We start from the raw sequence: 85,282 nt of genomic DNA, 5'->3' as shown, positions 1-85,282 counted from the left end.
GCAGGTAATCGCCTTTCAGATGGCTCGCCATGTTGACCATCTGATACCTCACCAGGTTGTATGTCAGTAGGATCCCCCACAGTTCCTGTCTCACCAGGTCCGGCAACCGGCTTCTTAGCGTCCAACGACTGTCCAGCATCCCTTGTTTCACTTCCCGGTAACCCAGCTCTATTTCCCATCGGTTTCTATATAACTCACTGATATCATTACCAGGGTAACGGAAGGGATCCACCAGCGACGTCAACACCTGGCGCTCTTTCCCATCTACTCTCCGGGTCAGCAACCTTACCGTCAGCGTCGCAGGAAGTGCCGGCCACTGCTTTCGTGCCTGCGGACTGGTTTTCAGCGTCACCAACTCATCACCACGCCCCAGGCGATGGAGCACTTCATACTGGGTATTCTTTTTCAGCGGCAGCAACCAGTGCCGCTCCTTACCGGCCTGCTGCCAGTGGTGAAGCAACCCCAGAGAGTAGAACCCCTTGTCGAACAGCGTAATACTGTTATCCGGCGTTTTTTCTGCCAGTTGAGCTGCCAGTACCATTTCATTGACCTGTTCACTGTCAAAGGCGCCGGCATTGATAAGATGGCTGCTCAGCTCCATCAGACACACCATTCTCACCTGCGGATAGTTCGCCTCGCCGTTTTGATTACGGGTTCTGCTGAAAGCCGCATTGTTCTCCGGAGTATCTGCCGTACGCCAGACCACGCCATCCACCGCGAAGAGGTTCAGCCCATGCCAGCGTGGGTGTGCCGCCTGCTGATTCCAGTGCCGCTGAGTGATATCGAACAGTTCACGCACGGCGTCTTCACCCAACGTTTTACGGCGCTGGATAACCGAACTGCGGGCAGTGAACGGGCATCCGTTTCGGTCCACAATATCCATCAGGCCAACGATCTCAGTTATCGGACGGTTGCAGAAAACCGCCATGCCAACAACGAGCCAAATCATCGATTCAAGAGGGAGTTTTCGCTTGCGTAGGGTGACGGTATCGGTAAGCGTCAGGGCTTGCTGGATAAATTCAGCGGGGATAAGGTCGGAAAGAGAACGAGCACGCTCGGGTGTGGTGAAATTGATAATGCCAAGAGCCTGGGAAAGTTCCATTTTAAGGGTCCATGATGATGCCATGGACCCTTTTTACAGCAACTACCGGATCGGTCAATTGATCCTTAAACGATCGGCATTACTCGCTTGCGCGGGGCTTTTGGCTATTCATCCGACACGCGATTAACGGCCGGCGACGGTGACGAAGCGGGTTTCCAGGTAGGATTCGATCGCTTCGCTGCCGCCTTCGGTGCCGTGACCGGAGTCCTTCACGCCGCCAAACGGCGTTTCCGGCAGGCCGAAACCGATGTGGTTGATGCTCAGCATGCCGCTCTCCACGTCGCGCCCCAGCGCATTGACGGTGGCGATGTTGCGGCTGTAAGCGTAGGCGGCCAGGCCGTACGGCAGGCGGTTGGCTTCGGCGATCGCCTCGTCATAGGTGGCGAACGGGCGCAGCAGGGCAACCGGGCCAAACGGCTCTTCCGACATGGCGCGCGCGCTCAGCGGCACGTCGCGCAGTACCGTCGGCTCGAAGAAGTTGCCTTTGCCCGCCACGCGCTTGCCGCCGGTGCAGGCTTTTGCCCCGTGGGCGACGGCATCCTGCACCAGCGCCTCGATATTGTCGACGCTGCGGCCCAGCACCATCGGCCCCATGGTGATGCCGTCTTCCAGCCCGTTGCCGAGCTTGAGTTCACGCACGGCGGCGGTGAATTTCTCCACGAAGGCTTCATAAACGCCTTGCTGGATCAGGAAGCGGGTCGGGGCGATACAGACCTGGCCGGCGTTGCGGAACTTGGACTGCGCCAGCTCTTTGGCCGCCGCGTCGAGATCGGCGTCGTCGAAGATCAGCACCGGCGCATGGCCGCCCAACTCCATGGTGGCCTTTTTCATATGCTGGCCGGCCAGCGCCGCCAGATGCTTGCCCACGCGGGTGGAGCCGGTGAAGGAGATCTTGCGAATGGTCGGATGCGGGATCAGGTATTCCGAGATTTCCGCCGGGGTGCCGTACACCAGCGCGATCACCCCGGCCGGGATGCCGGCGTCGGCGAAGGCTTTGATCAGCTCAGCCGGCGAGGCCGGCGTTTCTTCCGGGCCTTTGACGATGATGGAACACCCCGCGGCCAGCGCGGCGGACAGCTTGCGCACGATCTGGTTGATCGGGAAGTTCCACGGCGTGAAGGCGGCCACCGGGCCGACCGGCAGCTTGAGGGTTTGCTGCTGCACGTCGCGGGCGCGGGACGGAATGATCTGCCCGTAGGTGCGGGTGGCTTCGCCGGCGAACCAGTCGATGACGTCGGCGGCGTTGAGAATTTCGACTTTGGCCTGCGCCACCGGTTTACCCTGTTCCTGCGTCATGACGGCGGCGATGGCGTTGGCGCGTTCGCGCAGCAGCGCCGCCGCTTTGCGCATCAGGTTGGCGCGCTGGTGCGCGGCGGTGTCGCGCCAGACGTTAAATCCGCGCTCGGTGGCGGCCAGCGCCAGATCGAGATCCTCTGTGGCGGCGTGCGCCACTTGACCGATTACCTCGTCGGTGGCGGGGTTGGTGACCGGCAGGGTTTTCCCGGCCAGTGCGTTGCGCCATTGTCCATCGATATACAGTTGAGTATCCGGATACATTGTTGCCTCTTGTTTGCGGAGTGTCAGGGGCCGATGAGCTTCGCGATGCGGCGCGCCTGAAAGGGACAGGGACCTTAACCCTACGCCGAATGGCGGCGATCGTCCAGGCGAGGGGCACGAAAGCGCCAGGGCGGCTACTCAACCGGCGATGTTTTGGCTATGCTGAGCAGATTGTCAGCACGGACGAGGAGGTCGAGTGCAAGGGGTACCGCAACAGTTTCCGTTCGAGAAGGATTGCGCGCAGTTCCGCCATTTGTCGCATCTGCCGGGCGTCGAACTCTATCAGGCGCACATTGAGCGCTATGCCTTCGAGCCGCATACCCACGACGCCTTCGCTATCGGCACCGTAGACACCGGGGCGGAGCGTTTCCGCTATCGCGGCGCGCAGCATCTGGCGGCGCCGGGCGCGCTGGTACTGATGAACCCCGACGAGCTGCATACCGGCGAAGCCGAAACGCCGGGCGGCTGGTGTTACCGCATGCTCTATCTGGCGCCCGAGGCGCTGGAGCAGCTGTCCGGCGATCGGAGCCAGTGGTTCACCGATGCGGTGCGCCACGATCCGCGGGCGGCGCAGCGCCTGTCCGCCATTCTCGCCACGCTGTGGCAAACCGACGATCCGCTTACGCTGGACGGCCTGCTGTTGGAGGCTGTCGAGCTGTTGCACCCGCATATCCGCACCGGGCAGCGGGAAAAAGCCGAGGCGGCGCACCGTTTCGAGGTGGTGAAAAGCTACCTGCACGATAACTTCGCCGAGGCGGTGACCCTCAATCAGCTGGCCGAGCTGGTGTCGCTCAGCCCGTACCATTTTCTGCGCAAGTTCAAGGGCGAATACCACGTTTCGCCGCAGCAAATGCTGATGGCGATCCGGCTGTCGCAGGCCAAACGCATGCTGGAGCGTGGCATGCCCGCCGCACAGGTGGCGGCGGCGGCGGGGCTGACCGATCAGGCGCACCTGACGCGCGCCTTCGCCAATCGTTACGGTGTCACGCCGGTGCGTTTCCAGAAACAGGTGAAATTGGGTTAAAACAGCAACCTGCTACAATAATTCCTCCCCGCGTTTTCGCTACTCTGCCGCTGTCTTGTCGGGCGGGTTGGCCGCGCCGGCCGTTTGTCGGAGTCGTTATGTTCATTGGCGTTGTGTTTGCCCTGGCCGCCGGGCTGATGTGGGGATTGATCTTCGTCGGCCCGCTGCTGGTGCCGGATTATCCCGCCGCGCTGCAGTCCACCGGGCGCTATCTGGCCTTCGGGCTGATCACCTTGCCGCTGGCCTGGCTCGATCGTCGCCGCCTGCGCAAGCTGCGGCGCCAGGATTGGCTGGAGGCGCTCAAGCTGACGGCCATCGGCAACCTGCTGTACTACCTGTGCCTGGCCAGCGCCATTCAGCGTACCGGCGCACCGGTGTCGACCATGATCATCGGCACCCTGCCGGTGGTGATCGCCCTCTGCGCCAATCTGTTTTACGGCCGGCACGACGGGCGACTGGCCTGGAGCAAGCTGGCGCCGGCGCTGCTGCTGATCGTCTGCGGGTTGGCGTGCGTGAACGTCGCCGAGCTGCGCGGCAATGCGCTGCCGGTCGACGGCTGGCGCTATCTCAGCGGCCTGGGGCTGGCCGTGTTGGCGGTGGCGTGCTGGACCTGGTTCCCGCTGCGCAACTCGCGCTGGCTGCGGGAAAACCCGACGCAGCGGCCGGCCACCTGGGCCACGGCGCAAGGGCTGGTGACGCTGCCGCTTGCGCTGCTGGGCTATCTGGCGGTCTGCGGCCAATTGGCGCTGAGCGAACCGGCGTTTGCCTTGCCGTTCGGCCCGCGCCCCGAGGTGTTTATCCCGCTGATGCTGGTCATCGGCGTGTTCTGCTCCTGGCTGGGGGCGCTGTGCTGGAACGAAGCCAGCCAGCGGCTGCCGACGGTGTTGGTGGGGCCGCTCATCGTGTTCGAAATTCTGGCGGGGTTGGCCTATACCTTTCTGCTGCGCCAGGCCTGGCCGCCGCTGCTGACGCTGGCCGGCATCGTCTGCCTGATCGCCGGCGTGGTGTACGCCATGCGCATCAAGCCGCAGCCGGTGGTGGTGGCGCTGGAGGACAAGCCGGGGTGACGCCCGCCGCGAAGGCGGGCGCGAGGGTTAACGCTTGCTGTGGTGAATGATCTCTTCGGCCACGTTGCGTGGCGCTTCGGCGTAGTGGCTGAATTCCATGGTATAGGTGGCGCGGCCCTGCGACATCGAGCGCAGGGTCGTCGAGTAGCCGAACATCTCGGACAGCGGCACCTTGGCGCGAATTTCCTTGCCGCCGCCCGGTATCTCTTCCATACCCTGCACCAGACCGCGGCGTGAGGAGAGGTCGCCCATCACGTTGCCGGCGTAATCCTCCGGCGTTTCCACCTCCACCGACATGATCGGCTCAAGGATCACCGGATCCGCCAGGCGACAGGCTTCCTTGAAACCGAAGATCGCCGCCATGCGGAACGCCTGTTCCGACGAGTCGACATCATGGTAAGAACCGAAGGTCAGGTGCACCTTGACGTCTACCACCTGATAACCGGCCAGTACGCCGTTGTTCAGCGCCTCGAGCACGCCTTTTTTCACCGCCGGGATAAACTCGCCCGGAATGACGCCGCCCTTGATCTCATCGAAGAACTCGAAGCCTTTACCGGGTTCGTTCGGTTCGACGGTCAGCACCACGTGGCCGTATTGCCCTTTACCGCCGGACTGGCGCACGAATTTGCCTTCCACGTCGGCCACCCGCTTGCGGATGGTTTCGCGGTACGACACCTGCGGCTTGCCGGTGGTGGTCTCCACACCGAACTCGCGGCGCATGCGATCGACGATGATCTCCAGGTGCAGCTCGCCCATGCCGTAGATGATGGTCTGGCCGGATTCTTCATCGGTGCGTACCCGGAACGACGGATCTTCCGAAGAGAGGCGCTGCAGCGCGATGCCCATTTTCTCCTGGTCGCCCTTGGTCTTCGGCTCGATCGCCTGGGCGATCACCGGCTCGGGGAAGGTCATGCGTTCCAGCGTGATGATGGCGCCGGGGTCGCACAGCGTATCGCCCGTGGTGACGTCCTTCAGGCCGACGCAGGCGGCGATGTCGCCGGCGTGCAGCTCGTCGATGTCCTTACGATCGTTGGCGTGCATCTGCACGATGCGGCCGATGCGCTCCTTTTTGCCCTTGATCGGGTTGTAAACGCTGCTGCCTTTGGCCAGCACCCCGGAGTAGACGCGCACGAAGGTCAGCTGGCCGACGAAGGGGTCGGTCATCAGCTTGAACGCCAGCGCCGAGAATTTTTCGTTGTCGTCGGCTTTGCGGGTGATGATTTCATCGTGTTCGCCGTGGCCCTCCATCGGCGGCACGTCGAGCGGCGAGGGCATCAGTTCGATCACCGCATCCAGCATGCGCTGCACCCCTTTGTTGCGGAACGCCGAGCCGCACAGCATCGGCTGGATTTCGCCGGCGACGGTGCGCACCCGCAGCCCGTGGACGATCTCCTCTTCGCTCAGTGGCACCTGGTTGAGGTATTTTTCCATCAGCTCTTCCGAGGCTTCGGCGGCGGCCTCAATCATGTTTTCGCGCCACTCCTGCGCCGAATCGCGCAGCTCGGCCGGGATCTCTTCGAAGCTGAAGTTCATGCCCTGCGAGGCTTCGTCCCACAGAATGGCCTTCATCCGCACCAGATCCACCACGCCGCTGAAGTGGTCTTCGGCGCCGATCGGAATAACGATCGGCACCGGGTTGGCCTTCAGGCGCTCGATCATCATTTTGCGCACGCGGAAAAAGTCCGCGCCGATGCGGTCCATCTTGTTGACGAACGCCAGCCGCGGCACCTTGTATTTATTGGCCTGGCGCCAGACGGTTTCCGACTGCGGCTGCACGCCGCCCACCGAGTCATAGACCATCACGGCGCCGTCCAGCACGCGCATCGAGCGCTCCACTTCAATGGTGAAATCGACGTGGCCGGGGGTGTCGATGATATTGATGCGGTGCTGCGGATAATTATGCTGCATGCCGTTCCAGAAGCAGGTGGTGGCCGCCGAAGTGATGGTGATGCCGCGTTCCTGTTCCTGCGCCATCCAGTCCATGGTCGCCGCGCCGTCATGCACTTCACCCAGCTTGTGGCTGACCCCGGTGTAAAACAGAATCCGCTCGGTGGTGGTGGTCTTGCCGGCATCGATATGCGCGGAGATGCCGATATTGCGGTAACGTTCGATAGGGGTGGTGCGAGCCATAATCAACCTTTCTTAGCCGCGTGAAGGAGAGCGGCTTAAACAGCATGGATAATGGTGATAATCCTCATAGGGTTATCTGCCGGATCGCAGAGCCTCGCTCTGGTCACAAACTAATCGTAGTTGAAGGCGTTGGTTTTTTTAAGCGATGGCTGTGATAGATGAAAGTTAGCAAGCAGGTGGAGGAAAGGGCGAAAAAAAAGGCCCGTAACGGGCCTGTTGTCGAGCGGCGAATTCGCCGTTATTTGCGTCCCAGCAAGAAGCCGAAAACGATGCCGACCGCCGCCGCAACGGCCACGCCGGCCAGCGGGTTGGCTTCCACCTGGGTTCTTACGCTGTCCGCTGCGTCTCGGGCGGCATAGCTGGCCTGGGAGGCGTATTTGCGCGCCGCGCCGCGCACCTGATGCTCCGGCGAATCGACGGCTTTGCCGAACGCTTCTTCTACCGCGCCTGCGGCTTCATTGGCTTTGTCTTCCGCTTTTCCAAACATGCTGCTCTCCTGTTCCTTGTGGGTTAACGAACCTTAAGCCTAGCAGGTGAACGGCACTTTTTGCAGCATTCTGTGCGTTATAAGAGCAATCTGAGCAAAGAAAAGTCTTGCCGGGCGCGCGGTGACGGCTTCACCCGCGCGGTTTTTTGTGTTCTATTGGCTAGCGGTTTAACCGAGTACCGTTAACCTTTGACCGATTCGTTGCGTTGAAAGGACTCCCCATGTCAGTACTGCGTATTCTGGCGCTGCTCGCCGCGACAGCCGCCGCATTGCCCGCCCAGGCCAGGCCTGCGGCTCACGGCGCGGTGGCCGAGAACGGCATTCGTTGGCAATCTTGTCTCAACAGCGGCTTTCAACGCTGGTTCGATGAGCCGCCGCCGCCGGGGCTGCGCTGCGGTTACCTTGAAGCGCCGCTGGCGTACGCTACGCCTCCTGCTCATGCGGCGCGGGCGGGCGAACAGACCGTGCGGCTGGCGCTGACCCTGCTGCCCGCTACCGGGCCGAAAAAGGGCAGCGTGGTGATGATCAGCGGCGGGCCGGGTCTGCCGGGCATTAACCCTTATTTGGGCAACGACGCCCACGTCGCCAGACTGCGAAAATCCTACGACATCATCGGTTACGATCCGCGCGGCGTCGGCCAATCGACGCCGAAAATCTCCTGCCAGCTGGCCGAAGGCGACGAAACCCCGTCACCGGACGACAACGACGTGGCCGGTGCGGAAAGCCAGACGCGCACCCTGATTGCCGCCTGTATCAAACAGACCGGCCCGGACGTGCTGCAACATATCGGCACCGACGAAGCGGTCAACGATCTGAACGCGATCCGCCACGCGCTGGGCGAACCGGGGCTGACGGCGGTGGCGTACTCTTACGGCACCAAGGTGGCGGCGCTGTATGCCGAGCGTTTTCCGAAGAAAACGCGCGCGCTGGTGCTCGACGGGGTGGTGGATCTGGCGGAGGACGATTTCACCCAGCGGCTGAACCAGGAGCGGGGTTTCCAGCAAAGCTTCCTGCGCTTCGCCGCCTACTGCGGCAAAACCGACAGCTGCCAGCTGGGCGGCGGCGCCAATCAGGCGCTGCAGCGCTATCACGCCTTGCTGCGCAAGCTGCATGAGCAGCCGTTCGTCACCGCGGCGGGGTATGAAATCTCCGCCGACGACGTGCTGACGGTCACGCGTTCGCTGCTGCTGTGGCCGGAGCGCTGGCACGAGCTGGCCACCGTGCTGCGCCAGCTCGATGCCGGCATCGCCGGGCAGCAGGTTTCCGATCTGATCGACGAAAGCTATTCGCCGGATGCCGATGACGCCCTGAACGTCATCACCTGCGCCGACGTCGCCAACCCGACGGCCGATCCGCAGCAGTTGCGCCGGCAGCGGCAGGAGATCAATACCGCCGCTTTGTATGCCCACTATCTGCCGCTGCACGAATACCCGCTGGAGATGTGCGATCTGTGGCCGTATCGCGGCAAAGATCGGCCGCACACGCCGGTGGCGTCCGCCGCGCTGCCGCCGCTGCTGTTCGTCGCCCAGCGCTACGATCCGACCACGCCGTACCGCAATGCGCAGGTGATGGCCGCCGCCTTTAAAAGCCCGCTGATCACCCGCGAACGCGACGGGCATACGCTGGCGCTGAACGGCATCGACAGCTGCGTTGACGAAAGCGTAGTGGATTATCTGCTGGCGCCGAAAAAGCCGCGTCGCGACAAAATTTGCCGTTGAGGAGACCGGGCGTTGGCCCGGTCTTAAGTGAGTCAACCGGCGAAAATATGCGCCTGGCCCATCACGTTGAGATTGACCTGAGAACCGGGCTGCAGGCCTTCGCGGCTGACGGTTTTGATCTCGATTTGCGCGCCGCCGGCGGCCATTTGCAGGTTGAGCGTAGAGACGAAACCGGCGAAATCGATGCCGGTGATCACCGCCTGGCCGCGCTGCGCCGGATCTGACAAACCGATTTGAATCTGCTCCGGGCGCAGCATGATGCGCGCCGGGCCGCTGCGTTGCCGATCGTCGACGGCGATGCGCCCCAATGCGCAGTCGGCCCAGCCGTGCGCCAGTTCGGCGGTCAACACCAGCGTTTCGCCAAGGAAGCTGGCGGTCGGCTCATCGACCGGCCGCAGATAGAGATCTTGCGGCGCGCCCACCTGCGCCAGCCGGCCGTTGCGCATTACCGCCACCTGATCGGCGAACGACAACGCTTCGCTCTGATCGTGGGTAACAAGAATCGACGCCACCTTGGCCTCCGTCAGCAGTTCGGCGACCGCTTTGCGGGTGGCGGCGCGCAGGCCGGTATCCAGCGCCGAGAACGGTTCGTCCAGCAGCATCAAACGGGGCTGCTGCGACAGGGCACGCGCCAGCGCGACCCGCTGTTGCTGCCCGCCGGACAGCTCGTGCGGCCACAGCGCGGCCAAACGGCGATCCAGCGCCACCATCTCCATCAGCGCCTCGATGCGCCGCTGTTTCTCACGCTTGCTGCCTGTAAGGCCAAAACCGATGTTGCCGGCGACGGTAAAGTGCGGGAACAGCGCGCCATCCTGCGGAACGAAGCCGATGCCGCGCAGATGCGCCGGCACCCAGCCGCCGCCTTTGCCCATGGCTTGCCCCTGCAGCAGGATCTGGCTGCCGTCGGGAATTTCAAAGCCGGCGATGATGCGCAGCAGGGTGGTTTTGCCGGAGCCGGAAGGGCCGACGATCGCCGTGCGGCTGCCGGCGGCAACCTGCAGGTCGATGCGTTCCAGCACCCTGATGGCGTTATAAGATTTTTCGATACCGTGCAGTTCGAGCGTGCTCATAGTCCCGCCGTGCGTTTAGATTGAGAATAAAGAAGCCAGGTGAGCGGCAATGACAGCGCCACCATAATCAGCGCATAAGGCGCGGCGGCGACGTAGTCTATCTCGCTGGTCAATGCCCAAAATCCGGTGGCCAGCGTGCGGGTGCCGTTCGGCGCCAGCAGCAGCGTGGCGGTCAACTCATTGGCGATCGCCAGGAACACCAGCGCCGCGCCCGCCGCGGCACCCGGCGCCGCCAACCGCAGCGTAGTGCTCCACAGCGCCTGCGCCGGCGATTTGCCGAGGCTGCGCGCCACGTTTTCCAATTCCACCGGCGCCTGTGCGATGCTGGCACGCAGATTGATCAGCGCCCGCGGCATAAACATCAGCAAATAGGCCAGCAGCAGGGTGATTTCGGTTTGGTAAATCGGCCGGAAGCTGTGAATGGTGATGGTCACCAGCGCCAACGCCACCACGATGCCGGGCAGCGAGCTGGTTACGTAGTTACAGCCTTCCAGCACGCGGTACAGCCGGGCTGGATAGCGCACCGACAGCCAGGCCATCGGAATGGCACACAGCGTGATCAGCAACGCGCCGACGGCGGACAGCGACAGCGTTTGCCACAGCGCAGGCCACAGGTCGGCGTTGCGCCACGCCTCCCATCCGCCCAGCCACAGCCAGCGGGCCAGGGTGATGAAAGGCACGCCCAGCGCCAGCGCGGTCAGCGAAATCGGCAGCAGCAGCGCCAGCGCGGCGAGCGGTAGCGAAAGGCGACGCGGCGTTTGGCTGCGTGCGCTGCCGGAACCAACGCGGGCATAGCGCGCGCGGCCGCGGCTGAGAGCCTCAAGCAACAGCAGCCCGAGGCAGCACAGCACCAATACGCCGGCCAGCATGTTGGCCGCCGGGCCGTTGAAGGTCGACTGGAACTGATCGAAAATTGCGGTGGTGAAGGTATCGAAGCGGATCATGGCATACAGGCCATACTCCGCCAGCAGGTGCAATGCGATCAGCAACGAACCCCCCCAGACCGCCAGCTTCAGCTGCGGCAGCACCACGCGAAAAAACACCGCCGGCGGCCGGGAACCGAGCGAGGTGGCGACGTCTTCGATACCGGGATCCAGACGGCGCAGCACGGCGGCGGCCGGCAGGTAAATGAACGGGAAATAGGCGAGCACCGAGATGAAGACCCCGGCGCTCAGGCCGTGCATCGACGGCACCAGGCTGATCCAGGCATAGCTTTGCACAAAGGCCGGCACCGCCAGCGGCGCGGTGGCCAGTACCGCCCAAAGACGGCGGCCCGGCAGCGTAGTGCGCTCGGTCAACCAGGCCAGGGCCACGCCCAGCACGGCGCAGATCGGCAGCGTCAGCACCACCAACAGCAGGGTGTTCAACAACAGTTCCGCCACGCGCGGGCGGAAAACCAGAGCTTTGACCGTTTGCCAGCCGGTTTCAAACGCCACGCCGATAACGAATCCCAGCGGCAGCAGCGCCAGCAACGACAGCAACACGGCGCTGGCCACCACGATCGCCCCCGGCCGCGGGTGACGGGGGGCAATAGAATAACGCCGCGCGGTCTGCGCGGCGTGGGCACTCAGGTTTGACATAACGATCAAAAACTCTCGGTTTGCCGGCCTGCCTTACAGCAGGCCCGCCTCGGTCATCAGTTCGACCACTTTTTTACCGTTCAGCTGCGCGGCGTCTACTTTCGGCGCGTCCAGATCTTTCAGCGGCACCAGTTTCGGGTTGGAGGCCGCGCCGACGCCGACGGCGTATTCGAAAGCGTTGTTGGTGCGCAGGATCTCCTGGCCCTGTTTGCCGGTGATCCACTTGATGAACGCCTGCGCCTGCTGCTGATGCTTGCTGGAAGCCAGCACGCCGCCGCCGGAGATGCTGACGAACGCGCCCGGATCCTGATGTTTGAAGTAATACAGCTTGATGTTATTGCTGTTTTCGCCGGTTTTTGCGCCGTCCACGAACGGGTAGTAGTGATAGATCACGCCGCTGTCGACCTGGCCGGCATTGACCGCTTTCATCACCGTGCTGTTGCCCTTATAGGCGGTGAAGTTGGTTTTCATCGCTTTCAGCCACTCCAGCGTTGCTTTTTCACCTTTCAGCGCCAGCAGCGCGCTGACGATCGCCTGGAAATCGGCACCCGATGGCGAGGCGGCCCAGCGGCCTTTCCATTCCGGCTTGGCCAGGTCCAGCAGCGACTTCGGCAACTGCGCGTCGGTCAGTTTGGCCGGATTGTAGACGAACACGGTCGAGCGGGCGGCGATGCCGGTCCAGCGGCCGTGGCTTGGGCGATACTGCGGTTCCACCTGGGCCAGCGTCGCGGCGTCCAGCGGGGCGAACAGCTTGGCGTTATCCACCAACACCATCGCCGGGGAGTTTTCCGTCAGGAACACGTCGGCAGGCGAAGCGCTGCCTTCCTGCACCAACTGATTGCCCAGCTCGCTGTCGCCGCCGTTGCGCAGCGTGACCTTGATGCCGGTGTCTTTGGTAAACCCATCGACCCAGGATTTCACCAGGTTTTCATGTTGGGCGTTGTAAATGACGATGCCCTGGTCGGCGGAGGCCGCCTGAGCGCCGAAGGCCAGCATCATCGAGGAGGCGAGCAGGGCGACGGGGCCGAGAGATGAAATACGCAGCTTCATGCAGTTATCCTTTTTAGCGTTCGAATGAGGAAAACGAATATCGCCTGGCAAGCGCAAGCAGGCCGATTTTAGCCAAGAACATCAATAATGATAGTGAAAACGATTCGTATTAAATTATTTTTGACGATCGCTCACAAAATGAATTGCCTTAAGGATGAGTTAAGTTTCGGCTGGAATAATCTGTATTGATTGCCTGAATAGAATTGGGACGTGTTATCTCACAGTGAGCGGCCAACCTGCCATCGCAGGCGGCCACCCGTCAGGCTTGCTTCTTGTCACGCCGGCACAAACTCACCGTTGCCGACGCCGAAGAATTGCCCGTTGATGCTGCCTGCGTACTGCGGCGGATGAACCAAAGAGGTCAGCACCCGACCATTCTCCAGCAGCGTCAGGACGATCGAACCGGGGTTGATGGCCAGTTGCAGGGTTAACGGAACGCCGATCAGATTTTCGGCATCGGGCACGGTGCCTTGCAAATAGATTGTCGGGATGTTGATGTTACCGTCTGAGCCGGTGCCGGTGGCCTGGCCGATAAAACGCACCGATGTACCGCTTGATGGGGCATTGGGACCAATATTGGCGAGCTGTGCGGAAATTTGCACGGTCTCCGCATGTGGCGCGCAGCCACACCCGCATCCACAACCCTGGAAGCTGAAGTAGCCGCAGATATTTTGTTGGCACCCGCATCCACACAAGGATTGCGGATGCACTTGCTGGTTGAACGCCGGTTTCAATTGCGGATGTTGGTTGAGCAGCGCCTGTCGGCTCTGCACTTCCGCGTTATAGGCGTCACGTGATTGTTTATTCAATGTGTTAGCCTGTTCAGGCGTAATATCTTGCAATGAAGGCATAGGTAAACTCCTGTGATTTTTGCTGAGTCAGTCTGAAGTGCATATCACGCTGAATCCGGTTAGCCACCAGACAGGTAATTGCATCTGAATGGAAATAGTCATTGCCCTCGAAGGAAAACGGTATGGCAAGCAGACCGTTGCATCCTATCCTCACGGCAAGTTTTTATATTTCCGGTTTGCTCTTTCGGTAATTATTTTTGATTCAATCATTCGCCAGTTATTGGTTTTATAACCGGCGGCAGCTTCATGTATATCTCGAAGCCATTTAAAGGTAGTTAGGTGTTATGGAGATATCAAGAGGGGTTTTTAATGTTATTTTTAAATTGAAATGCTACTGATTTCTTCTGTCTATTATTTTGGTGTTAACCTTTTCTTGCAACCAATTAATTAATATGGATTAAGTGGTTATTATATTTCATCTCGTTGATTTATATTGAATTGTTTTTTCATTATCTTTTTTTTGTAAATATTCTCAGTGTATTCATGGAGGTGACGGGTAAGTGTGGATTTACATTTGACTTACATCAGTTCCTTGTCAACGCTGTAATGGCAATTAAGCTGTTGCAATGTTGACGTCTTGTTATCGATTGGCGTTCTTTTTCTTCAGTCTTTTCATATCGTTCTTCAGCGTTTCGTTCAGGTATTAATAACACGGGCTGTCAACGCGAATGACGAATCATATTCAATAAGAAATCGTGAGAGAGGTACCTATGTCTAATGGACCGTTTTATACCAATCCTATCGTGGTCATCGATGTAGCTAATGATTGCGTGCATGTGGAGATGGCGATCGATGGAGGATTATACGAAAACGTGTTTCCGCTGTCGGTAGCGGCTAATGAACCCTATCCGAAATTGCTGGTGAATCTGGCGATCCAGGCACAGGCGAGCGGTAAATCCTTAATGGTGTGGGGGGAACCCGGCCCAGAGCCGGTTAAAGGCCTGCCGCTGTTTGGTATCACGACCGTGAACATCAAGTAGAGGACGGCAACGCACATTGTGTTTGAAAGCGAAAAGCGCGGTGAGGGATATTCCTTTGATAATGAAAGAAATTCAACACCGCTTTTGGTTATGACTCATAGCGATTAATGATTTAATTTATTCCACTGCCTCATTGCATATTAAACGCGATAAAACACTAATCAGGGATATCGACGTGAAATATTCATTTAATGGCAAGATTTTGGCTGGTTTAATCCTCCTGGCTTTTAACGCGGCGAACGCTCAGGCGGCCGAGGTGCCGGCGGGTGCTAAACTGGCGGAGGTGCAAGAGCTGGTGCGTGCCAACGGGTATGAGCCGGCGACGCTGGATCCGAACCTGGCCGAGAGCAATGTGGAGTTCTACATCTTTAACGATCTGTTCGAAGGGCTGCTGCGCGTCGGGAAAGACGGCGAAGCGGTCCCGGCGCTGGCGCAGAAATGGGAGCATCAGGGCAACGTCTGGACCTTCCATCTGCGGCCGCAGGCCAAATGGTCGAACGGCGATCCGGTGACCGCCGACGATTTTGTCTACAGCTGGCGGCGCCTCACCGATCCGAAAACCGCGTCGCCGTACGGCAGCTATCTGGCTTCGGCCTACGTGCTGAATGCCGCGGCGATCAACGCCGGCAGCAAGCCGCCGAGCGAGCTGGGCGTCAGGGCGCTGGACGCGCACACCCTGCAGGTGACGCTGTCGGAGCCCAATTCCTACCTGCTCAAGCAGCTGGTGCATTTTCCGGTCTTGCCGGTTAACCGCAAGGTGGTGGAGCGGTACGGCAAGAACTGGACTCAACCGGCGCATTTTGTCGGCAACGGCGCATTCCGCCTCAGCCAGTGGGTGGTGAACGAAAAGGTGGTGGTGGAGCGTAATCCGCAGTATTGGGACAACGCCAACACCGTGCTCAACAAGGTGACGTTCTTACCGATACAGGGTTTCCCGGAAGTGGCGCGTTTTCGCGCCGGTGAGGTTGAGTTGGGGTATACCACGCCGCCGGAGCTGTATCAGCAGCTGAAAAAAACGCTCGGCGAGCAACAGCTGGTGACCTATCCGCTGCTCTCCACCAGTTACTTCGCCTTCAACAATCGCCAGGCGCCATTTAACGACCTGCGGGTGCGCCAGGCGCTGAATCTGGCGCTCGACAAAGAGATTATCGCCGGCAAGGTGCTGGGATACGGCCAACAGCCGGCCTGGACCTTTACCCCAACGGGGGCGGGTGGCTATAGCCTGCAGCCCGGCGCTGCGGCCGGCTGGACGCCGGAACAGCGGCACGCCCAGGCGAAGCAGTTGCTGGCGCAGGCCGGTTTCAACGCCGAGAATCCGCTGCGCTTTACCGTGCTGTACAGCAACGACGCCACCATCAAGAAGATCGTCATCGCCGCCGCCGCCATGTGGAAAAAGAACCTTGGGGTAGAAGCCCGCTTGCAAAGCCAGGAGCGTAAAGTGACGCTGGATAATATCAACCGCGGGCAGTACGGCGTGGCCTTTACCCGCTGGCTGGCGGACTATAACGACCCGTCTACTTTCCTGAACGTGTTCCGTTCCGACAGCAGCGAGAACAGCGCCAAATACCATAACCCGGACTATGACCGCATTCTGCACCAGGCGACGGCGGCGCAGACGCCGCAGCAGGTGCAGCGCTACTTCCAGCAGGCCGAGGCGGTGCTGGCCGCCGATACGCCGGTGGCGCCGGTGTACTACGAGGCCAACGCCACGCTCATTAAACCCTACGTGAAGGGGATCGACTTTACCCGCCAGGGCGCCTTGTACGATAAAAACGTCTACCTTCTCGAGCACTGAGAAATAAAAAAACGGCTGATTTATATCAGCCGTTTTTATAGATTCGCGTTTAATAAAATTATCCTAAATACTCCATAAACGACGGGCAATCTTTTCTTCCCGCCGGATAAAACACCGCCTATACTGCGCCGGTAGTTTATATGCAGTATCTCGTTTGGCGAGGCTCCTATACAAACACAGGTTACTGATCTGACGACATCGAGAGATGCCCAAGGTTAAGACAGGCTTTATCGGATTAAGGTTCAGCCCAAAGTAACTTCCGAGCAACAATTCGGATACGTTGTATAGTGCTAAAACCTGGACGCGGAGATAGGCAGTCTGCACTCCCCCTCTGTGGTTACGCCCCTATGCGATTCGCTGTTGAAGTTCAAAACAGAAATAGGGACTGACAAAATGATAAAGTCACATCAACATTATTCTTCTCCGGCGCTGAGCGCGACTGAAACTCTCGACGAGACATCGGTCGCCGGCTATATGAACGCCGATTTTATTACCGTTCCCGCGACGATGACGGTCAATCATGCCCGGGAATATTTACTTTCACAGCTTAAAACGGACGAAATTCCCACCCGGGTATTTATTACCGCGGACGATTATCATCTGCGCGGCACGCTGTCGGTGAAAAAACTGCTGCAGTGCGACGAGCAGGATAAAGCGGTCGGCGTGATGATGGATCACAGCTATTTTCAGGTTTCACCTGACGACGATCGCAACGACGTGGCGCATCTGCTCGGCAAGGGCGGCCTGGACGTGGTGCCGGTCGTGGCGAACAACACGCTGGTCGGCGTGCTGGGGGAGCGAGAGATCGCCCGGCTGGTCGAGGCTGAAAACACCGAAGACGCGCAGCGCCAGGGCGCGAGCCTGCCGCTGGACAAGCCTTATCTGGAGACCAGCCCGTGGGCGCTGTGGCGCAAACGCTCGGTGTGGCTGCTGATGCTGTTCGTCGCCGAGGCTTACACCGGCAACGTGCTCAAGGCGTTTGAAGAGCAACTCGAAGCGGCGATCGCGCTGGCGTTCTTTATCCCGCTGCTGATCGGCACCGGCGGCAACAGCGGCACCCAGATCACCTCGACGTTGGTGCGCGCCATGGCGCTGGGCGAGGTCAGCCTGCGCAATCTTGGCGCGGTGATCCGCAAAGAGGTCACGACCTCGCTGCTGATCGCCGTCACCATTGGCCTGGCGGCCTGGGTGCGCGCCTGGATCATGGGCGTCGGCATGGAGGTGACGCTGGTGGTCAGCCTGTCGCTGGTGGCGATCACCGTGTGGAGCGCGATTGTCTCGTCGATCATTCCGATGCTGTTGAAACGGCTCGGCATCGATCCGGCGGTGGTGTCGGCGCCGTTTATCGCCACCTTTATCGACGGCACCGGCCTGATTATTTATTTCAAAATTGCCCAGTACGTTTTGGGGATTTAAACGGTTCCCGCTCTAAAAAGGGCGGGAGTGTGACAAAAAAGAGGAGGGCGTTAAAAAATATGGATACCGACCAACCCCGATATTTAACGCGAGGGGCTTTTATCGATAACATTTAACCTGAGGAAAAAACAATGGGAAACATGACTATTTTTATGGGATTCCTGGCAATGATCAGCTCACTGGGCCTGTTGGCGGCCTATATGAGCACCAAATGGGATGATTGATGAACGCAAAAGATCCGCCTAGATGCATCCTCCCCGTAACCGTTATTTATTATGGGGAGGATTTTTAGCGGCGCGCCGAACGCGCGGCCTGATACGGGAGTTGATAATAATGACGATTCTTATTCTGGGATTGCTCTACGCCATTTTAATGATCTCGGTTGGCGTTAATGAGATTTATTTTTATTCCACCGGAAAATCCAATTTTCTTACTAGCCTCATGCTGACATTCTCTGGCAGTATGCTGCTGATCGCCGTTGTATGGCAATTATCCTCTAAAATAAAAAAATAAATCACCGTCCGAATGTGAGCAGCATAATGCAGAATGAAAAACAGGCCGTGGCCAGAAACTCGATGATCGCCAGCGGGTTACTGGCCACGGGCAAATTTGTCGCCGGCATTTTTACCGGCAGTATTGGCCTGATATCCGAAGGGATCCACTCTTTCACCGATTTTATCGCCACCAGCATCACCTGGTTGGCGGTGCGCATCAGCGATAAGCCCGCCGATGACGATCACCACTTCGGCCACGGCAAGGTGGAAAACCTGGCGGCGCTGTTCGAGGTGCTGCTGTTGCTGGGCGCCGCCGGTTGGATTGTCTATGAGGCAGGCAGCAGCCTGCTCGGGCAGCCGCATGAGATCGTCGCCGCGCCGGTGGTGATCGCGGTGCTGTTGATTTCCATCTGCGTCGATTTCTTCCGCGTGCGGGCGCTCAACCGCGTCGCCAAAGCGACCGACAGCGCGGCGCTGGAAGCGGATGCGCTGCATTTCTTCTCCGACATGCTTTCGTCCGGCGTGGTGCTGCTGGGCATGGTGTTTGTGCTGCTGGGCTTTGGCCGCGCGGACGCCATCGCCGCGCTGATCGTCGCCGGCTTTATCTTTGTCGCCGCGATCAAACTGGGTAAACGCTCCTTCGATTCACTGATGGATGCCGCGCCCGCCGGGGCTACTGAGGCGATCCGCGCCACGCTGACGCGTTTTCCGGCGGTGCTGGCCTGCGACAGCGTGCGCATTCGCAATGCCGGCGCGGTGCTGTTCGTCGAGATCACGGTGGCGGTGTGCCGCACCTTGCCGCTGGAGCGCATAGACGCGCTGAAGCAAGAGATCGTCGAGCGACTGCGGGAGCACTACGCCAGGGCGGAATTCACCGTCATCGCGGTGCCGCAGACCCGCAGCGATGAAGACATGGCGACGCGCATTCGGGCGATCGCCGCCAACCACGGCGCGCAGGTACAGAATGTGACCTTGCAGCAGCTGCCGACGCGCATGGCGATCGGCATGGATTTGGCGGTGCCGGCCAACGCCAGCGTGGCGCAGGCGCATGACATCGCCACGGAGATAGAGGGGATCCTGCGCCAGGCGATCGGTGAAGACACCGAGATAGAGACGCACCTGGAGCCGCAGACGCCGCACTGGCTGACCAGCGAGGATGTCGAGGCGACGGAGCTGGCCGATATTCGGCGGATCCTGCAGTCGGCGCTGGAGCGAGGGGAGAACGTGCAGGACGTACACAACGTCCGCGCGCGCAAGAGCGACGGCGGCATCATCGTCAACTTCCACTGCCGGGTGTCGCCGGCGGTGACCATCGCCGCCGCGCACGATGCGGTCGATCGGGTCGAGCGCCGGCTGCGCGCGCTTTATCCGGCCATCACGCGCGCGATAGGGCACGTCGAGCCGATCAAGCCCGGCATGTGAATCAGCTCGGCCAACTGCGGGTAGAGCGCCGCGTTGGCCAGCAGCAGCGGGTTGCCGCGCCGCAGCCCGCCGTTGTGCATAAAGTCATTCGCCACGCCGCCGGCTTCGCGCGTCAGCACCCACCCAGGCAGGCTGTCCCAGGCGTTCATATGCGGTTCGTAATAGCCCAGCAGCCGTCCGGCGGCCACCTGGGCGGTCATCAACGCGCCGGAGCCGCTGCGCACGAACATCCCGCCCGCCTGCAGCAGGCGACAAAGAAAGCCGCTGAATTCCGCCGCCGAGGCGCGCGGGGAAATCCCGACGCCCATCACGCCATCCGCGACGCTGCGCCCGGCATGCACAGCGATCGGCTCCCCATTGAGAAAGGCGCCGCCGCCGCGACAGGCGCGGAACATCTCGCGGTGGTTGGGATCGTAGACCACGCCTATCGTCGGCTCGCCGTCGATCACCACGCCTATCGCGATACACCAGGTATGCAATCCGTTCAGGAAGCAGGCGGTGCCGTCAATCGGATCGACGACCCAAATGCAGGCGGCATTCTCGCCGGCGCTGCCGCTTTCCTCGCCGAGAAACCCGTCCTGGGGAAAACGGCGGCTGATCATGCGGCGGATTAGCGCTTCGACGCGGCGATCGGCCTCGCTGACCACGTCCTGCAGCCCCTGTTTGAAGTCAATGGCCAGGGTTTGCCGCCGTTGATAAAAGCTGAAGGCGAGATCGGCGGCGGCGCGGGCGATCTCACGCGCGAAGCGGTAGCGCGCCTCGATGTCCCGTGGGGAAAGTGAAGTCATGGCAGGCTCGATAGCAAAGAACGAATCGGTTAACCCTGCCATAAAAGGATGAAGGTAATGTGTCGAACAGCGCGGCGGGGATGAAAAGCGCAGCTGCATTATGGCATTGGGGGCCGCTGCGCGCGCGTAACCTGCTCAAGGGAAAATGCTATGTCGCACTCCGTCAAAAAACAGGCCGCCGGAGGGCGGCCTGTGGGGTTAGCCCAGATTCAACCGGGCGGTGATGTCGGCAATCTCGCGGCGCCAGCGCGCCTGCAGCGCCGGTTTCTGGTGCTTCGGCTTGCGCGCCAGGTCGTCCTCCAGTTTGCTTTCGAGGGCCAACAGCGCGGCCAACAGCGCTTCTTCGTCTTCCAGTCGTTCGTGCGGCGTCGGGCCGTCTGCGGTGGCCTTGCCCGCCGTCGCCAGCGCCGGCGCTTCGCCCGCCAGGCGCTGATACACCGGCGCCAGATCGTGCCACTCCTCCAGTTTTTGCTGGTCGATCAGCCAAAAGCGGTTGCAGCTTTGTTCGATCAGCATCCGGTCATGGGTGACCAACATGACGGCGCCGGCGAACTGGCGCAGCGTTTCCGCCAACTCTTCTTTGCCCGCCATATCCAGGTGGTTGGTGGGCTCGTCCAGCAGCAGCAGCGAATGGTTGGCCAGCGTCAGGCCGACGAACAGCAGCCGCGAACGCTCGCCGCCGCTCAGCGAACGGATCTGCTGATGATGGCGCAGGTAAGGGAAGCCGGCGCCGATCAGCGCCATTTTCCGCTGTTCCTCGGTCAGCGGCGCAAACTGCGCCAGCGCTTCGCTCAACGTGTCTTCATCGCGCAGCTGTTGCAGGCTCTGATCGTAATAGCCGATGCGCACGCGCGGGTGGAAGAGCGCCGGGCGTTCCGTGGGCTGCTGATACGCCTGCCACAGCAAGCGCAGCAGCGACGATTTGCCGCAGCCGTTGCGCCCGACGATGGCGATGCGATCGCCGCTTTTCACCCGCAGATGTGCCAGGCTGAACAGCACCGGCGCCTCCGGCGCCGGGCGCACGGCCCATTGCGGCAGCGCCAGCAGGCGATCGGCGTCCAGCGCCTCTCCCTGCAGTCGCAGCCGCCACGGGCTGCCGGCGGTCAGGGTGGTCTGTTCTTCCTTCAACCGATCGACGCGCTTTTCCATTTGCTTGGCTTTGCGCGCCAGATCTTCGTTGTCATAGACCTTGCCCCAGGTCGCCAGACGTTTGGCGCTTTTTTCCACCCGGTCTATCTCTTTTTGCTCGGCCCGACGGCGGTGCTCGTCCGCAGCGTCCTGTTCAGCCAGCGCCTGACGCGCGGCGGAGCAGGGCAAGCGGAAAAACTGCAGCGTTTTGTCGCGCAGGATCTAGGTACAGTTGGTCACCTGATCGAGCAGATAGCGATCGTGCGACACCAGCACGAAGCTGCCGTTCCAGCTGCGCAAGAACTGCTCCAGCCACAGCAGCGTGGGCAGATCCAGGTGGTTGCTGGGCTCGTCGAGCAGCAGCAGATCGGGCTGACGGATCAGCGCGCGCGCCAGCAGCAGGCGGGTGTGCTGGCCGCCGCTGAGGGTGCCGGCGGTCAACGTCCAGCTCGCCGGTTCAAACCCCAGCTCGGCGAGCAGCGCTTCACAGCGCCAGCGTTCGCTGAGGTGTTGGCTCGCCGGAAGCCGCGCCAGCACCGCATCCAGCAGAGTGCAGGCGTGCAGCTCGGGCGGCAAGTGTTGTTCGATGCGCGCCATCAGGCATTGTTGTGACAATGTCACCGTTCCGCTGTGGATGGGCAGGGCGCCGCTGAGCAGTTGCAGCAGGGTGCTTTTGCCGCAGCCGTTGTCGCCGATCAAACCGATGCGATCGCCTTTTTTCAGGGTGAAGGAAATCTCGCTCAGCAGGACGCCGAACGCGTTGTCGTAACCGACAGATTGTGCAGACAGTAGTGTGCTCATTGCTTACTCAAGAGTTACAGGCATGACAATGCCTATCGTCAAACATCGCTGACGACAACCCGGTAAGCCGGAGGGAAGATCCTGGATTTTAGTAAGCTTCGCTCAAGCTGGGTTATCGCAGCACGATACCGGTAATGCTTGAGCGGCGACGATTACCAAAGAAGTGTGAGTGAAAAAACAATTCACACGTCAGCATAGTAAGTCTCCTTTTATTGGTTGCAGGTTAATCGGTGGCTGGAGTATAGAGCGCCTTGTGCCGTATCGCCAGTGTAAAAGCGCCTGAATAATCAGCAGGCTAAGGAGGGCGCGCGCGCGTGGCACACAATGGGAATAATTACTGTATTTCGGCCGACATTAAGCAGCTATTATAATTAGCGTTTATGGTTAAGCGACGGTTCATCCGCCGCCTGTTCGTCTGTCTATCAGATAATGATGCTGAGCACTGAATTTATGTTAAAGTCTCGCCCGTTCCTGCTGTTGTTGTTATTGCTGTTTGGTTTGCAACTGACGCCGTTCGGCGCCGTCGCCGCCGCCCAGGATGATCCCGCCGCCGAAAGCGCGCCCGATCCCGCTACGCAGCTGAAAGCCGCGCAAAAGCAGTTGGACAGCATGAAGCAGCTGGTTTCCAAAGCGACCACCGATACACAGCTCAGCAAACTGCGGCTGGCGACCGACGATCTGGTCGCCAGCATGGAAAAGCTCGCCACCGATCTGCAGCCCGAGCAGGACAAACTGAAAGCGCAGCTGGACGTCCTGGGGCCGGCCCCGGCGGCCGGCGCGCTGCCGGAAACCCCGGCGGTGGCCCAGCAGCGCAACGCGCTGAACAACAGCAAGAAACAGCTGGATGATGCGGTAAAACGCGCTCAGGCCATCAAGACCAGCGCCTTCGAGCTCGGGCAACAGATCGGCGATCTGCGCCGGGTGGCGTTTAAAACCCAGCTGGCGCTGAATACCGGCAGCATTCTGGGCATCAAATTCTGGGCGCCGGTGCTGCAGCCGTCCGAAAATGACGTGCAGCGGCTGGATCAGTTCAACGCCGAGATGAAAGCGGCCTGGGATGCCAGTTGGCAGGACGAGTGGCGTTACGGCACGCTGGCGTTGTTGGCGCTGGCGGTGATTGTCTGGTCCTGGGGGCGCTATTTCTCCGAGCGTTTCCTCGCCTGGGTCAGCATCCGTTTCCTGCCGGACGGGCGTCTGCGCCGCAGCTTTATGGCGCTCGTCACCGTGGTGGTGACGGTGATCACCACCTCTATCGCGCTGAACCTGCTGTATTACGTCTTTGTTCGCGTGCAACCGCTGCCGGTGATGCTGGAGGACTTCGCCGAAGGCTTCAACCGTCTGGGGATTTTCTGCGCGCTGATCGCCGGGCTGGGGCGTGCGGCGCTGTCGCTGAATCGCCCGTCGTGGCGCTTGGCTTCCATGGATAACGAGGTGGCCGCCGGGCTGCGTTACTTCTCGCCGCTGCTGGCCGGTCTGGCGTTGGCGTTCGGCACCGTGGAGCTGATCAACAACGTCGTCAGCGCTTCATTGGCCACCACCATCTTCGGCAACGGCCTGGTGGCGGGGCTGATCGGCATGGTGTTGCTGGCGGCGCCGCTGCGCGGCCAGCGCATTCGGCGCCGGCTGGAACAGCAGGGCGCGCACCTGGAAAAACGCACGCTGGTCAGCGGGCTGGTGCACCTCGTCACCCTGGTCTGTTCGGTGGTGATCCTGTTTTCCCTGCTTATCGGCTACATCGCCTTCGCCCGCTTCCTGACCTACCAACTGATCTGGGTGGTGCTGGTGCTGATGGCGTTCTATTTTATGGTGCTGTTCGCCACCGATTTGTGCGCCGCGCTGTTTTCGCCGCAGACCGTCAGCGGCAAGATGCTGAAAAAAACGCTCAGCTTCAAGGATCGCCATTTGGAGCAGATGGCGATCATCACCACGGCGCTGGCCAAATGTTCGCTGTTGCTATTGATGATTGTCTCGCTGTTCAACGGCTCGTTCGGCAGCACCACGCCGGGTTCGCTGATGGAGAAAATCGTCTCCATCCTGACCGGTGAAGGCTTGCAGCGTTTCAACATCGTGCCCGGCAACCTGCTCAACGCCGTGATCTGCCTGGCGATCGGCATCTATATTCTGCGCGCGGTGCGGCGCTGGCTGGGATCTGAACTGCTGCCGAAAACCATCTCGGACGTCGGCATCCGCGCCTCGCTGGTGACGCTGTTCAGCAATATCGGCTATGTGCTGGTGATACTGATCACCCTGGCGGCGCTGGGCATCCAGTGGAGCAACCTGGCGTGGATCGTCAGCGCCCTGTCGGTCGGCATCGGTTTCGGTTTGCAGGAGATCGTGAAGAACTTTATTTCCGGCCTGATCCTGCTGACCGAGCGCCCGGTGAAGGTGGGGGATATGATCGGCATCGGCGGCGTGGAAGGCGACGTGCGGCGCATCAACGTGCGCGCCACCGAAATCCAGCTCAGCGACCGCTCCACCATGATCGTACCGAACTCGCAGCTGATCTCGCAGAACGTGCGCAACGCCACCATGGGCAACGCGCAAGGGGTGGTGACCATCGCGCTGACGTTCCCGACCGACATTGATCCGGAGCAGGTGCGCAATATTCTGCTTAACGCTTACCACGAATACGAAAACATCCTGGAAACGCCGGCGCCTTACGTGCGCTTCAGCCAGCTGGGGCCGGACGGCATTATCCTGAGCGTGACCGGCTATGTGCCGAGCCCGCGCATGGTCGGCGCGACCAAGAGCGAACTGCTGTTCAACATCCTCAAGCTGCTGCGCGCCCAGCGTGTCAGCCTGTCCAGCCCGCAGGAAGTGGTGTTTATGAAGCAGCAGGCGACGCGATATCAGGCCAACGAAGAGGAACACTCCTCCTAGTTCAGCCTTGAGGCGGCGGGCCGTTAAGCGACGGCCCGCCGAATGCGGCTAGTACATCGACGGCTCCACCGATTGCGAACAGTCGCTGTTGGCGCTGGATTTGGTGCAGGTATAAGGCTCATTCGGCGAGGCCGAAGGCGCATTCGACGGGCCGCTACCGCCGCCGATGCACCCGCTCAGCATCAGCATCAAAAACACGAGAGTAATCTTCTTCATCTCACCGTCCTCCATTGCGATTCCTCCCTTAAGTATATGTCGGGAAAGCGAACGGCACCGCTCGCCGGTGCGATCTATACATCCTTCGATGTCTTGTTGGCGCACAACGTCGGCGAATGAGGAGGAAAAGATGCAAACCGACGACGAGTTGACCCGCTTCCAGGCAGGGCTGTGTCAACTATGACGGCGCGCGTCTGGCGGCGCTGCCGTGCGCCAGTCACTTCGCGTCGCTGCTGCGGCCGGCGTTGTTCAACCGTGCGCTGATGGATTTTCTCGCTGGTGTAGCCTTCAATGAGTGTTAAGAAGAACTATTCTTGGTATCGATAAATATTTCCAACTATAAATGTCTCCGCACATCGCCCAATCTTATTTTACTTTTTAGGAACAAGACGGCGGTTTTTGCCGGTGTCAGGCCGTCTGGGGCGCGGCTGCTTCAGCAGTTTCTGCGCCAGACGAGCAACAGCCGTCAATACATTGATACACAAATATATTTTCCCTTGATGAATAAACAGGTGCTCGGGCCGCTAAAACTGGCAATAATAGGTGGGTCGGCCGCTTATCTTCTCCTCATCGTCGACGGTTGTGACACGAACAGATTGTCACCTTACACAGCAGAAGTCTCTGGATCCAAGATGCAAACCACCTCGTTGTCCGATACCCGGAAAATCTGGCCCGCACTCACCGTCTTTTTGTTGGTGTTCGCGGCTTGCCTGCTGGGCATCGTCAGCCGTCCCGTCGGATTTTTGGCGGTATTCTGGCCGGTCAACGCCGTACTGCTGGCGGTTCTGGTGCGCTGCCCGCAGTGGGCTACGCGCGCCGGCTGGGGCATGGCGGTGCTGGGGTATCTGGCGGCGGATTTGCTGACCGGCAGCTCGCTGCAAAAGGCGTTGCTGCTGAACGCCGCCAATCTGACCGGCGTGGTGGTGGGGTATCTGATGTTCATGCGGCTGTCCCCGCCGGCGCGCATGCTGCAGCGCGGCGCCTCCAGCATGTACCTGTTCGGTATTTGCCTGGCCGCCGCCGCCGCGACCGGTGTAGTGGGCGCGGGAGTCTCGCAGTGGCTGTTCGGCAGGCCCTATTTAACCTCGCTGGCGCTGTGGTTCTCGTCCGAATTCACCAACTACGTCACGCTGATGCCGTTTATTCTGGTGTTTCCCGCTGATTGGCGCTATCGCCTGCGCGTGGCCTGCGCCATGTTGACGCAGCGCAGCCAATGGCCGCAGGCGGGGCGGAAAATGGCGGTGTTGGCGCTGCTGGCGCTGGCGGCGGTCTGCAGCGTGCTGATCGGCGGCCCCGGCGCGGTGATCTTTCCCATGCCGGTGCTGCTGTGGCTGGCGATGTCCTTTTCGCTGTTCAGCACCATGATCGCGGTGCTGGTTTATGTGCTGTGGTGCCATCTGGCGATCGATTTCGGGTTACTGAGCACCACGCTCGACATGAAGGTGCTGCAGAACACGGTATCGATGCGTTTGGGCATCGCGCTGCTGGCGCTGGGGCCGATTGCCGTCGCCAGCATGAACTATGCGCGCAACGCGCTGTTGCGCACGCTGGAGCACGTGGCGAGTCACGATGCGTTGACCCACGTGCTGACGCGCAATGCGTTTATGCAGCGCGGCGAGCGAGTGATAGACCAGAAAGGCGAGCTGGTGTGCGTCATGATGCTCGACATCGATTACTTCAAATCGATCAATGACCGTTTCGGCCACGCCGGTGGCGATCAGGCGCTGATGGCGTTTACCCGTGCGATTGCCGCCGATCTGAGCGTCGATGATCTGTTCGGCCGCATGGGCGGGGAAGAGTTCGCCATCGTCTCGACGCTCGGCCAGCCGCAGCAGGGGGTGCAGCTGGCCGAACGGCTGCGGCAACGCATTGAGGCGGAATCGATCACCATGCCAGCCGGCCATCCGCTGCAGATCACCGTCAGCATCGGCATGGTAACCTGCCCGGGCGGTTCCGGCCACAGCCTGGCCGACCTGCTCAAACTGGCGGATCTGGCGGTATACAAAGCGAAAAACGCCGGCCGTAACCGGGTCGCCACGCCGGAATCTTGCCCGCCGAACGATCCTGACCGCTGAACTTCCGATCCGTGCCGCACGCTCGCCGTCTAAACTGGTAGGGGGCGCGGACTACTTTGCCCGCGCTGAACCGACTGTCCTTAATCAGACAAGAGGATATCAGAATGAAATACGTAGACGGGTTTGTAGTGGCGGTGCCGGCCGCCAATAAGGAGGCATATCACCGGTTGGCGGCCGCAGCGGCGCCGCTGTTTAAAGAGTTTGGCGCCACGCGCGTCGTGGAGTGCTGGGGCGATGATGTGCCCGACGGCAAACTTACCGACTTTCGCGGCGCGGTGAAGGCGCAGGAAGGCGAAGTGGTGGTGTTCAGCTGGATAGAGTACCCCTCCAAGGCGGTGCGCGACGCCGCCAACGAGAAAATGATGAACGATCCGCGCATGAAGGCGCTGGGCGAGATGCCGTTTGACGGCAAGCGCATGATCTTTGGCGGGTTCGCGCCGATCCTCGATACCTGAAGGAGGCGCAGATGGCCAGAATTACGCAACATCTGTGGTTTGAAAAAGACATGGAGGCGGCGCTGAATTGCTATGTCGCGCTGATCCCCGGTTCGTCCGTGAACTGGTTTTCCGATCTGCCGGCGGATACGCCGAGCGGCCCGGCCGGCAGCGTGAAGCTGGCTTCCTTCACCCTGGGCGACCAGCGCTATGCGGCGATCGAAGCCGGGCCGTTGGATCCGTTCAACCACAGCTTCTCCGTGATGGTGGAATGCGACGATCAGGCGGAGGTCGACCGGCTGTGGGACGCGTTGTGCGTGGGCGGCGAGGCGGAGCAGTGCGGCTGGCTGCGCGATCGCTGGGGGTTGTGCTGGCAGATCGTGCCGCGGCGCCTGACCGAACTGATGAACGATCCCGACGCCGCGCGCGTGCGGCGGGTCACGGAAGCGATGCTGCTGATGGGCAAAATCGACATCGCCGGCCTGGAAGCGGCGGCGCGGGGTTAGCGGATAAAAGATGCATCGAGAGCGCAGCACTTAACGCATCGGCGCTGGTTTCCCTCGGCATTCCCGGCGGCATCGCCGCGAAAACCGGCGGTGCGCCGATTTTGCCGGGCGTGGCGGGTATTCTGATCTGGTTTGGCGTCGCGGCCGGGTAGCGCCGCGCTTGCATCAATCTGTTGCATCTCAAGCTCAGTATTTATCATTTGTCAGCCGCCGGCGTTCGCGGCATGGTGACGGCAACGCCAAATCAGTCAGGGACACTTATGCAAAAATCACAGATTCAACCGTGGGTTGCGCAGCACCCGCTGTTGCAACGAATGGTCGCCCTCGAGCCTATCACCTGGTTCAATCCGCGCGCGACAACGCTGGCCGCAGGCTTGCCCCATGTCGGCCTGACCGCCGCCAACGTCGTCGCCGCGGAGCAGCGCCTGGCGCGCTTTGCGCCTTATCTCGCCGTGGCCTTCCCGGAAACCCGGCCGACAAAGGGGATCATCGAATCCGAGCTGGTGGCGATCCCCGCCATGCAGCAGGCGTTGGACCTGCGCTATGGGCTGCGGCTTGGCGGGAAGCTGCTGCTGAAAAAGGACAGCCATCTGCCGATCTCCGGCTCAATCAAGGCGCGCGGCGGCATTTACGAGGTGCTGACGCACGCGGAGACGCTGGCGCTGGAGGCGGGGCTGCTGCAGATCGGCGACGACTACGCCCGGCTGTTTTCCGACGAGTTTCGCCAGTTCTTCCGCCAGTACCGCATCGCCGTCGGTTCGACCGGCAACCTGGGGCTCTCTATCGGCATCATCAGCGCCCGACTGGGGTTTGACGTCAGCGTCCACATGTCGGCGGACGCGCGGGCGTGGAAGAAGCAAAAGCTGCGCGACAACGGCGTCACGGTGGTGGAGTACGCCGAAGATTACGGCGTGGCGGTCGAGCAGGGGCGCAAGCAGGCGGCGAGCGATCCGCGCTGTTTCTTTATCGATGATGAAAACTCGCAAACCCTGTTTCTCGGCTACGCGGTGGCCGGCGGCCGCCTGAAGCGGCAGTTTGACCAACAGGGCATCGTGGTGGACGCACAGCATCCGCTGTTCGTGTATCTGCCGTGCGGCGTCGGCGGTGGGCCGGGCGGCGTGGCGTTTGGCCTCAAGCTGGCCTTCGGCGACCATGTTCACTGCGTTTTCGCCGAGCCGACCCATTCGCCCTGCATGTTGCTCGGCGTTTACAGCGGGCTGCACGACGGCATTGCGGTACAGGATCTTGGCATCGATAACCGCACCGCGGCGGACGGGCTGGCGGTGGGACGCGCCTCCGGCTTTGTCGGGCGGGCGATGGAGCGCCTGCTGAGCGCATTTTACACCCTGAGCGACGAAGAGATGTTTGCGCTGCTCGGGCTGTTGGACAAGCACGAGCATATCCAGCTGGAGCCGTCCGCGCTGGCCGGCATGGCCGGGCCGTGGCGCGTTGCGGCCCAGGCGCGGCAGCTCAGCGAGCAAGGCGTGAGCACAGAGAGCCTGACGCAGGCGACGCACCTGGTGTGGGCGACCGGTGGCGGCATGGTGCCGCCGGCGGAAATGGCGAAGTACCTCGCCGCCGGGCAGGCGTCTCTGAGTCAATAAGGGCGTTTCTTGCGCTCGCTCCCTTTTTAGAGGGCGAGCGCCGTTCGAAAAACGTCTGTGCCTTCAGGCCGATGGTCAGCGCCAAACAGGTTAGCGCCAATGTTTCTAAAATGTTAATTGAATCACAAACCCTCATTCTGTGGTAACGGAAAAAACAACTACATCCAATTAATAGTAAATAAAATTATTTTATTTACCGTCCTCTGATGTTCGTTTATCGCACGCTTATTGTTTTAACAATATTGAAGCATTCGCCGTGGGGTGGTTTGATTTAATTGTCGATTAACGAACTATGTTCCGATAATCGCACAAATTAACCCTCTTGCCGGTACGCAACCGGCTGTTCTGTGCGGTGAGGGTTGCCGCACCCCCTGAGGAGCAAGCCATGCCACACGATAACAACGTAGAAATCCGAGGGTTTATCGATGACCAGCCATTTTCTCGCTACCAGTGGTTGATACTGGTTTTGTGTTTCTTGGCGGTAGCGCTGGACGGCTTCGATACCGCCATTATCGGTTTCATTGCCACGTCGCTGGTGCAGGAATGGGGAATAGAAAAAACCTCTCTGGGGCCGGTGATGAGCGCTGCTTTGGTCGGCCTGGCGGTGGGCGCGTTGGCCGCCGGGCCGTTGGCGGACCGTATCGGGCGTAAGAAAGTGCTGGTGATCTCGCTGCTGCTGTTCGGCGGCTTCAGTTTGCTGACCGCCTTCGCCGGCTCGCTGTCGACGCTGACGCTGTTGCGTTTCCTGACGGGGCTGGGATTGGGGGCGGCCATGCCCAATGCCGCCACGCTGATGTCGGAATATGCGCCTCAGCGCTGCCGGGCTTTGATGGTGAATCTGATGTTTTGCGGTTTTCCTCTCGGCTCATCGCTGGGCGGCTTTTCTTCCGCCTGGCTGATCCCGCATTTCGGCTGGCAGAGCGTGATGGTTCTGGGTGGCGTCATGCCGCTGCTGCTGGCGCTGGTCTTGATCGCCGCCTTGCCCGAATCCGCGCGCTTTATGGTTGCGCGCGGCTATGCCGCAGAACGCATCGCCAAAGTGTTGAAGCGCATTGCGCCACTGCCAAAGACGCCGCATTTCATGTTGCAGGAAGAGGGGCAGATAAAGGCGGCCTCGCCGCTGGGGATGATTTTTTCCCGTCGCTATCTGCTGGGCACCTTGATGCTGTGCCTGACTTACTTTATGGGGTTGATGATTTTCTATCTGCTGACCAGTTGGCTGCCCCTGTTGATCCGTGAAACCGGCGCTTCCGTCACGCAGGCGTCGCTGATCACCGCGCTGTTTCCGCTCGGCGGGGGGCTCGGCGTATTGATTATCGGTTGGTTGATGGATCGCATGAACCCGCACAAGGTGGTGGCCGTCGGCTATTTGCTCACCGGCCTGTTCGTCGGCATCATCGGCTTTGTCTATGCCTACCCGCCGCTGATGGCGATCACGGTGTTCATCGCCGGCACCTGCATGAACGGCGCGCAGTCATCCATGCCGGCCCTGGCGGCCGGATTTTATCCCACCCAGAGCCGGGCGACCGGCGTGGCATGGATGCTCGGTCTCGGGCGTTTTGGCGGCATTCTGGGGGCGATGAGCGGTGGTGCGCTGATGCAGATGCAGCTGTCGTTCAGCACCATATTCACACTGCTGGCTATCCCGGCGCTGATCGCGGCGCTGGCGTTGATCGCCAAGCACCTTTCCGGCTACCCGGCGCTGCCGGCGCCGCTCAATAAAAATGCTGTGAGGGAATAATACTATGCGCACACAGGTTGCGATAATCGGCGCCGGACCGGCCGGCTTGATGTTGTCTCATCTGCTGCATCTGCATGGCGTGGAATCGGTGGTGTTGGAAACGCGCAGCCGGGCGGCGGTGGAATCGACCATTCGCGCCGGGGTGCTCGAACAAGGGACGGTCGATCTGCTCAACCAGGTCGGATTGGGAGAGCGGATGCGGCGGGAAGGGGCGCGGCATCAGGGCATCCGGCTGGCATTCGGTGGCCGTCAGCACCGCATCGATCTGGCGGGATTGACCGACCGCGCCGTCACCGTTTATGCCCAGCACGAAGTCTTGAAAGACCTGATCGCCGCGCGTGTGGCGGCGCAGGGGCAACTGTTTTTCGAGGTGGAGCAGGTTGAATTGAAGGCGCTGGACAGCGCGCAGCCCGAGGTTCACTACCGTCACGCAGACCAGCCGCGCCGGCTCCGCTGCGACTTCGTCATCGGATGCGACGGATTCCACGGCATCAGCCGCGCGGCGATGCCCGGCGGGCTGCGGCAGGATTACACCCGCATCTATCCGTTCGGCTGGTTCGGCATTCTGGTCGAAGCGCCGCCCTCCAGCGATGAGCTGATCTACGCCTGCCATCCGCGCGGCTTTGCGCTGATCAGCACCCGTTCGGCCGGTGTACAGCGCATGTATTTTCAGTGCGATCCGGCGGAACAGGTCGATCAATGGTCGGACGACCGCATCTGGCACGAACTGGAACAGCGGCTGGAAAACCATGAAGGCTGGGCGCTGAAAAAGGGCCGTATCTTCCAGAAAAACGTGGTCGGCATGCGCAGCTTCGTTACAGAACCGATGCGTTACAGACGCCTGCTGCTGGCGGGCGACGCGGCGCATATCGTGCCGCCGACCGGCGCCAAAGGGCTGAATCTGGCGATGGCCGATGTCTGCCTGTTGTCCCAGGCGCTGGAAACGTTTTACCGGCGAGGCGACTGGCAACGGCTGGACGAGTACAGCGACACCGCCTTGCAGCGGGTCTGGCGCGCAGAGCATTTTTCCTGGTGGATGACCCACATGCTGCATACCCGTCGGGACGACACGCCTTTCGAGCATCGGCTGCAACTGTCAGAATTGCAGTACACGGTGAAATCGCGCAGCGCCATGACGATGCTGGCGGAGAATTATGTCGGGGCGCCATTCCCGGCACTATAAGCGAAAACGCCCATGCCGTGAGGCATGGGCGGCGTGCGGCGAGCAGAGCCACCTGATTGCCTGCGTGCGGTTACAGCTGTTCGCCGTTGCTGGCGATCACCCGGCGATACCAGTCGAAGCTCTTCTTGCGCGAACGTTCGAGCGTGCCGGTGCCGTCGTCGTGTTTGTCGACGTAGATGAAGCCGTAGCGTTTGCTGTACTCGCCGGTGGTGAACGACACGCAGTCGATGCAGCCCCACGGCGTGTAGCCGATCAGGTCTACGCCGTCTTCAATCACCGCTTTTTTCATCTCTTCGATATGGGCGCGCAGATAGTCGATGCGGTAGTCATCGTTGATCTGACCGTCCGCTTCCACCTTGTCGAAGGCGCCGAAGCCGTTCTCCACGATAAACAGCGGTTTCTGATAGCGCTCATACAGCACGTTCAGCGAATAGCGTAGCCCGACCGGATCGATCTGCCAGCCCCAGTCGGAGGCCTTGACGTGCGGGTTCGGCACGTTGCCCGGGAAGCCGAACATGCCGTCGCTGCCGTCCACCGCGTTAGCCTGCAGGGCGTTGCTCATGTAATAACTGAAACCGATGTAGTCGGTGCAGCCCTCGCGCAGGATCTGCGCGTCCTGCGGCTGCATCTCGATCTTCAGCCCTTTGCGTTCCCAATCGCGCAGCAGGTAGCTTGGGTAGTAGCCGCGCATCTGCACGTCGGTATACAGATAGCGTTGGTGCATCGCTTCCACGGCGTACATCACGTCGTCCGGCTTGCAGGAGTACGGGTAGAACGGCACGCAGGCCAGCATGCAGCCGATCTTGAATTCCGGGTTGATCTGATGGCCGAGTTTGACCACCTGCGCGCTGGCGACGAACTGGTGGTGCAGCACCTGATACAGCGCCTGTTCCGGGTTGTCTTCCCGGGTGTAATCCACGCCGGAGCAGCAGTAGCCGAACAGCGGATAGCGGTAGTTGCTCTGGTTGTTGATCTCGTTGAAGGTCATCCAGTACTTCACTTTTTCGCGGTAGCGGCGCATCACCACCTCGCTGAAGCGCACGAAGAACTCCACCACCCGGCGATTTTTCCAGCCGCCGTAGGCCTTCACCAGATGGTAAGGCATTTCGAAGTGGGACAGGGTGATCACCGGCTGGATGCCGTATTTCAGCAGTTCGTCGAACAGGTCGTCGTAAAACTGCAGGCCGGCTTCGTTCGGCGCCGCTTCGTCGCCGTTCGGGAAGATGCGCGTCCAGGCGATGGAGGTGCGGAAGCATTTGAAGCCCATCTCGGCGAACAGCGCCACGTCCTGCTTATAGCGGCCGTAGAAATCCACCGCTTCGTGGTTGGGGTAGCGATAGCCGTCGAGCACGCCGTCGGTCATCACGCGATCCACGCCGTGCGAGCCGCCGGACAGCACGTCGGCGATGCTGGGCCCTTTGCCGCCCCGATCCCAACCGCCTTCAACCTGGTGCGCGGCGACCGCGCCCCCCCACAGAAAATCCTTCGGCAACTGTTTCATCGTCAATGTCTCATCGGTTTATTTAATGAAGGGTAATAACGCTGCGTTGAGAATAGAGTAGCAAGAGCGAAAGAAATGTCACGATATAACAAATCACCGTGGAAAGTGATTTGTCACAATAAAAAAACAGCCTGTTTTATTTGGCCGAATTAATATGCCCAAGCCGTTTGCCGATGGTTTCAATAATGTAAAGCACGGGGATCTGCGTGGTGATATTGTGATGCCCGCCGATCAAATGCTGCGGAACGTGGTAGGAGAGGTTGAAGTCCGCCAGCCGCAGGATCTCTTCGGTTTCGCCGGTAACCGACAGCACGATCGCCACCGCGTTTTTATACATGTCGCTGTTGACGGGATAATAAGGATCGTCGATATGAGTGCTGAATTTCCCGACGTTGGAAAAAAAACGCGCGCCATATTTCCCCAATGCGCCTGAGGTGCTGATGCCGACGAAAATAATTCGCTCGGCGGCGGCGATATGCTGCACCGCCTGATCGATCAGCTGATTAAACTCATCGTTGCTGACGCTTTTAAAAAAGCTGAGGATTTCGCCGATGCCGGAATCGACCGGCGGCGCATCGCTCTGTTCGAGATACAGCTTGAAACGGATGCGAAATTCCGAATAGCCGTCACAGCCCATTTTCTTGCAAAACCGCAGCACGGTGGTGGTGGACACGCCGGCGGCCTCGGCCAGCTCGCGGATGGTCATGTACATCACTTGATTCTTGTGTTTGCTGACGTAGTTATAAACCATCAGCTCCAGGGCGTTGAGCTCGGCGATTGCTTTATGGGTAAACATGAGTCGGTCCGGCGGCTGAAAACGGGAAGCTTATCTGCGGCTTAACATAGCAAAATTCACCGCCGCTGGCACTGCCGGGCAAAAAGAAAAGCCGCACCAGTCAGGCGCGGCCCAGGGTTCACGACGAACAAATAAAGCAAAACGTTCCGGAAGACATGCCATGAAAACGCGTTTCATCACACCGGGTTAGCATAAGTCAGCGGATCCCGGCGGCAAAATGCCGGTTTCTGCTTTCTAAAGTGAAAGATCGGCAAAGTTATGGCGCCGAGGCCGCGTTGGCGAACGCCAATAATCGCGGCGCGCAATCATAAAACCGAGCTTATCTATAGGAAATTTATAGAAAATACCCACTTTTCGTTAAAGCCATGACGGCTACATTCCCTTAACATTATCAAGCCTTTTGATGATAATTATTAGCACGCTGCGAAATTATTCATCGCAGTGATGTTACGGATTAAATCCGTTTGCTTAAGGGATAGTTTCACCATGGAAATCAATGTTAATGGCCGGGTGGTTTCACTCGGCGATATCTCGCCCGAGACCCCGCTGCTGTATGTTTTACGCAACGATCTGCAATTGAACGGCCCCAAATACGGCTGCGGCCTGGGGGAGTGTGGCGCCTGCACGGTGCTGATCGACGGCGTCGCCGCACGCTCCTGCTCAATGCCGCTGTCCGCCGTAGGAAAAAAATCCGTCACCACGCTGGAAGGCCTGGGCACCGCGGAAGCGCCGCATCCGGTACAGCAAGGATTTATTGATGAGCAGGCGGCGCAGTGCGGTTACTGCGCCAACGGCATGATCATGACGCTGGTCGCGCTGTTCGAACGCGAGCCGCAGGCCGACGAACAAACCATCAAGAAAGAGCTGGCCTACAACCTGTGCCGCTGCGGCACGCATATCGAGATCTTGCACGCCGCCGAGCGCGCCCGCGATCTGCTGGCCGCGCGGAGGCAAGCATGAGCCGCCTCGAACTGACCCGCCGCCAGCTGCTGCAGGCCGGCGGTGTGGTGATGGTCAGCAGCCTGCTGCCTGCGCCATTGAGCGCCTTCGCCGCCGAGTCGGTTGCATCGCCCGCCGATCTGCCGCTGGATCGGGTGGACAGCTTTATCAGCCTCACCGCCGACGGCCGGGTGACGGCGTTCAACGGCCACGTCGATCTGGGCACCGGCATTCGCACCGCGCTGGCGCAGATCGTCGCCGATGAAATTTGCGTGCCGTTTGATCACGTCACGATGATCCTTGGCGATACGCAACGCACGCCGGATCAGGGGCCGACCATCGCCAGCGCCACCCTTCAGGTGACCTCAGTGCCGCTGCGGCAGGCGGCGGCGCAGGTGCGGCACCTGCTGACGGCGCTGGCGGCCAAAGCCTTCGAACTGCCGGCCGAACAGCTGACGGCGGCGGCGGGGCAGGTATTTGTGACCAGGAACCCAGGGCGATCGCTGAGCTATGCGCAGCTGGCGAGTGGGCAAAATCTGCACGTGATGCTGGATAAAAACGTGCAGTTGAACAGCGAACGGCAGAACCACTATGTGGGCCGCGCCGTGCCCCGGGTCGATATTCCGGCCAAGGTCAGCGGTGGGCTGACCTACGTCCACGACCTGCGCTTGCCCGGCATGCTGCATGGCCGCGTGGTGCGCCCGCCATACGTAGGCGCCGACAGCAGCGCGCCGTTGGGCGGCGGCCTGCTGTCGGTGGATGAAAGCTCGATCGCGCACCTGCCGGGCATCGTGAAACTGGTGGTGATCAACGATTTCATCGGCATCGTGGCCGAGCGCGAGGAGCAGGCGATCGCCGCCATGCGCCAACTGAAAACCGAATGGAAACCCTGGGCCGGGTTGCCGGATCTGTCGCCGGAAGCGCTGCCCGCCGCGCTGGAGGCCAATCCGAAAACCGACCGCGTGCTGCGCGACGACGCGGGCACTGACGCCGCGCTGGCATTGCTGCATACCGCAGTGCAGGCCGACTATGTCTGGCCTTACCATCAGCACGCCTCGATCGGCCCTTCCTGCGCGGTGGCGGAAGTCAAAGACGGGCGGGCGCAGGTGTGGTCCGGCACGCAAAACCCGCACGATCTGCGCAAAGACATCGCCAGGCTGCTCGAGCTACCGCCTGGGCAGGTGCACATCACCCGCATGGAGGCCTCCGGCTGCTATGGCCGCAACTGCGCCGACGACGTCTCGGCGGATGCGGCGCTGCTGGCGCGGGCCACCGGCCGGCCGGTGCGCGTGCAGCTGATGCGCGAACAGGAATCCGGCTGGGAGCCGAAGGGCACCGGCCAGCTGATTCGGGTGCGCGGCGGCCTCGACGCGCAAAACCGGGTGGCGGCCTACGAATTGAAAACCAGCTACCCCTCCAACAATGCCGTGACCTTGCCGCTGGTGTTGACCGGCAAAGTGGCCAACCGGGCCGACGTGCAGCAGATGGGCGATCGCACCGCCATTCCGCAATACGAGTATCCGCACATGCGGGTGATCTGCCAGGACGCCGCGCCGATCGTGCGGGCTTCGTGGATGCGCGGCGTTTCGGCGCTGCCCAACGTGTTCGCCCATGAGTCCTGGATCGACGAGCTGGCCTGGCGCGCCGGCGAGGATCCGATCGCGTTTCGTTTGCGCTATCTGAACGATCCGCGCGCGGTGGCCTTGATTGAAGCCCTGAAACGGCAGGCGAACTGGCAAGACGGCCCGGCGCACCGCTCGCGCGCCGCCGGCGCCGAAGTGGTGAGCGGCCGCGGCTTCGCCTATGCGCGCTATTTTCACAGCAAATTCCCCGGCTTCGGCGCCGCCTGGGCGGCCTGGGTGTGCGATCTCAGCGTCAACCGCCGCTCCGGGCAGATCACGCTCGATAAAATCTTCGTGGCGCATGACTGCGGCCGCATGATCAACCCGGCCGGGGTGCGCCATCAGGTGCACGGCAACGTTATCCAGTCCGCCAGCCGGGTGCTGAAAGAGTTCGTGACCTTCAACAAGACGGGGGTGACGTCATTGGACTGGGGCGGCTATCCGATCCTGCGTTTCGACGAGTTGCCGCAGATCGATATCCAGCTGATCGATCGCCCGGAGGAAGCGCCGATGGGCGCCGGAGAATCCGCCTCGGTGCCGAGCGCGGCGGCGATCGGCAACGCGCTGTTTGACGCGCTCGGCGTGCGCCTGCGCGAGGTGCCGTTTACGCCGGCGCGGGTGCTTGCCGCGCTGCGCGCCCAGGCCGGCCATTAATCCCCGTCACGAACAAGGACAGCAAAGATGAGTAAGATGAAAAAGATCGCCGGGTGGGGCGGGGTTACGGTGCTCGCCGTGGTGGTGGCCGGCGTTGTCGCCAGTTGGCAACCGGAAATCGCGCCGCTCGCCGCCGATGCGACGAACAGTTTTAGCGAGGCGCAGATCGCGCGCGGCAAAACGCTGGCCGATCTCGGCGATTGCGCGGTGTGCCACACCCGCTCAGGCGGCGAGCGCAACGCCGGCGGGCTGGCGATGGCGATCCCCTTCGGCACCATTTACAGCACCAACATCACGCCGGACGTGGAAACCGGCATCGGCAACTGGAGCTACGCGGCGTTTGAACGCGCCATGCGCCACGGCGTCGATCGCCAGGGCCGCTACCTTTATCCGGCGTTTCCCTATACCGCCTTTACCCGCACGAGTGACGACGATCTGCAGGCGCTGTACGCCTACCTGATGTCGCAACCGCCGGTCAACTATCGGCCGCCGGTCACCGATCTGCACTTTCCGTTCAATATCCGCCAGGGCATCTTCGCCTGGAACCTGCTGTTCCTGACGCCGGGCGCGATGCAGGAAAACCCGGCCCAAAGCGCCGCCTGGAACCGCGGCGCTTATCTGGCCGAAGGGCTGGGGCACTGCAGCGCCTGCCACTCGCCGCGCAACGTGTTGTTCGGCGAGAAAACCGGTAGCGACCACCTGGCCGGCGGCGTGGCGGAAGGCTGGACGGCGCCGGCGTTGACCGGCCGCTCGCCCGCGCCGCTCGATTGGACGCAGCAGGATCTGGTCGATTTCATGCGTACCGGCTACTCGGCCAACCACGGCGTGGCCGCCGGCCCGATGGCGCCGGTGATCGAAGAAGGGTTGTCCCGCTTGCCGCAGGCGGATCTGCAGGCGATCGCCGTCTATCTGCGCAGCTATCATCCTGAAACGGCGGCGGGCGCGACGGCGGCCACGTTGAACGCTAAGGCGGAGCGGCAGGTCGAGCCCCTGAGCTCGCAAGGCGCGCGGCTGTTTTCCGGCGCCTGCATGGCTTGTCATGCGCAGGAAAAGGGCGCGCCGATGGCGGGGGTGCGGCCTTCTCTGGCGCTGAACACCAACCTGTTCGCCGAGGCGCCGGACAACGCCATTCGCGTGGTGCTGGATGGCATACAGCGGCCGGCGAACGCCGAACTGGGCTATATGCCGGGCTTCCGCCATAACCTGGATGACGCGCAGATCGCCATCCTGCTCAACTATCTGCGGCAGCACTACGCCGGTCAGGCGCCGTGGCCCGATCTGACCGCGCAGGTCAGCCGTTTGCGCGCCGAAACCGCGCAGAAATAGCCGTCGGGGGCTGGACAGCCGCGTCGCGTTGGCGACAATAGGATCTTTCACATGGACAGGGGCAGTAAAATGAATACGTTAGACGCAATCCGCCAGCGCCGCGCCACCAAACAGTTTGATGCGCAGCACGTGATGACGCTCGAAGAGAAAAAAGCGTTGCTGACTATCGCGCTGCAGGGCGCACCCAGCGCTTTTAACCTGCAGCACTGGCGCCCGCTGCTGATCGAAGATCGCGCCCAGCGCGAGAAAATTCGCGAAGCGGCGTGGGGGCAGGCACAGGTCACCGACGCGTCGATGCTGGTCGTGCTGTGCGGCGATCTGTCGAGCTGGGAGTCACAGGTAAAAAACGTCTGGGCCGAGGCGGCGGAGCCGGTACAGCAGTTCATGATCCCGGCCGTCGATCAGTATTATCGCGGTAAGCCGCAGGTGCAGCGCGACGAAGTGATGCGCAGCAGCGGCATCTTCGCCCAGACGCTGATGCTGGCGGCCAAGGCGCAGGGCTACGACTCTTGCCCGATGGACGGGTTTGATTTCGACGCCGTGGGCGAGATCATCAACAAACCGGCGCACTATCAGATCGCGCTGATGGTCGCCATCGGCAAGGCGGCGGGGCAGCCTTATCCGCGCATCGGCAAACTGCCGTTCGACGAGGTGGTGAAAACCGATCGTTTCTGAGCTGAGCGGTGAATGACAAAAGGGAAGGCTTGCGCCTTCCCTTATTTTTTTGCGACGCACAGTTCGTTCCAGTAGCTGAAACGGATGCGCCGTTGCAGGCGGTGATGCCACATGGCCAACTCCTTCTACCCTACACGGTGTAAATAAATAACACCGCGCCGGTCGCAAGACGAATGCCTTATTGTGCATAGCTTGCCCGCCGGACGGGATTAACCGGTTTTATCAGCCCGCCGGGCGACCGGCGAGAGCCGCCAGCCGAAGTTCATGCCCGCCGCGGCGCCCAGGATCGCCAGCGTGCCCAGCAGCTGTAACAGACTGAGGCGGTGGCCGAACGCCGCCCAGTCCACCACGATCGCCACCGCCGGGTAGATGAACGACAGGGCGCCGACCAGAGAGGTGGGGATCTTCTGAATGGCGCCGTACAGCAGCGTGGACATCAAGCCGGTATGCACCAGGCCGAGGGTCGCCAGCAGCAGCCAGTCGATCGGGGCCGCAGGTGGCGTGGCCAGGCCGGCGAACGGCGCCATCACCAGCGCGCCGACGGTCAGCTGAATCAACACGATCAGCTGCGGCGGCAGCGCGGCCAGCTGTTTGACGATCGCCGCCGCAATGGCGTACATCAGGGCCGCGCCCAGCGCCAGCGCCACGCCGAGCAGATAGTCATCGCCGCCGCCGTTTTGCCGGCCAGTGACGATCAACACCATTCCCGCGAACGCCAGCAGAAGCCAGCCCAGCCGATTAGCCGTCAGTTTTTCGCCGAACAGCAGCGCCCCCAGCGCCACCAACATGAACGGCTGAACGTGGTAGGTAACGGTGGCGACCGCGATCGAGGCATGCGCATAGGCGGCAAACAGCAGCGTCCAGTTGAGCACCAGGGCGATTCCCCCCAGAATGGCGAAGCTCAGCTGGCGCCGGTTGATCGCGCCTGATTTCAGCTGACCGAGTGCGGCGCAGGTCGCCAGCATGGCCAGCGCGCCGAACGCGCAGCGCCAAAACACCACCGTCGCGGGCGGCTGCCCTAAAACGAGCACCGGCCACCCCACGGTGCCGGAGATGGTCATGGCGAGGATCATTTGCACTGCGCCGCGCGTTTTCGTTTTCATGTGGTTTCCCTCGTCGCCTGCCCGCACTTGCGGCAAAGCGGTGCAATCATTAAAATGAACAATCGAACATTATGATGAACATGAATACGAGTGTTCGTCAAGTCGAACAAATGGATGGTATAGCGAACAACGAGCGATAGCCTAATGCAGAACATCACGCCGATCGGCCTCTTGTCGGCGGCGATCCGCCGCGAGCGGGAGCGAGTGAACCTGTCCGTCACCGAACTGGCGAAGCGCGCGGGCATCGCCAAGTCCACGCTGTCGCAGCTGGAAGCCGGCAGTGGCAATCCCAGCCTGGAAACGCTATGGGCGCTGGCGATGGCGCTGGATGTGCCGGTCAGCCGGCTGATTTCACAACCGAGCAGGCAGGTGCAGGTGATCCGCGCCCATGAGGGTACGCCGGCGCTGTCGGAGCAGGGCAACTACGCCGCCACGCTGCTGGCCACCTGCCCGCCGGGGGCACAGCGCGACATTTACCGGCTGCGGGTGCAGCCCGGAGAAGCCAAGCTTTCCCGGCCGCATCCTCCCGGCACCGTCGAGCATGTGATTATCAGCAGCGGGCGCGCGCGCCTGGGGCCGGCAGACCAGCCGCAGGAGCTGAGCGCCGGCGATTACATCAGCTATTCCGCCGATCGCGAGCACGTTTTCGAAGCGCTGGAGCCGGAGACCACCGCCGTGATGCTGATCGAACAGGGCTAACCTGGGCGTTGACGGTTCGTTTATTGAAAATGATTCTCAATTATATTAGTGTGCCCGCCTGTTTTGACGCCGGGACGGGCGCGTAGCCCGGCGTCGCTGTTTATTGCCCTTCAAGGACCGAAGATGAAAATCGCTATTCCTTCCCTGCTGTTATTCGCCGGTTTGACGGCGACGCACCCGGCCACCGTGTTGGCCGTCGCACCGCACGCCGCGGCGGATCAGGGCCAGAACGACACGGCCAACAACGATTTCAGCTTCGTACGCTATCGCGCGGATTACCGCGTCAACGCCAACGCCACCAACGTGAAGACGGAAAGCTACGAAGTGCTGCTGAAGACCAAGGCGGCGGTCGAGAAATTCAGCCAGATCCGCCTGAGCTACAGCGAAAAAATGGAAACGCTGGAGGTGGTCGCCGCCTACACGCTGACCGCCGACGGCCAGCGCCACGACGTGGCGCCCGATCGCATCTATACCCAGGAGAGTTACTCCAGCGCCACGGCGCCGCTGTATGCCGACCGTAAAGTGCGCGTCATCGTGTTCTCCAACCTGGCGCCGGGATCGCGCGTGGTGTATGAGCTGCGCCGCACGCAAAACACGCCGTATTTCCCCGACTATTTCGGCCTGTGGGAGACGTTCAGCGTTTTCGATCAGTTCGACGATGCCGAAGTGACTCTGCAGGCGCCGGCCAAGCTGCCGATGCATATTTTCACGCGCGGCGTGGCGGGCGGAGACCAGCCGCAGATCCGCGACGGGCAGGCGCACTGGCGCTGGCATTATTCACGCAGCGCGCCGATGAAATCGCAAAACTGGGCGGCGGACAGCTGGACCTTCAGCCCGACCATCATGGCCAGCACCTACCGCGAGTGGCCGCAGTTGGCCAAGGCCTACCAGCTGAAGGCCGGCGCGGCGGCGAAGGTGACGCCGGGCATCCAGGCGTTGGCGGACAACATCACCGCCGGCATCAGCGATCGGCGCGAGCAGGCGGAGGCCCTCTATCGCTGGGTGGCGCAAAACATTCGTTACGTGGCGGTGTATCTGGGCAACGGCGGGCTGGAGCCGAATTCGGCGCAGAGCATTCTCGACAACCACTACGGCGACTGCAAGGATCACGTGGTGATCCTGGAGGCGCTGCTCGCCGCCAAAGGCATTGCAAGCTCGCCGGTGCTGATTGGCATGGACGAAGGCCCGATACTGCCTAAAGTGCCGCTGCTCAGCCGCTTTAATCACGCCATCACCTACGTGCCGGAATTCAAACTGTACCTGGATTCCACCAATCCGTGGGCGCGCTTCGGGCAACTGCCGGAAGGCGATCTGGGGGCGCCGGTGCTGCTGACGCGCGACGCCAAACTGGCGCGCACGCCGGGCAGCGACGAGCAGCCGGTCAAGAGCGCGCTGAGCGTCGATTTCGTGTTCGACAAAGCGGGTAATCTGCACGGGCAAACCGAGCGTCGGCTGAGCGAAGTGGAAGAGATTGACCTGCGGGGCTACTTCTCGCAGATCAACCGGCAGAACCGGGCGCAGGCCGAAGCGTCGATCATGTCCGCCTCCGGCATCGACGGCAGCGGCGAGGTGGCGATGAACAGCGATCCGCTGGATCTCAAAAAACAGTTCGGTTACCGCTTCCGCTTCAAGGCGGACGACTACGTCGATTTCGGCGTGGTGGGTGGCATGACGCTGCCCAATCCGCCCGGCGGCAAATCGTTCCGCACGCTGTACACCACCACGGCGGCGCCGGGCAACGAAACGCCGTTCTACTGCAGCGCGCAGCGCTACGACGAAACCTACCGTCTGCAGCTGCCGGCCAACGTGCCGATCATCGCCATTCCGCAAGACAGGCAGTTCCGCAATGCGGCGGGCGACTATCGCGTGGCGTGGCGGCGCGACGGGCAGCAGGTGATCGTCAATCATCAGCTGCAGGTGAACGCCATTCGCGGCAAGGAGGCGCTGTGCCAGGCGCAGGATTACCCGGCGTTCCGCGAGCTGTTCCAGCAGGTGCGGCGCGGTTTCCGCGGCCAGGTGGTGTACGGCGAATTGGCCACCGGCAAGTAAGCCGATGCCCCGTCGCGCTAAGCGGCGGGGCGCACGCCTCAGTTGAACTCGCCCGCGACCTCGGACCACAGGCTGACGCGGCAGCCGCGCGCGGCGAAATAGTCCATTTCGCGCTTGATGCCGCCGCTCTCTTGCCAACCCGGCAAATCGAGCACGATCAACTCATCCATCGCCGCCATGAACAGGGCGTCGATCGGCGCCCACAGCCTGCCGATGGCGGTTTTGTCGAGCTCTTGCAAACACAGGTTGATCGGATGCGACATGCTGACCTGGCTAAAAACGGCGCTGCCGGCGCGCACGATAGCGGCGGCGACCTCGTTGCACGCTATAAAGCGTTGCTGCACGACGTTGGCGTCGGCGTGGCTGTAGGGGCAGGCCAAAAATATCTTTCTCATTACCGTTTTCTCTCTCAATAACTAGAACGTGGGGGAAAAAAAGGGCGCAGCTTTCCCGTGAGGCGGCGCCCCGTTTATTTTTTATGGCTCAGGGATAAATTCAGCGAGCGGCGGCGGCGATGGCCGTCGCTTGCCTTTGCGTCTGTTCTTTTTCCAGCAATTCGGCTTCCGGCACCGAGATCTTGATGGCGATCAGCACGGCAATCATGCCGCCGAAGAATTTACCCATCATGATCGGCAGCACCAGCGAAGGTTGGAAGTTGGCGGTAAACGCCAGGTGATCGCCCAACGTGGCCTGCGCACAGATGCCGAAGGCGACGCACAGCACCTTATCGCGCGCCCGCATGCCTTTGAACAGGTGATAAACCGCGATGATATTGGCCAACACCATAATAAAGCCCAGCGCGCCGGTATCTGATAAGCCGAGTTTTTTGCCGATGAAATGCATCGGCTTGCGGCAATAGCGCTGGAACAAATAACAAATGGGGAATGTGCCCGCCAACATAATGCCGATGTAACCGGCAATCTCGATGGCGCGGAATAATTCGTCTTTGTCGGCGAATAACGGATCGAATACCCAGCCGCCGAACACCTTTTTAAACACGCCGGTGAAATGCTCGATGATGCACAGCGCCAGCACCAGTTTGATAAAGGCGTCCGCCGCCTTGCCGAAGATCAGGAACCCCTTCACCATGGCCGCCGGCCGCAGCTTCAGGCCCAGCGCCAGCAGGAAACACAGGACAAACAGCGGCGACAGCAGCCGCAGCGCCTGCAGGAAGTCCAGCTGCAGGTAGTGCGCGGCGGGCGAGGTGGTGGAAATGATCTCCCTGACCGGCAGGTTATTGAAGGTGATGGTCACCAGGGCGATCAACACGGCGAACGGAATGCTGATCAGGCCCGCCATCGCGCCCAGCGCCAGATATTTATGGTCGTCGCGGTTCAGCATGATAAGCCCGACCGGGATCAGGTACACGATGCTGGCGCCGGAGGTGTATCCCACCAGCATGGCGACGATCCACATGTCGCGGTTGGCGGCGATGGCGTCGGCCAACTGATAGCCGCCCATGTCCACGGCGATCACCGCCAGCGCCGCGATTGAGGCGTCGGAGCCCAGCGCCGAGAAGAAGGGGCCGATGCTGTGCATGATCAGGTAAGAGATGATCGGGATCGCCGCCATGATACCCGCCTGGGCGAGAAACACCGGGCCGATGGCGTGAATGCCGTTGACGAACTCGCGCCCCAGTTCACCTTCCGGTTTGACGATCGACGCCAGCGCGCCGATCAGGGTGCCGGCCATGATGATATAGATGATGAAATTACCGAACTCAGCCATGGTGCTCCTCCTGCGATGAACGTAAGCCGCGCGAGCGCGCGATGATTTCCTGATAGCGGGCGAACCAGACCGCCATATCGACCTCGGCGGGCTCCGTCATTTCATAGCGGTTGAGCACCTTGAGCGGCTGTTCCATACCCAGCCCTTTACGCGCCAACTGCGCCACGCCCTGAGCGGTGATCTCTTTGTTGGCGGGCGTGACGATGCGCTTTTGGATCAGGTTGGCGAGGAACTGCGTGAAATAGCGGTTGGCGGACAGACCGCCGTCCACCGAAATGCTGTCGCCGATCGGTTTCAACTTATCCATGGCGTTGATCACCTCGGCGGAACGCATGGCGATGCCTTCGAGGATCGACTGCAGCAGATCCTTGCGTTCGGTTTCCAGCGACAGGCCGGCCCACACCCCGGCGGCGGAGCGATCCCAATACGGGCAGGCCAGCCCGGAAAGCGCGGGCACAAAGGCCAGGCCGCGCGCGATGGCCGGCTGGGCCGGAAAATCGCCGAATTCATCGAAGTCGTTGAACAGGCCTATCTTTCTCGCCCAGTTAATGGCGGAGGCCGCGTTATAAACGCCGCCGTCCAGGCCATACACCGGCTCGCTGCCGGGTAGCTTCCAGCACAGCGTGGGCAACAGGCCGGACTCGCCGGCGTCGATCGGGCGCGGCCCGGTGATCGCCTGTAAAAAGGCGCCGGTACCGAAGGTGATCTTCATCTGCCCCGGTTGATGGCAGCCGTGGCCGTATGTGCCGGCAAACTGGTCGACGATGCAGGCCGTCAGCGGCACCGGTTTGCCGTTGAGCGCGACGTCGCCGAAGTGGCCGATGTTGTCTCTGACCTCGGGCAGGCTGTCGATCGGCACGCCGAACAAACGGCACAGCTCCTCGTCCCACTGCAGGGTATGGATGTTGAACAACGAGGTGCGCGAGGCCGAGTTATAGTCGGTGAGATGCCGGCCGCACAGGTGGAACAGGAAGAAGGCGTCCATGGTGCCGAGCCGCAGGCGGCCGCGTTGCGCCAGCTGCCTGGCCCCCGGGGCGTTGTTCATCAGCCAGCCCATCTTGCTGGCGGAGAAGTAGGTATCGAGCGGCAGGCCGGTTTTCGCCATCACCAGCGGTTCGACGCCTTCGCGTTTCAGGCGCTGGATCTCCGGCTCGGTGCGCTGATCTTGCCAAACGATGGCGTTGTACAGCGGCAGGCCGCTGTCGGCGTCCCAGGCCAGCAGGCTTTCGCCCTGATGCCCTAAACCGATGGCGTCCACCATGTCGCACTGGCTGAGACAGCGGCGGATATTCGCCAAAATCTCCAGGGCGTCGTGTTCCACCCAGCCCGGATTGGGGGTGATTTGCTTGTGCGGCATGCTGGCCGGCGAATGGTGCCTGCCGTCTTCGCCGAACACCACGACCCGGGTGCCGGTGGTTCCCTGATCAATCGCGGCATAACGTTGATTCATCATTGCTTCGCTCTCTTATAGGTTTTGTTTTTTATTGTGCCTGGTGTTGGTTGTATGACCGTTTTAATAATCTATCTTCAATTTCACACATTAAAGCAACATAAATCACAAGATAAAATAACCCCGCGTGATCGACCTCATACTTTTTGCTTATAGCCGCGTTCTGCGGCTTTTTTTTGGGAGTTGTGTTGTTTTTGTCATTCCAAATGTGGTTATTGTGTGGTTTCATTGTGGTTATCACATCAAAACGGGACATCAGCATGATGGAAGAACAAACGGGTTGGGACATTGTCGTGATTGGCGGCGGTGTGGTCGGGTGTGCGGTATTCCGCAAATTCTGCCTGATGGGCGCCCGTACGCTGCTGTTGGAAAAGGGGGGCGATATCCTGTCCGGCGCCAGCAAAGCCAACAGCGCGCTGCTGCATACCGGCTTCGATGCGCCCAGCGGCAGCCTGGAGCTGCGTTGCATGCAGGCCGGCTACCGGGAATTTATCGCCATCCGCGAACGTATGAATCTGCCGCTGCTGCCCACCGGCGCGCTGGTCGTGGCCTGGGACGAGCAGCAGTTGGCGGTGCTGCCCGCGATCGTGCAGCAGGCGCATGACAACGGCGTGCCGGACGTGGCGCAGATCGACGCCGCCGAGCTGTATCGCCGTGAGCCGCAGCTGGCGCCCGGCGCATTGGCGGCGGTAGAGGTGCCGGGCGAGAGCGTGATCGATCCCTGGAGCACGCCGCTGGCTTACCTGACGCAGGGCGTCAAACACGGCGGCGACTATCGTTTCAATACCGAGGTGACCGGCGCCGAACGCTTGCCGACCGGCTGGCGGCTAACCAGCAACCGGGGCGAGTTTCACGGCAAAATCGTCATCAACTGCGCCGGCAATCAGGGCGACCGGGTAGAAAGTTTCTGCCATCAGCCCGAGTTTGAAATCCGCCCGCGCAAAGGGCAGTTCCTGGTGTTCGACAAGGCCGCCGCCGGGCAGGTCAACGCCATCATCTTGCCGGTACCGACGGCGATCACCAAAGGGGTGCTGCTGTCGAAAACCATCTTTGGCAATCTGTTGCTGGGGCCGACCGCCGAAGAACAGCAGGATCGCGAGACGGCGACGGTGGACGAAACCAAAATGCGTGAGCTGATCGAACAGGGGACGCGGCTGCTGCCCACGCTGGCAAATTACAGCGTGACCGCCAGCTATGCCGGATTGCGCCCGGCGACAGAGCAGAAACACTATCGCATTCAGCACTATCCCGAGCGGCAGTGGATCTGCGTGGCGGGCATTCGTTCCACCGGCCTGACGGCGGCGCTCGGCATCGCGCAATATGTGGAGCAGCTTTACCGCGACCATTTTACGCCGTGCTTCACGCCGACGGCGCCGCAGACCGTGCATTGGCCGCAGATGCCGATGCTTGCCGACTACGCGCTGCGCGATTACGCGCGCCCGGACAACGGCGGCATCGTTTGCCATTGCGAGCTGGTGACCCAGCGGGAAATCGAGGCGGCGTTCGATTCCGCCGTGCCGCCGGAGTGCATCGGTGGGCTGCGGCGGCGCACGCGCGTGATGATGGGGCGCTGCAACGGTTTTTATTGCAGCAGCCGGGTGGCGGAAATGGTGGGCGATCGTTTTGGCCAGACGCTGGCCGTAGGGAGCATTGATGAAAACTGAGTATCAGGTGGCGATTGTCGGCGCCGGGCCGGCCGGGATCGCCGCGGCGACCGCGCTGCGGCAGGCGGGGATCGAGGATGTGGTGCTCCTGGAACGGGAGCAGCAAGCGGGCGGCGTGCCGAGACACTGCCGGCACCCCACCTTCGGGCTGCAAACGTTTTACCGGCCGATGCTCGGCTCCACCTATGTCGATAAGATACTGGCGCGCGCCGGGCAGGTGGAGATCCGCACCGGCGTGACGGTGCTCGCCATCAAGCCGGACGGCGAGCTGACCATCACGGATCGCCACGGCGTCAGCACCTTGAAAGCGCAGCGGGTGATCCTGGCGACCGGCGTACGCGAGACGCCGCGCCATCCGCGCCTGGTGAGCGGCCTGCGGCCGCAGGGCGTGCTGACCGCCGGCGCGCTGCAGCAGTTCGTCTATCTGCGCGGGCTGCAGCCGGGCAAGGCGCCGGTGGTGGTCGGCACCGAGCTGGTCAGTTTCTCCGCGCTGTGGACGCTGCGCAACGCCGGCGTGCGCGCCGTCGCCATGATTGAAAGCGGCGGCAGACCCGTCGCCTGGCGGCTGAGCGCGCTCTATGCGCGCCTGATGGGGGTGCCGATTCATTATTATTCGCGGGTGACCGATATTGCCGGCCGCGATCGGGTCGAATCCATCGAGGTGGAGAACCGCCGCGGGGAGAAACGGCGCATCGCTTGCGACAGCCTGATCTTCACCGGCCGCTTCACCGGGGAGTATACGCTGATCCGCCAGAGCCACCTGGCGCAGCGGCCGGACAGCGGCTGCCCGCTGACCGATCAGTTCGGCCGCTGTTCCGACGCCGCCTATTTCGCCGTCGGCAACATGCTGCATCCGGCGGACATGGGCGACCAGTGTTATCAGGAAGGGCTGCGCGTTGGCGAAGCCGTTGCCCGTTCGCTGCGGCGCACGCTGCCGCCGGCGCGGCAAATGCTTCCGGTGCGGCACGACGAGCGGATCCGCCTGACCGCGCCTGCCAACGTGGCGCTGATCGGCAAACCCAGCACGGTCACGATCAATATGCGGGTGGAGCGGGCGGTGTCCGGTTCGGTGGTGGTGCGGCTGGGCGAGGAAGTGCTGTATCGCAAAACGCATCGCTGCCTGCCGGAACGGCGGATCCTGCTGCGCAATATCGCTTTGCCGGCCGACGGCGAGCGTGACGCGCTGCACATCAGCATCGAATCCGCCGGGTGAACGACGGCTACGGCTTGCGTCTAACGCCCTGAAACCCGTAGTATTCGGTCAGTTGACGCCGCGAGTCCGGCGGAGGCAGTCACTCTTACTTAAGGCAGCGAGTGTAATGTGAATGGATATCTCTAATTCCGTGGATAGGCGCAATGAAATACTGGCGCTGATCCAGGCCAACGGCCGGGTTTACGTGAATGAGCTGGCGGATAAATTCCAGGTTTCGCAGGAAACCATTCGGCGCGATCTGAACAAGCTGGAAGATTATCGCCTGATCAAGAAGATCCACGGCGGCGCGGTCAGCAGCCAGTTCAAATTCGAGCATGAATTCAATGAACGGGCCAAAATCGCCGAGGCCGAGAAGCGCGCCATCGCGGAGAAAGCGGTGACGCTGATCCAGCCGGGCGATACGGTGTTCGTGGATTTCGGCTCCACCACGCTGGAGTTCGCCCGGCAGCTGGCGACCGTCGATCAGCTGACGGTCATCACCAATTCGCCGCTGATCGCCAACGTCTGTCTGGAAAATGACTCCATCGACGTGGTGCTGATCGGCGGGCAGTTCATCGGCTCCAAAATGGAGTGCCTGGGGGCGATCGCGTTGAATAACATTGAGGCGTTTTTCGCCGATTACGCCATCATCGGCGCCGGCGCGGTCAATGTGCAGACCGGGGTGATGGATCAAAACGTCAATGAGGCGGCCATCGCGCGCAAAATGATTGCGCAGAGCCGCAAATGCATCGTGCTGGCGGACGAAAACAAGCTGCGCGGGCATGCGATGACCCTGGTGGCCAAATGGCCCGAGATCGATTATCTGGTGACCTCCGACAGCGGCAACGCGCTGGAGGGGCTGGTTTTCCCGGCCAACGTTAATGTGTTGGTCGCACAGGTATAAAGGGTTATGAGCAGCCTTCTCCGGGCCGAGCAACCCGGAGAAGGCCTTCAAACCGCTTTCCTCTAGGCGATCTTGACCTCACGCACCTCTTTGGATCTCAGCGTCACGCGAACTGGCACCGATTTGTACGAAGGCGTGCCGCTCTCCTCATCGATGTAATGCAACGGCACCAGCACGTTGGCCTCCGGATAGTAGGCGCCGACTAACAAATGTTATTGAACGCTATGAAGATGCAGGTAAAAATGCATAATAATCTATCAATATAATACTAAAATTAGAGAGCAGGTACTTTTAAACCATCAATACTCATAGCTATCAAGGGTTATTATATATATTTAGGAGAGGGAATAATTATGGCTGGCAAGAGAAAGTTTGTATCTGAGTTCTCTATTGGTATGACTTCAAAAGGATGGCTAATTTTTACTCCAGATCAACTTCACTCAGATGGAAGAATGAAAGAGGAACATCAAAACATAGCAGATAATAGTCATATTTATCTCATTTGTAAAAGGCCAAAAGCAATATGCAGTAAAGAGATGCTTCTGATAAACGATGGAATTCTGAGTGGAGAAGTTATTAGCAGAGTCAATGGAGAGGAGGTTATATCAACCTATAGTTTTCCTTTTAAATTTGAAAGTGGGGAGGAAAGTATAGTGGTGGCGGACTATCCTCATAAAAAAATTCATACGTTGGGTAGCGATGGCAAATGGATTCGATATTGGCCTAGTGACTTTCTAGCTTTATATACCAAGAATGAGATCTACCATGATTTGGAGGTGCTCTATGTAGGTCAAGCCTTTGCAGAAGGAAAAAGAACAGCAATGGATAGACTTAGAAGCCATTCAACACTTCAGAAAATCCTTGCGGATACTATGTGTGACTTTCCTGATGATCAAATATTTATAGTTACATTGGAATATGATGATTGCATACTAGCCTCTTCATTTAACAGTATGGATAAATCTAGTATCGGTGGGCAGGAGGATGATGGCAGAGGGAGGAGTATAATAGACCATCCTCTTTCAAAGAAAGAGATAATTTGCCTTTCCGAAGCTGGTTTAATTAGGTATTTTCAGCCGAAGTATAACGAGGTTTATAAAGAGAGTTTTCCAGCGGCTGACCAAAAGATTCTTTCAAACTGCTTGGGTTTGGATTTCTCAGGACTTTCTGTTGAAGTCGAGCTGTATGGTTCGGGTCTTAGATTGTTTTCAGAAAATATATTTGCACAACATCATCATATCGCGATGTTTAACTTGGCAGATGAGTCAGTTAGATTGGGCTTTTTCACCCATTGCGATGGTACTAATGTACCATTCACTATGGATGATGTTATTCCAATGACTAGATAAAGTATATCCTATTAACTGAGTGTGTAATTATTAACCTAGAAAAGCCGACTGCAGCCACTGACAGAATTACCGGATGAGCGGGTTATGTACGCTGTAGCGGTGCAGCAGCACTAAGTGGGCTGATCAAGTCGATGGCAAAACTATGGCAAGCGGCTTTCAGCAGCCGACCGGATCGAGGAAATTATTTCTGCCGAATTTCCGCGTAAGCAGCTGCCAGTGAGTAGCGGCCCGTCTAACCGGAGGCGGGCCGCCGGGGCGTTACTTGTTCACCACCAGGCCGACGCCGCGGCCGCGCGGATCGGACGCGGTTTCCGGCGTGCGGCCATCGATGCGGATGGCCTGAATATCCCCCATGTTCCAGCCCTGGTCTTCGAGGGTGTAGCCCATGGCTTTCAGCTCGTCCGCCGGTTTGCCGGTCAGCGGGGCAAAGCTGTCATAGTAGAGGGTGTCCTTCGGCAACAGCTGATGGTGCACGCGCTGGGCGGCCACCGCCTGCGCCAGCGGCAGATGGTAATCGTAGAGGTTGTTGATCACCTGGAAGATCGAGGTGAAGATGCGCGATCCGCCCGGCGTGCCGATCACCAGGCTGACCTCGCCGTCGCGGGTGATGATGGTCGGGCTCATCGAGGAGAGCATGCGTTTGCCCGGCTCGATGGCGTTGGCGTCGCTGCCCACCACGCCGAAGGCATTGGCGACGCCGGGTTTGGCGCTGAAGTCGTCCATCTCGTCGTTGAGCAGGAAGCCGGCGCCTTTGACCACCACGCCGCTGCCGAAGTCCCAGTTGAGCGTATAGGTGTTGCTGACCGCGTTGCCGGCGGCATCGACGATCGAGAAGTGGGTGGTTTGGTGGGTTTCCAGCCCCGGCCGCACCTGTTCGGTCGGCGAGATCGCCGTCGGGTTGATCTCGGCGGCGCGTTTCTTCAGGTAGTCGGGGGCGATCAGCTGCGCTTCCGGCACGTGAGTGAAATCCGGGTCGCCGAGGTAGTCGGCGCGATCGGCGAACACGCGTTTTTCGATTTCCGCCAGCAGGTGGATATAGCGCGCCGAGTTCAGCGGCACCCCCTTGAAATCGGCGGCGCGATCCTCTTTTATCCCCAGTAGCTGCGCCAGCGCAATGCCGCCGGAGCTGGGCAGCGGGGCGGTATATACGGTGTTGCCGCGCCAGCTGATGCGCATCGGTTCACGCCATTTCACCCGATAGTCGGCCAAATCCGCCGCGCCGATCAGCCCATTGTCGCGCTGCATTTGCGCCACCAGCAGGCGCGCGGTTTCGCCGTGATAAAAATCGTCGGCACCCGACTTGGCGATGCGCTCGAGCGTGGCCGCCAGCTCCGGCTGTTTGAACACCGCGCCGGGCTTCATGGCGCCGAAATAGTCGCCGAAGTTGGTTTTCCCGGCGAACAGCTTGTTGGCGTCTTCACGGTACTGATACTGCTGATCCGCCACGGTGAAACCTTGCCGGGCGTAGCCGATCGCCGGCGTCAGCAGTTCGGCCCACGGCAGCTTGCCGAAGCGTTTATGCGCTTCCCACAACCCCAGCACGGTGCCCGGCACGCCGGCGGCGCGGCTGCCCACCAGGCTAAGATTTTCGATCACTTCGCCTTTCTCGTTCAGATACATAGTTTTGCCGGCGGCCTTGGGCGCCACTTCGCGGTAGTCGAGGAAATAGGGTTTGCCGTCGACGTACAGCGTCATAAAGCCGCCGCCGCCGATATTGCCGGCTTCAGGGTAGGTGACCGCCAGGGTAAAGGCGGTGGCGACCGCTGCGTCGACCGCATTGCCGCCGGCCTGCAGAATGTGCGCGGCGACGTTAGCGCCATACCGATCCGGGGCGGCGACCGCACCGGCGGTGAGATCGGCGGCAAAGGCGGCGGGAAGGGGGCAGGCCAGGGCCACGCTCAGAGCTATCGTTTTCAATAAACCGGCAGACATAGACGATCCTTTTAGCGATGTTCAGTTATCAGGTGAATTCAACTAATTATTTTGAAACAGCAGGTTAGCGCGTTTTCTTCGGGCTGTTGCGGCGCTTTATTGAAGGTAGCAGCGGTCAGGCGGGGCCGCCTGACCAGAGTGGCGAATCGTGACGTGGCGCGTTATGCGCCGGCGGGCAGCGCCGACTGCAGCCATTGGCAGAAGTGGCGGGCGAGCGGGTTGTGTTCGCTGTCGCGGTGCAGCAGCCATGCCCAGTTGGCGCCGCGCACACGTTGCTCGGTTAACGGTTGCAGCAGCCCGGCGTCGTGCGCGTGCTGCGCCAGCAGTTGGCTGACCAACGCGATGCCGAGGCCGTTGCAGGCGGCGTCCAGCAGCAGACCGGGATCGGAGAAGTTCAGCCCGCTGTCGCGCTGGCCGACGTGCGCGCCGCCCGCCACCGTCCAGTGGCTCCAGTCCATCTCCCGTTCGCCGTGCAGGGTCACGCGCTGCTCCGCCGCCAACGCCAGCAGGCTGGGGTGGCAGGCGGGATAAAGCCGGTCGCTGCAGAGCAGGTTAAAGGTGCAGTCCGCCTGCGCGCTGAGATCGTCGCGGATCGCCAGATCGATACTGTCCGTCGCCATATTCGGCGGTTCAAAGCTGGTGAACAGCCACAGGTCGACCTGCGGATGCTGCCGATTGAAGTCGCCCAGCCGCGGCGTCAGCCAGTGGCGGGCGAAAGCCGGGGTGGTGTTGACGATCAGCTGGTTGGGTTTGCGGTACTGATCCAAACGGCGAATGCCGACCGCCAGCTGTTGCAGCATCACCTGCGCGGTGCTGAACAGATCGTGGCCGGCGTCGGTCAGCGCCACGCTGCGGCCGGTGCGGAAGAACAGCGGCTGCTCCAGAAACGCTTCGAGGCTGCGGATCTGCTGGCTGATGGCCGACTGGGTAAGGTGCAGCTCTTCGGCTGCCTGATGAAAACTGCCCAGGCGCGCTGCCGCTTCGAAACCGCGCAGCGCGCTCAAAGGGGGCCAGTGTTTTAACATTATCGATAAGCCTGCCTAATCAGATATCCACTAAATATATCGTTTGTCGCGGTGCCAGGGGAAGACTAGCATAAGATTCAACCGCATAAACGTGAATTATTCGTTTAACTTTTTGAATTATAAATGATTAAAGGAGGTCTTCAATGTCAACTCGTCGCGTGTTTATTAAACAGCTTTCCGCCGTTGCCGGGGTCGGTTTGACGGCCTCGTTAGGCATTCCGTTACGCAGTCACGCAGAAGCTGCGCTTAATCCGGCCTGGCGGATGCCCGACGAAGGGGAACCGCAGCAGCGGGCGTTTCTCGCCTTCGGCGCGCAGCGGGCCATCTGGGGCGAATTCACGGCGGATGTGCAGGCGGCGCAGGGGCGTATCGCCCGCGCCATCGCCGAGTTTCAGCCAGTGACGGTATTTTGCCGCGGCAATGAACGGCAATTGGCCGAGGCCACCTGCGGCAGTCACAACGTCAGCTATGTCGTCACCGAGCTGGATGACATCTGGGTGCGCGATTTCGGCGCCAATTTCGTCGTCAACGGCGCCGGCGAACTCGGAGCGGTGGATTTCAACTTCAACGGCTGGGGCAATAAACAGCGGCATGCCAGGGATGCGCGCCTGGCGGCGTTTGCCGCCAACCGCTACGGCGCTGTTCAACTGCGCCGCAGCGCATTGGTGGGTGAAGGCGGCGGTATCGAAGTGGACGGGCACGGCACCGGCATCATGACCGAGAGCAGCTGGGTGAATGCGAACCGCAATCCGGGCTGGAGCCGGGACCGGGTGGAGCAGGAGCTGAAAGCGATGCTCGGCCTGCGCAAAATTATCTGGCTGCCGGGCATTAAAGGCCGGGACATCACCGACGCCCACGTCGATTTTTACGCCCGCTTCGTGCGGCCGGGCGTGGTAGTGGCCAACCTGGACACCGATCCGGCCTCTTATGACCATGCGGTTACCCAGCAACATCTGGCGATCCTCAAGGCGGCGACCGACGCCGACGGCCGCCGGCTGCAGGTGCATACGCTTTCGCCGCCGCTGGCGCCGCGCGACAGCCGATTCAGCCGTAACAACCCGGACTTTGCTGCGGGCTACATCAACTATTTCGTCATCAACGGAGCGGTGATCGCCCCGGAGTTTGGCGATCCGCAGGCGGATCGGGCGGCGCTTGCGCTGCTGACGGCGCTCTATCCGCAGCGCAAGGTGATGCAGCTGGAGATCGACGCCATCGCCGCCGGCGGCGGCGGCATTCACTGCGTGACCAGCCAACTGCCAAGGCACGGTCGGTAATACCGCGCAATGTTCAAAAAATGCGCACCGGGTTGTTTGTCACGATCGGCTGTGGTTGGCTTAGCGCTGACACAAGGAGAAAATCATGACCGATTCACCCTCGACCATTCCCACCTGGTATCGCGATCCGCGCGCGGAAGAGGCCATGGCCGATGGCCATGCGCCCATCTGGCGCCATCTTATCGGCCTGGTGCCGGAAAACGAACTGTCCGGCGTGAAGGTGCTGGATTTCGGCTGCAATCAGGGCGGTTTTCTGCGCCTGCTGTACCAGCTCCGCCCATTTCAGCAGGGGCTTGGCGTTGATATCGCTCGCCGGTCCGTCGATGAAGCCAACCGGCTGAAAGGGCATCTGCCGGTGGTTTATCAAACCGATACGCGGCTGAACGGCTGGGACGACCATTTCGATATCGCCTTCAGTCATGAGGTCATCTATCTGATCGACGATATTGCCCAGCATGCTGCCGATATACTGCGGGTGCTGAAGCCGGGCGGCGTTTACTATACGGTGACCGGTTGCCACACCGGCAACCCGCTGTGGCCGCAGTGGCGTGAACGGGTGGCTGCAGATACCCATACCGTGGTGCAGGATCGGTCGCTGGCCGACTATGCGCGCATTTTCTCCGCCGCGGGGTTCCAGGTCTCTGCCCGCAGGCTGGGCTTTTCCGGCTTCGTGCCCTATGAACCGGACGGGTGGATGCCGGATATCGCGGCGGCAATCGACTACTATTGGCACACCAAAACGGTGTTCAGGCTGGTTAAACCCTAAAAATCCTACGTGGCGCAGCCCCAAGCTGAAGTGGAGCGCTTTCTTGCATTGGCTAAAAACCGCTGCGCCAGTTTGCTGAAACCACGCTGAGCGATATTGCTCCACCGTTTCCCGCTTCGACAAGATTTTACCGAATCCTTACGCAACCCTTTCAGAAGCGAATGTCGGCATTCGATATATTGAGAATAGTCATTCTCAACAGGATCGTATTGCAATGCAGAGGAAAACGCTTTTGGTGCTCGGGCTGTCGCTGTTGTTGGCCGCCTGCGATGGGCAAAACGCCGGTGCGCCAGCCGGCGCGGGCGCGGAACAGGAGGTCGGCGTGGTCACGCTGCGCGGCCAGTCAGTGACCCTGAGCAGCGAGTTGACCGGCCGGGTCAACGCCACCATGACATCCGACGTGCGGCCGCAGGTCGACGGCATCATCAAGCAGCGGCTGTTTACCGAAGGGGCCGAGGTCAAGGCCGGGCAGGTATTGTATCAAATTGACCCTGCCAGCTATCAGGCCAGCTACGATCAGGCCGCGGCCCAGCTGAAAAACGCCCAGGCCACGGTGCAATCCACCCGGCTCAAATCGCAGCGCTATGCGGCGCTGGTGAAAGAGAACGGCGTTTCTCAGCAGGATGCGGACGATGCCAAAGCCGCCTATCTGGCGGCCGTGGCGTCGGTGGCCCAATATCAGGCGGCGCTGGAGACGGCGCGCATCAACCTCGCTTATACCCAGGTGCGGGCGCCGATCGCCGGCCGTATCGGCATCTCGTCGGTGACGCCGGGCGCGCTGGTCACCGCCAGCCAGAGCGATGCGTTAGCCACCATCCGCGCGCTCGACCCGATCTATGTTGATCTGACCCAGTCCAGCGCCCAACTGCTTAAACTGCGACGCCAGCAGGCGGCGTTACAGCGCGGCGCGGTCACGCCGGTCGCCATCAAGCTGGAGGACGGCACGCCTTATGCTCACGCCGGCAAGCTCGAGCTGACCGAGGTGGCGGTGGACGAAGCCACCGGTTCGGTCACGCTGCGCGCGGTGTTCCCCAACCCCGAACATGAATTGTTGCCCGGTATGTATGTCCACGCCACGGTGGCTAACGGCGTCGATCCCAAAGCCATTCTGGCGCCGCAGCAGGGCATAACCCGCAATGCCAAAGGGGAAGCCACCGCGTTGGTGGTGGACGAACAGAACAAAGTGGCGCAGCGCACCGTCAGCGCCGAACGGGTGGTGGGCAGCAATTGGCTGATCGGCAGCGGGCTGAACGAAGGCGATCGCCTGATCGTCGAAGGCACCAGCAAGGTGACGATCGGCGCCGCGGTGAAGCCGGTTGAGGTTTCGGTCGACAAAACCCAACGCGGGGAGCAGTGATATGGCGCAGTTCTTTATCCGGCGGCCGGTATTCGCCTGGGTGATCGCCATCATCATCATGCTGTGCGGCCTGATGTCGATCAATTCGTTGCCCGTTTCGCAGTACCCGGACGTCTCGCCGCCGCAGATCTCCATCTCCGCCACCTACCCGGGCGCGGACGCGGAAACGCTGGAAAACAGCGTCACCCAGGTGATTGAGCAGCAGCTCACCGGCCTGGACGGCCTGCTGTATTTCTCTTCGACCAGTAGCTCCAGCGGCTCGGTCAGCATCAACGTCACCTTTGATCAGGGCACCGATCCGGATATCGCTCAGGTGCAGGTGCAAAACAAGGTGCAGCAGGCGGAAAGCCGTTTGCCGAGCGCGGTTACCGCGCAGGGCGTGACGGTCAAGAAATCCCAGAGCAGCTTCTTGCTGATCGTCGGGCTGTATGACGAAAGCGACAAGGCGACGATGGCCGATATCTCCGACTATCTGGTCAGCAACCTGCAGGATCCGCTGTCGCGCATCGAGGGCGTGGGGGACGTGCAGGTGTTCGGCTCGGAATACGCGATGCGCATCTGGCTGGATCCGACCAAGCTGGCGAGCTATGCGCTGATGCCTTCCGACGTGCAGACGGCGATCGAAGCGCAAAACACCCAGGTGTCCGCCGGCAAGATCGGCGATCTACCGGCCGCCGCCGATCAGCAGCTGACCGCCACGGTAAAGGCGCAGTCGCGGCTGCAAACGCCGGAACAGTTTCGCAATATCATCCTGAAAAGCGACAGCAGCGGCGCGCTGGTGCGGCTGGGCGACGTGGCGCGAATTGAGCTGGGCAACGAGGACTACTCCGCCAGCGCGCGCCTCAACGGCCACCCGGCGGCGGGGATCGCGGTCAAGCTGGCGGCGGGCGCCAACGCCCTCAACACCGCCAAGCTGGTGAAGGCCAAGGTGGCGGAATATCAAAGCGCGATGCCGCAGGGCTACAAGGTGGCCTACCCGAAAGACAGCACCGACTTTATCAACATCTCGATCGAGGAGGTGGTGAAAACGCTGTTCGAAGCGGTGGCGTTAGTGGTGGTGGTGATGTTCGTGTTCCTGCAAAACCTGCGCACCACGCTGATCCCGACCATTACCGTGCCGGTGGTGTTGCTGGGCACCTTCGGCGTGCTGGCGGCGTTCGGCTATTCGATCAATACCCTGACGCTGTTCGGCATGGTGTTGGCGATCGGGCTATTGGTGGATGACGCCATCGTGGTGGTGGAAAACGTCGAACGGGTGATGCGCGAGGATAAGCTGCCGCCGCGCGAGGCGACGGAGAAATCGATGCGCGAAATCACCGGCGCGCTGGTCGGCATTGCGCTGGTGCTGTCGGCGGTGTTTCTGCCGATGGCGTTCTTCGGCGGCTCCACCGGGGTGATCTACCGCCAGTTTTCGATCACCGTCGTCTCCTCGATGGTGTTGTCGGTGGTGCTGGCGTTGACGCTGGCGCCGGCCTTGTGCGCCACGTTGCTGAAACCCGCGCACGACGCGCAGACCGACAAGGGCTGGCTGGGCAAATTCAACCGCGGCTATGAGCGGATGCAGGAGAAGTACGCAGACAAGGTCGGCGGGGTGATCCATCGGCCGACGCGCTATCTGCTGCTGTACGGCCTGCTGTTGATCGCCGCCGCCGTGATGTACCTGCGCTTGCCGACCGGCTTTCTGCCCAACGAGGATCAGGGCACGGTGATGGTGCAGTACACCTTGCCGGCCGGCGCCACCAACGCGCGCACCTCGGCGGTGAGCGAGGCGGTGACCGCCTATTTCCTCGACCAGGAAAAGGCCAACGTCAGCACCATTTTTACCATTAACGGTTTCGGTTTCAGCGGCAGCGGACAAAACGCCGGCATGGCGTTCGTCAGCCTCAAAGACTGGAGCCAGCGCAGCGGCAGCGCGAACACCGCCGACGCCATCGCCAAACGCGCCATGGCGCACTTCGCCACGCTGCGCGACGCCCAGGTCTTCTCCATGAGCCCGCCAGCGATCGACGGTTTCGGCCAGTCCGACGGCTTCACCTTCGAGCTGCAGGCCAAAGGGGCGACCACCCGCGCCGAGCTGCAGGCGATGCGCGACCAGATCGTTGCCGCGGCCGCCGGCAATCCATCGCTGCTGGCGGTGCGCGCCAACACCTTGCCGGATACCCCGCAGCTGCAGGTGGAGATCGACAACGGCAAGCTGCAGGCGCTCGGCCTGAGCGCCGCCGACGTCAACAGCACCCTCAGCAGCGCGTTCGGCAGCACCTACATCAACGACTTTATCGATCGCAACCGGGTGAAAAAAGTCTATATGCAGGGCGATGTGCAGTACCGCGCCAAGCCGGAAGATCTCGACCGCTGGTTTGTGCGCGGCACCAACGCGTCGGGCGCCAGCAGCATGACGCCGTTCTCCGCCTTCGCGTCTTCGCACTGGATCTACGGGCCGGAAAACCTGTCGCGCTATAACGGGCTGTCGTCGTTCGAGATCACCGGGCAGGGCGCCACCGGCGTCAGCTCCGGTACGGCGATGAGCGAGATGGAGAAGTTGGCGGCAACATTCTCCGCCGGCAGCAGCTACTCCTGGAGCGGGCTGTCCTATCAGGAGCGGCTGACCAGCGGCCAGGCGTCGTCGCTGTACGCCATTTCGCTGATCGTGGTGTTCCTGTGCCTGGCGGCGCTGTATGAGAGCTGGTCGATTCCGTTCGCGGTGATGTTGGTGGTGCCGATGGGCGTGGTGGGATCGCTGCTGGCGATCACCCTGCGCGGGCTGGAAAACGACATCTACTTCCAGGTGGCGCTGCTCACCATCATCGGCCTGTCGGCTAAGAACGCCATTTTGATCGTCGAGTTCGCCGAGGAGATGCACCAGCGGGGCGAAACGCTGATTGGCGCGGCGGTCCACGCGGCGCGCATGCGCCTGCGGCCGATCCTGATGACCTCGCTGGCGTTTACCGCCGGGGTGCTGCCGCTGGCGGTATCCAGCGGCGCCGGCGCCAACAGCCGCATCGCCATCGGTACCGGCATCATCGGCGGCACCATCACCGCCACCGCCTTGGCGATCTTTTTCGTCCCGCTGTTTTATGTGTTGGTGCGCCGCATGTTTACCCGTCGGCCCGCCAACCCGCCGTCACAGGCAGGAGAATAACGTGTTGCAACGAGTCATGATGTTAACTTTACCGCTGCTGCTGACCGGCTGTCTGTCGCTGGATCCGCACTACCAGCGCCCGGCGGCGCCGGTGCCCGCCAACCTGCCGCAGGGCGAGGCCGGCGGCAACCGGGCGCTGAGCTACCCGGACGTCGCCTGGCGCGACTATGTCCAGGACGCCCGGCTGCGCCAGGTGGTGGCGCTGGGGCTGAACAGCAGCCGCGATCTGCGCGAGGCGATCGCCAATATCGCGTCGGCGCGCGCCCTGTACGGCGAGCAGCGCTCGGCGCTGTTCCCGACAATCAATGCCACCGCCGACGGCAGCCGCGGGCGAGCGCTGACCGGCAGCGGCAACGCCACCGCGCTGAGCCAAAGCTACGAAGCCGCGGCCGGCGTCAGCGCATTCGAGTTGGATCTGTTCGGCAAAAACGCCAGCCTGTCGCGCGCGGCGTTCGAAACCTATCTGGCGAACTCGGAGGCGGCGAAAAGCACTCGCCTGACGCTGATCGCCGATATCGTCACCGACTGGGTGGCGGTGGCGGCCGAGCGCAGCAATCTGGCGGTGGCGCAGCAGACGATGGCGAGCGCCAAACGGTCGCTGGACGTCACGCGCAACAATCAACAGCACGGGATTGCGTCGCTGGTTGACGTGGCGTCGGCGGAAACCGTCTATCAGCAGGCGCGATCGGACGCCGCCAGCTACGCTACCAGCGCCGCGCAGGCGAAAAACGCGCTGGATTTGGCGGTGGGGCAAAGCGTGCCGGAAAGCCTGCTGCCGAGCGGCATCGAGGCGCTCGGCGGGATCATGCGCGATCTGCCGGCCGGCGTCTCTTCGCAAGTGTTGCTGAAGCGGCCGGACGTGCTGCAGGCCGAGCATAACCTGAAATCCGCCAACGCCAATATCGGCTCGGCGCGGGCGGCGTTCTTCCCGTCGATCAGCCTGACCGCCAGCGGCGGAGTGGGCAGCGGTGAACTCTCCTCGTTGTTCAGCCACGGAGCCGGCGTCTGGTCGTTTGCACCGAGCATCAGCCTGCCGATCTTCAGCGGCGGCTATAACACGGCTCAGTTGAATTATACCCAGGCGCAGAAAGACCTGTATGTCGCCACCTATGAGAAAGCGGTGCAGACGGCATTTCAGGAAACCGCCGACGCGCTGGCGCGCAAGGCCACGCTGCAGGAACAGCTGGCGGCGCAGACCGGCTATGTGGCGGCGGCGCAGCAATATTATCGTCTGGCCGAGCTGCGTTACCGCCAGGGCATTGACAGCTACCTGACGCTGCTGGACGCGCAGCGCACGCTGTACACGGCGCAGCAGGCGCTGATCGCCGCGCAGCAGACCGCGTATGACAATCAGGCCACCCTGTATAAAGTGTTGGGCGGCGGCGTTGCCGCCGAGCGGCAGGGGGACGGCGTCATCGCCGACAAGACGACGCTCAGCCGCTAACCGTCAACCGCGCGCGCCGGGAGTGTGGCTGCGCGCGGTTTTTTTATGGAAAGTGTAAAGAAACGGAAAACCCGGCCGGCGGCCAGAACTCGCCGGGGCAGGCAGAGTCAGACAGAGAACCGCATTCCTCTTTTATTCATACCGGCTCGAGGTCGTCATGGCAGAAGACATTCAGCAACAGGTCATCGCGCTTATCGCCGCCTTCAACGCATCAGGGCGGCTGAAGAAGGGCGTGGTCATCACCCCGGAAACCGAGATCAACACCGCGCTCAACCTGTCGTTCAGCGATTCCAATACGCTGATGCGCCGCTACTTCGATACCTTCGGCGTCGACAGCGGCAACTATAACCACGAGCTGTATTTCCAGCCGCCGGCCAACACCGGCCGCTGGTTTTCCCCCTCCGCCTGCAAAGAACACCCTCGGCCGCTGTGCGTGTCGATGCTGGTGCGTTCCGCGCGCGCCAAACGCTGGTTGTACGATATCCACTTTCTTATCGAACAGCTGCGCCAGGCCTGACGCGCCGCTTAATCCGGCTCGGCCGGAGGAAAACCGGCTTCGTCCAGCGCGGCGCCGAAGGCATCGCTGTGCAACGCACTGTCGATGAGCACTTCCCGCCTGGCCGGATCGGTTTGAATACGCGCCTGCGGGTCAACGTTCAGCAACGCCCGGGTGACGGAACTGGCGCAGCCGCCGCAGGTCATGGCTGGAATATGAAAACGAATCATTTTTACTCTCCTCGTCGATTACGGTGTTTGATAACGGTAAAGCTTGCCAGCGTGACAGGGTCAAACTCTTTTTATGACGATTCACGCGGTCGTCGTGGTTTCGGCTCGCGCATCACCCCGAAATGCGGCGTTTGGCGCGGCGCGATGAGCGCCGCCGGTTGTGCTAAACCCGCCAGAATAGGGCAGTCGGGGCGCGTATTGCCGTGGCAATGGCCGGCAAGGCGTTCCAGCGTTTGCGCCATCGTCTGCAGTTCCGCAATCTTGGCTTTCAGCACGGCGATATGGGATAGCGCTACGGCTTTAACATCGGCGCTGGCGCGTTCGCGGTCGTGCCACAGCATCAGCAACGCAGATATCTGCTCAACGGAAAAACCCAAGTCGCGTGAGCGCCGGATAAAACGCAGGCCATGCACGTCCGACATGCCGTAGTGGCGGTATCCCGCATCGGAGCGAGCCGCTCTCGGGATCAGGCCTATTTGCTCGTAATAGCGAATCATCTTCGCCGAAACGCCGGATAACCGGGCTGCTTGTCCGATGTTCATCCTGTCCTCCTGTTACGATGATGCCGATATTCCGTCGGGTTGCGCGGTTGCCGCCGCCGCTTCAGCGCGGCTCTCGACGGCCATCGGCGCCTGGAAACGTTTGAGCCGCAGTGCATTGCCAAGGACGAAAACGCTGGAAAGCGCCATCGCGGCCGCGGCGAAAATAGGCGAAAGCAGCGTGCCGTTCAGGGGATAAAGCGCGCCGGCTGCCACTGGGATCAGGACGGCGTTATAGGCGAAGGCCCAAAACAGGTTCTGCTTGATGTTGCGGATCGTCGCCTGACTGAGCGCAATGGCGTTGGCTACGCCGCGCAGGTCGCCCGACATCAGCACCACATCGGCCGCTTCTATCGCCACATCGGTGCCTGTACCGATAGCCAGCCCAACGTCCGCCTCCGCCAGTGCCGGCGCATCGTTGATGCCGTCGCCGACGAAGGCGACTTTCGCGCCGCTGTTGCGGAAGGATTTCAACGCCGCCACCTTGCCTTCGGGAAGCACTTCGGCCGCGACTTCGTCAATCCCCAATTGCCGGGCGATCGCCGCCGCCGTCGCGGCATTGTCGCCGGTGATCATCGCAACCTTGAGCCCAAGCGCATGCAGCGCAGCGATAGCTTCCGGCGTTGTTTCCTTAATCGGATCGGCAACCGCGATCACCGCAGCCAAACGGCCATCAATGGCGGCATAAAGCGGGCTTTTCCCCTGGTCGCCGAGGCGCTCGGCGACGAGCTGAAAACGTGTCACATCAAGCCCGAGCCTGGTCATGAAGCGATCTGCGCCAACGGAGATCCGGCGTTGGCCGATGCGCGCCGTTACGCCGAAACCGGGTGTGGCGTCGAAACTGTCGACAGCGGCGAGCGTAAGATTCTGCTCTCTTGCCGCCGCGACGATAGCTTCGGCGATGGGGTGTTCGGACCGTGTCTCGACCGCAGCGACCAAGGCCAGTACTTCGTGGTATTCGAAACCGTCCGCGGGCACCAGATCGGTCAACTCGGGGCGGCCTTTGGTCAGCGTGCCGGTTTTGTCGAGGGCGATAACGCCCACATCGCGCAGGGCCTGCAACGCTTCGCCCTTGCGAAACAGCACGCCCAGCTCGGCGGCGCGCCCGGAGCCGACCATGATAGAGGTTGGCGTCGCCAGGCCCATGGCGCAAGGGCAGGCAATAATCAACACGGCGACCGCATTCACCAGCGCGAAGGTCAGCGCGGGCAACGGCCCGAAGAACAGCCAAACCAGAAAGGTCAGTACCGCCGCCGCCATGACGGCCGGAACAAACCACATCGTCACCTTATCGACCAACGCCTGAATCGGCAGTTTGGAACCCTGCGCTTCCTCCACCAATCGAATGATTTGCGCCAGGACGGTATTCGCGCCGACTTTTGTCGCCCGGAAACTGAACGCGCCGGTTTTGTTGATGGTTCCGCCGACCACATCGGCCCCCACGGTTTTCTCGACCGGCACCGGTTCACCGGTGATCATGCTTTCATCGACATAAGACGCGCCTTCCAGAACTTCGCCATCCACCGCGATTTTCTCCCCCGGCCGGACGAAGACCACATCACCGGCAACCACCTGTTCGAGAGGGATTTCAACCGTTTCACCATGCCGTTCAACGCGTGCGACCTTGGGTTGAAGGCCGACGAGCCGTTTGATGGCCTGTGAGGTGCGCCCCTTGGCGCGCGCCTCCAGCACGCGTCCGAGCAGGATCAGCGTGACGATCACGGCGGCGGCTTCGAAATAGACGTTGGCGGTGCCCTGCGGCAACACCCCGGGGGCGAAAGTGGCGACCAGCGAATAACCGTAGGCCGCCGCCGTGCCGACCGCAACCAGCGAGTTCATGTCGGGGGCGCCGCGCAGCAGCGCAGGAACGCCTTTGCGGAAGAAGCGCAGGCCGGGGCCAAATAAGACCAAAGTGGTGAGGACAAACTGGATATACCAGCTTGTCTGCACGCCCAACCCCTCCATGACCCACTCATGTATGGCGGGAATGAGGTGCGACCCCATTTCCAACAGGAATACCGGCAAGGTGAACAGGGCGGCGCCGAACAGGGCGCGCCGCAACGCGCGTGACTCATTTTCGCGCCGTTCGGCGGCCTGGTCGTCCGCGCTGGGGCTACCCGCCGTCAGGCGGCGAGGCGTATAACCGGCGCGGGTGACGGCAGCGGCGAGGTCTTCCAGGGATACGGTGCCGGCCAGATAGCGCACCCGCGCACGTTCGGTCGCCAGATTGACATTGGCTTCGGTAACGCCGGCGACCTGGCTCAACGCTTTCTCCACCCGCCCGACACAGGAGGCGCAGGTCATATTTTCGATCGCCAGCTCAGTGGTTTCTTCTCGCACGGTATAGCCGGCGCCTTCGATGGCGCGGGCCGCCGCCTGCGGATTCGCCTGGCCGGTAAACGTGATGTCGGCGCGTTCGGTGGCGAGATTGACCGTTGCCGCCTGCACGCCGGGAACCGCCGTCAAGGCCCGCTCGACGCGACCGACGCAGGAGGCGCAGGTCATGCCTTCAACCGGCAGACTCAGACGCACGGACGAAGGCTGGGGGAAGTTGGCATTGGATGAATTCATGTTATGTGCCCTTAAAGGAGTGGCTGGTATCAGCAAGGCTAGAGCTTCCTATCGGGGGAAGGTCAAGGTTCATCGCCGATTTTTGCCGTCATGAACGAACCGGTCGCGCCGCGGCAATCGTTTTTTGCCGCCGCGCACGTCTCCCAGCCGCCGCCGAGCGCTTTGTAGATGCCCACCACGGCAAGCCGCTGACGCGTGCCGGCCTGCGTCAATGCGCGCCGGCTGGCGAAGTCGGCCCGTTCTGCCTCGAGCACCTCCAGATAAATGCCTTCGCCCGCGGCAAAACGCGTCTGGGCGAGCCGGGCCGCTTCGCGATTCGCCGCCGCCTCAAGTAACCGCAGATCCAACGTGCTGACCGCCTCAGCATAGGTTTTGAAAGCATCGTCCGTTTCGCGCAGCGCGCTCAGCACCGTCCGCTCGTAAATCAACAGCGCCTGTTGTGTTCGCGCCTCGCTGGCGGCGATCCGGGCGCGTACGCGCCCGATATCGAGAAATGCCCAGCGAATCACTGGGCTGATCACACCGGAGAACGCACCGGCGCCAGTCAGCGCATCGAGGTTGCCGGCGACCAGCCCGATCGAACCTCGCGCTTCGATGCGTGGGTAGAGCGCCGCCGTTTCCACGCCAATCATGGCGGTGGCTGCCGCAAGTTCCCGTTCAGCCGCCACAATGTCGGCGCGCCGGGCGAGCAGGGCGCCGGGCGTGCCCACGGCGATCGTCCGCAGCACTGGCGGCTGGCTTCCCCATTCGGCGGAAGGGGGGCGGAATGTCTGGGGCATTTCGCCAAGCAGCGTCGCCAATGCGTTGACGGCGGCGGCTCGGCGGCGTTCCAGCTCTGGCGTCGCCGCTTCGACGTTGCGCAATAGCGCCTCGGCGCGCAATCGGTCGAATTCGCTGGCGGCGCCGGCGCTCATTTGTTTTTTTACCAGCACCAAACTTTCACGCTGGCTGTGGCTAATTTCGGCGACCATCTTAAGTTCGGCGTCTAAACCTCGCAGTTCTAGCCAGGTGGCGGCCACTTCCGCAGCGACGCCCGCCTGAACGCCACGCAGCAACGCTTCGCGGCTTCCCGCCAGCGCCTGAGCGGCCTCAATCGAGCGCCGAACGTGCCCGAAGAGATCGATTTCCCATGTCGAATCAATCGCACCGCGATAGGTTTGCGTATGGCGTGGCTGGGCGGCCAGCTTCTCCGCTTCACCCAGTCGACGCGTCTCATAACTCAGCGCGGCACCGGCGCGCGGCAGGAAATCCTGCCGTTGTTCACGCAACAGGGCTCTGGCTTCGTCTACTCGGACGACGGCGATACCGACATCATGGTTCGCCGCCAACGCGCGCTGAACCAAATCCGTGAGAGCAGGATCGTCAAAGAGGCGCCACCAGGCGAGTTCGACATTTCCGGCACTCAGCCCCGCCGGTGGTTGGCCGAAGCCGGTAGGGTGACGGGCGACGGGCGGCGAGTAATCGGGGCCCACCGCCGCACATCCGGTTAGCAAGGCGAGCGCGCTCAGCGGCAATAACAAGGCTCTACGAAGATTTTTCATCAGACTCGCTCCTTACGGCTGGCTTTGGCTTTGGCACGATATTGCTCGAATCGGGTCGCCAGGCCGCGAATCACGACATAAAAGACCGGCGTCAGGAACAGGCCGAACAAGGTCACGCCCAGCATGCCGGCGAAGACCGCCACCCCCATGGCATGGCGCATTTCCGCCCCCGCGCCGCTGGCGAAGATCAATGGAATGACGCCGGCGATAAACGCGATTGAAGTCATCACTATCGGTCTTAATCGCAGCCGGCAGGCCTTAATCACCGCCTCGAGCGCGTTGGCGCCTTCATCCTCCAGGCTGCGGGCGAACTCGACGATCAGAATGGCGTTTTTGGCGGCCAGGCCGACCAGCACAATGAGGCCTATTTGCACGAAAACGTTGTTGTCGCCGCCCAGCAGCCAGACGCCAATCATGGCGCTCAACAGACACATCGGCACGATCAGCAGCACGGCCAAAGGCAGTAGCCAGCTGTTGTATTGCGTGGCCAGAATGAGATAGGCGAGCAGCACGCACAGCGGAAAAATGAACAGCGCCGCGTCGCCCGCGAGCTTTTGCTGATAGGTGAGCTCGGTCCATTCGACGGTCATGCCTTCCGGCAGCGTCTCTTTCGCCAGGCGCTCCATCAATGCAGCCGCCTGACCGGAACTGACGCCCATCGCCGCACCGCCCGAAATATCAGCCGATGGATAGCCGTTGTAACGAATGATGCGATCCGGACCGGAGCCGGGCGTAACGGTGACAAAGGAAGACAGCGGCAGCATGTCGCCGGCCGCGTTGCGCACCTGCAGCCGGCCGATAGCTTCGGCCTGCATGCGATGGGCGGCATCGGCCTGAGCGGTGACTTTGTAGGTGCGGCCGAATCGGTTGAAATCGTTGATGTAAAGCGAGCCGAGGTAGATTTGCAGCGACTCGAACACATCCGCCAGGCTGACACCCTGACTTTGCGCCTGAGTGCGGTCGATAACCACATCGAGCTGCGGCGCGTTGATATCCAGACTGGTCATCAGACCGGCGACCTGGCCCGATTCGGTGGCTTTCATCATCAGGATCCGCGTGTGCTCAACCAGGGACTCAAGCCCCGCGCCGCTGCGATCCTCCACCTGCATCTTGAATCCGCCGGTAGCGCCGAGACCGGGAACGGGCGGTGGCGGAAATACGCCGAGGAAACCATCGGGAATGTCGGCGAATTTCGCCTGCAGCCGACCGGCTATGGCGGAGGCGGCCAGGTCGGGCGTGGCGCGATCTTTAAACGGATCGAGCATGACGAACATCACGGCGGCGTTCGGCACATTGACGAAGCCGTTAATCGACAGCCCCGGAAAGGCCACGACGCTTTCCACCCCGGGTTCCGCCAGCGCGATCTTCGACATCTGTTTAACGACCGCATCGGTGCGATCCAGCGAGGCCGAATTGGGCAGTTGGGCGATGCCGACCAGATAGTACTTATCCTGCATGGGCACGAAGCCCGGCGGAACGGCCTGGAAGCTGAAAAACGTCAGAACGAGCAGCCCGCCGTAAATAGCCAGCGCCATCCCGCGGACGCGCACCGTTTTACGCACGGCATTGGCATACGCGTCCGGCGCGCGTTGGAAAGGCCGGACAGCGGCTTGCAAGACGCGCCCAATGCGGCCGGGAGCGCGAGGTTTCGCCGGATGAGGCCGCAGCAACATGCCCGCCAGCGCCGGGCTGAGCGTAAGCGAATTGAGCGCCGACAGCAGGGTTGAAATGGCGATGGTCAGCGCGAACTGCCGGTAAAACTCGCCCTGTAAACCGCTCAGGAACGCTGTTGGAACGAAAACCGCGGCCAGCACCGAGGTGATGGCGACGATCGGCCCGGTGACTTCATCCATGGCGAGTCGCGCGGCTTGCTGCGGCGTTTTGCCGTTTTCGATGTGTCGTTCGACGTTTTCCACCACCACGATCGCGTCATCGACGACGATGCCGATAGACAATACCAAACCGAATAGGGACAGCGTATTGAGAGAGAAGCCCATCAAGTACATGATGGCGAACGTGCCGACCAGCGAAACCGGCACCGCGAGCAGCGGAATCAGCGAAGCTCGCCAGCTGCGCAGGAACACCACTACCACGATCACCACCAGCAGGATCGCTTCCAGCAGGGTCGTCACAACCGACTCGAGCGATGCCCGCACGAAAACCGTGGGATCGTAGGCGATCCGTGAACTGAGTCCGGCAGGAAAGTTGCCCTCCAGGCGCTTGACGGTCGCTCTGACCGCCTGAGCGACGTCCAGCGCGTTGGCGCCCGGGCTCTGAATGATTTGCAGCGCGACGGCCGGCTCGCCGTCGAGCAGGCTGCGCAGCGCATACGCATCGGCGCCCATTTCTATACGGGCGACGTCGCGCAAGCGGGTCACCCGGCCGTCGCTGCCGGTGCGGATGATGATATCGCCAAACTGTTTCTCATCGGCCAGACGGCCGAGGGTATTGACCGTAACCTGAAATGCGGCATTGGAATCGGGCGTCTGACCGACGGAACCGGCCGCCACCTGAACGTTTTGCTCGCGCACCGCAGCGATCACATCGCCGGCGGTTAGCCCGCGCGCGGCGATCAGATCCGGATCCAGCCAGAGCCGCATGCTGTATTCGCCGGCTCCCCAGACCTGGACATCGCTGACGCCCGGAATGCGGGACAGTTCATCACGAACCTGCAGATAAGCGTAATTCGAGATATAAAGCGGATCGTAGCGTTGGTCAGGCGACAGGAGATGCACCACCATCAGGATGTCCGGCGAGGTTTTCTGCGTCACCACGCCCTGGTGCTGTACCTCTGCAGGCAAGCGGGGTAACGCGCGCGCGACCCGATTTTGCACCTGGATCTGCGCCATGTCGGCGTTCGTTCCCTGGGCAAAGGTGACGGTCAACGTCATTCGGCCGTCGGTCGCCGCCTGTGAAGACATGTAAAGCATGCCTTCGACGCCGGTGATGGCTTGCTCAAGCGGTGCGGCCACCGTTTCCGCGATCACTTTCGGGTTGGCGCCGGGATAAGACGCCGTCACTTGTACGGTAGGCGGCGTAACCGCAGGGTATTCGCTGAGCGGCAACTGGAATAACGCCACGGTGCCGGCGATCAGCGTCAAGATCGAGAGCACGATGGCGAAGATCGGGCGTTTAATGAAGAAACGAGGGAAAGTCATGTCGCGTCTCCCGCAGCGTTCAATTGCTCGATAGGCGCGCCGTCAATCTCGGCGGGCTGCGGCGTGATTGACATGCCGGGGCGCACCAGCCCTTTCACGACGATGCGTTCTCCCGGCCGCAGGCCGTGCTCTATCACGCGCAGTCCTTCAACGACCGGGCCAAGTTCAACGGGGCGGTATTCGGTTTTGTCATTCTCATCGACGACCAGGACATAGCGCCGGTTTTGATCGGTGCCAATCGATTGGTCGGCGATCAGGATCTTGGCCTGCGGCGCGCCGGTTTCCAGCTTGACTCTGGCGAACAACCCAGGTGACAGTCGCCCATCCGGGTTATCGATCACCGCGCGCAGGCGCACCGTTCCCGTCGTGCGGTCGGCGGTATTGGACTGGAAATCGACGCGCCCGCGCCGGGAATAGGTTTTGTCTGCAAGCAACGCCACCGATACCCGAATGTCAGGTGGCGCCGTTTTATTGCGCCACGCGGTCAACGATTGCAAATAGGTGCGTTCATCCACATCGAAATAGACGTGGAGTGGATCGACCGAGACCAGCGTGGTGAGCGGCGTGACGCCGCCGGTGACATAGTTGCCTTCGGTGACGAGCGTCTGGCCTACGCGTCCGGCAATCGGCGCGGTGACGCGGGTGAACTCCAGATCCAACTTTGCCGCCTCCCGCGCCGCTTTCGCTGCGTTGACCTGCGCATTGCTCGCTTTCATCATGGCGGTGGCCGAATCAAACCGATCGCGGGCGATAACGTTTTTATTGAACAACGTTTTAGCGCGCACATAGTCGGCCTGGGCTAGCGTTGAGGCGGCTTCCGCTTCTTGCAAACGCGCCGTCGCCTCGTTCAGCGCGGCTTGAAATGGCCGCGGATCGATGAGAAAGAGCGGGTGGCCTTTTTCTATCAGGCGACCTTCCGGCACATTTACCGCCAGCACATAACCGGCGACCCGAGGCCGCAACTCAACGTGCTTGACCGCGGCCAGCGAACCGGTGAATTCGGCAAAGGGCGTTATCGGGCGGACTAAAACATCAGCCACAGGAACACGGGGAGGCGGCGCAGGTGTCGCCGAAGACGGGTTTTCTTTGCAGCCGGCAACGGCGAAAGCGCCGTTTATCGCCGCTGCGATCAGGATTATGGTTTTGGCTTTCATCATTTGACCTTTCCTACCGAAGTCGACAGTGGAATTCACTGCGTGGAAGCAGTTCATCCCGCGTTATCCGACTTCCAACGTTGGGAAGGTCAAGCGATTTTTGGTTTATTGCAAAGGGGATGCCGCGTCGTCGCTATCTGGTGCGATCCCCTGAACGGCTATTTCTGCAGCACCTCGGCGAACTTCGCCAGCCACTGCGGATGCGCCGGCCAGGCCGGGGCGGTGACCAGATTGCCGTCGACGTGCGCCTGATCGATGCCGATCTCCGCATAATGGCCGCCGCCCAGCCGCACTTCCGGCGCGCAGGCCGGGTAGGCGCTGCAGGTGCGGCCTTGCAACACCCCGGCCGCCGCCAGCAGCTGCGGGCCGTGGCAAACGGCGGCGATCGGCTTTTTCGCGGCGTCAAACGCCTGCACCAGCGCGATCACGTCGGGATTGAGGCGCAGGTATTCCGGCGCCCGGCCGCCGGGGATCAAGAGCGCATCGTAGTGCTCTTCTTTGGCGGTGGCGAAGTCGGCGTTCAGGGTGAAACGGTGGCCGGGTTTCTCGCTGTAGGTTTGCGCGCCGTCAAAATCGTGGATCGCGGTCATGATGTAGTCGCCGACGGCTTTGCCGGGGCACACGGCGTCCACCCAATGGCCGATCATCTGCAACGCCTGAAACGGCACCATGGTTTCGTAATCTTCGGCATAGTCACCGACCAGCATCAGGATCTTTTTCTTGCTCATGATCACAACTCCTGCGGGATGGGGATTGCCTAAGGTATAGCCCAGCGGCCCTGGGAATGCGAACCGCGAAGCGCCTATCTATACTCGTGATACTGCGGCGCTTTTCTCGCCGCTCAATCCCAGGGAGGATCCCCGATGCTGAATCTGGCTACCTTGCTTGAAGAGAGTGCGCGCACCTGGCCGGAACGGCCGGCGGTGATACAGGACGATATACCGCTCAGCTATCGGGCGCTGAACGACATGGCCAACCAGGTGGCGAATCTGTTGGTCGCGCGCGGCGTACGGCGCGGTGAACGGGTGGCGCTGGCCTGCCCGAACCGGCCGGAGTTTCCGGCTGTCTATTACGGCATTCTCAAAAGCGGCGCGGTGGTGGTGCCGCTCAATATTCTGCTTAAGAGCGCGGAGTTCGACTATTACCTGGCGGATTCGGCGGCGGTGGCGCTGTTTTGTTTCGAGGGCAGCAGCGGCCTGCCGCTGGGGGAGGAAGCGCTGCGGGCGGCGGCAAAGGCGGAGCAGTGCCGTGAGGTGTTTATCATCGGCGATCGGTTGCCGCTCGAGGGGGAACGTTTCAGCGCGGCGATAGCCGCACAGGCTACCGAATTCGCTTCGGCCGCGACGCTCGAAAGCGACACCGCGGTGGTGCTGTATACCAGCGGCACCACCGGCCGCGCCAAAGGGGCGGAGTTGACCCACGCCAATCTGGTGCTTAACGCCTTGGGATCGGTGCGGCTGTTCGACGGTTCGGATACGGCCCCCGATCGTCACCTGGTCACCTTGCCACTGTTTCATACTTTCGGCTCGACGGTGCAGATGAACGCCGGGTTCGCCGCCGCCGCCACTCTGGTGCTGGTCGAGCGCTTCGACGCCGCGCAGGCCATCGCGCTGATGCAACGGCACGGCATCACCTTTTTCGCCGGGGTGCCGACCATGTATTGGGCGCTGTTGAATGCGCTGGATGAACACACGGATATCGAAAGCTTGCGCAGCACGCTGCGTATGGCGGTGTCCGGCGGCGCCAGCCTGCCGGTGCAGATCCTGGAGGATTTTTCGCGCCGCTTCGGCGTCAACATTCTCGAAGGGTACGGGCTGTCTGAGACCAGCCCGGTCGCCACCTTTAACCATCCTCACCGCCTGACCAAGCCCGGCTCCATCGGCCAGCCGATCTGGGGCGTGGAGGTGCGCCTGCTCGACGCCACCGGGCAGCCGATCGACGCTGTCGATCAGGTAGGGGAGATCGCGGTGCGCGGCTACAACATCATGAAAGGCTATCTGAATCGCCCCGAGGCGACGGCGGAGGTGCTGGAAAACGGCTGGTTCCGCACCGGCGATCTGGCGCGCCGCGACGCCGACGGCTTCTATTTCATCGTCGATCGGGCCAAGGACATGATCATTCGCGGCGGGTTCAACGTCTACCCGCGCGAGATTGAAGAGGCGCTGATTCGCCACCCGGCGGTGTCGTTGGTGGCGGTGATCGGCGTCGAACATCCGTCGCTGGGCGAAGAGATCAAAGCGGTAGTGGTGTTGAAAGAGACGGAGGAGCCGATCGAGGAAGAAACGCTGATCGCCTGGAGCCGGGAACGGCTGGCGGCGTACAAGTATCCGCGCATCGTCGAGTTCGTCGAGCGTTTGCCGATGACCAGCACCGGTAAGGTGTTGAAGCGCTGTTTGCGCTGAGGAAAACCCGGCCTGCCGGGGCGGGCAGGCCGGGATACGGGCATCAACCTGGGTAGATGCCGCGCTCTTTACGTGCGGTCAGGATGCGCTCACAGGCCACGATATAAGCGGCGGTGCGCAGGCTGCACTCTTTCTCTGCGGCCTTGTTCCAGACGTGGACCATGGCGTCGGTCATGATCTTGTCCATACGCTCGTTGATCTCGGACTCGCTCCAGAAGTAGCTCGCCATGTCCTGCACCCACTCGAAGTAACTGACCGTTACGCCGCCGGCGTTACAGATAACGTCCGGAACCACGGTGATGTTACGGGAGCGCAGAATGTCGTCCGCCTCTGGGAAGGTCGGGCCGTTAGCGCCTTCCAGCACCAGTTTGGCGCTGAGGATCTCGGCACGCTCACGGGTGATTTGGCCTTCCAGCGCCGCCGGGATCAGGATGTCCATGTCGACCGACCAGAACGCTTCGCTTTCGATCTCGCTGGCGCCAGGGAAGCCGGCGATCTGCTTGTGCTTGGCCTGGTATTCGGTCAGCGCGGCCAGGTCGATGCCGTCGGCGTTAAACAGGGTGGCGGAGTGGTCCTGGATGGTGACGACGCGCGCGCCGACGCCAACGAACAGGCGAGCCGCTTCGCTGCCCACGTTACCGAAGCCTTGCACCGCCACTTTGGCGCCTTCGATCTGCACGCCCAGACGCTTGGCCACTTCACTGCCGGTGACGAACACGCCGCGGCCGGTCGCTTTCTCACGGCCCAGGGAGCCGCCGAGGTGGATTGGCTTGCCGGTGACCACGCCGGTGATGGTGGTGCCGTGGTTCATGGAGTAGGTGTCCATCATCCAGGCCATCACTTTGGCGTTGGTGCCGACGTCCGGCGCAGGGATGTCTTTCTGTGGCCCGATGATGAAGCCGATTTCGCTGGTGTAGCGGCGGGTCAGTCGCTCCAGTTCGCCTTCAGACAGTTTGAACGGGTCGACGCGGATGCCGCCCTTGGCGCCGCCGTACGGCAGGTTGACCGCGGCACACTTGATGGTCATCCAGGCGGACAGGGCCATCACTTCGTTCAGATCGACGTCAGGGTGGAAGCGGATACCGCCTTTGCCCGGCCCACGCGACAGGTTGTGCTGTACGCGGAAACCTTCGAAGTGACGGATGGTGCCATCGTCCATCTGCAGCGGGATATCGACAATCAAAGCGCGCTTAGGGTGACGCAGCGTATCAACCCAGCGTGACAGCTCGCCGAGGTAAGGGGCGACGCGATCGATTTGTTGCAGATATGTAGCCCAAGCGGTGGTGCTGCTGTCTGAAGCGTAGGATAGCTTTTCCATAACCAACCTTTATATATTAGAGGTATTTATTTCGTTTAACCGTGGATTAGCAAGCGCATAACACTTTGCGACGCTAAATTTACCACTAATTATGCCGGTTGTTAGCCCCCCGCTCATCGGGCCAGCGGGCGGTTTTTCGCCGCCTGCAGGGCGGTAAATGAATAGTTAATTACTTTTTGTCGGCAGTGAGCGAGCACATGCATAATTTATGCATGTAAAGCGCATAAAAACCCTTTTTATCTATTTTTCAGAAGCTTGAATGTGATCAAAAAGTTTCATTTTATTTAACAGCCATGTTGACAATGGCGTTTCCCCTCGGCAGCGTTAAAATCCTGTTAAAACGCCGTCTGCCGCCGTGTTTTACCTGGCCAAGAGGAGCATGATTCGAGGCTGTTTTAATGTGTTGCGGCAGAAGAGCGGGCTGAAAAGCGTGTTCACCTGAAACGAACGGGTGACCGATCCCCGGCAAGGGCAATAAAGGCGCTTGCGGCGCAGCCGTCGGTGAAGGAGCCGCCAACGCCATCCACTCGGCAAGCGGCGGCAACTGCGGTATGCTAAGCGGCTGAACCGCAAACCAAACCGGGCTATACGGAGACCCCCCCAGCGTGCCGAACTCTTCTTCTCAACTCGAACTTTTGCGCTCGGTCGCCGACGGCATCGCGGCGCTGTTTTTCCCGAATGCGGAAGTGGTGATCCACGATCTGGCCACCAACAAGATTGCCTATCTTGCCAACAACCTGTCGAAGCGCAAACCGGGCGATGACGCCGGGCTGGAGGACTTCGAGCTCGATGGCGGCGCCGGCGTGACCGGCCCCTATGAGAAGCTGAACTGGGACGGCAAAAAGATGCGTTCGGTGAGCATCGCCGCGCGCGACGAGCAGGGCAAGCCCAGCTATCTGCTGTGCATCAACCTGAGCACCGCGATGTTCGAGGACGCCCGCAACGCGCTGGACATGTTCCTGTCGGTCACGCGGCTGCAGCCACAGCCCCAACAGCTGTTCAAAGACGACTGGCAGGAGAAGATCAACACCTTCCTGCACGACTGGCTGCGGCGCGAAAACGCCGCGCTCGGCGCGCTGAGCCGCGAACAGAAACGGCGGCTGGTCAGCGATCTCTATCATCAGGGGGCGTTCAAGGCCAAAAGCGCCGCGGACTACATCGCCAACGTGCTGTCGATGGGGCGCGCCACGGTGTACAAGCACTTGCGAGAATTGAAGCAGGAGTAAAGGCGGCGGGAAAGGTGGAAAATGGGCGGCGCTGGCCGCCCATTTTGGTTACCAGCGGTAGTTGACTGAAGCGATGATGCTGCGGCCGCTGCCATAGAAACAGGCGTACTCGCCGCTGCAGGATGAAACGTATTTCTTGTCCGTCAGGTTCTGCACGTTGAGCTGGAGAGCCGCACCGCGCAGCGCCGACGAGGCCTGGCCAAGGTCATATTTCACCATGGCGTCGTACAGCGTGTAGTGCGGCACATCGTACTGGCCGATGGCGTCGGCCGGCGCATCGCCGATGTAACGCACGCCGCTGCCGACGGTCAGGCCGTTCAGCGCGCCGCTCAGGAAGCTGTAGCTGCCCCAGGCGGAAGCCGCGTGACGCGGGATGCCCGCCGGGCTGTGGCCGATTTCGTCCGCCGAGTTGGAGTCTTTGGTCACCACGTCGGTGTAGGTATAGGCGGCGGTCAGCTTGATCTCCGGCGTCGGCTGGGCATGTACTTCCGCCTCAATCCCTTTGGATTTCACCTCGCCGATCTGCTCGTAGGCGGAGGTGAGACGGTTGTAAGACGCCACATTACGCTGGGTAATGTCGAACCAGGAGAGGGTCAGCAGGGTGTTGCCGCCCGGGATCTGGTACTTCACGCCCACCTCGGTTTGTTTGCCGGTGGTCGGCTTGAGCGGATCGGCGCCCGGCGCGCTCGGATACAGGTTAGGATCGAACGAAGTGCTGTAGCTGACATACGGCGAAATGCCGTTGTCGAAGGCGTAAAGCAGGCCCGCACGGCCGGTGAACTGGGCGTCATTGTAGGTCTGCTCCTTACCGCCGCTGGTGCGATCGCGGGTGTTGACCTGCGACCAGTCCTGACGGCCGGACAGCAGCAGGTTCCAGTTATTCCACTCCAGCTGGTCCTGCAGATACACCCCGACCTGATTCAGCGTCTTCAAGTCGCTGGAAGCCAGCGCCAGCGTGCTGCCATCGATGCTGGGGCGAACCGGGTTTGCCCAGTCGATCGGGTAGTCGTTGCCGCGATCGCGATACATCTTCGAATCGATATGGCTGTAGCGGTAATCCAACCCGCCCAGCACCGTGTGCTTCACCTCGCCGGTGTCGAACAGCCCCTTCAGCTGGTTATCCACGCCAAACTCGTTGGTCATCTGCGTTTCATGCTGCGCCATGCGGGTGACGGTGTGGTCGTTGACCTTCGAGTTTACGTTATAAACCAGATATTTATAGTCTTCATCGCGGTGGGTGAAGCGCAGGTTCTGGGTAAACGACAGCGCATCGCTGAAGTTATGCTCGAGGCTGTAGCCGATCGACGCCTGCTCGCGCCGCGATCTGTTGAAGCTGGGTTCGCTGATGTTGAAGTCATAGGGCACATAGCCCGCGCTGGTCGAGAACAGCGTGCCGGCGCGCGGCAGGAAGTTGCGCGACCCGGCTTTCGGATCGTTCTGGTAGCTGGTCAGCAACGTAAAGCTGGTGTCTTCGTTCGGCAGCCAGGTGAAGGCCGGCGCGATGGCCACCCGTTGCTGCTTGCTGTCTTTGACGAACTCATGCTCGGTTCTGGCGATACCGTTCAGGCGATAAAACAGGGTGTTGTCGTCGTTGAGTTTGCCGCCGAAATCGAACGCCGTTTCCGCCAGATGGCGGTTGCCGGTGCTGAATTTGACTTCGTGAATGCTCTGGGCGGTAGGGCGCTTGCTGGTCATCACCACCACGCCGCCGGGGCTGACCTGGCCGTACAGCACGCCGGCCGGGCCGTGCACCATCTCCACGCGCTCCAGCAGCCAGGGATCGATCTGCCCGGCGCCGCCGTTTTGGCTCGAGAGGCCAAAGTGCAGGCCGTCGAGCAGCTTGGGCGCATAGCGGAAGCCGCGGCTGATCACTTCGTCATTGCGGTTGGAGTTACCGCGGTAGGTGGTGATCACTCCGCTGGTGTAATTCAGCGCGTCGGCGACCGACGCCGGTTCCTGGTCGTTCATTTGCTCGCGCGTGACCACCGAGATGGACTGCGGCGTTTTGCGCAGAGCGGCGGCGGTCTTGGTGCCGGCGGCGCTCTCTTTGGCGACGATCCCTTTGACCGGCGCGGTCACGCTGTTTTGCGCGTCGGCGGTCACCAAAATCGTCTCGTCCGCCGCGGCGGACGCGTGTGGCGCGAAGGGCAGTAAGGCCAGCGCCGAGCCCAGCAACAACCGCTTGGCGGCCGTCGCTTCCGCATTCGAATTGTCTATCCCTTTGTTTTTAATCTTCATTCTCTCTCCTGCATACCTGCGTTGTGTGTCATGCAACCCTGATAAACCCCGAAATATCGGCGAGCGGTCTTTACCCGTCGATACGGAAACGCCGTGTGCGCACGACGGTAAAAATCCGACAAATAGTATTGAAAACGATAATGAGTATCAATACGATTGTCAGGTTTTGTAAAAATCACTCATGTTATGTAAGGGGCGCTATGGAGTTTTTGCCGGAAAAGAGGCCAGACAACGGTCATGAGGGATTGGCGGCGCAGTGGCTGCGTGAAGAGGCGGCGGGGCAGCCCGAGTGGTGGCAGAAGGTGGCCTCTCACGGCACGCCCATCGTCGAGCCGCACGATGACCGCCACGTCAAAATGACCTGGCTATGGCGCGATCCTGCCGGCGATGAGCGGCGCTCGTCGATTCGCCGCGTTTATGCCGATATCAACGGCATAACCGATCACCACAGCACGTCCCCCAGCAGCCTGACCAGGCTGCCCGGCACCGACGTTTGGTACGGCGCGGCCGTTATCGATCGCCGCTGGCGCGGCAGCTACAGCCTGATCCCCGTCACAGACCGGGATCTTCCTCCCGTCTTCAGCGACGACGAAACGCTGCGCGATCGCCAGCAGCGCGCCTGGTGGATTTCGCTGTTTCCACTGGCGATCGCCGATCCGTTGAATCGCCTCTCGCTGGGGCCTTCGCATCGTCCGCGCCCGGTTTCCCTGGCCCAGGGGCCGGATGCCGACGACCAAAGCGCCTGGCAGGCCGCCGATCGGCCGCTGGACGAGGCGCGGCTACAGCGTTTTCAGTGGCACAGCGAACGGCTCGGCACGCAGCGGCGCGTCTGGCTGTATGCCAGCGGCGACGCGGCGGTGAAAGCGAATCGCCCGCTGGTGTTATTGCTCGACGGCCAAAACTGGATCGAAAGGCACGCGCTGCTGCCGGTGATCGAGAACGAAACCGCAACAGGGCGGCTGCCGCCCGCATGCTGGCTGCTGATCGATGCGATCGACGGCGAACACCGGGAAAACGAGCTGCCCTGCAACGCCGCCTTCTGGCAGGCAATCATCGATGAGCTGTTGCCGCAGGCGCAGAAGCGCGAAGCGTTCAGCGAGGAAGGGGCGCGCACCGTCGTCGCCGGCCAGAGCTACGGCGGGCTGGCGGCGTTATATGCCGGCCTGCATTGGCCGGCGCGCTTCGGCCACGTGCTGAGCCAGTCCGGCTCCTTCTGGTGGCCTACGGTGCAATTCGTTACCCAATTCGAAAAACGCCACGAACTGGAGGAAGGCTGGCTGATACGCCAGGTTCGGCAACGCGACGCGGCGGCGCCAGCGCTCAACGTGATCCAACAGGCCGGCGATCGGGAGGCGGATATCGAATTCGTCAATCGCCAGATGCACGAGGCGCTGACGGCGGCGGGGCACCGCGCCGACTACCGCGTGTTTTCCGGCGGACATGACGCGCTCTGCTGGCGCGGCGGCCTGGTGGACGGCGTACGCCAGCTGCTTTCCGGGATGGAATAACCCACACATTTTGACAGACAGGTAATGAAAATGACTCAGGAACAACAAAACCCGTTCGATGACGAAAGCCTCCGTTTCACCGTTTTGGTCAACGCGCAGCAGCAGTATTCGCTGTGGCCGCAGTTTGCCGACGCGCCGCAAGGGTGGCGCGTGCTGATGGGGCCGGCGTCGCGCGGCGAATGCATCGACTACATCGAAACGCACTGGCAGGACATGCGGCCGGCGGCCTTGAAAGCGGCGGATGCGGCGCGTTAAGCGCCAGACAGCCACATCGATACATTCCGTTTGAGGAAAAGGACAGACACCATGTCAGAAACGCTTTCTTTGCCGGATACTCAGGTCGAGTATCGGGATTATCCGCTGGTTGCGGCGCAACCGGGGATCTGGATCGCCGACCAAATCGCGCTGCGGCGCAACGGCTTCGCGGTGGCGCACTACACCGAACTGCACGGCGCTATCGACCGCTCGGCGCTGGAGCGCGCGATCCGTCAGGGGCTGGCCGAAGCGGATACGGTTCAGGCGCAGTTCTTTGAGGCGCAGGACGGCCAGCCGGTGCAGCGTTTGCCGCTGAACGCCGATCCTGCGCGCGTGCAGGCGCCGGAGTGGTTCGATTTTAGCGCGCGGCCGGACGCCGAACAGGCGGCGCTGGCGCTGATGAACGACGATCTGGCGCAGGATCTGCCGGCGGACGGCGAGCGGCCGCTCTATCGCCATACGGTGATCCGCGTCAGCGCCGATCGCTGGTTCTGGTATCAGCGCTTTCATCATTTGACCCTGGACGGCTTCAGCTTCGAAGCCATCACCCGTCGGATCGCCGATATTTATCGCGCGCTGCGCCACGGGCTGGCGCCGGCGGCCTCGCCGTTTACCCCGTTCGGCAAGGTGGTGGAAGAGTTTCAGCAATGGCAAACCTCGCCCGCACGTGAGCGGGCGGCCGAATTCTGGCGCCAGCATCTGCGCGATTTACCGGCGCCGCTGTCATTATCGACGGAGAGTCGGGAGGTTGAAGCAGGCGCCCGGCCGCTCAAACAGGCGCTGGTGCTGCCGGAATCGCTGTTTGACGAAGCGCTGCGCGATGGCGCGCTGCAGTCGCTGCAGCCGGCCGATATCGTCACGGCGGCGCTGGCGCTGTACCTGGCGCGCATGAGCGGCGAAACCCGCTTCTCAGTCGGTTTTCCTTTCATGCGCCGGATGGGATCGCAGGCGCTGGCGGCGGTCGGCCCGGTGGTCAACGTGCTGCCGCTGCTGCTGAACGTGACGCCGGAGATGTCGCTGGCGGATGTCTGCCTGGCCACCGTGGCGCAGATCAAGCAGGCGCGCCGCCATCAACGCTATGAGGCGGAGCAGATCAAGCGCGATCTCGGCCTGGTCGGCGGCCATCAGGAACTGTACGGGCCGGTGGTCAACGTCAAGGTCTACCACAGCGCCTTGTCGTTCGACGGTCAGGCGGCCACCACCCATACGCTGGCGATGGGGCCGGTCGACGACCTGGAGTTCGAGATCGGTTTTCGAAGCGGCGTATTGACGCTGTCTTTGGTCGCCAACCCGGCCAAATACTCGCCGCGCACCTTGCAGCACCACGCCGAGCGCATCGGCCATTGGCTGCAGCAGTTGGCGCGGCAGCCGCACCAGCCGAACGGTCAACTGGCGTTGATCGGCGAGGGGGAACTCAGACAACTCGCGGCCTGGGGGCGCGGCGCTGAGCTGACGCCGCCGGCGGGCATGGTTTCGATCATGAATGCGTTCCAGCGCCAGGTTGAGCGTCAGCCCGAGGCGTTGGCGGTGTCCTGCGGCGACGTGCGCCTCAGCTACCGGCAGCTCTCCGAACGGGTGATGCAGCTGGGGCGAGTGCTGATCGAAAGCGGCATCGGCGCCGAAGACGTGGTCGCCATCGGCATTCCGCGCTCGGTGGACACGCTGGTCGCGCTGTTCGGCGTGCTGGCCAGCGGCGCGGCCTATATGCCGCTCGATCTGGACTATCCGCGTGAGCGCCTGGCGCTGATGTGCGACGACGCGCGGCCGGTGATGTTGCTGACCCACAGTGACACGCGGGCCAACATGCCGGATCTGCCGCAGGTATTGTGCCTGGACGACGCCCCGAGCCTGGCGCGCTGCGCGGCCGCCGCGGCCACGCCGATAACGGACGACGAACGGCGTGTGCCGCTGAACGAGGCGCATCTCGCCTACATGATTTACACCTCCGGTTCGACCGGCAAACCCAAGGGCGTGATGTCCACGCACCGCGGGCTGCTGAACCTGTTCCTGTCGCACCAGGCTTCTCTGTTCGGCCCGGCGATCGAAAAATTCGAGGCCCGCCATGCGCGCCGCTTACGCGCCGGCCATACCGCCTCGTTCTCTTTCGATTCCTCCTGGGAACCGCTGTTCTGCATGATGATGGGAAGCGAACTGGTTATCTTCGATGAGGAGCTACGCCGCGACCCCTGGGCGCTGTTGGAACAGACCCAGCAGACGCCGATCGATCTGCTGGACATCACGCCGTCGTTCTTCTCGCAACTGGTGGACTGCGGCCTGCTGAAAGGGCAGTTCCCGCTGCCGTCGTTCGTGATGATCGGCGGCGAGGCGGCGACGCCGACGCTGTGGAACCTGATGCAGCAGCATCCGGAGGTGGAGATCCACAACTATTACGGCCCGTCCGAATACACCGTCGATACCCTCGGCGCGCCGGTCACGGCCGCAGACCAGCCGGTGATCGGCCGTCCCCTCGCCAATACCTCAGTCTGGCTGCTCGACAGCCGCCTGCAGCCGGTGCCGATCGGCGCGGCGGGCGAGCTGTACATTTCCGGCAAGGGTATCGCGCGCGGTTACCTGCGCCGCCCGGATCTGACGGCGGCGCGCTTTGTCGCCAACCCGTTCGCCGAAGGCGAGGTGATGTACCGCAGCGGCGACCTGATGCGCTGGAGCGCGGAGGGCCAGCTGGTATTCATTGGCCGGACCGATCACCAAATCAAGGTGCGCGGCTTCCGCGTCGAGCTGGGTGAGGTGGAAAGCGCCTTGGCCGCCTTGCCGGACGTGGGGCGGGCGGTGGTGATCGCCGAACCGATCGGCGCCACCTATCGCCTGATTGGCTACTGCTCGGTGCAGGATGACGCGCGTCGCGCCTCGCCGGCGCTGCAAAACGAGCTGCTGGGGCAGCTGGCGCAGCGTCTGCCGGATTATATGGTGCCGGCGATCCTGGTGGTAATGCCGGAGCTGC

The 85,282-nt window shown here is 61.5% G+C and carries 65 protein-coding genes, 2 pseudogenes and 1 riboswitch (1 of these 68 running past the window's edge); of the genes and pseudogenes, 37 read left to right on the top strand and 30 right to left on the bottom strand.

The annotated features are described in order from the left end of the window. Both REA38_RS07910 and REA38_RS07905 read right to left on the bottom strand, forming a co-directional pair. Positions 1-1,102: IS4 family transposase (locus REA38_RS07910; protein WP_308885584.1), on the bottom strand; the 1,102-nt coding region annotated here is incomplete at its 3' end. A gap of 123 nt (positions 1,103-1,225) precedes the next feature. Further along, complete coding sequence (locus REA38_RS07905) at positions 1,226-2,659, bottom strand: NAD-dependent succinate-semialdehyde dehydrogenase (protein ID WP_060438627.1); 1,434 nt, start codon at positions 2,657-2,659, stop codon at positions 1,226-1,228. 196 nt (positions 2,660-2,855) lie between these two features. Between REA38_RS07905 and REA38_RS07900 the strand changes: the two genes are divergently transcribed. Together REA38_RS07900 and REA38_RS07895 are read left to right on the top strand one after the other, a co-directional pair. Continuing rightward, positions 2,856-3,683: an AraC family transcriptional regulator gene (locus REA38_RS07900; RefSeq protein WP_308885582.1), complete on the top strand. Its 828-nt coding sequence runs from the start codon at positions 2,856-2,858 to the stop codon at positions 3,681-3,683. Positions 3,684-3,781: 98 nt separating this feature from the next. Beyond that, entirely contained in the window at positions 3,782-4,750 is a 969-nt protein-coding gene (locus REA38_RS07895; RefSeq protein WP_043147509.1) for a DMT family transporter, read from the top strand. Positions 4,751-4,777: 27 nt separating this feature from the next. On the opposite strand, the gene fusA is transcribed toward REA38_RS07895, so the two are convergent. Both fusA and REA38_RS07885 read right to left on the bottom strand, forming a co-directional pair. Continuing rightward, complete coding sequence (fusA, locus tag REA38_RS07890; protein ID WP_308885579.1) at positions 4,778-6,880, bottom strand: elongation factor G; 2,103 nt, start codon at positions 6,878-6,880, stop codon at positions 4,778-4,780. Positions 6,881-7,118: 238 nt separating this feature from the next. Then, positions 7,119-7,367, bottom strand: a complete 249-nt coding sequence (locus REA38_RS07885; protein ID WP_004938127.1) for a DUF883 family protein — start codon at positions 7,365-7,367, stop codon at positions 7,119-7,121. A gap of 221 nt (positions 7,368-7,588) precedes the next feature. On the opposite strand from REA38_RS07885, the gene REA38_RS07880 reads away from it, so the two are divergent. Then, entirely contained in the window at positions 7,589-9,085 is a 1,497-nt protein-coding gene (locus tag REA38_RS07880) for an alpha/beta hydrolase (RefSeq protein ID WP_049233210.1), read from the top strand. A 32-nt stretch (positions 9,086-9,117) separates the two neighbouring features. Here the strand turns inward: REA38_RS07880 and REA38_RS07875 are convergent, their stop codons facing one another. The 4 genes from REA38_RS07875 to REA38_RS07860 form a co-directional block, all read right to left on the bottom strand. After that, positions 9,118-10,155, bottom strand: coding sequence for an ABC transporter ATP-binding protein (locus tag REA38_RS07875; RefSeq protein WP_308885577.1), 1,038 nt, complete (start codon positions 10,153-10,155; stop codon positions 9,118-9,120). Next, the gene (locus tag REA38_RS07870; protein WP_308885576.1) at positions 10,152-11,735 is read right to left on the bottom strand and encodes an iron ABC transporter permease; all 1,584 of its coding nucleotides are present in this window, start codon (positions 11,733-11,735) and stop codon (positions 10,152-10,154) included. Before REA38_RS07870 ends, REA38_RS07875 begins: the two co-directional genes overlap by 4 nt. Positions 11,736-11,768: 33 nt before the next feature. Then, complete coding sequence (locus REA38_RS07865) at positions 11,769-12,785, bottom strand: iron ABC transporter substrate-binding protein (RefSeq protein ID WP_041035205.1); 1,017 nt, start codon at positions 12,783-12,785, stop codon at positions 11,769-11,771. A 275-nt stretch (positions 12,786-13,060) separates the two neighbouring features. Then, positions 13,061-13,636 (bottom strand): hypothetical protein, encoded by a 576-nt coding sequence (locus tag REA38_RS07860; protein ID WP_033653105.1) that lies wholly within the window; start codon positions 13,634-13,636, stop codon positions 13,061-13,063. Between the two features lie 710 nt (positions 13,637-14,346). On the opposite strand from REA38_RS07860, the gene REA38_RS07855 reads away from it, so the two are divergent. The 6 genes from REA38_RS07855 (at position 14,347) to REA38_RS07830 (ending at position 19,743) form a co-directional block, all read left to right on the top strand. Continuing rightward, on the top strand, positions 14,347-14,616 hold the full coding sequence (locus tag REA38_RS07855; protein WP_033643162.1) for a hypothetical protein: 270 nt from the start codon (positions 14,347-14,349) through the stop codon (positions 14,614-14,616). 175 nt (positions 14,617-14,791) lie between these two features. Then, the gene (locus REA38_RS07850; protein WP_193146308.1) at positions 14,792-16,411 is read left to right on the top strand and encodes an ABC transporter substrate-binding protein; all 1,620 of its coding nucleotides are present in this window, start codon (positions 14,792-14,794) and stop codon (positions 16,409-16,411) included. Between the two features lie 142 nt (positions 16,412-16,553). Beyond that, a riboswitch (M-box (ykoK) riboswitch) is annotated at positions 16,554-16,727 on the top strand. 77 nt (positions 16,728-16,804) lie between these two features. Further along, positions 16,805-17,827 (top strand): magnesium transporter, encoded by a 1,023-nt coding sequence (locus REA38_RS07845; protein ID WP_033653108.1) that lies wholly within the window; start codon positions 16,805-16,807, stop codon positions 17,825-17,827. Between the two features lie 131 nt (positions 17,828-17,958). Then, positions 17,959-18,051 carry a protein MgtS gene (mgtS, locus tag REA38_RS07840; protein WP_004938109.1) on the top strand — a complete coding sequence of 31 codons (93 nt, stop codon included), beginning with the start codon at positions 17,959-17,961 and terminating at the stop codon, positions 18,049-18,051. Between the two features lie 109 nt (positions 18,052-18,160). After that, entirely contained in the window at positions 18,161-18,340 is a 180-nt protein-coding gene (locus REA38_RS07835) for a hypothetical protein (RefSeq protein ID WP_033634607.1), read from the top strand. Positions 18,341-18,366: 26 nt separating this feature from the next. Continuing rightward, on the top strand, positions 18,367-19,743 hold the full coding sequence (locus tag REA38_RS07830) for a cation diffusion facilitator family transporter (protein ID WP_308885574.1): 1,377 nt from the start codon (positions 18,367-18,369) through the stop codon (positions 19,741-19,743). Here the strand turns inward: REA38_RS07830 and REA38_RS07825 are convergent. Together REA38_RS07825 and REA38_RS07820 are read right to left on the bottom strand one after the other, a co-directional pair. Further along, a complete protein-coding gene (locus tag REA38_RS07825) occupies positions 19,686-20,531 on the bottom strand; it encodes an inositol monophosphatase family protein (RefSeq protein WP_308885573.1) in 846 nt (281 codons plus the stop codon). The genes REA38_RS07830 and REA38_RS07825 overlap by 58 nt on opposite strands. Positions 20,532-20,729: 198 nt before the next feature. Further along, positions 20,730-22,460: pseudogene (locus tag REA38_RS07820) on the bottom strand (ABC-F family ATP-binding cassette domain-containing protein). A gap of 450 nt (positions 22,461-22,910) precedes the next feature. On the opposite strand from REA38_RS07820, the gene REA38_RS07815 reads away from it, so the two are divergent. Next, positions 22,911-25,340 carry a DUF3772 domain-containing protein gene (locus REA38_RS07815; protein WP_308885571.1) on the top strand — a complete coding sequence of 810 codons (2,430 nt, stop codon included), beginning with the start codon at positions 22,911-22,913 and terminating at the stop codon, positions 25,338-25,340. Between the two features lie 48 nt (positions 25,341-25,388). Here the strand turns inward: REA38_RS07815 and REA38_RS07810 are convergent, their stop codons facing one another. Continuing rightward, positions 25,389-25,556, bottom strand: a complete 168-nt coding sequence (locus REA38_RS07810) for a hypothetical protein (protein WP_226873088.1) — start codon at positions 25,554-25,556, stop codon at positions 25,389-25,391. Positions 25,557-26,188: 632 nt separating this feature from the next. On the opposite strand from REA38_RS07810, the gene REA38_RS07805 reads away from it, so the two are divergent. The 3 genes from REA38_RS07805 (at position 26,189) to REA38_RS07795 (ending at position 28,571) form a co-directional block, all read left to right on the top strand. Then, positions 26,189-27,631, top strand: a complete 1,443-nt coding sequence (locus REA38_RS07805; protein ID WP_308885569.1) for a diguanylate cyclase — start codon at positions 26,189-26,191, stop codon at positions 27,629-27,631. Positions 27,632-27,735: 104 nt separating this feature from the next. After that, positions 27,736-28,086: a DUF1428 domain-containing protein gene (locus REA38_RS07800; RefSeq protein ID WP_033634599.1), complete on the top strand. Its 351-nt coding sequence runs from the start codon at positions 27,736-27,738 to the stop codon at positions 28,084-28,086. A gap of 11 nt (positions 28,087-28,097) precedes the next feature. Next, on the top strand, positions 28,098-28,571 hold the full coding sequence (locus REA38_RS07795) for a VOC family protein (protein ID WP_033634598.1): 474 nt from the start codon (positions 28,098-28,100) through the stop codon (positions 28,569-28,571). On the opposite strand, the gene REA38_RS07790 is transcribed toward REA38_RS07795, so the two are convergent. Then, entirely contained in the window at positions 28,568-28,750 is a 183-nt protein-coding gene (locus REA38_RS07790; protein ID WP_154231753.1) for a hypothetical protein, read from the bottom strand. The two genes, REA38_RS07795 and REA38_RS07790, sit on opposite strands and share 4 nt — an antisense overlap. 81 nt (positions 28,751-28,831) lie before the next feature. Here REA38_RS07790 and REA38_RS07785 point away from each other — a divergent pair, with 81 nt between their 5' ends. From REA38_RS07785 to REA38_RS07775, 3 genes are all read left to right on the top strand, one after another. Then, positions 28,832-30,175, top strand: a complete 1,344-nt coding sequence (locus tag REA38_RS07785; RefSeq protein WP_308885564.1) for a D-serine ammonia-lyase — start codon at positions 28,832-28,834, stop codon at positions 30,173-30,175. Between the two features lie 385 nt (positions 30,176-30,560). Beyond that, complete coding sequence (locus REA38_RS07780) at positions 30,561-31,916, top strand: MFS transporter (RefSeq protein WP_164134207.1); 1,356 nt, start codon at positions 30,561-30,563, stop codon at positions 31,914-31,916. 4 nt (positions 31,917-31,920) lie between these two features. Next, positions 31,921-33,099, top strand: a complete 1,179-nt coding sequence (locus REA38_RS07775; RefSeq protein WP_033653116.1) for a 4-hydroxybenzoate 3-monooxygenase — start codon at positions 31,921-31,923, stop codon at positions 33,097-33,099. A 70-nt stretch (positions 33,100-33,169) separates the two neighbouring features. On the opposite strand, the gene REA38_RS07770 is transcribed toward REA38_RS07775, so the two are convergent. Both REA38_RS07770 and REA38_RS07765 read right to left on the bottom strand, forming a co-directional pair. Further along, positions 33,170-34,606 carry a 6-phospho-beta-glucosidase gene (locus REA38_RS07770; protein ID WP_101426945.1) on the bottom strand — a complete coding sequence of 479 codons (1,437 nt, stop codon included), beginning with the start codon at positions 34,604-34,606 and terminating at the stop codon, positions 33,170-33,172. A 130-nt stretch (positions 34,607-34,736) separates the two neighbouring features. Next, entirely contained in the window at positions 34,737-35,396 is a 660-nt protein-coding gene (locus tag REA38_RS07765; protein WP_308885560.1) for a MurR/RpiR family transcriptional regulator, read from the bottom strand. A 486-nt stretch (positions 35,397-35,882) separates the two neighbouring features. Here REA38_RS07765 and REA38_RS07760 point away from each other — a divergent pair, with 486 nt between their 5' ends. The 4 genes from REA38_RS07760 (at position 35,883) to REA38_RS07745 (ending at position 40,612) form a co-directional block, all read left to right on the top strand. Then, positions 35,883-36,356 (top strand): (2Fe-2S)-binding protein, encoded by a 474-nt coding sequence (locus REA38_RS07760; RefSeq protein WP_164050386.1) that lies wholly within the window; start codon positions 35,883-35,885, stop codon positions 36,354-36,356. Beyond that, a complete protein-coding gene (locus REA38_RS07755) occupies positions 36,353-38,611 on the top strand; it encodes a molybdopterin cofactor-binding domain-containing protein (RefSeq protein ID WP_308885558.1) in 2,259 nt (752 codons plus the stop codon). Before REA38_RS07760 ends, REA38_RS07755 begins: the two co-directional genes overlap by 4 nt. A gap of 27 nt (positions 38,612-38,638) precedes the next feature. Continuing rightward, positions 38,639-39,937 carry a cytochrome c gene (locus REA38_RS07750; RefSeq protein ID WP_308885556.1) on the top strand — a complete coding sequence of 433 codons (1,299 nt, stop codon included), beginning with the start codon at positions 38,639-38,641 and terminating at the stop codon, positions 39,935-39,937. 69 nt (positions 39,938-40,006) lie between these two features. Continuing rightward, on the top strand, positions 40,007-40,612 hold the full coding sequence (locus REA38_RS07745; RefSeq protein WP_033632999.1) for a nitroreductase family protein: 606 nt from the start codon (positions 40,007-40,009) through the stop codon (positions 40,610-40,612). A gap of 209 nt (positions 40,613-40,821) precedes the next feature. Here the strand turns inward: REA38_RS07745 and REA38_RS07740 are convergent, their stop codons facing one another. Next, positions 40,822-41,715 carry a DMT family transporter gene (locus REA38_RS07740; RefSeq protein WP_039566050.1) on the bottom strand — a complete coding sequence of 298 codons (894 nt, stop codon included), beginning with the start codon at positions 41,713-41,715 and terminating at the stop codon, positions 40,822-40,824. Positions 41,716-41,859: 144 nt separating this feature from the next. Between REA38_RS07740 and REA38_RS07735 the strand changes: the two genes are divergently transcribed. Then, complete coding sequence (locus tag REA38_RS07735) at positions 41,860-42,414, top strand: helix-turn-helix domain-containing protein (RefSeq protein WP_089187235.1); 555 nt, start codon at positions 41,860-41,862, stop codon at positions 42,412-42,414. A 123-nt stretch (positions 42,415-42,537) separates the two neighbouring features. Further along, a complete protein-coding gene (locus tag REA38_RS07730; RefSeq protein WP_308885555.1) occupies positions 42,538-44,463 on the top strand; it encodes a DUF3857 domain-containing protein in 1,926 nt (641 codons plus the stop codon). A 38-nt stretch (positions 44,464-44,501) separates the two neighbouring features. Here REA38_RS07730 and REA38_RS07725 read toward each other — a convergent pair whose 3' ends face one another. The 3 genes from REA38_RS07725 to REA38_RS07715 form a co-directional block, all read right to left on the bottom strand. Further along, on the bottom strand, positions 44,502-44,858 hold the full coding sequence (locus tag REA38_RS07725) for a DUF1937 family protein (protein WP_039566053.1): 357 nt from the start codon (positions 44,856-44,858) through the stop codon (positions 44,502-44,504). A 100-nt stretch (positions 44,859-44,958) separates the two neighbouring features. Beyond that, the gene (gene eutH, locus REA38_RS07720) at positions 44,959-46,191 is read right to left on the bottom strand and encodes an ethanolamine utilization protein EutH (protein WP_308885554.1); all 1,233 of its coding nucleotides are present in this window, start codon (positions 46,189-46,191) and stop codon (positions 44,959-44,961) included. Next, positions 46,184-47,644, bottom strand: a complete 1,461-nt coding sequence (locus tag REA38_RS07715) for a glycerol kinase (RefSeq protein WP_308885553.1) — start codon at positions 47,642-47,644, stop codon at positions 46,184-46,186. Before REA38_RS07715 ends, eutH begins: the two co-directional genes overlap by 8 nt. 257 nt (positions 47,645-47,901) lie before the next feature. On the opposite strand from REA38_RS07715, the gene REA38_RS07710 reads away from it, so the two are divergent. From REA38_RS07710 to REA38_RS07700, 3 genes are all read left to right on the top strand, one after another. Next, entirely contained in the window at positions 47,902-49,305 is a 1,404-nt protein-coding gene (locus REA38_RS07710) for an NAD(P)/FAD-dependent oxidoreductase (protein ID WP_308885552.1), read from the top strand. Continuing rightward, the gene (locus REA38_RS07705; protein ID WP_039566062.1) at positions 49,295-50,518 is read left to right on the top strand and encodes an FAD-dependent oxidoreductase; all 1,224 of its coding nucleotides are present in this window, start codon (positions 49,295-49,297) and stop codon (positions 50,516-50,518) included. The genes REA38_RS07710 and REA38_RS07705 overlap by 11 nt, the downstream gene beginning before the upstream one ends. A gap of 112 nt (positions 50,519-50,630) precedes the next feature. Then, positions 50,631-51,401: a DeoR/GlpR family DNA-binding transcription regulator gene (locus tag REA38_RS07700; RefSeq protein ID WP_039566063.1), complete on the top strand. Its 771-nt coding sequence runs from the start codon at positions 50,631-50,633 to the stop codon at positions 51,399-51,401. Positions 51,402-51,463: 62 nt separating this feature from the next. Here REA38_RS07700 and REA38_RS07695 read toward each other — a convergent pair. Next, positions 51,464-51,604, bottom strand: a pseudogene (locus tag REA38_RS07695) (hypothetical protein); the annotation flags it as partial. A gap of 150 nt (positions 51,605-51,754) precedes the next feature. On the opposite strand from REA38_RS07695, the gene REA38_RS07690 reads away from it, so the two are divergent. Next, positions 51,755-52,750 carry a hypothetical protein gene (locus REA38_RS07690; RefSeq protein ID WP_308885551.1) on the top strand — a complete coding sequence of 332 codons (996 nt, stop codon included), beginning with the start codon at positions 51,755-51,757 and terminating at the stop codon, positions 52,748-52,750. Positions 52,751-53,008: 258 nt separating this feature from the next. On the opposite strand, the gene ggt is transcribed toward REA38_RS07690, so the two are convergent. After that, positions 53,009-54,682, bottom strand: a complete 1,674-nt coding sequence (gene ggt, locus REA38_RS07685) for a gamma-glutamyltransferase (protein WP_049196918.1) — start codon at positions 54,680-54,682, stop codon at positions 53,009-53,011. 161 nt (positions 54,683-54,843) lie between these two features. Beyond that, positions 54,844-55,707 carry a LysR substrate-binding domain-containing protein gene (locus REA38_RS07680; protein WP_033634584.1) on the bottom strand — a complete coding sequence of 288 codons (864 nt, stop codon included), beginning with the start codon at positions 55,705-55,707 and terminating at the stop codon, positions 54,844-54,846. 143 nt (positions 55,708-55,850) lie between these two features. On the opposite strand from REA38_RS07680, the gene REA38_RS07675 reads away from it, so the two are divergent. The 6 genes from REA38_RS07675 (at position 55,851) to REA38_RS07650 (ending at position 64,204) form a co-directional block, all read left to right on the top strand. After that, complete coding sequence (locus REA38_RS07675; protein WP_308885550.1) at positions 55,851-56,981, top strand: agmatine deiminase family protein; 1,131 nt, start codon at positions 55,851-55,853, stop codon at positions 56,979-56,981. Positions 56,982-57,066: 85 nt separating this feature from the next. Then, positions 57,067-57,747, top strand: coding sequence for a class I SAM-dependent methyltransferase (locus REA38_RS07670; RefSeq protein ID WP_308885548.1), 681 nt, complete (start codon positions 57,067-57,069; stop codon positions 57,745-57,747). A gap of 214 nt (positions 57,748-57,961) precedes the next feature. After that, complete coding sequence (locus tag REA38_RS07665) at positions 57,962-59,104, top strand: efflux RND transporter periplasmic adaptor subunit (protein WP_033634581.1); 1,143 nt, start codon at positions 57,962-57,964, stop codon at positions 59,102-59,104. A 1-nt stretch (position 59,105) separates the two neighbouring features. Continuing rightward, positions 59,106-62,243 (top strand): efflux RND transporter permease subunit, encoded by a 3,138-nt coding sequence (locus tag REA38_RS07660; protein WP_308885547.1) that lies wholly within the window; start codon positions 59,106-59,108, stop codon positions 62,241-62,243. Between the two features lies 1 nt (position 62,244). Continuing rightward, on the top strand, positions 62,245-63,687 hold the full coding sequence (locus REA38_RS07655; protein ID WP_308885546.1) for an efflux transporter outer membrane subunit: 1,443 nt from the start codon (positions 62,245-62,247) through the stop codon (positions 63,685-63,687). 157 nt (positions 63,688-63,844) lie between these two features. Then, positions 63,845-64,204, top strand: coding sequence for a DUF1493 family protein (locus REA38_RS07650; RefSeq protein ID WP_164141013.1), 360 nt, complete (start codon positions 63,845-63,847; stop codon positions 64,202-64,204). 8 nt (positions 64,205-64,212) lie between these two features. Here the strand turns inward: REA38_RS07650 and REA38_RS07645 are convergent, their stop codons facing one another. The 7 genes from REA38_RS07645 to REA38_RS07615 all read right to left on the bottom strand — a co-directional run bounded on the left by REA38_RS07645 (position 64,213) and on the right by REA38_RS07615 (position 74,104). Beyond that, on the bottom strand, positions 64,213-64,410 hold the full coding sequence (locus REA38_RS07645; RefSeq protein ID WP_170310378.1) for a heavy-metal-associated domain-containing protein: 198 nt from the start codon (positions 64,408-64,410) through the stop codon (positions 64,213-64,215). A 74-nt stretch (positions 64,411-64,484) separates the two neighbouring features. Continuing rightward, positions 64,485-64,955: a Cu(I)-responsive transcriptional regulator gene (gene cueR / locus REA38_RS07640; protein ID WP_308885545.1), complete on the bottom strand. Its 471-nt coding sequence runs from the start codon at positions 64,953-64,955 to the stop codon at positions 64,485-64,487. A 12-nt stretch (positions 64,956-64,967) separates the two neighbouring features. Beyond that, on the bottom strand, positions 64,968-67,523 hold the full coding sequence (locus REA38_RS07635) for a heavy metal translocating P-type ATPase (protein WP_308885544.1): 2,556 nt from the start codon (positions 67,521-67,523) through the stop codon (positions 64,968-64,970). 62 nt (positions 67,524-67,585) lie between these two features. Beyond that, positions 67,586-69,064, bottom strand: a complete 1,479-nt coding sequence (locus REA38_RS07630) for an efflux transporter outer membrane subunit (protein WP_308885543.1) — start codon at positions 69,062-69,064, stop codon at positions 67,586-67,588. Further along, positions 69,064-72,222, bottom strand: coding sequence for a multidrug efflux RND transporter permease subunit (locus tag REA38_RS07625; protein ID WP_308885542.1), 3,159 nt, complete (start codon positions 72,220-72,222; stop codon positions 69,064-69,066). Before REA38_RS07625 ends, REA38_RS07630 begins: the two co-directional genes overlap by 1 nt. Next, positions 72,219-73,379 (bottom strand): efflux RND transporter periplasmic adaptor subunit, encoded by a 1,161-nt coding sequence (locus tag REA38_RS07620; protein ID WP_269454185.1) that lies wholly within the window; start codon positions 73,377-73,379, stop codon positions 72,219-72,221. The genes REA38_RS07625 and REA38_RS07620 overlap by 4 nt, the downstream gene beginning before the upstream one ends. Before the next feature lie 155 nt (positions 73,380-73,534). Then, positions 73,535-74,104: a DJ-1/PfpI family protein gene (locus tag REA38_RS07615; protein ID WP_041035150.1), complete on the bottom strand. Its 570-nt coding sequence runs from the start codon at positions 74,102-74,104 to the stop codon at positions 73,535-73,537. 135 nt (positions 74,105-74,239) lie between these two features. Here REA38_RS07615 and REA38_RS07610 point away from each other — a divergent pair, with 135 nt between their 5' ends. Then, positions 74,240-75,778, top strand: coding sequence for a long-chain fatty acid--CoA ligase (locus tag REA38_RS07610; RefSeq protein WP_308885541.1), 1,539 nt, complete (start codon positions 74,240-74,242; stop codon positions 75,776-75,778). 43 nt (positions 75,779-75,821) lie between these two features. Here REA38_RS07610 and REA38_RS07605 read toward each other — a convergent pair whose 3' ends face one another. Then, on the bottom strand, positions 75,822-77,096 hold the full coding sequence (locus tag REA38_RS07605; protein WP_033653137.1) for a Glu/Leu/Phe/Val dehydrogenase: 1,275 nt from the start codon (positions 77,094-77,096) through the stop codon (positions 75,822-75,824). A 605-nt stretch (positions 77,097-77,701) separates the two neighbouring features. On the opposite strand from REA38_RS07605, the gene REA38_RS07600 reads away from it, so the two are divergent. Beyond that, on the top strand, positions 77,702-78,322 hold the full coding sequence (locus tag REA38_RS07600) for a transcriptional regulator (protein WP_033648347.1): 621 nt from the start codon (positions 77,702-77,704) through the stop codon (positions 78,320-78,322). 48 nt (positions 78,323-78,370) lie between these two features. Here REA38_RS07600 and REA38_RS07595 read toward each other — a convergent pair whose 3' ends face one another. Further along, positions 78,371-80,560 carry a TonB-dependent siderophore receptor gene (locus REA38_RS07595; RefSeq protein WP_060418687.1) on the bottom strand — a complete coding sequence of 730 codons (2,190 nt, stop codon included), beginning with the start codon at positions 80,558-80,560 and terminating at the stop codon, positions 78,371-78,373. Between the two features lie 200 nt (positions 80,561-80,760). Between REA38_RS07595 and fes the strand changes: the two genes are divergently transcribed. The 3 genes in view from fes to REA38_RS07580 are tightly spaced (at most 51 nt apart) and all read left to right on the top strand, a layout consistent with a single transcriptional unit that may run on beyond the window. Further along, positions 80,761-82,068, top strand: a complete 1,308-nt coding sequence (gene fes / locus REA38_RS07590) for an enterochelin esterase (protein ID WP_308885540.1) — start codon at positions 80,761-80,763, stop codon at positions 82,066-82,068. Positions 82,069-82,098: 30 nt separating this feature from the next. Beyond that, positions 82,099-82,323, top strand: coding sequence for an MbtH family protein (locus tag REA38_RS07585; RefSeq protein WP_033638494.1), 225 nt, complete (start codon positions 82,099-82,101; stop codon positions 82,321-82,323). Between the two features lie 51 nt (positions 82,324-82,374). Next, positions 82,375-85,282 carry the 5' portion of a non-ribosomal peptide synthetase gene (locus tag REA38_RS07580; protein ID WP_308885539.1) on the top strand. Its footprint extends 5,603 nt past the window's final position, so 2,908 of the gene's 8,511 nt are visible here — the first part of the coding sequence; it begins with the start codon at positions 82,375-82,377; its stop codon lies beyond the right edge, outside the window.

The organism is Serratia sp. MF1(2023) (assembly GCF_030954545.1).
In the GTDB taxonomy this organism is placed as follows: Bacteria; Pseudomonadota; Gammaproteobacteria; order Enterobacterales; family Enterobacteriaceae; genus Serratia; species Serratia sarumanii.
Note: the sequence above shows the minus strand (reverse complement) of the source record. Positions and strands in the feature narration are given on the sequence as shown.

Bases quoted from the DNA above. Each gene is read 5' to 3' on its own strand.
- REA38_RS07780 (WP_164134207.1), top strand. From the start codon at position 30,561: ATGCCACACGATAACAACGTAGAAATCCGAGGGTTTATCGATGACCAG.
- eutH (WP_308885554.1), bottom strand. From the start codon at position 46,191: ATGGCTGAGTTCGGTAATTTCATCATCTATATCATCATGGCCGGCACC.
- REA38_RS07775 (WP_033653116.1), top strand. From the start codon at position 31,921: ATGCGCACACAGGTTGCGATAATCGGCGCCGGACCGGCCGGCTTGATG.
- REA38_RS07755 (WP_308885558.1), top strand. From the start codon at position 36,353: ATGAGCCGCCTCGAACTGACCCGCCGCCAGCTGCTGCAGGCCGGCGGT.
- REA38_RS07810 (WP_226873088.1), bottom strand. From the start codon at position 25,556: ATGAAGAAGATTACTCTCGTGTTTTTGATGCTGATGCTGAGCGGGTGC.
- REA38_RS07605 (WP_033653137.1), bottom strand. From the start codon at position 77,096: ATGGAAAAGCTATCCTACGCTTCAGACAGCAGCACCACCGCTTGGGCT.
- REA38_RS07730 (WP_308885555.1), top strand. From the start codon at position 42,538: ATGAAAATCGCTATTCCTTCCCTGCTGTTATTCGCCGGTTTGACGGCG.
- REA38_RS07700 (WP_039566063.1), top strand. From the start codon at position 50,631: ATGGATATCTCTAATTCCGTGGATAGGCGCAATGAAATACTGGCGCTG.
- fes (WP_308885540.1), top strand. From the start codon at position 80,761: ATGGAGTTTTTGCCGGAAAAGAGGCCAGACAACGGTCATGAGGGATTG.
- REA38_RS07690 (WP_308885551.1), top strand. From the start codon at position 51,755: ATGGCTGGCAAGAGAAAGTTTGTATCTGAGTTCTCTATTGGTATGACT.
- REA38_RS07735 (WP_089187235.1), top strand. From the start codon at position 41,860: ATGCAGAACATCACGCCGATCGGCCTCTTGTCGGCGGCGATCCGCCGC.
- REA38_RS07790 (WP_154231753.1), bottom strand. From the start codon at position 28,750: ATGCAACAGATTGATGCAAGCGCGGCGCTACCCGGCCGCGACGCCAAA.
- REA38_RS07630 (WP_308885543.1), bottom strand. From the start codon at position 69,064: ATGAAAAATCTTCGTAGAGCCTTGTTATTGCCGCTGAGCGCGCTCGCC.
- REA38_RS07805 (WP_308885569.1), top strand. From the start codon at position 26,189: ATGCAAACCACCTCGTTGTCCGATACCCGGAAAATCTGGCCCGCACTC.
- REA38_RS07665 (WP_033634581.1), top strand. From the start codon at position 57,962: ATGCAGAGGAAAACGCTTTTGGTGCTCGGGCTGTCGCTGTTGTTGGCC.
- REA38_RS07800 (WP_033634599.1), top strand. From the start codon at position 27,736: ATGAAATACGTAGACGGGTTTGTAGTGGCGGTGCCGGCCGCCAATAAG.
- REA38_RS07740 (WP_039566050.1), bottom strand. From the start codon at position 41,715: ATGAAAACGAAAACGCGCGGCGCAGTGCAAATGATCCTCGCCATGACC.
- REA38_RS07610 (WP_308885541.1), top strand. From the start codon at position 74,240: ATGCTGAATCTGGCTACCTTGCTTGAAGAGAGTGCGCGCACCTGGCCG.
- REA38_RS07785 (WP_308885564.1), top strand. From the start codon at position 28,832: ATGCAAAAATCACAGATTCAACCGTGGGTTGCGCAGCACCCGCTGTTG.
- REA38_RS07715 (WP_308885553.1), bottom strand. From the start codon at position 47,644: ATGATGAATCAACGTTATGCCGCGATTGATCAGGGAACCACCGGCACC.
- REA38_RS07905 (WP_060438627.1), bottom strand. From the start codon at position 2,659: ATGTATCCGGATACTCAACTGTATATCGATGGACAATGGCGCAACGCA.
- REA38_RS07585 (WP_033638494.1), top strand. From the start codon at position 82,099: ATGACTCAGGAACAACAAAACCCGTTCGATGACGAAAGCCTCCGTTTC.
- REA38_RS07865 (WP_041035205.1), bottom strand. From the start codon at position 12,785: ATGAAGCTGCGTATTTCATCTCTCGGCCCCGTCGCCCTGCTCGCCTCC.
- REA38_RS07855 (WP_033643162.1), top strand. From the start codon at position 14,347: ATGTCTAATGGACCGTTTTATACCAATCCTATCGTGGTCATCGATGTA.
- REA38_RS07670 (WP_308885548.1), top strand. From the start codon at position 57,067: ATGACCGATTCACCCTCGACCATTCCCACCTGGTATCGCGATCCGCGC.
- REA38_RS07765 (WP_308885560.1), bottom strand. From the start codon at position 35,396: ATGTTTACCCATAAAGCAATCGCCGAGCTCAACGCCCTGGAGCTGATG.
- REA38_RS07870 (WP_308885576.1), bottom strand. From the start codon at position 11,735: ATGTCAAACCTGAGTGCCCACGCCGCGCAGACCGCGCGGCGTTATTCT.
- REA38_RS07635 (WP_308885544.1), bottom strand. From the start codon at position 67,523: ATGAATTCATCCAATGCCAACTTCCCCCAGCCTTCGTCCGTGCGTCTG.
- REA38_RS07595 (WP_060418687.1), bottom strand. From the start codon at position 80,560: ATGAAGATTAAAAACAAAGGGATAGACAATTCGAATGCGGAAGCGACG.
- ggt (WP_049196918.1), bottom strand. From the start codon at position 54,682: ATGTCTGCCGGTTTATTGAAAACGATAGCTCTGAGCGTGGCCCTGGCC.
- REA38_RS07760 (WP_164050386.1), top strand. From the start codon at position 35,883: ATGGAAATCAATGTTAATGGCCGGGTGGTTTCACTCGGCGATATCTCG.
- REA38_RS07875 (WP_308885577.1), bottom strand. From the start codon at position 10,155: ATGAGCACGCTCGAACTGCACGGTATCGAAAAATCTTATAACGCCATC.
- REA38_RS07660 (WP_308885547.1), top strand. From the start codon at position 59,106: ATGGCGCAGTTCTTTATCCGGCGGCCGGTATTCGCCTGGGTGATCGCC.
- REA38_RS07815 (WP_308885571.1), top strand. From the start codon at position 22,911: ATGTTAAAGTCTCGCCCGTTCCTGCTGTTGTTGTTATTGCTGTTTGGT.
- REA38_RS07710 (WP_308885552.1), top strand. From the start codon at position 47,902: ATGATGGAAGAACAAACGGGTTGGGACATTGTCGTGATTGGCGGCGGT.
- REA38_RS07625 (WP_308885542.1), bottom strand. From the start codon at position 72,222: ATGACTTTCCCTCGTTTCTTCATTAAACGCCCGATCTTCGCCATCGTG.
- mgtS (WP_004938109.1), top strand. From the start codon at position 17,959: ATGGGAAACATGACTATTTTTATGGGATTCCTGGCAATGATCAGCTCA.
- REA38_RS07860 (WP_033653105.1), bottom strand. From the start codon at position 13,636: ATGCCTTCATTGCAAGATATTACGCCTGAACAGGCTAACACATTGAAT.
- REA38_RS07895 (WP_043147509.1), top strand. From the start codon at position 3,782: ATGTTCATTGGCGTTGTGTTTGCCCTGGCCGCCGGGCTGATGTGGGGA.
- REA38_RS07795 (WP_033634598.1), top strand. From the start codon at position 28,098: ATGGCCAGAATTACGCAACATCTGTGGTTTGAAAAAGACATGGAGGCG.
- REA38_RS07620 (WP_269454185.1), bottom strand. From the start codon at position 73,379: ATGATGAAAGCCAAAACCATAATCCTGATCGCAGCGGCGATAAACGGC.
- REA38_RS07880 (WP_049233210.1), top strand. From the start codon at position 7,589: ATGTCAGTACTGCGTATTCTGGCGCTGCTCGCCGCGACAGCCGCCGCA.
- REA38_RS07830 (WP_308885574.1), top strand. From the start codon at position 18,367: ATGCAGAATGAAAAACAGGCCGTGGCCAGAAACTCGATGATCGCCAGC.
- REA38_RS07885 (WP_004938127.1), bottom strand. From the start codon at position 7,367: ATGTTTGGAAAAGCGGAAGACAAAGCCAATGAAGCCGCAGGCGCGGTA.
- REA38_RS07745 (WP_033632999.1), top strand. From the start codon at position 40,007: ATGAATACGTTAGACGCAATCCGCCAGCGCCGCGCCACCAAACAGTTT.
- fusA (WP_308885579.1), bottom strand. From the start codon at position 6,880: ATGGCTCGCACCACCCCTATCGAACGTTACCGCAATATCGGCATCTCC.
- REA38_RS07650 (WP_164141013.1), top strand. From the start codon at position 63,845: ATGGCAGAAGACATTCAGCAACAGGTCATCGCGCTTATCGCCGCCTTC.
- REA38_RS07845 (WP_033653108.1), top strand. From the start codon at position 16,805: ATGATAAAGTCACATCAACATTATTCTTCTCCGGCGCTGAGCGCGACT.
- REA38_RS07835 (WP_033634607.1), top strand. From the start codon at position 18,161: ATGACGATTCTTATTCTGGGATTGCTCTACGCCATTTTAATGATCTCG.
- REA38_RS07705 (WP_039566062.1), top strand. From the start codon at position 49,295: ATGAAAACTGAGTATCAGGTGGCGATTGTCGGCGCCGGGCCGGCCGGG.
- REA38_RS07750 (WP_308885556.1), top strand. From the start codon at position 38,639: ATGAGTAAGATGAAAAAGATCGCCGGGTGGGGCGGGGTTACGGTGCTC.
- REA38_RS07725 (WP_039566053.1), bottom strand. From the start codon at position 44,858: ATGAGAAAGATATTTTTGGCCTGCCCCTACAGCCACGCCGACGCCAAC.
- cueR (WP_308885545.1), bottom strand. From the start codon at position 64,955: ATGAACATCGGACAAGCAGCCCGGTTATCCGGCGTTTCGGCGAAGATG.
- REA38_RS07825 (WP_308885573.1), bottom strand. From the start codon at position 20,531: ATGACTTCACTTTCCCCACGGGACATCGAGGCGCGCTACCGCTTCGCG.
- REA38_RS07615 (WP_041035150.1), bottom strand. From the start codon at position 74,104: ATGAGCAAGAAAAAGATCCTGATGCTGGTCGGTGACTATGCCGAAGAT.
- REA38_RS07675 (WP_308885550.1), top strand. From the start codon at position 55,851: ATGTCAACTCGTCGCGTGTTTATTAAACAGCTTTCCGCCGTTGCCGGG.
- REA38_RS07680 (WP_033634584.1), bottom strand. From the start codon at position 55,707: ATGTTAAAACACTGGCCCCCTTTGAGCGCGCTGCGCGGTTTCGAAGCG.